This is a genomic window from Methanocorpusculum labreanum Z, assembly GCF_000015765.1.
GTDB classification, from domain to species: domain Archaea; phylum Halobacteriota; class Methanomicrobia; order Methanomicrobiales; family Methanocorpusculaceae; genus Methanocorpusculum; species Methanocorpusculum labreanum.
This window is the reverse complement of record NC_008942.1, coordinates 57,054-168,822: the sequence shown is the minus strand read 5'-3', so window position 1 is coordinate 168,822 and position 111,769 is coordinate 57,054. Positions and strand designations below refer to the sequence as shown.

General features: G+C 49.7%; 128 protein-coding genes and 3 tRNA genes (2 of these 131 only partly in view). 51 read left to right on the top strand and 80 right to left on the bottom strand.

The genetic code is table 11. The features are described from left to right. Nucleotides 1-725 carry the final stretch of a uracil-xanthine permease family protein gene (locus MLAB_RS00945; protein ID WP_048061941.1) on the top strand. 856 nt of this gene lie to the left of the window's left edge, so only the last 725 of its 1,581 coding nucleotides appear in the window; its start codon lies beyond the left edge, outside the window; the stop codon is at nt 723-725. Between the two features lie 252 nt (nt 726-977). On the opposite strand, the gene MLAB_RS00940 is transcribed toward MLAB_RS00945, so the two are convergent. Then, nucleotides 978-1,484: an HDIG domain-containing metalloprotein gene (locus tag MLAB_RS00940; RefSeq protein ID WP_011832558.1), complete on the bottom strand. Its 507-nt coding sequence runs from the start codon at nt 1,482-1,484 to the stop codon at nt 978-980. A 189-nt stretch (nt 1,485-1,673) separates the two neighbouring features. Between MLAB_RS00940 and MLAB_RS09330 the strand changes: the two genes are divergently transcribed. Continuing rightward, nucleotides 1,674-2,954 (top strand): hypothetical protein, encoded by a 1,281-nt coding sequence (locus MLAB_RS09330; RefSeq protein WP_052288967.1) that lies wholly within the window; start codon nt 1,674-1,676, stop codon nt 2,952-2,954. 53 nt (nt 2,955-3,007) lie between these two features. On the opposite strand, the gene MLAB_RS00930 is transcribed toward MLAB_RS09330, so the two are convergent. The 4 genes from MLAB_RS00930 to MLAB_RS00920 form a co-directional block, all read right to left on the bottom strand. Next, on the bottom strand, nt 3,008-3,781 hold the full coding sequence (locus MLAB_RS00930) for a LytS/YhcK type 5TM receptor domain-containing protein (RefSeq protein ID WP_011832556.1): 774 nt from the start codon (nt 3,779-3,781) through the stop codon (nt 3,008-3,010). 149 nt (nt 3,782-3,930) lie between these two features. Next, nucleotides 3,931-4,092, bottom strand: coding sequence for a hypothetical protein (locus tag MLAB_RS09790; protein WP_187146125.1), 162 nt, complete (start codon nt 4,090-4,092; stop codon nt 3,931-3,933). A 56-nt stretch (nt 4,093-4,148) separates the two neighbouring features. Further along, nucleotides 4,149-5,564 carry a radical SAM protein gene (locus tag MLAB_RS00925; protein ID WP_011832554.1) on the bottom strand — a complete coding sequence of 472 codons (1,416 nt, stop codon included), beginning with the start codon at nt 5,562-5,564 and terminating at the stop codon, nt 4,149-4,151. 93 nt (nt 5,565-5,657) lie between these two features. Next, a complete protein-coding gene (locus MLAB_RS00920) occupies nt 5,658-7,301 on the bottom strand; it encodes an ABC1 kinase family protein (RefSeq protein WP_011832553.1) in 1,644 nt (547 codons plus the stop codon). A gap of 126 nt (nt 7,302-7,427) precedes the next feature. On the opposite strand from MLAB_RS00920, the gene MLAB_RS00915 reads away from it, so the two are divergent. The 13 genes from MLAB_RS00915 (at nt 7,428) to MLAB_RS00855 (ending at nt 20,542) form a co-directional block, all read left to right on the top strand. Then, nucleotides 7,428-7,583, top strand: a complete 156-nt coding sequence (locus tag MLAB_RS00915; protein ID WP_011832552.1) for a rubredoxin — start codon at nt 7,428-7,430, stop codon at nt 7,581-7,583. 6 nt (nt 7,584-7,589) lie between these two features. Next, nucleotides 7,590-8,774, top strand: coding sequence for an FprA family A-type flavoprotein (locus MLAB_RS00910; RefSeq protein ID WP_011832551.1), 1,185 nt, complete (start codon nt 7,590-7,592; stop codon nt 8,772-8,774). 60 nt (nt 8,775-8,834) lie between these two features. After that, nucleotides 8,835-9,218: a desulfoferrodoxin gene (locus MLAB_RS00905; protein WP_011832550.1), complete on the top strand. Its 384-nt coding sequence runs from the start codon at nt 8,835-8,837 to the stop codon at nt 9,216-9,218. A 79-nt stretch (nt 9,219-9,297) separates the two neighbouring features. Beyond that, entirely contained in the window at nt 9,298-10,779 is a 1,482-nt protein-coding gene (locus MLAB_RS00900) for a TrkH family potassium uptake protein (RefSeq protein ID WP_011832549.1), read from the top strand. A gap of 244 nt (nt 10,780-11,023) precedes the next feature. Continuing rightward, the gene (locus tag MLAB_RS00895) at nt 11,024-12,025 is read left to right on the top strand and encodes an ABC transporter permease (RefSeq protein WP_011832548.1); all 1,002 of its coding nucleotides are present in this window, start codon (nt 11,024-11,026) and stop codon (nt 12,023-12,025) included. Further along, nucleotides 12,013-12,918: an ABC transporter permease gene (locus tag MLAB_RS00890; RefSeq protein ID WP_011832547.1), complete on the top strand. Its 906-nt coding sequence runs from the start codon at nt 12,013-12,015 to the stop codon at nt 12,916-12,918. Before MLAB_RS00895 ends, MLAB_RS00890 begins: the two co-directional genes overlap by 13 nt. 172 nt (nt 12,919-13,090) lie before the next feature. Next, a complete protein-coding gene (locus MLAB_RS00885) occupies nt 13,091-14,647 on the top strand; it encodes an ABC transporter substrate-binding protein (protein ID WP_011832546.1) in 1,557 nt (518 codons plus the stop codon). 35 nt (nt 14,648-14,682) lie between these two features. Then, a complete protein-coding gene (locus MLAB_RS00880; protein WP_011832545.1) occupies nt 14,683-15,705 on the top strand; it encodes an ABC transporter ATP-binding protein in 1,023 nt (340 codons plus the stop codon). Further along, nucleotides 15,702-16,589: an ATP-binding cassette domain-containing protein gene (locus tag MLAB_RS00875; RefSeq protein ID WP_011832544.1), complete on the top strand. Its 888-nt coding sequence runs from the start codon at nt 15,702-15,704 to the stop codon at nt 16,587-16,589. Before MLAB_RS00880 ends, MLAB_RS00875 begins: the two co-directional genes overlap by 4 nt. Nucleotides 16,590-16,690: 101 nt before the next feature. Further along, complete coding sequence (locus MLAB_RS00870; protein ID WP_245525970.1) at nt 16,691-17,380, top strand: class I SAM-dependent methyltransferase; 690 nt, start codon at nt 16,691-16,693, stop codon at nt 17,378-17,380. 202 nt (nt 17,381-17,582) lie between these two features. Further along, on the top strand, nt 17,583-18,389 hold the full coding sequence (gene cfbC, locus MLAB_RS00865; protein WP_011832542.1) for a Ni-sirohydrochlorin a,c-diamide reductive cyclase ATP-dependent reductase subunit: 807 nt from the start codon (nt 17,583-17,585) through the stop codon (nt 18,387-18,389). A gap of 7 nt (nt 18,390-18,396) precedes the next feature. Beyond that, nucleotides 18,397-19,416: a nitrogenase component 1 gene (locus MLAB_RS00860; RefSeq protein ID WP_011832541.1), complete on the top strand. Its 1,020-nt coding sequence runs from the start codon at nt 18,397-18,399 to the stop codon at nt 19,414-19,416. After that, a complete protein-coding gene (locus MLAB_RS00855; RefSeq protein ID WP_011832540.1) occupies nt 19,409-20,542 on the top strand; it encodes a nitrogenase component 1 in 1,134 nt (377 codons plus the stop codon). The genes MLAB_RS00860 and MLAB_RS00855 overlap by 8 nt, the downstream gene beginning before the upstream one ends. A gap of 29 nt (nt 20,543-20,571) precedes the next feature. Here the strand turns inward: MLAB_RS00855 and nikR are convergent, their stop codons facing one another. From nikR to MLAB_RS00840, 3 genes are all read right to left on the bottom strand, one after another. Beyond that, nucleotides 20,572-20,991, bottom strand: a complete 420-nt coding sequence (gene nikR, locus MLAB_RS00850) for a nickel-responsive transcriptional regulator NikR (RefSeq protein ID WP_011832539.1) — start codon at nt 20,989-20,991, stop codon at nt 20,572-20,574. Nucleotides 20,992-21,084: 93 nt separating this feature from the next. Beyond that, nucleotides 21,085-22,020, bottom strand: coding sequence for a cobalt transporter CbiM (cbiM, locus tag MLAB_RS10020; RefSeq protein ID WP_342606845.1), 936 nt, complete (start codon nt 22,018-22,020; stop codon nt 21,085-21,087). A 162-nt stretch (nt 22,021-22,182) separates the two neighbouring features. Beyond that, nucleotides 22,183-23,136, bottom strand: coding sequence for a transcriptional regulator (locus tag MLAB_RS00840; protein WP_011832538.1), 954 nt, complete (start codon nt 23,134-23,136; stop codon nt 22,183-22,185). 48 nt (nt 23,137-23,184) lie between these two features. Here MLAB_RS00840 and MLAB_RS00835 point away from each other — a divergent pair, with 48 nt between their 5' ends. Further along, on the top strand, nt 23,185-24,405 hold the full coding sequence (locus MLAB_RS00835; protein ID WP_048061940.1) for a tRNA(Ile)(2)-agmatinylcytidine synthase: 1,221 nt from the start codon (nt 23,185-23,187) through the stop codon (nt 24,403-24,405). Nucleotides 24,406-24,448: 43 nt separating this feature from the next. Here MLAB_RS00835 and MLAB_RS00830 read toward each other — a convergent pair whose 3' ends face one another. Next, nucleotides 24,449-24,781, bottom strand: coding sequence for a P-II family nitrogen regulator (locus tag MLAB_RS00830; protein ID WP_011832536.1), 333 nt, complete (start codon nt 24,779-24,781; stop codon nt 24,449-24,451). 20 nt (nt 24,782-24,801) lie between these two features. Then, complete coding sequence (locus tag MLAB_RS00825; RefSeq protein WP_011832535.1) at nt 24,802-26,001, bottom strand: ammonium transporter; 1,200 nt, start codon at nt 25,999-26,001, stop codon at nt 24,802-24,804. A 234-nt stretch (nt 26,002-26,235) separates the two neighbouring features. On the opposite strand from MLAB_RS00825, the gene MLAB_RS00820 reads away from it, so the two are divergent. The 4 genes from MLAB_RS00820 (at nt 26,236) to pyrF (ending at nt 29,606) form a co-directional block, all read left to right on the top strand. Continuing rightward, nucleotides 26,236-27,153, top strand: coding sequence for a hypothetical protein (locus MLAB_RS00820; protein ID WP_011832534.1), 918 nt, complete (start codon nt 26,236-26,238; stop codon nt 27,151-27,153). Nucleotides 27,154-27,516: 363 nt separating this feature from the next. Beyond that, nucleotides 27,517-27,942 carry a hypothetical protein gene (locus MLAB_RS00815; protein WP_143702751.1) on the top strand — a complete coding sequence of 142 codons (426 nt, stop codon included), beginning with the start codon at nt 27,517-27,519 and terminating at the stop codon, nt 27,940-27,942. Between the two features lie 86 nt (nt 27,943-28,028). Then, complete coding sequence (locus tag MLAB_RS00810; RefSeq protein ID WP_011832532.1) at nt 28,029-28,967, top strand: deoxyhypusine synthase; 939 nt, start codon at nt 28,029-28,031, stop codon at nt 28,965-28,967. Continuing rightward, nucleotides 28,968-29,606, top strand: a complete 639-nt coding sequence (gene pyrF / locus MLAB_RS00805; protein WP_011832531.1) for an orotidine-5'-phosphate decarboxylase — start codon at nt 28,968-28,970, stop codon at nt 29,604-29,606. Between the two features lie 19 nt (nt 29,607-29,625). Here the strand turns inward: pyrF and cofD are convergent, their stop codons facing one another. The 5 genes from cofD to MLAB_RS00785 form a co-directional block, all read right to left on the bottom strand. Continuing rightward, on the bottom strand, nt 29,626-30,540 hold the full coding sequence (cofD, locus tag MLAB_RS00800; protein ID WP_011832530.1) for a 2-phospho-L-lactate transferase: 915 nt from the start codon (nt 30,538-30,540) through the stop codon (nt 29,626-29,628). A 34-nt stretch (nt 30,541-30,574) separates the two neighbouring features. Further along, complete coding sequence (locus MLAB_RS00795) at nt 30,575-31,024, bottom strand: hypothetical protein (RefSeq protein ID WP_143702750.1); 450 nt, start codon at nt 31,022-31,024, stop codon at nt 30,575-30,577. Nucleotides 31,025-31,146: 122 nt separating this feature from the next. Next, the gene (gene purF / locus MLAB_RS00790; protein ID WP_011832528.1) at nt 31,147-32,535 is read right to left on the bottom strand and encodes an amidophosphoribosyltransferase; all 1,389 of its coding nucleotides are present in this window, start codon (nt 32,533-32,535) and stop codon (nt 31,147-31,149) included. 16 nt (nt 32,536-32,551) lie between these two features. After that, entirely contained in the window at nt 32,552-32,725 is a 174-nt protein-coding gene (locus MLAB_RS09505) for a 50S ribosomal protein L37e (RefSeq protein ID WP_083755032.1), read from the bottom strand. Nucleotides 32,726-32,745: 20 nt separating this feature from the next. Then, nucleotides 32,746-32,973, bottom strand: coding sequence for an LSM domain-containing protein (locus MLAB_RS00785; protein WP_011832527.1), 228 nt, complete (start codon nt 32,971-32,973; stop codon nt 32,746-32,748). A 281-nt stretch (nt 32,974-33,254) separates the two neighbouring features. On the opposite strand from MLAB_RS00785, the gene MLAB_RS00780 reads away from it, so the two are divergent. The 5 genes from MLAB_RS00780 (at nt 33,255) to MLAB_RS00760 (ending at nt 36,863) form a co-directional block, all read left to right on the top strand. Beyond that, a complete protein-coding gene (locus MLAB_RS00780) occupies nt 33,255-33,752 on the top strand; it encodes an RNA-binding protein (protein WP_011832526.1) in 498 nt (165 codons plus the stop codon). Nucleotides 33,753-33,802: 50 nt separating this feature from the next. Next, a complete protein-coding gene (locus tag MLAB_RS00775; RefSeq protein WP_011832525.1) occupies nt 33,803-34,177 on the top strand; it encodes a cell division protein SepF in 375 nt (124 codons plus the stop codon). 6 nt (nt 34,178-34,183) lie between these two features. Further along, complete coding sequence (locus MLAB_RS00770) at nt 34,184-34,735, top strand: ZPR1 zinc finger domain-containing protein (protein WP_011832524.1); 552 nt, start codon at nt 34,184-34,186, stop codon at nt 34,733-34,735. A gap of 7 nt (nt 34,736-34,742) precedes the next feature. After that, the gene (locus tag MLAB_RS00765; protein WP_011832523.1) at nt 34,743-36,146 is read left to right on the top strand and encodes a hypothetical protein; all 1,404 of its coding nucleotides are present in this window, start codon (nt 34,743-34,745) and stop codon (nt 36,144-36,146) included. Between the two features lie 93 nt (nt 36,147-36,239). Beyond that, nucleotides 36,240-36,863: a hypothetical protein gene (locus tag MLAB_RS00760; RefSeq protein ID WP_011832522.1), complete on the top strand. Its 624-nt coding sequence runs from the start codon at nt 36,240-36,242 to the stop codon at nt 36,861-36,863. A 516-nt stretch (nt 36,864-37,379) separates the two neighbouring features. Here MLAB_RS00760 and purM read toward each other — a convergent pair. Then, nucleotides 37,380-38,375: a phosphoribosylformylglycinamidine cyclo-ligase gene (gene purM, locus MLAB_RS00750; protein WP_011832521.1), complete on the bottom strand. Its 996-nt coding sequence runs from the start codon at nt 38,373-38,375 to the stop codon at nt 37,380-37,382. After that, nucleotides 38,372-39,763 carry an aspartate kinase gene (locus tag MLAB_RS00745; protein ID WP_011832520.1) on the bottom strand — a complete coding sequence of 464 codons (1,392 nt, stop codon included), beginning with the start codon at nt 39,761-39,763 and terminating at the stop codon, nt 38,372-38,374. Before MLAB_RS00745 ends, purM begins: the two co-directional genes overlap by 4 nt. 108 nt (nt 39,764-39,871) lie before the next feature. Here MLAB_RS00745 and MLAB_RS00740 point away from each other — a divergent pair, with 108 nt between their 5' ends. From MLAB_RS00740 to tfrB, 3 genes are all read left to right on the top strand, one after another. Beyond that, complete coding sequence (locus tag MLAB_RS00740) at nt 39,872-40,156, top strand: hypothetical protein (protein ID WP_011832519.1); 285 nt, start codon at nt 39,872-39,874, stop codon at nt 40,154-40,156. 61 nt (nt 40,157-40,217) lie between these two features. Continuing rightward, nucleotides 40,218-41,846, top strand: a complete 1,629-nt coding sequence (gene tfrA, locus MLAB_RS00735; RefSeq protein WP_011832518.1) for a fumarate reductase (CoM/CoB) subunit TfrA — start codon at nt 40,218-40,220, stop codon at nt 41,844-41,846. Beyond that, nucleotides 41,843-43,288, top strand: a complete 1,446-nt coding sequence (gene tfrB / locus MLAB_RS00730; RefSeq protein WP_011832517.1) for a fumarate reductase (CoM/CoB) subunit TfrB — start codon at nt 41,843-41,845, stop codon at nt 43,286-43,288. The genes tfrA and tfrB overlap by 4 nt, the downstream gene beginning before the upstream one ends. Nucleotides 43,289-43,296: 8 nt before the next feature. Here tfrB and MLAB_RS00725 read toward each other — a convergent pair whose 3' ends face one another. The 13 genes from MLAB_RS00725 to MLAB_RS00665 all read right to left on the bottom strand — a co-directional run bounded on the left by MLAB_RS00725 (nt 43,297) and on the right by MLAB_RS00665 (nt 54,427). Beyond that, nucleotides 43,297-44,799 carry an acetyl-CoA carboxylase biotin carboxylase subunit gene (locus tag MLAB_RS00725; RefSeq protein WP_011832516.1) on the bottom strand — a complete coding sequence of 501 codons (1,503 nt, stop codon included), beginning with the start codon at nt 44,797-44,799 and terminating at the stop codon, nt 43,297-43,299. Further along, nucleotides 44,796-46,529 (bottom strand): pyruvate/oxaloacetate carboxyltransferase, encoded by a 1,734-nt coding sequence (locus MLAB_RS00720; RefSeq protein WP_011832515.1) that lies wholly within the window; start codon nt 46,527-46,529, stop codon nt 44,796-44,798. Before MLAB_RS00720 ends, MLAB_RS00725 begins: the two co-directional genes overlap by 4 nt. Before the next feature lie 101 nt (nt 46,530-46,630). Next, the gene (locus MLAB_RS00715) at nt 46,631-47,752 is read right to left on the bottom strand and encodes a type IV pilin (protein WP_011832514.1); all 1,122 of its coding nucleotides are present in this window, start codon (nt 47,750-47,752) and stop codon (nt 46,631-46,633) included. A 221-nt stretch (nt 47,753-47,973) separates the two neighbouring features. Then, the gene (locus tag MLAB_RS00710; protein WP_011832513.1) at nt 47,974-48,600 is read right to left on the bottom strand and encodes a hypothetical protein; all 627 of its coding nucleotides are present in this window, start codon (nt 48,598-48,600) and stop codon (nt 47,974-47,976) included. Beyond that, nucleotides 48,593-49,156 carry an ATP-binding cassette domain-containing protein gene (locus MLAB_RS00705; protein WP_011832512.1) on the bottom strand — a complete coding sequence of 188 codons (564 nt, stop codon included), beginning with the start codon at nt 49,154-49,156 and terminating at the stop codon, nt 48,593-48,595. Before MLAB_RS00705 ends, MLAB_RS00710 begins: the two co-directional genes overlap by 8 nt. Next, nucleotides 49,153-49,728 (bottom strand): ABC transporter ATP-binding protein, encoded by a 576-nt coding sequence (locus tag MLAB_RS00700; protein WP_011832511.1) that lies wholly within the window; start codon nt 49,726-49,728, stop codon nt 49,153-49,155. Before MLAB_RS00700 ends, MLAB_RS00705 begins: the two co-directional genes overlap by 4 nt. Beyond that, nucleotides 49,721-50,251 (bottom strand): biotin transporter BioY, encoded by a 531-nt coding sequence (locus MLAB_RS00695; protein WP_011832510.1) that lies wholly within the window; start codon nt 50,249-50,251, stop codon nt 49,721-49,723. The genes MLAB_RS00700 and MLAB_RS00695 overlap by 8 nt, the downstream gene beginning before the upstream one ends. Nucleotides 50,252-50,292: 41 nt before the next feature. Then, entirely contained in the window at nt 50,293-51,279 is a 987-nt protein-coding gene (locus tag MLAB_RS00690) for a biotin--[acetyl-CoA-carboxylase] ligase (RefSeq protein ID WP_011832509.1), read from the bottom strand. A gap of 85 nt (nt 51,280-51,364) precedes the next feature. Further along, nucleotides 51,365-51,934, bottom strand: a complete 570-nt coding sequence (locus MLAB_RS00685) for a hypothetical protein (RefSeq protein WP_011832508.1) — start codon at nt 51,932-51,934, stop codon at nt 51,365-51,367. Continuing rightward, nucleotides 51,931-53,364, bottom strand: a complete 1,434-nt coding sequence (locus MLAB_RS00680) for an RtcB family protein (RefSeq protein ID WP_011832507.1) — start codon at nt 53,362-53,364, stop codon at nt 51,931-51,933. The genes MLAB_RS00685 and MLAB_RS00680 overlap by 4 nt, the downstream gene beginning before the upstream one ends. A 5-nt stretch (nt 53,365-53,369) precedes the next feature. Further along, on the bottom strand, nt 53,370-53,780 hold the full coding sequence (locus MLAB_RS00675) for an archease (RefSeq protein ID WP_011832506.1): 411 nt from the start codon (nt 53,778-53,780) through the stop codon (nt 53,370-53,372). Beyond that, nucleotides 53,770-54,054: a hypothetical protein gene (locus tag MLAB_RS00670; RefSeq protein WP_011832505.1), complete on the bottom strand. Its 285-nt coding sequence runs from the start codon at nt 54,052-54,054 to the stop codon at nt 53,770-53,772. The genes MLAB_RS00675 and MLAB_RS00670 overlap by 11 nt, the downstream gene beginning before the upstream one ends. A 58-nt stretch (nt 54,055-54,112) precedes the next feature. After that, on the bottom strand, nt 54,113-54,427 hold the full coding sequence (locus MLAB_RS00665) for a DUF2551 domain-containing protein (RefSeq protein WP_011832504.1): 315 nt from the start codon (nt 54,425-54,427) through the stop codon (nt 54,113-54,115). A gap of 171 nt (nt 54,428-54,598) precedes the next feature. On the opposite strand from MLAB_RS00665, the gene MLAB_RS00660 reads away from it, so the two are divergent. The 3 genes from MLAB_RS00660 to cofH are packed head-to-tail and all read left to right on the top strand — an operon-like array spanning nt 54,599 to nt 56,922. Then, nucleotides 54,599-55,123 (top strand): undecaprenyl diphosphate synthase family protein, encoded by a 525-nt coding sequence (locus MLAB_RS00660; RefSeq protein WP_245525969.1) that lies wholly within the window; start codon nt 54,599-54,601, stop codon nt 55,121-55,123. Between the two features lie 60 nt (nt 55,124-55,183). Continuing rightward, the gene (locus MLAB_RS00655) at nt 55,184-55,840 is read left to right on the top strand and encodes a S26 family signal peptidase (protein ID WP_011832502.1); all 657 of its coding nucleotides are present in this window, start codon (nt 55,184-55,186) and stop codon (nt 55,838-55,840) included. Next, on the top strand, nt 55,837-56,922 hold the full coding sequence (gene cofH / locus MLAB_RS00650) for a 5-amino-6-(D-ribitylamino)uracil--L-tyrosine 4-hydroxyphenyl transferase CofH (RefSeq protein ID WP_011832501.1): 1,086 nt from the start codon (nt 55,837-55,839) through the stop codon (nt 56,920-56,922). Before MLAB_RS00655 ends, cofH begins: the two co-directional genes overlap by 4 nt. A 37-nt stretch (nt 56,923-56,959) precedes the next feature. Here the strand turns inward: cofH and MLAB_RS00645 are convergent, their stop codons facing one another. Together MLAB_RS00645 and MLAB_RS00640 are read right to left on the bottom strand one after the other, a co-directional pair. Continuing rightward, the gene (locus tag MLAB_RS00645) at nt 56,960-57,727 is read right to left on the bottom strand and encodes an A24 family peptidase C-terminal domain-containing protein (RefSeq protein WP_011832500.1); all 768 of its coding nucleotides are present in this window, start codon (nt 57,725-57,727) and stop codon (nt 56,960-56,962) included. A gap of 50 nt (nt 57,728-57,777) precedes the next feature. Next, entirely contained in the window at nt 57,778-58,155 is a 378-nt protein-coding gene (locus tag MLAB_RS00640) for a carboxymuconolactone decarboxylase family protein (RefSeq protein WP_143702749.1), read from the bottom strand. An 88-nt stretch (nt 58,156-58,243) separates the two neighbouring features. Here MLAB_RS00640 and MLAB_RS00635 point away from each other — a divergent pair, with 88 nt between their 5' ends. After that, on the top strand, nt 58,244-58,846 hold the full coding sequence (locus MLAB_RS00635) for a flavodoxin family protein (RefSeq protein ID WP_011832498.1): 603 nt from the start codon (nt 58,244-58,246) through the stop codon (nt 58,844-58,846). Continuing rightward, entirely contained in the window at nt 58,818-59,525 is a 708-nt protein-coding gene (locus MLAB_RS00630) for a DNA alkylation repair protein (RefSeq protein ID WP_011832497.1), read from the top strand. Before MLAB_RS00635 ends, MLAB_RS00630 begins: the two co-directional genes overlap by 29 nt. A 2-nt stretch (nt 59,526-59,527) precedes the next feature. Here the strand turns inward: MLAB_RS00630 and uppS are convergent, their stop codons facing one another. From uppS to MLAB_RS00590, 8 genes are all read right to left on the bottom strand, one after another. Continuing rightward, nucleotides 59,528-60,286, bottom strand: coding sequence for a polyprenyl diphosphate synthase (gene uppS, locus MLAB_RS00625; RefSeq protein ID WP_011832496.1), 759 nt, complete (start codon nt 60,284-60,286; stop codon nt 59,528-59,530). After that, entirely contained in the window at nt 60,283-61,287 is a 1,005-nt protein-coding gene (locus tag MLAB_RS00620; protein ID WP_011832495.1) for a radical SAM protein, read from the bottom strand. Before MLAB_RS00620 ends, uppS begins: the two co-directional genes overlap by 4 nt. A 2-nt stretch (nt 61,288-61,289) precedes the next feature. Beyond that, nucleotides 61,290-62,807 (bottom strand): lysine--tRNA ligase, encoded by a 1,518-nt coding sequence (gene lysS, locus MLAB_RS00615; protein WP_011832494.1) that lies wholly within the window; start codon nt 62,805-62,807, stop codon nt 61,290-61,292. A gap of 126 nt (nt 62,808-62,933) precedes the next feature. Next, complete coding sequence (locus MLAB_RS00610) at nt 62,934-63,752, bottom strand: DUF4013 domain-containing protein (protein ID WP_011832493.1); 819 nt, start codon at nt 63,750-63,752, stop codon at nt 62,934-62,936. A gap of 49 nt (nt 63,753-63,801) precedes the next feature. Beyond that, the gene (locus MLAB_RS00605; protein ID WP_011832492.1) at nt 63,802-64,509 is read right to left on the bottom strand and encodes a pentapeptide repeat-containing protein; all 708 of its coding nucleotides are present in this window, start codon (nt 64,507-64,509) and stop codon (nt 63,802-63,804) included. Then, on the bottom strand, nt 64,490-65,530 hold the full coding sequence (locus MLAB_RS09325; RefSeq protein ID WP_011832491.1) for an AI-2E family transporter: 1,041 nt from the start codon (nt 65,528-65,530) through the stop codon (nt 64,490-64,492). Before MLAB_RS09325 ends, MLAB_RS00605 begins: the two co-directional genes overlap by 20 nt. A gap of 64 nt (nt 65,531-65,594) precedes the next feature. Continuing rightward, nucleotides 65,595-66,095 (bottom strand): rubrerythrin family protein, encoded by a 501-nt coding sequence (locus MLAB_RS00595; protein ID WP_011832490.1) that lies wholly within the window; start codon nt 66,093-66,095, stop codon nt 65,595-65,597. A 96-nt stretch (nt 66,096-66,191) separates the two neighbouring features. Beyond that, the gene (locus tag MLAB_RS00590; RefSeq protein WP_048061934.1) at nt 66,192-66,692 is read right to left on the bottom strand and encodes a rubrerythrin family protein; all 501 of its coding nucleotides are present in this window, start codon (nt 66,690-66,692) and stop codon (nt 66,192-66,194) included. A 93-nt stretch (nt 66,693-66,785) separates the two neighbouring features. Here MLAB_RS00590 and MLAB_RS00585 point away from each other — a divergent pair, with 93 nt between their 5' ends. Continuing rightward, complete coding sequence (locus MLAB_RS00585) at nt 66,786-67,445, top strand: JAB domain-containing protein (RefSeq protein WP_048061933.1); 660 nt, start codon at nt 66,786-66,788, stop codon at nt 67,443-67,445. A 6-nt stretch (nt 67,446-67,451) separates the two neighbouring features. On the opposite strand, the gene MLAB_RS00580 is transcribed toward MLAB_RS00585, so the two are convergent. After that, complete coding sequence (locus tag MLAB_RS00580) at nt 67,452-68,171, bottom strand: thymidylate synthase (RefSeq protein WP_011832487.1); 720 nt, start codon at nt 68,169-68,171, stop codon at nt 67,452-67,454. Nucleotides 68,172-68,250: 79 nt separating this feature from the next. After that, nucleotides 68,251-68,323, bottom strand: a tRNA-Gln gene (locus MLAB_RS00575). 96 nt (nt 68,324-68,419) lie between these two features. On the opposite strand from MLAB_RS00575, the gene MLAB_RS00570 reads away from it, so the two are divergent. Continuing rightward, the gene (locus MLAB_RS00570; RefSeq protein ID WP_011832486.1) at nt 68,420-69,193 is read left to right on the top strand and encodes a DUF1614 domain-containing protein; all 774 of its coding nucleotides are present in this window, start codon (nt 68,420-68,422) and stop codon (nt 69,191-69,193) included. Nucleotides 69,194-69,350: 157 nt separating this feature from the next. Here the strand turns inward: MLAB_RS00570 and cmk are convergent, their stop codons facing one another. The 28 genes from cmk to MLAB_RS00430 all read right to left on the bottom strand — a co-directional run bounded on the left by cmk (nt 69,351) and on the right by MLAB_RS00430 (nt 85,101). Continuing rightward, nucleotides 69,351-69,884, bottom strand: a complete 534-nt coding sequence (gene cmk, locus MLAB_RS00565) for a (d)CMP kinase (protein WP_011832485.1) — start codon at nt 69,882-69,884, stop codon at nt 69,351-69,353. Continuing rightward, nucleotides 69,885-70,520 (bottom strand): DUF106 domain-containing protein, encoded by a 636-nt coding sequence (locus MLAB_RS00560; protein WP_011832484.1) that lies wholly within the window; start codon nt 70,518-70,520, stop codon nt 69,885-69,887. It abuts the gene before it with no gap. A gap of 6 nt (nt 70,521-70,526) precedes the next feature. Continuing rightward, nucleotides 70,527-71,099 (bottom strand): adenylate kinase, encoded by a 573-nt coding sequence (locus MLAB_RS00555; protein WP_011832483.1) that lies wholly within the window; start codon nt 71,097-71,099, stop codon nt 70,527-70,529. Between the two features lie 160 nt (nt 71,100-71,259). Continuing rightward, nucleotides 71,260-72,699: a preprotein translocase subunit SecY gene (gene secY / locus MLAB_RS00550; RefSeq protein WP_011832482.1), complete on the bottom strand. Its 1,440-nt coding sequence runs from the start codon at nt 72,697-72,699 to the stop codon at nt 71,260-71,262. Between the two features lie 18 nt (nt 72,700-72,717). Further along, nucleotides 72,718-73,143 carry an uL15m family ribosomal protein gene (locus MLAB_RS00545; protein ID WP_011832481.1) on the bottom strand — a complete coding sequence of 142 codons (426 nt, stop codon included), beginning with the start codon at nt 73,141-73,143 and terminating at the stop codon, nt 72,718-72,720. A gap of 5 nt (nt 73,144-73,148) precedes the next feature. Further along, nucleotides 73,149-73,610, bottom strand: coding sequence for a 50S ribosomal protein L30 (locus tag MLAB_RS00540; RefSeq protein WP_011832480.1), 462 nt, complete (start codon nt 73,608-73,610; stop codon nt 73,149-73,151). Beyond that, entirely contained in the window at nt 73,610-74,227 is a 618-nt protein-coding gene (locus tag MLAB_RS00535) for a 30S ribosomal protein S5 (protein ID WP_011832479.1), read from the bottom strand. The genes MLAB_RS00540 and MLAB_RS00535 overlap by 1 nt, the downstream gene beginning before the upstream one ends. A gap of 1 nt (nt 74,228) precedes the next feature. Further along, entirely contained in the window at nt 74,229-74,753 is a 525-nt protein-coding gene (locus tag MLAB_RS00530) for a 50S ribosomal protein L18 (RefSeq protein WP_011832478.1), read from the bottom strand. A 3-nt stretch (nt 74,754-74,756) separates the two neighbouring features. After that, entirely contained in the window at nt 74,757-75,209 is a 453-nt protein-coding gene (locus MLAB_RS00525; protein ID WP_011832477.1) for a 50S ribosomal protein L19e, read from the bottom strand. After that, nucleotides 75,202-75,636 (bottom strand): 50S ribosomal protein L32e, encoded by a 435-nt coding sequence (locus MLAB_RS00520; protein WP_011832476.1) that lies wholly within the window; start codon nt 75,634-75,636, stop codon nt 75,202-75,204. Before MLAB_RS00520 ends, MLAB_RS00525 begins: the two co-directional genes overlap by 8 nt. A 1-nt stretch (nt 75,637) precedes the next feature. Next, nucleotides 75,638-76,162 (bottom strand): 50S ribosomal protein L6, encoded by a 525-nt coding sequence (gene rpl6p / locus MLAB_RS00515; protein ID WP_011832475.1) that lies wholly within the window; start codon nt 76,160-76,162, stop codon nt 75,638-75,640. A gap of 12 nt (nt 76,163-76,174) precedes the next feature. Continuing rightward, the gene (locus MLAB_RS00510) at nt 76,175-76,567 is read right to left on the bottom strand and encodes a 30S ribosomal protein S8 (RefSeq protein ID WP_011832474.1); all 393 of its coding nucleotides are present in this window, start codon (nt 76,565-76,567) and stop codon (nt 76,175-76,177) included. Between the two features lie 13 nt (nt 76,568-76,580). Continuing rightward, nucleotides 76,581-76,751, bottom strand: a complete 171-nt coding sequence (locus MLAB_RS00505) for a 30S ribosomal protein S14 (protein ID WP_011832473.1) — start codon at nt 76,749-76,751, stop codon at nt 76,581-76,583. Nucleotide 76,752: 1 nt separating this feature from the next. Beyond that, a complete protein-coding gene (locus tag MLAB_RS00500) occupies nt 76,753-77,268 on the bottom strand; it encodes a 50S ribosomal protein L5 (protein WP_011832472.1) in 516 nt (171 codons plus the stop codon). Next, nucleotides 77,265-77,984 (bottom strand): 30S ribosomal protein S4e, encoded by a 720-nt coding sequence (locus MLAB_RS00495; RefSeq protein WP_011832471.1) that lies wholly within the window; start codon nt 77,982-77,984, stop codon nt 77,265-77,267. Before MLAB_RS00495 ends, MLAB_RS00500 begins: the two co-directional genes overlap by 4 nt. Beyond that, the gene (rplX, locus tag MLAB_RS00490; RefSeq protein ID WP_011832470.1) at nt 77,984-78,349 is read right to left on the bottom strand and encodes a 50S ribosomal protein L24; all 366 of its coding nucleotides are present in this window, start codon (nt 78,347-78,349) and stop codon (nt 77,984-77,986) included. Before rplX ends, MLAB_RS00495 begins: the two co-directional genes overlap by 1 nt. Nucleotides 78,350-78,358: 9 nt before the next feature. Then, nucleotides 78,359-78,757: a 50S ribosomal protein L14 gene (locus MLAB_RS00485; RefSeq protein WP_011832469.1), complete on the bottom strand. Its 399-nt coding sequence runs from the start codon at nt 78,755-78,757 to the stop codon at nt 78,359-78,361. Next, nucleotides 78,754-79,080, bottom strand: coding sequence for a 30S ribosomal protein S17 (locus MLAB_RS00480; protein ID WP_011832468.1), 327 nt, complete (start codon nt 79,078-79,080; stop codon nt 78,754-78,756). The genes MLAB_RS00485 and MLAB_RS00480 overlap by 4 nt, the downstream gene beginning before the upstream one ends. Nucleotides 79,081-79,099: 19 nt before the next feature. Then, the gene (locus tag MLAB_RS00475) at nt 79,100-79,387 is read right to left on the bottom strand and encodes a ribonuclease P protein component 1 (RefSeq protein ID WP_048061932.1); all 288 of its coding nucleotides are present in this window, start codon (nt 79,385-79,387) and stop codon (nt 79,100-79,102) included. 9 nt (nt 79,388-79,396) lie between these two features. Further along, entirely contained in the window at nt 79,397-79,597 is a 201-nt protein-coding gene (gene rpmC, locus MLAB_RS00470; protein WP_011832467.1) for a 50S ribosomal protein L29, read from the bottom strand. 2 nt (nt 79,598-79,599) lie between these two features. Beyond that, a complete protein-coding gene (locus MLAB_RS00465) occupies nt 79,600-80,295 on the bottom strand; it encodes a 30S ribosomal protein S3 (protein WP_011832466.1) in 696 nt (231 codons plus the stop codon). A 2-nt stretch (nt 80,296-80,297) separates the two neighbouring features. Then, the gene (locus MLAB_RS00460) at nt 80,298-80,771 is read right to left on the bottom strand and encodes a 50S ribosomal protein L22 (RefSeq protein WP_011832465.1); all 474 of its coding nucleotides are present in this window, start codon (nt 80,769-80,771) and stop codon (nt 80,298-80,300) included. 5 nt (nt 80,772-80,776) lie between these two features. Next, on the bottom strand, nt 80,777-81,187 hold the full coding sequence (locus MLAB_RS00455; protein WP_011832464.1) for a 30S ribosomal protein S19: 411 nt from the start codon (nt 81,185-81,187) through the stop codon (nt 80,777-80,779). Nucleotides 81,188-81,193: 6 nt separating this feature from the next. Then, nucleotides 81,194-81,916: a 50S ribosomal protein L2 gene (locus tag MLAB_RS00450; RefSeq protein ID WP_011832463.1), complete on the bottom strand. Its 723-nt coding sequence runs from the start codon at nt 81,914-81,916 to the stop codon at nt 81,194-81,196. Between the two features lie 10 nt (nt 81,917-81,926). After that, complete coding sequence (locus MLAB_RS00445; RefSeq protein WP_011832462.1) at nt 81,927-82,175, bottom strand: 50S ribosomal protein L23; 249 nt, start codon at nt 82,173-82,175, stop codon at nt 81,927-81,929. 2 nt (nt 82,176-82,177) lie between these two features. Next, nucleotides 82,178-82,921: a 50S ribosomal protein L4 gene (gene rpl4p, locus MLAB_RS00440; protein WP_011832461.1), complete on the bottom strand. Its 744-nt coding sequence runs from the start codon at nt 82,919-82,921 to the stop codon at nt 82,178-82,180. 8 nt (nt 82,922-82,929) lie between these two features. After that, nucleotides 82,930-83,931 (bottom strand): 50S ribosomal protein L3, encoded by a 1,002-nt coding sequence (locus MLAB_RS00435; RefSeq protein WP_011832460.1) that lies wholly within the window; start codon nt 83,929-83,931, stop codon nt 82,930-82,932. A gap of 765 nt (nt 83,932-84,696) precedes the next feature. Beyond that, nucleotides 84,697-85,101 carry a Tfx family DNA-binding protein gene (locus MLAB_RS00430; protein ID WP_011832459.1) on the bottom strand — a complete coding sequence of 135 codons (405 nt, stop codon included), beginning with the start codon at nt 85,099-85,101 and terminating at the stop codon, nt 84,697-84,699. Nucleotides 85,102-85,412: 311 nt separating this feature from the next. On the opposite strand from MLAB_RS00430, the gene MLAB_RS00425 reads away from it, so the two are divergent. Continuing rightward, the gene (locus MLAB_RS00425; RefSeq protein WP_011832458.1) at nt 85,413-86,255 is read left to right on the top strand and encodes a F420-dependent methylenetetrahydromethanopterin dehydrogenase; all 843 of its coding nucleotides are present in this window, start codon (nt 85,413-85,415) and stop codon (nt 86,253-86,255) included. Between the two features lie 117 nt (nt 86,256-86,372). Here MLAB_RS00425 and pdxT read toward each other — a convergent pair whose 3' ends face one another. The 4 genes from pdxT to MLAB_RS00405 all read right to left on the bottom strand — a co-directional run bounded on the left by pdxT (nt 86,373) and on the right by MLAB_RS00405 (nt 89,351). After that, entirely contained in the window at nt 86,373-86,942 is a 570-nt protein-coding gene (pdxT, locus tag MLAB_RS00420; RefSeq protein WP_011832457.1) for a pyridoxal 5'-phosphate synthase glutaminase subunit PdxT, read from the bottom strand. Nucleotides 86,943-86,944: 2 nt separating this feature from the next. Continuing rightward, complete coding sequence (gene pdxS, locus MLAB_RS00415) at nt 86,945-87,820, bottom strand: pyridoxal 5'-phosphate synthase lyase subunit PdxS (RefSeq protein ID WP_011832456.1); 876 nt, start codon at nt 87,818-87,820, stop codon at nt 86,945-86,947. 323 nt (nt 87,821-88,143) lie between these two features. Next, on the bottom strand, nt 88,144-89,127 hold the full coding sequence (locus MLAB_RS00410; protein WP_011832455.1) for a 5,10-methylenetetrahydromethanopterin reductase: 984 nt from the start codon (nt 89,125-89,127) through the stop codon (nt 88,144-88,146). A 152-nt stretch (nt 89,128-89,279) separates the two neighbouring features. Beyond that, nucleotides 89,280-89,351 (bottom strand) — tRNA-Arg (locus tag MLAB_RS00405). Nucleotides 89,352-89,392: 41 nt separating this feature from the next. On the opposite strand from MLAB_RS00405, the gene dcd reads away from it, so the two are divergent. Further along, nucleotides 89,393-89,824, top strand: coding sequence for a dCTP deaminase (gene dcd / locus MLAB_RS00400; protein ID WP_011832454.1), 432 nt, complete (start codon nt 89,393-89,395; stop codon nt 89,822-89,824). Here the strand turns inward: dcd and MLAB_RS00395 are convergent. After that, entirely contained in the window at nt 89,813-91,039 is a 1,227-nt protein-coding gene (locus MLAB_RS00395; RefSeq protein ID WP_011832453.1) for a tripartite tricarboxylate transporter permease, read from the bottom strand. The genes dcd and MLAB_RS00395 overlap by 12 nt on opposite strands. A gap of 54 nt (nt 91,040-91,093) precedes the next feature. Between MLAB_RS00395 and MLAB_RS00390 the strand changes: the two genes are divergently transcribed. From MLAB_RS00390 to MLAB_RS00380, 3 genes are all read left to right on the top strand, one after another. Next, nucleotides 91,094-91,789: a uroporphyrinogen-III synthase gene (locus tag MLAB_RS00390; RefSeq protein ID WP_011832452.1), complete on the top strand. Its 696-nt coding sequence runs from the start codon at nt 91,094-91,096 to the stop codon at nt 91,787-91,789. After that, nucleotides 91,789-92,637 carry an RNA-guided pseudouridylation complex pseudouridine synthase subunit Cbf5 gene (locus MLAB_RS00385; RefSeq protein WP_011832451.1) on the top strand — a complete coding sequence of 283 codons (849 nt, stop codon included), beginning with the start codon at nt 91,789-91,791 and terminating at the stop codon, nt 92,635-92,637. Before MLAB_RS00390 ends, MLAB_RS00385 begins: the two co-directional genes overlap by 1 nt. 37 nt (nt 92,638-92,674) lie before the next feature. Beyond that, a tRNA-Ser gene (locus MLAB_RS00380) sits at nt 92,675-92,758 on the top strand. A gap of 8 nt (nt 92,759-92,766) precedes the next feature. Here the strand turns inward: MLAB_RS00380 and MLAB_RS00375 are convergent. Continuing rightward, entirely contained in the window at nt 92,767-93,252 is a 486-nt protein-coding gene (locus MLAB_RS00375) for a helix-turn-helix domain-containing protein (RefSeq protein WP_011832450.1), read from the bottom strand. Nucleotides 93,253-93,397: 145 nt separating this feature from the next. On the opposite strand from MLAB_RS00375, the gene MLAB_RS00370 reads away from it, so the two are divergent. Beyond that, nucleotides 93,398-93,826, top strand: coding sequence for a winged helix-turn-helix transcriptional regulator (locus MLAB_RS00370; RefSeq protein WP_011832449.1), 429 nt, complete (start codon nt 93,398-93,400; stop codon nt 93,824-93,826). Nucleotides 93,827-93,829: 3 nt separating this feature from the next. On the opposite strand, the gene MLAB_RS00365 is transcribed toward MLAB_RS00370, so the two are convergent. From MLAB_RS00365 to MLAB_RS00355, 3 genes are read right to left on the bottom strand one after another with little or no spacing between them, the layout of a single operon-like run. Beyond that, a complete protein-coding gene (locus MLAB_RS00365; RefSeq protein ID WP_011832448.1) occupies nt 93,830-95,776 on the bottom strand; it encodes a tubulin/FtsZ family protein in 1,947 nt (648 codons plus the stop codon). A gap of 53 nt (nt 95,777-95,829) precedes the next feature. Then, entirely contained in the window at nt 95,830-97,005 is a 1,176-nt protein-coding gene (locus tag MLAB_RS00360; RefSeq protein WP_048061931.1) for a hypothetical protein, read from the bottom strand. Between the two features lie 33 nt (nt 97,006-97,038). Continuing rightward, nucleotides 97,039-98,556, bottom strand: a complete 1,518-nt coding sequence (locus tag MLAB_RS00355) for an AMP phosphorylase (protein WP_011832446.1) — start codon at nt 98,554-98,556, stop codon at nt 97,039-97,041. Between the two features lie 809 nt (nt 98,557-99,365). Here MLAB_RS00355 and MLAB_RS00345 point away from each other — a divergent pair. Then, nucleotides 99,366-100,694, top strand: a complete 1,329-nt coding sequence (locus tag MLAB_RS00345; protein WP_011832445.1) for an RNA-binding domain-containing protein — start codon at nt 99,366-99,368, stop codon at nt 100,692-100,694. A 1,207-nt stretch (nt 100,695-101,901) separates the two neighbouring features. Here MLAB_RS00345 and MLAB_RS00335 read toward each other — a convergent pair. Then, a complete protein-coding gene (locus MLAB_RS00335) occupies nt 101,902-104,076 on the bottom strand; it encodes a PGF-CTERM sorting domain-containing protein (RefSeq protein WP_048061928.1) in 2,175 nt (724 codons plus the stop codon). Nucleotides 104,077-104,662: 586 nt separating this feature from the next. Here MLAB_RS00335 and MLAB_RS00325 point away from each other — a divergent pair. The 9 genes in view from MLAB_RS00325 to MLAB_RS00285 are tightly spaced (at most 34 nt apart) and all read left to right on the top strand, a layout consistent with a single transcriptional unit that may run on beyond the window. Next, nucleotides 104,663-105,673, top strand: coding sequence for an adenylosuccinate synthetase (locus MLAB_RS00325; RefSeq protein WP_011832443.1), 1,011 nt, complete (start codon nt 104,663-104,665; stop codon nt 105,671-105,673). Between the two features lie 3 nt (nt 105,674-105,676). Continuing rightward, a complete protein-coding gene (locus MLAB_RS00320) occupies nt 105,677-105,856 on the top strand; it encodes a methytransferase partner Trm112 (RefSeq protein WP_011832442.1) in 180 nt (59 codons plus the stop codon). Nucleotides 105,857-105,862: 6 nt separating this feature from the next. Further along, nucleotides 105,863-106,417: a DUF7524 family protein gene (locus tag MLAB_RS09320; RefSeq protein ID WP_011832441.1), complete on the top strand. Its 555-nt coding sequence runs from the start codon at nt 105,863-105,865 to the stop codon at nt 106,415-106,417. Next, nucleotides 106,399-107,316, top strand: a complete 918-nt coding sequence (gene cbiB, locus MLAB_RS00310; RefSeq protein ID WP_011832440.1) for an adenosylcobinamide-phosphate synthase CbiB — start codon at nt 106,399-106,401, stop codon at nt 107,314-107,316. The genes MLAB_RS09320 and cbiB overlap by 19 nt, the downstream gene beginning before the upstream one ends. A gap of 34 nt (nt 107,317-107,350) precedes the next feature. Continuing rightward, entirely contained in the window at nt 107,351-107,725 is a 375-nt protein-coding gene (locus tag MLAB_RS00305; RefSeq protein ID WP_011832439.1) for a hypothetical protein, read from the top strand. 3 nt (nt 107,726-107,728) lie between these two features. Beyond that, on the top strand, nt 107,729-108,934 hold the full coding sequence (locus MLAB_RS00300; protein WP_011832438.1) for an HD domain-containing protein: 1,206 nt from the start codon (nt 107,729-107,731) through the stop codon (nt 108,932-108,934). A 2-nt stretch (nt 108,935-108,936) separates the two neighbouring features. Continuing rightward, complete coding sequence (locus MLAB_RS00295; protein WP_011832437.1) at nt 108,937-109,482, top strand: UbiX family flavin prenyltransferase; 546 nt, start codon at nt 108,937-108,939, stop codon at nt 109,480-109,482. After that, nucleotides 109,479-110,717 (top strand): UbiD family decarboxylase, encoded by a 1,239-nt coding sequence (locus MLAB_RS00290; protein ID WP_011832436.1) that lies wholly within the window; start codon nt 109,479-109,481, stop codon nt 110,715-110,717. The genes MLAB_RS00295 and MLAB_RS00290 overlap by 4 nt, the downstream gene beginning before the upstream one ends. Nucleotides 110,718-110,735: 18 nt before the next feature. Further along, nucleotides 110,736-111,769 carry the 5' portion of an aconitase X gene (locus MLAB_RS00285; protein WP_011832435.1) on the top strand. The gene runs 151 nt beyond the window's last position, so the window shows 1,034 of its 1,185 coding nt (coding positions 1-1,034); the start codon lies at nt 110,736-110,738; its stop codon lies beyond the right edge, outside the window.

The following is a 111,769-nucleotide window of genomic DNA, read 5'->3' as shown; positions in this document are numbered from 1 at the left end:
GGGTCGCGATCGCCGGAGCGTTGGGCGGGATCGGGATCGGATCGTCTTCGGGAGCGACGGGGCTCGTTGTCGGGACCGGGATCGCAGCAAAGCGGGTTGGGTTGGGTCTTGGGATCTTTCTGATCCTGTGCGGATTTTTGCCGGCGATCGGCTGGGTTTTTCATATTCTCCCTAAGCCGATCCTTGGAGCGACCCTTTTGTATGCGGTGACGTTTGTGATGGTGACCGGCATCCAGAGTATTTCGTCACGGATGCTTGATCCCCGGCGAAAGTTCGTGGTGATCCTGCCGATTTTGATCGGGGTCTCGTCGGCTGTGTGTCCGTATCTGTATGCTGACCTCCCGAAGACGTTGGCACTGTTCTTTGCATCGCCGCTGACGTCCGGGTCGATGGCGGTTTTGATTCTCGGTCTTCTACTCAGAATCGGTATCAAAAAGCACCGGTCGTTCGATTTTTCGAAGGATGCGAATCTGCAGAGGTTCCTGATGGAATGCGGACGTCAGTGGACGCTTGAACGTATGCAGATGTTGTCGATTTCAAATCATCTGCAGAATCTGGCGGATGCCGGAGAGCCGGAGAGGCTGGAAATGAAGTTCGAACCGATCGGGATGCTTAGAGCAGAGATGGTTTTCAAAGAGCCGGTGGAGAATGTCCCGAAGATGAAAATAAACGGGAATCTGGAGGCGGATGGGAGAGTGGTTAAAGCAAGCTATCCGCTGATGTAGGGAGATAACGTTCTTCCACAATATTATCTCGTTTGGAAAATTGCACAAATCGAAACCTCTTGAAGATTAATACCAAGTCTTTGGTTTGCTCCCATAAGGATACATGGATTTTTTTGGTTGTTTTTTGGGGTGTGGGAGGGCGACTCCGGACGGACGGAAGTTTCCCGCCCATATACCTATTTTGTATCGCACGTCTGCTGCGTTTATAGAGAGTGAGTCCGGTTTTCAACAAGACGGGGTCTTTACCCCAAATCACTGTAGCCCCTCCTCGCCCGTATAATATCCCCGTACCAACGAATTTTGCGTAAACTTTGCTGTTTCCAGCGTCGAACAGACCTTATCCGCAAGACACAAGACCCAGCCCTCCCGGAATTTTGGAGGGGTCGGGGTCAAAGGAAACATATGACGGAGGATCATATCCTGCTCGACCGTGGTCAGGGTAAAATCATCCATTGCATTCTGCAAAGCACGCTTTGGATGGGTAAACCCATGCAGGCGGTGCACGGGATCGGGGACATGCCAGTCGTAAAAGAAATAATCGTGAAGCAGGGCACCCCGGATAAGAGATTCGCGATCCACTGAAAGACCCATCTTATCTGCAAGCAGACAGCTGACTCGTGCCACAGCGACACAGTGATCGTAAACATTCGTGTCTCCGTGCTGCATAAACTGTTTTGTTTCAAGCAGGCGGGATGCTTCGCATGAGGAGAGGATCTGCTGAAGCAGTGCTTCGTTTTCAGGGAGGGGGGTATTCATCATTGGGGTTAGACAAGCAGTGTGCTATTGCAAAACTGCTCCCGATATTTGTCTCATAAATATTAGCCACCAGAGGAGAAAAACTTGGTCCACTTTGGAGGCCTGATTTCGAATGGAAACCGCATGAAAATTATCTGCCATGCTCCCAGAGAGGATATAATACAGAAAAACAAAACCTATCATTATATTCCCATGAAAAAAATCATCATCCCCTTACTCCTTGCAGTAATCATCATACTCATCTCCTGTACGGGATACTATTTCTTTTTCCTCAGCACAAACCCCCACATAACCCCCGACGACACCTATACCGGAAACCTCACCGCAGAATACACCTTCCCCTTCAAAGACGGCATAGTGAACCTCTCCGTCTCCGTGCCGGCATCCGTCTATTACGGAGCACAGAACACAGAATCCAAATACCTTCCCTACACCAAAGCCGGCGATCTCTCATTCTATGCAGATCTCACCAACGATCCCCTGCAGGAAGAGATGTACACCCAGATCCTCGATCAGACCGAAACCGTCAGACAATCATGGGATCTCACGGACGACGAATACATCGAACTGCTTGCAACCTTCGTCCAGAGCATCAATTACAGTTCGGAAAGTGACTTCCGCTATCCGATCGAGACCGTTATCGGAGAATTCGGCGACTGCGACGACAAAAGCACGCTTCTCGCGGGGCTCCTCACGCGTTCCGGATATAATGCCGTACTCCTCATCTTCGAAGAAGAGAGCCACGCAACGGTCGGGATCAGAACAAACGACTCGACCGCTTATCCAAACGCCGAAGGCTACTCGGTCATCGAAACCACCGACTACAGTTATGTAACGGACCGATCCTTCACCTTCGAAGACGGGGCCTCGCTTAACAGCACGCCCGTCATCGTCAGTGTCGGGACGGGAGATACAACCTACACCTCCGGTTATCAGGTCGAGGCGATCCTCGCCTATAAAGACACGGCAGATGCCAAAATCGACCAGCTCGCAAGTGAAACAGACACAAAAACCGGAAACCTCGAATCGATGGGAGACACGCTCACCGGGTATGAAACCCGACTGACCTCTCTCGAATCATTGATGAACACTGCAGTATCCTCGTACAACTCGTATATCGATCTGGCAAATGCGATCACTAAAGAGCAGAAAAAGCTGAACAGCGATCTCAATGCAAATAAAATAAGCTACACGGAGTATTCGTTGGAATGGGAAGCGCTGGAAGCGGAATATGCGGGATATATGGAATTGGCAAATGAGGCTTTGGACGAGTATAATGCCTATTACGATGAGTATCAGACACTCTACGCCGAGTATACATCCTACTATTCAACATACAGCAGTGCCTACACCGATTACAGCGGTACGATCGAACTGCAGAACGGGTATGTGGACATCTATAATCTCATAATCACGGAACCGTATAACCGGGCCTATCTGTACCGGACCGTGCTGGAAGCCACGGGTCTTTGAGAAGGAGTTCGGGATAAAAAAAAGATACGGGAATGATGTGTTTTCCCGTCGAATCACTTGCGGATAAGTTTGTTCCAGCTTAACTTTTCGATTCCGGTTCTGCCGACGCACGCGTATTTGCGCACAAAATACGCAAAAACCGCCACACCAAGAGGAGTGACCACACACATTACCGGGACACAGAATACGATAGTTGCCATGACCTGATCCGGAGTCATCGTTCCCATACTTAAGACGTAGATCGGGAATATGACGATCACGTGCAGAAGTTCAACGATCAGTGAAATGATAATTGCACGGACGACGGTCAGTTTTCCTTTCCAGAATCGAATCGCAATACCGGAGAGAAGACCTGCCATGATCGTCCCAAGCATACAGGGCACAGCAACGACCCCGCCCTGCAGAAACCGCAGATATCCGCTGACAAGACCGACGATTGTCCCGACGATCGGCCCTCCGAGAAGACCCGCGAGGATAGCTCCGACGTCACGGAAGTTTACCAGAACCCCGTTCACTTCAACACCGCCGTAATTACCGTACAGGGAAATGGCCAGAGTCAGGACTGCGGTCAAGACAAGATCGCTGAGTCGTGCTTCTCCGGAAACCAGACGTTTAAAGGCTCCGGTGATCGTAAACAGATAGAGAATGACCGAGGCGATCATCATCCGGGCAAGCAGCAGAATGAGGACGGCATATTGGGATGTACCTTCTCCGAGGGTATAGAGTCCTGCATCATACGCCAGAAGGAAGGCGGCAAGCACCAATCCTATGATGATCGATACGAAAATTTTTGTGTTTTGCATGTGTTTTTCTTTATTTTCAGCCATCTAGAGACCTTCTACATAGTCATTTATGATGAAATGCTATTTTTATAGGGGCAAGATTTATTTATTTTTAATTATTTGATCGTCAGTGAAGGGATCCAGCCATACGGTATCTGTGGAAACGCCCAGTCCGGCAATGTTCAGCAGCTGGATCAGGAGATTGCGTCTTTTGGAGAGAGGGACACGTGCAACTGCATCCGGATTATGCAGTGCAGGCGTTTTCCGGTCGTCGGTCCGAATATTTTTTCCGCGAACTTACTCCAGAAGAAATATCCGAAGACAAGGATACAAATGCCTGCAAGAAACGTGATCATATCGGGTATTCATAGTGAATCATATGACACGTCATAAATTGTGAAAAAAGATTGGATTATTTGTGTTCCGGGGCCTGACATCCGCAGCCGCAGCCGCCGGGGCAGGCAGCCTTTGCAGCCTTCTCGGCACGGTTCTCCACCCAGAGCTCATCGGCGACCGGTGCCCATTTCTCTGCCGCCGGAACGGTCTTTGACATCAAATCGTGTACGTCTTCGGGGTTGACCATGTCCGTGGATTTTGCACCGGAAGCATCCACCATTGCAGCAAGTCTCTCCGGGTTATCCAGCAGAGGACAGGGCCGGAGATGGTTCTGATTGAACGGCTGGTTCACCCGATACTGCATAAAAAGCGGGGACTTGTATGCTTCGAGAAGGGTGTGGGTCCGGATGTTCGAGTCCGAGTAGTGGATGAATGCACACGGCTCGATGTCGCCGTTTGCATTGATGTGGAGATAGAATCTGCCGCCGGCAACACAGCCGTTCACATACTCGCCGTCGTTCCAGAAGTCCATGGCAAAGATCGGACGGGTTTCCCGGATATGCCTGACCTGACGATACATATGTTCTCTCTGCTCGGGAGTTGCAAGAAGCTCGGGAACGGCGTCAACGCCGACCGGCATGTACGTAAAGAACCAGGCAAACTTCGCTCCGCGGGCGATCATGTCGTCAATGTAGGCATCGCTGCCGATCACGTCGGTGTTTGCACTCGTGTAGCAGCAGGAAATACCGAACGGAAGTTTTCTCTCTTTGAGAATCTCCATAGCCCGGATGACTTTCTGATACACGCCGGCTCCACGCCGGGAGTCGGTCGCCGCTTCATCGCCTTCGATACTGATCGCCGGAATAAAGTTCCCGACTCTTAGCATTTCGTCAGCAAATGCCTCGTCGATCAAGGTACCGTTCGTAAAGGACAGGAAAATACAGTCGCTGTGCTTTTCGCACATCTTGATGATGTCTTTCTTTCGAACCAGCGGTTCGCCGCCGGAGTAGAGATAAAAGTAGGTTCCGAGAGCTTTTCCCTGCTCGATGATCGAGTCCCATTCTTCAAGGGACAGGTTCATCCGGTTGCCGTACTCTGCCGCCCAGCAGCCGATGCATTTCAGATTGCAGGCACTCGTTGGATCCATCAGAATGGCCCAGGGGATGTTGCATCCTTCCTCGTCTCTCAGCTTGATCTTCTTGTCTCTGCCGAGAACAACGGCATTGACGATGAAGTTCTCGAAAATCTTTTTGCGGACGCTTGGATCGATGTCGGTGTAGAGATCCGTGATGAATTTGTACCAAACCCCGTCTTTGTCGGAGAGCACGCGTTTTACGGTCGGAAGAGGACCCTCCAGCGTGTTGTTTTTATCCAGAAGCTCGACCCACTTAAGGAGCTTGGGGATATTTTTGTCAGGGTCCGAGTCCAGGTAGCTTAGAACATGCCTGATACCGATCGCCTGCAGTTTTTCTTTTAACGTGCTATGTGTCATTATTGGTCAACTCCCAAAGGGGCAGTGAATAACTATAATTATCATTCCTTCTCTTTGATATACTTGTTGTCACGGAATAGAGGTAAAAAAAGGTTAATCGCCGTGTTTTTTGTTTCTGCTTCGCATCTTGTAGAAGATCACGATGATAACTAAAACGGCAGCGATGTAGGCAATGACCGGTAAGAATTCCGAGGTGAAGGTCTGACTCATCATCACAAGAGACAGACCGATCACGATCGCGGAAAGGATCAGACCGATCACGAGTTTGTCGACGGCACCTTCGATCGTGTCGCTGAGATGGGTGACCTCTTTTGCGGAGATGTCGACTTTGAGTTTGCCTTCCGAGGCCATCTCGAGAACCGAGCCGAGCTGTTTGGGGACCCTGGCAAGGTCTTCGAACCTCATTTTGGCATCCAGCATTTTTTTCTGCAGGTTGGCCGGATCCTTCATCTCATCAGCGACGATCTGTTTTAGGAACGGCTCGACTTCTTTGGTGAACTCGAGATCCGGATCGAGGGTGAAAGCAACGTTGGATACAAGCATCAGGGCCTTTAACAGCTGCATGATGTTCGGCGGGACACGGATGTTGTTTTTCTGGAAAAGGTCCTGGATGGATCCAAGGAGTCCGGAGAAGTTGACCTGGGCACCCATCTCTTTGTAATCCTGAAGAGCGAGATACAGTTCGCCCCGGAACTCGTCGATCCCGGTCTGAGGGATCTGGACACCCAGATTTTTGATGTACCGAATAGTCATGTCGGTATCAGCCGAGAGAAGAGCAAGGATAAGCGAGATGAATTTGTTTCGCATATCCTTCATCACAACTCCGCATACACCGAAGTCGAGGAAGACAAGATCGCCGGACGGCGAGATCCGAAGGTTTCCGGCGTGCGGATCTCCGTGATAGAACCCGTTTTGGAAGATCTGGACCATGAATGCTTTGAGACCACGGCTCGACAGCTCTTTTGGATCCATGCCCATCGCAAGGATCGCATCGACATCGTCGCTTCTGCAGCCGGCGACGAACTCCATTGCCAGCAGCTCTTTTCCCGAGTAGTCCCAGTAGATCTTCGGGACTTTGATGCCGGGGATGCCGGAGAGCCTCATGTTCCGGGCAAGGCGTTCGGCATTCATCCCGTCGCGGGTGAAGTCGAGTTCCTTTCTGATCTGCGTGGTGAAGTCGTCGACAAGAGAGACCGGATTATACATGCGGAGTTCCGGGCGTTTGTCTTCGAGCAGCTGGGCGATGGATCGAAGCAGAACGACATCCTGTTCGATCCTTGCGGTGATTCTTGGCCGCTGGATCTTGAGCGCAAGAACCGTCCCGTCCTGCATAACGGCACGGTAGACCTGAGAAATGGAAGCGGCGGCAAGCGGTTTCGGGTCGACGGAGGTAAACACGTCACGCCAGTCGGGGATGTATTCGTCCAGTGTCGGGATGACTTCATCGAACGGGACCACACCCACTCTGTCCTGCAGTTTGCACAGCTCGTCGATCATTTCGGCAGGGAACAATTCCGTTCGCGTGCTCATAAGCTGGCCGAACTTTACGAATGTAGGACCGAGCTCTTCGAGAGCCATACGGATCCTGGCATACGTCGAGTATCCGCTGTACTCCTCAACAGCTGTTTTTTTCGTATTGATAAAACCTGGAAACAGTTCGTTGATGAAGTATCCAAACCCGTATTTGACTAGCACATCAGCGATCTGACCATATCTTCGAAGACTTACACTCGCCATACTGTAGTTGTTAATTGGCTTTTACAGATGTTAATATTACGGCTAAATTATCCTATAGAAAGCACTTATAACCTTGAGGCTCGAATTATTGTAATACCTTAGAAACTAAGGCAGGATTGATTAAAAATGGATAAATACCGTTGCTCGGTCTGTGGATACGTCTACGACCCTGAAAAAGGTGCAGGGATCATGTACCCGCCAGGAACCGCTTTTGAATCACTTCCGGACACGTGGAAGTGCCCTGTCTGCGGCGCAAGCAAATCGCAGTTCAAAAAGGTGTAACCGTTTATGGCAGCCCGCGAGATTGTTGAAAACATCTATGCGGTCGGTACGATCAACTGGGACCTCCGGTACTTTGATGCGATCATGCCGACACCGAGAGGGAGCAGTTACAACGCTTACCTCGTAAAAGGCAGCGAAAAGACCGCCCTCGTCGATACCGGTGAACCCCACGAAGAAGCTGAGTTCATCACCAATCTTATGCGGGTGGACCAGCATTCCCTGGATTATATCGTCTGTCTGCACGCAGAACAGGATCATTCCGGTATGCTTCCGCTGCTTCTCGAAGTATATCCGATGGCAAAGGTCGTCACGAACGAGGTCTGCAAAGGACTTCTGATGGCAATGCACCATCTGGAAGAACTCGAAGAGCGGTTCATCGTGATTGGGGACAGAGAGACGCTTTCTCTCGGCGACAAGACGCTGAAGTTCTATCTCACTCCCTGGGTCCACTGGCCCGACACGATGTTTGCAGAGGTCGTCGAGGACAAAGTTCTCTTTACCTCGGATTTCCTTGGAACGCATTATGCATCCCCGACGCTTTTTCAGGACAATGATCTTCCCGATTATCTGGAATCAGCAAAACGTTACTATGCAGCGATCATGATGCCATTTAGAGCATCGGTTCGCGAGTATCTGACGCTTGTTGACGAGATCGCGCCGAAAATCATCGGTCCAAGTCACGGTCCTGTTCTGAAGCTTCCCGCAAAGATCATGGATCTGTACCGCGAATGGGCATCCGACACCCCGAAAAACATCGTCGTTGTCGCATATGTTTCCATGCACGGAAGTACCGAAATGATGGTGAATTTCCTTGTTGATGATCTCGTTCAGCGGGGAATTCCCGTTCAGCAGTATAATCTCCTGGAAACGGATTCGGGCGTTCTCGGCAGTTCGATCGTCGATGCAGCAACTATCATTCTTGCAACACCGACCGTTCTTTTCGGTCCTCACCCGGTCGCAGTAAACGCTGCGTATCTGGTCAGGGCACTTCGGCCGAAAGCGAAATACCTTGGCGTGATCGGTTCGTACGGCTGGGGAACCAATGCCGTCAACTATCTCGCCGAGATGCTTTCACCTCTTGGAGCCGAAGTACTCGAGCCGGTTTATATCAAGGGCCTTCCCGATGAACCTGCAATCGCGGATCTGCACAAACTGGCGGATTCGATCGAAGAGCGTCATAAAACGCTCTGATTCTCTTTTTTTATTCCCCGATACGTACGTTTTTATTCACGTCTGACCTAAGATTCTACTATGACACAGGCTAAAGAAATCTACAAATGTGCTATCTGCGGGAACACTGTCAGGGTCATCGGAAAAGGAAAAGGCCAGCTCGTCTGCTGTGGCCAGCCGATGAATCTGCTTGAAGAAAACAGTACCGACGCCTCGCTCGAAAAACATGTTCCGGTTATTGAAGAGGTCGCCGGAGGATACAAAGTAGCGGTCGGTTCAGCTCCCCACCCAATGCTCGATGAACACTACATCACCTGGGTCGCTCTCAGAACCGATGACGGGATCGTTCACGAGAAGTTCCTTGTTCCGGGCGAAAAACCCGAGATGATCGTAAAGACCACTGCAAAGGCAGAGAAAGCCGGGGAATACTGTAACCAGCACGGACTCTGGGTCAAAAAAGTATAACCGGTCTTACCATTCATTTTTTCCTGAAGACTGAATTCAGGCAACTACTATTATTATCAAACACCTAATTGTACTACAAATGGGGTATCTCAGGGAACTTCCGGCGATCGGTCGTGATATCGGGTCAGTGCTTCTGCTCATAGGCACCGCCACCCTTGTTCCGATCATCGTCGGCTGTTTCTTTCAGGAATGGTATGCTCTGCCGTGGATGGCAAGTTCCACGTTTGCAATGCTCGGACTTGGCGGCCTCTTACATTTGCTGCCGAAAAATACGAAACCCCCAAGGGCCAGCCTCTCGATCTCGGCGACGGCAGTGATCTGGGCATTGGTTGGGTTTCTCGGCTGTTTTCCCTTTATTTTTGCCGGTATGCCGCTGATCGACGCTGCATTCGAATCCATGTCGGCGTGGACGGGCACTGGATTTTCCATTGCAACGAACATCGAGAGCTGGCCAAAAACGATTCTTCTTTGGAGATCTCTGATGCAGTGGATCGGCGGCCTTGGGATCGTGGCATTCACACTGACGGTGGCAAGCCGCTCAGGACTTGTCACCCAGAATCTCTACCGGTCCGAAGGAGGGTCGGAGTCGTTCATGCCAAGCGTTATCGCAACGGCTTTTCAGATGTGGAAGATCTATCTGATTTTGACGCTGATCGCAATTATCGCAATCCTTTTGACGGGTCTTAGTCTCTGGGACGCCGTCAACGTCGCGTTCTGCGCGATCGCGACCGGAGGAATGACGATTTACGCAGCGGGAATTACGCATTTCAACAATTTTGCGCTCGAGATGGTTTTGATTCCGATCATGCTTGCCGGAGCGCTGCCGTTTCGGCTCTATTACGTGGTATATGTCAGCAGGTCGTTTCGGGAGATCCTGCACGACAGAATCCTGCATCTGATGGTCGGCGTGTACCTTTTCGTTGCCGCCGTTTTGATCGTCGAACTTTTCACTGCCGGGATGCCCCTTATGGAAACTCTGCGGGAAAGTCTCTTTATGGCCGGTTCGGTTGTGAGTTCCACCGGATTCCAGAACACGACCTTTGCCGGATGGGGGCTCGCACCGATCATATTCCTTTCAATATTCCTTATGATCGAAGGAGCCCAGGGAAGTACATCTGGAGGTATAAAACTGAATCGTCTGCAGGTTATGCTCGAAGCTTTGGGCTGGTGGTTTAGAAAAACCCTGCAGAGTCCAAAGGCCGTGGTCCCGATGCGCCATGACGGCAAACCGATCTACGGAAAAGAAGGGGAAACGCTGATCGCAAAATCCCTGCTGATGATCCTGCTGTTTGTTCTGCTTATGCTTGGAACGCTGATCGTGTTCCTGCACGACCCATATTTCTCGGAGAATCTTGCACATACGATCTATGATCTCTGCAGCTGCATTGGAAACAACGGGAGCTCGACAGGAGTCGTTGGCCCGATGATGCCTGATTATGCAAAGGTCGTGATGTTCTTTATTATGTGGATCGCGAGACTGGAAATTATTCCGGTGCTTATTCTGATCTGGGGTATCCTTCGGGGATTCGATACGCAGAAGAAATCGGATAGAAGAGACTGAAAATATTGACAGCAGGTCTGAAACTTCGAAAATATTTCACCATTTAGCTATTATCGTCACTGGAAGTACACGATTGTTCCTGCAGACATACATGATCCTTTTTTAGAGCCTTACAATCATCCACACAACTGTATTTAATGAAATCACATGTAAGTATTACATTTTTTAAAATATGTAATATTTATAATTCATAAAAATAAATTAAGTAATACAATTTATTAAATTATATTGTCGGAGTGTAAATGTGAACTTGTCTGATTACCCATATCTGAAAAAAATTGGAAAAAACATCATTATATTCATAATAACGATGTTTGTACTTTCCATAATCGTCTTTGTCATGGCACGTTTGGCTCCGGGAGACCCTTTGCAGGCATTTTACGGCGATGCGCTGGATACCATGAGCATCGAAGAAATGGATGCAGCACGCGTAAGATTGGGTCTGGACGGGCCCATATATTATCAGTATATCAAATGGCTGCTCCTCGCCCTTGGAGGGGACTTCGGTCTGTCGCTCCAGTATAAAATGCCGGCGATGGACGTCATTGCACCCCTTATCAGCAACACCATTATACTCGGACTCACTGCATACATTCTCGTTTTTGCCCTCGCAATTGTACTCGCCGTCATCTGTGCAAAACACGAAGATACCCTGCTTGACAAACTAATCTGCAAAATCGGGACAATGAGCTATTTTATACCTGCCTTCTGGCTGGGTCTCATCCTCATCCTCATATTCAGTGTCAACCTCAACTGGTTCCCAAGCAGCGGAGCATACGATTATGGTCAGGCGGGTAACATCGCAAACAGAATCTGGCACATGATACTACCGCTCACCGTGATGATATTCTCCCATATCTGGTATTATGCATACATGATACGCAACAAGCTGCTGGATGAAAACAGAAAAGACTACGTCCTGCTTGCAAAAATCAAAGGTTTGACGAAATCCGAGATCCTCTGGAAACATTCTCTCAGAAACATCGCACCGACAATTGTGAATCTCATGGCGATCTCGATTCCGCATGTATTAGGCGGGACCGTGATCGCAGAAGCGGTATTTAACTACCCGGGAATAGGAAACATGGCAATAAGCGCTGCAAAATATCACGACTATAATCTCCTCATGCTTCTTGTTCTCATCACGGGATCAATGGTGATCATAACAAGTATGTGTGCATATATGATCAACGAAGTCATAGATCCCCGTATGAAAGACGCAGGAGGTACAATATGGGAGAAATAGATCCTTCCGCATTTGAAATCGTTGGAGCAGAATACCAGACATGGGAACCTGAAATAAAAAAAGAATCTGTATCCAAAAAACTGAGAAAACTCCCATGGATTTCAATAATAGTATTTTCAGCGATCCTTTTTGGCTGTATCTTCGCCCCCCTGATTGCCAATCATAATCCATCCACGTATTATCTCGACAGTCTCAACGAACCGCCGAACAGTGATTTCTATTTCGGAACGGATTCTCTCGGCCGCGATCTGTTTTCAATCATCTGGTACGGCGGACGAACGTCATTGACGGTAGGATTTCTGGGTGCAGCCATTGTCACACTGATTGGCATAACCTACGGATGTATCAACGGAATGGCGAACACGAGGATCGATACGCTCCTTCAGCGTGTTGTTGAAATTTTTCATATTATCCCGCAGATCCTTCTGACCATTCTCATCATAACGATACTGGGTCAGCAGAATCCGATATCGATATCCTTTGTGATAGCCGTAACTTCGTGGTTTGCTCTCGCGAGAATTGTTAGAAGTGAAGTGCGTCAGATCCGAACCAACGAATATGTGATAGCTGCGAAATGCTACGGTGCCAGGTTCGAAAGGCTTGTTGTGAAGCATCTCATCCCTAATATTATTCCTGCAATCATGTTCGTCGTTGTATCCGGCATTAGTACGTGTATCACGACCGAATCTACCTTAAGTTTCTTAGGACTGGGTCTTCCGCTCGATGTTTTATCGTGGGGAAGCATACTGTCGCTTTCAAACCGTGCACTTCTGCTCAATACATGGTGGGTCATCGTGATTCCCGGAATATTCCTGATCGTCACGCTCTCATGCATAACAACTATCGCAAACTGTTTCAGAAAAGACATGAACAAAAAACCGAACAGGCTGTAACACATATTTTTCATTGTGTGTTATTTAATATAATTAAACACATTTATGTAATAACAAATAAAATAAAAATATGACTTATGGCATACGTTTTGAAAAATCGTATCGCCGGACATGCCGGCCACCCATAGGGAACTGATGTAAAACGCGTAAAAACAAAAGGAACTCGTTTAGAATGAAAAGTAAAAAAGTATTCTTTGGTATGGCTGTATGTGCGCTCATTCTCGTTTGTATGACAGCAGGCTGTGTTGACACCGCCACAGATATGAGCAACACACTTGTCTATGCAGGTGAAGGAGTTGACAGTATCAATCCGATTTTCGACACGCATGGTGAACTGACAAACGTCGTCTTCTCCGGACTGATGACCTACGATGCAAACAATCAGCCGATCGTTGATTTGGCTGAAAGTTACACCTACGATGATAAAAACATGACCTACACCTTCAAACTTAAAAAAGGTGTTACATGGCACGATGGTGAACCTTTTACGGCAGATGATGTGGTATTTACCTACAACACAATGCTGACGGACGCTGCTGTGTCGTCAAGCGTTAGAAGCGATTACGAGGATATTGCAACGGTAACTGCACCTGACGACTACACGGTCGTAATCACGATGGACAAGTACAATGCAGCTATGCTTGATTACTTTGCACTGGGCATTCTTCCAAAACATCTCCTGGAAGGAAAAGACATTGCCACAGATTCGTTCAATCAGAACCCGATTGGAACCGGCAAATACAAGCTTTCCGACTGGGACACTGCCGGCGGTATGATCATTCTTGAGAGAAACACAGATTACTACGGAAACGTCCCGAACATCGAACGTGTTATCTACAAAACAGTTGGCGTTGAAAGCACGAAAGCGACCATGCTGATGACCGGTGAAGCCGATCTTGCCTGGCTCAATTCAAACTACGCCAAACAGTTCAGAGGCAAAAGCGGCTACACGAACTATGATTTCCAGACCGCCGACTATCGCGGAGCTGCGATGGATTTCAGAACTGACTTCTGGAAGAAAAATGGCGACTCCGTAGGTGTTCTTAACTATGCGATCGACAAAGACGCTATCGTTAATAGTGTTCTTGACGGCAGAGGAATTGTAGCTTTCAGTCCTATGCAGCTCAATTCCTACGGAGGAGACACGGCAGCCGACATTTACTCATACAACCTTACGAAATTTGCCGAAGAAATGGAAAAACTCGGATGGGTAAAGGGCTCTGATGGCATTTACGAAAGAAACGGTCAGAAATTCCACTTCACCATCCAGACCAGGGACTATGAAGAGGAAAGGGTCGATATTGCAAACTTAATGTCACAGATGCTTGAAACGGCAGGTGTCGACATGGAAGTTGTACTCGTCACCAAATTCGACTGGAACTCAGGGTACAACGGATTCCTTGCAGGTTACGCCACCGAGTATGATCCGGATATGATGTATGCTCAGTTCACAACCAACGGAAGTTCAAATACCATGAAGTATTCAAACGCTGAAGTTGATGAGATTTTAACCCAGGCAAGACATGAAGCCAACCCAAGCGTGCGCAAACAGCTGTACGGTGAGTTCGAACAGGTATTTGCGGAAACTCCAGGTGTGCTGCTCACGGCATATCTCGAAGGAAACTATGTAGGTATCGACGGTCTTTCCGGGCTCAACACCGACAAACTGCTTGGTCACCACGCAGTTGGAGTTATGTGGAACATTGAAAATTGGACACTCTCCAAATAATTTTTTTATTTTCCATGAAGCATGGGGAGCTATAAATGGACTCTATTTTAGACATCGAGGATTTATCAGTCGGTTTTGATACCCAGGACGGAGAAATTCAGGCTGTGAGAGGAGTAAGTTTCTCTCTGAAACGTGGGGAAATTCTGGCGGTAATCGGCGAATCCGGCTGCGGAAAATCTGTGCTCTGTCAAAGCATTTTGAAACTTCTTCCAAAAAACGGTCACATCAAATCCGGGAAAATACTCGTAGACGGGATTGATATCACCGATTTTAAAGAAAAAGACATGAAAAATATCAGAGGCAATCTCATCTCGATGGTTTTCCAGGATCCGCTGACCACCTTGAACCCTACAATGCCTATTGGAAAACAGATCACCGAAGCTCTTCTCAAACACAAAAAAATCAGCAAAGAAGAAGCAAAAAAGCGTGCGATAGAGATGCTTGAGCTTATTGGAATCGATAATCCCGAGCAGAGATATTCCCTGCAGCCCTATTTCTTTTCCGGAGGCATGCGTCAGAGATGTGTTCTTGCTATTGCTCTTGCATTAGAGCCGATGATTCTCTTTGCCGATGAACCAACAACTGCTCTCGATGTGACCGTCCAGGCAAAAATCATCGATCTGCTCTTAGACCTTCGTGACAAACTCGGATTGTCGATCGTGTTTATCTCTCACGATCTGGGGGTTGTCGCACGGATTGCAGACCGTGTCGCGATCATGTATGCAGGCAAAATCGTTGAAATTGGAAATGTTGATGAGGTTTTCTACGATCCAAGACACCCCTATACATGGTGCCTTATGCAGTCGCACCCAACGCTTGCAAAAGAGGGCGAACCCCTGAAATGTATCCCGGGAATACCCCCGATCATGCTGAATCCGCCAAAAGGTGATATGTTTGCCTACAGAAGCAAATACGCAATGAAAATTGATTTCGAAAAAATGCCGCCTATGTTTGAGATTTCACCCACGCATTTTGCTGCGACCTGGCTGCTTGACGAACATGCACCCAAAATCGATCCGCCGGTCTCTCTGAAGGTCGGGGAGGCACAGGCAGAATGAGCGATGACGTTCTTCTTGACGTGAAGAATCTGAAGCAGTATTTCCACATAAACAAGAAACTCACGATCAACGCCGTGGATGACATTTCCTTTTCGATCAGAAGAGGAGAAGTCTTCGGCATTGTGGGCGAAACTGGTTCCGGCAAATCGACAGTCGGACGGACGATCATGGGTGTGAATACATTAACGGACGGAGAGATTTATTTTAAAGGAAAGCAGATTTCCGATAAAAAAATCTTCAACCAGAACAAGGCGGACATACAGAAAAATATCCAGATCATTTTCCAGGATTCAACAGCTGCTCTCAATCCCCATATGACTGTTGAAAAGATTATTGCAGAACCATTAGTTGTAAACAATATTCTCAAGACGAAAGAGGAGATTGCTGCTGTAGTTGACGAACATCTGCGGCTTGTCGGATTATCGGAACCGTTTAAAAAGCGGTATCCGGGAGAGATCTCCGGCGGACAGAGACAACGGGTAGCTATTGCACGAAGTATTGCTATGAAACCCGATCTCATCATTGCCGACGAACCAATCGCATCTCTTGATATTTCGATTCAGGCTCAGATTGTCACGCTGCTTCAGAATTTGCAAAAGGAGCGGGGATTTTCAATTATTTTTATTGCACACGACCTCTCCATCATCAGGTTTCTTTCAGACAGGATTGCAGTTATGCTGAAAGGAAAGATCGTGGAACTGGCAGCTACAAAGGAACTGTTTGAAAATCCTATACATGAGTATACGCGTTCTCTTATATCAGCGGCACCGGTTCCCGATCCGGTATATGAGAGAAATAAGACCATTATTGATTATGATACTTCACGGTTTGACGGCAGCGGCAGGATGACTGAAGTTTCAAAAAACCATTTCGTTCTTATCTAATTATTACTGGTATTACTATGAATGATGAAAAAATTAAACAGGAAATTGCAAATGCATGGAACCAGGAGTCAAATTTCTATGATTCCCATGTATCTCACGGAATGAAATCTGACGAAGAGAAAAAGTTGTGGATGGAAGCTTTTTCCACCAGAGTCAAAAACGATACGCAGCTTCAGGTTCTTGACGTAGGATGCGGAACTGGAGCCATGGGCCTGATTTTTGCTGAGATGGGACATACAGTTGAAGGAATTGATTTATCGGAAGGAATGATGGATGTCGGCAGAAAAAAAGCGGCCGACATGCACCTTGCGATGAACTTTTCATCGGGTGATGCAGAGCATCCTCCGTTCGATGACGGGAAATTCGACGTGGTTGTGAATCGTCATCTGCTCTGGACGCTGCCAAATCCCGACAAAGCCATTTCAAGCTGGTTCCGCGTTCTCAAACCGAATGGAACTTTACTGGTGATCGACGGAGTCTGGGATGACGGTTCCAGACTGAATACCGTAAAAAAGAAGATATCCCACAAAATTGCATCTTTAGTCGAGGCACATCCGCATGGAGGAAAGAGCCGTTACAGTGAAGAGGTGTCGTCTTATCTCCCGAACAAAGGAGGAACTTCGGAAGAAAAGGCGAAAGAATACTTTGAAAATGCCGGATTTACCAACATTACCGTCGTCAATTTGGATGCGATTACCGATGAACAGAGAAAATATTTCAGCTGGTATATGAAGATCGCGCCAAAGAGTACATACTACCTGATCTCGGGAAAAAAACCTGAATCCACATGAACGTTATGATGATTTCAACATAACTCGCGATATCGCAATAGTTTACCTGTTCATACCGAAAATAAAACCTTTTTTGATTGAGATAAATCTCAGTCAGTCTTTCTTCTTTTTTTCATCAAAGAGACGTATCGACTGGACCGTTCACCAGACAACATGGATTTAACTCAAATTATATGTATCCTGCAGATCAATCTATAAGGGAATGAGACAGATCGCCCTCTATGGAAAGGGAGGTATTGGAAAATCCACTACATCGGCAAATCTTTCGGCGGCATTTTCGGAGATGGACCTGGATGTCATGCAGATCGGGTGTGACCCGAAACACGACAGCACACGGATGCTCATGCACGGACGCTGGATCCCGACCGTTCTTGAGCAGATGTATGATCATAAAGAGATCAAAAGCGAGGACATCATCTATCAGGGATTTGGAAACATCCGCTGTGTCGAGGCTGGAGGGCCGGAGCCCGGGATCGGGTGTGCAGGCAGAGGAATCATCGCAACATTCCAGCTTCTGGAAAAGATGGATGCTCTCTACGGAGACGTTGTCGTATACGATGTTCTCGGGGACGTTGTCTGCGGAGGGTTTGCGATGCCGATGCGTGACGGCTATGCGCAGGAAGTGTATCTTGTAACAAGCGGAGAGCTGATGAGTCTCTATGCTGCAAACAATATCTGCAAAGCGATCGCGAGAATATCCGAACGAAGCACGGCAAAATGCCGGCTTGGTGGAGTGATCTGCAATGCAAAGAATATGGATAACGAACGCGAACTTGTCGAGGAGTTTGCAAAAAGGATCGGATCACGCCTTGTCTGTTATATTCCACGAAGCAAATCGGTCAGAGCAGCGGAGGTGAACTGTATGACGGTCATCGAACACGATCCAACATCGGAACAGGCGGCCGTCTACCGGGACTGTGCCAAAACCATTCTGGAAAACACCGATCTTCGGATTCCGACCCCGCTTGCATTAGAGGAACTGGAAGAGCTTGCAAGACACTATCTCTGAATCACGGATGGCCGGGTGCACTCTTACGGGGGCCCTTTCCGTCGCCTGTTTTATCCCGGGAGCAGTAACGGTAGTGCATGCCCCCAAAGGCTGCGCCCACCAGACGTTTTCCATGCTCCATGCGATGATGAACGAAGCGGAGACGAAAATCGTTCCGGAGATTCTTGTCTCGGGGCTTTCCGACAAAGATGTCATCTTCGGCGGAGAGGATTGTCTCAGACAGGCTCTCGACCGTGCAGCAGCAAAGGATCCGGAACTGATCATCGTTGTGACCTCCTGTGTCCCGGAAACAATCGGGGACGACTGTCTGGCCGTCTGCCGGGAACATGCCTGTGCGGACCGGACCATCTATATCCCAACGTCCGGGTTTCTCGGAGGAAGTGCAAAGGACGGCGAGAATGCTGCATTGATCGGCCTTTCGGCTCTGGCAAAACCGGCGGATCCGATTCCGGGGACAGTCGCAATCATCGGTGAAAAAAATCTGGAGTCCGAGGTCGAGGAGAATTTTGCCGAGGTTGCCCGGCTGCTCGATCTTCTGGGCCTGACCGTTTCGGTCAGATTCTGCAGAAATGCCGATGCTGCAGAACTTCAAAAACTTGGAACGGCGTCCTGTTTTATTTTACGCGACGGTCGATCGGCACATGCCGGACGCGAACTTGGAAAGAGATTTGGCCGGCCGGTGATTCCCGAGTTTCCGCGGGGACTTTCCGGATCAATCGCATTCCTGCAGGAGACGGGAAAAGCCGCCGGAGTTTCTTCAGAAAAAATCAATGAGGCGATCTCGAAAGAGACCGAGCACCAGAAGAAAGTGCTCGCGAAATTTGCGGATCTTGCCGGCCGCGATGTCTGCCTCGGTGTCGAACCGTTCGAAGGAACACTCGCCGTAGCAAAAGAAGCGCTCGAAAGACTGGGGATGATCGAATCGCCGACCGGAATCAAGGTCAGGCTTCCGTTCTATCTGCCGGTCGGTGTGTCCGGGACCGTGAAGATGCTCCATCTTTGGAGGAGGACGATCCTGCATGGATGAAGGACTGTGCGTAAATCCGGTCTGGCCGTGCGCGATGACCGGGGCCTGTTCAGTGCTTGCCGGCTTCTCCGGACTGAACGTGCTGATCCACGGTTCATCCGGCTGTTATTATTATCCCCGGTCGCTGCTGAAGGTTCCTTTGTTCAGCACGTATCTTCTGGAGTCAGAGATCGTGTTCGGTACGGTCGAGCGCCTGAAAGAGGTCGTGAACACTCTTTCAACGTCGAAGCGACCGATCGCCGTTTTAAACACCTGTATCCCGGCACTCACCGGCGAAGATCTTTCGGGGGCATTTTCCGAAGAGGAGACAATTTTTGTCGATGCGCCCGGATTCATCGGGAGTGTCGAAGATGGAGCAAAGATCGCCTTTGAACGGCTGGGAATCGAAACGGATGCATCAAGGGAAGGCGTGAACATCGACGGGGTTTCCCTTCTGGATCTATTCTGGCGGGGAAATCTGCACGAAGCAAAACGGATTCTCACAGAGATGGGGATCCCGACCGCTCTGTGTCTTGCCAAAGACAGCTATGAAAATCTGCGAAAAGGAGCTGCTTTGCATACCGTCTCGGTAAACCCGTCGTATCCATCCGGCGTTGGAACGATGCTCGGCTCGTTTTTGTTCCCCGACCTGAAAGATACCTGTGCAAAACTCGCAGATATATTTCCCAACGCCGATATCGACCCGCTCCTCGAAGAGTGGAATCTTGCCGACGAGCAGCTGTTCTACTCAAGCGACAAATATCTGCGAAAATATGAACCACCGGTCGTTGCCGTATGTGCTCAGGAAAGTTACGCACTGTTTGCAAAATCGATGATGGAGCGCTACTTCGGGGCGGACGTTCCGGTGATGCTTGCACGAAACCATGATGCGGTAAGCATTCCCTCTGAAACCGATCTGACGAAGATTGCAGGGCATATTGCCGGCTGCCGGCCGGATCTTATCCTTGGATCAACGTTCGAAGCAAATGGTTATCCAAACGCTGCATTCCTCGGGATAACGCCGCCTGACAGAAGCCGGGTCTCCATAGCGGCACGACCGATTGCAGGAATAGAGGGCGGAATCATGTTTTTAGAGAACGTGCTCAATACCTTGATTGATGCAACTTCGTCAAAGCAGAAAAAGTGATGGATTTTCGTATTTTATTATAAATTGGATCAGTCGACTTTGATCGTCGTCAGTTTGACCGACTCGACACCTTTCAAAGACATCAGCCGTTCAGCGAGCTGTTTGAGCTGTTCGCCCTGTCCACGGACTAAAATGACCTCGAGACACCGTTCATCGCTGACGTGCGAGTGGATCGTCGACTGAACGATCTGCCTGTTCGAGTGCTGGATCTCCGTGATCGCTTCCATAAGTCCACGGTGATCGTGATCATATACCATGGTTATGACGCCCTGACGCTCGCCGGAGACGTCATTCATCCATTCATAATACGTGATATAAGAACGGATTGCATCACGGATTCCCTCCGATCTTGAAGAGTATCCGCGCTTCCCGATGATATCATCAAATTTATTCAAAAGATTTTCTGGAAGCGATATACCAATACGTGAAAGATCTGACTCTCCGACCATGCTGAAGTATTTGTTCGTTTCTCTATATTAGAGTTCTTACATAATCTGAATAAATCAGGAAGTTGTACATACGTTGAACGAAAAAAAGAGAAGTTAACTACTCTTCCCCGCAGTGGAGGAAGCGTAGACGATTTTTGCCGCGATAAGGATCACAACAAGAGCTGCAAATATTCCTATAATCAACGCTATGATTCCGCCGGCAATACTATCTCCAAGCGCATAGTCGGGCATAGGTGCTTCCCAGCCGATCGGATCTTCAGCCTCAACAATCTCATCGCCCGTTGCCGGAGCAAAGACTTCCTTCACGCCTCCGCTTACAAGCAGAGTACTGTCGAGTCCATCCGGGTCGCTTGATGCGAACAGAACCGCACAGCCTCCGATAATAAGTGCTATAACAAGACCTACGACCAGAACACTCTTGATCGGGACAGCCTTTTTCGTTGTATCTCCGGTAAGTTCAGGGCGCACGGAGAATATCAGGGTAACCACGATTGCAGTTATGATACCTTCGATGATACCGATAAGTGCGTGGTAGATAAACATTGTTGGAAGACCAACAGAGATTGGAACGGCACCGAGAATGGCGATCTCAACGGCTGCACAACATGCTGCGATAACACACGCAAGCCATGCTGCTATACCTGCAGGGACTGCAACCGGGACGTTCGGGAGAACGGATTTGATTCCTTTGTATGAGTAAAATCCGACGAAACCGGCGATAACACCCATGTTGATGATGTTTGCGCCAAGCGCCAGAACACCGCCGTCACCGAAGATGAGGGCCTGGATAATCAGAACGATCGTCAGAACAAAGACGGCTGCAAATGGAGAACCGAGAATGATGGCGGCAAGAGCACCGCCGACCAGATGTCCGGAAACCCCGAATCCGGTCGGAAGATTGAACGCCTGAAGGGCAAAAATGCCTGCAGCAATGACTGCAAGGATCGGGATCTTTGACTCGTCAAGATTTTTCCTTGCCCAGTTAATTGCAAGAACAATAAAAACAAGAGCAATTATCCAGAATACGATACCAATAGGGACGCCAAGTCCGCTATAGCCAAACAGAAAATCAGGTATGTGCGTAGTGTTTCACCTGTGTATTACAATAACACTTATTCCATAATAAGTGTTACGGCGCGTGACAGATGGAGGAAATTGTATTATTTTAACACGGCGATTCGAAAAATCGTATTATTTCTCCTCAGTGACCATCTCAAGAAGATCTTCTCCATCCTCCACGTTCTTGAGACGTTCCTCGCCGATCACCAGCGTTTTGCCGATCTTCTTTTCCTTGCGGTAGTCGGAGACCACGCACAATGAGTGGGTCCCGGTGATCTGGGAGATATTTCCGACAAGTTCCGCACGCTGCACGGTTTTCTGCGGGGAACCGTAGCAGGTAAGGATGGTTTTGTTTTCAAACATCGCAAAGGCGTGGAACGGTGCCCGTCTCAGTTCCTGCACATTGATGCCGATCGATCTGAGATGATCTTCAGGCCGTTTCGGCTGGGCATCAGACTCTGGATTGTGTCCGGAGGCAAGTGATGCCGGAACATGTTCCTCTTCAGCAGGGGTGTAATGCAGCAGATCGATCGGCATTACGATATCGTCGTTGAAAAATTCCTCAAGCCTCATCGCCATCTCGAGCGTCGTACCCATCCCCCCTTCGTATTTGCTGATTGTCCGTCTGGAAACGCCAAGGGCATGGGCAAGATCGCCAAGGGACATCGCCTGTTCTTCACGCAGGGTCCGAAGTCTTTCAGCGTCGATATTGACATACAGACCCCCGGGTGAAGCATACACGAGAGGGAGTTCACCCTCTGCAAGATAATCATACAGGGTCGCAGACGAGACTGCATTGATCCCGTATCTAAGGTAGATCGCTCCGCGTTCCAAAGCTACATCACGCGCGCGCTCCCCGATGATAAGGGGGACCGCGTGGAGGTGCCTGGCGATCTTATCCAGGTCCCAGGCAATATCTTCGTTTACACTATCTATTTGTGAAACGACTTTGATAACCAGCAGATTCTCTCCTTTCGATGTCATCAGGTCGAAACTTCTCGGGCGAATTTCGCAGCGTTCCGAGACATTGTATCCTGTCATCAGGAGGATACTGACCACGTTCTGGAGGAGTCTGTCATTGGACATAGATGTATAATCGTAATAGTAATGCGGTTCTATAAAATAATATCATTTATGCTGCTGGGCCTTGACGACACAGATTCACCGGACGGGATGTGCACCACATACCTTGGGGCACTGATAGCGAACGAGCTGAAACGCCGTGGGTTTACGGTCACGAATCATCGTCTTGTTCGGCTGAATCCAAACGTTATCTGGAAAACCCGGGGCAATGCAGGGATCTCTCTCGAGATCTCGGGGGGCGATTCAACGGTTGTTTTTGAGATCGCCTGCGAATTTGTGGAACGGTTTGCGAGGTTCGAGTGCGAGAAAACAAATCCCGGCGTAGTTGTGGTCGAGTCACCACCGGATCCTGCATTCTATTATCAGGCTCTGCAGAGATTCTGCACGATCGAAGAGACGGTAAAACGGCTGGAAAGAATCGGCGCACTCTATAAAGGATACAAAAACGGGCGGGGCCTGATCGGGGCGCTTGCCGCCGTATCGTCGGTCCTGCCGGACAAGACGTATGAGTGTCTTGCATACCGAAAAAACGAGGTGCTTGGAACTCCGCGTATTTATGCAGAAGAGGGATTTTTTACCTCAGAAGAGCAAACAGCGCCGCATACCTGGGACACGGTGGATTTTATTCGAAGAGAGATCGTCTGTGTCCCCCATGGAAAAGATCCGGTTCTGTATGGAATACGGGGAGATACGCCCAAGTGGGCCATAAAAGCGACCGGATTTCTGGAGACTGAGGAGCCGGCGTTCTCGCAAATCTGGGAAACGAATCAGGGAACGGATGCACATCTTCTCCCGCTCCCCGACGGAGGGCCGATCGAGGGAGAATCCTACCGGTTTTCCGGCGTTGTCGAATCACTTCCGATAACAAATCGCGGGGGACATGTCCAGTTTACGATTCTTTCAAACGGTATGGAGATCCCGGTGTTCGCTTTTGAGCCGACCAAATACTTCCGAAACGCTGTTCGAGAACTTGTAGTCGGGGACGAGATCACCATCTGCGGAAGTTTTCAAAAAGGCGTTCTTCATCTGGAAAAGTTCAGGCCGAATCTGCTTGCAACACAGAAGAGCCGGTCATCTCCCCGCTGTCCAATCTGCGGAGGGAGGATGACCTCTGCCGGAAAAGACAAAGGATACAAATGCCGGGAATGTTCCGGAAAAGTTCGTGATGTTCCGGATCAGGAACGAACTCTGCAAACGAAATGGTATGAAGTTCCGCCCGGATCGAGAAGGCATCTGGCAAAACCTGCCGTCAGAATGAAGGACGACATCTGAATTCAGCAAAAAAGATTGGAAAAGGAGAGGGTTGGAGAGGGGATTATCCGGTGATGTACTCATCGGTCCTGACCCATGCTGCTGCCTCAACAGGCAGAACAAAGATCCGGCCGTCTCCCTTTTTCCCGGTCCGTGCGTGCTCACGGATGACTTTTATCAGCGTATCCACATCTTTGTCGGGGACGACGATCTCGAGTTTGGTCTTTGGCAGGGTTTTCACCTGCATTTTACCGGCCCTGTACTGAAGACAGACGCCGCCCTGTTCACCGCGTCCGAGAACTTCAGTGATCGTGACACCCGGAATGTTGTTCTGCTCAAGTGCATTCAATACCTCATCCACCTTTTCAGGCCGGATGATAGCTGTTATCATTTTCATGTTCTGAAACCTCGTTTTGCTTATGCCTGCTCACCGTGCTGGGCAAGGTCCATACCAATGTATTCCTCATCCTCCGTAGCCCGGAGTCCCATGGTCTTGTTGATGATCCAGCCGATGATGAAGGTCATGCCAAAGGCGTAAACCACTGCGATCACCGCATCGAGGATCTGAATTCCAAACTGCATCACGTTTCCTTCGAGAAGTCCGCCGACCCCGCAGATTGCGGAGACTGCAAAGACACCCGTAAGAATTGCTCCGGCGAAACCGCCCATACCGTGAATTGCCCAGGCATCGAGAGACTCGTCGAGCCCGGCCTTAATTCTCCAGGACAGGGCTGCGTAACAGACAGCTGCCGTGATGATACCAATCAGAAGTCCGCCGCCAACATTGACGTAGCCTGCTGCCGGGGTGATTCCGACTAATCCTGCGATTGCTCCCGAGATGAAACCGAGTGAGTTCGGCTTTCCGCTCTTCCAGGAAAGGGCCATCCACGTGAGTGCTCCGGTCGCTGCAGCTGCTGCAGTTACCAGGAATGCACTTGCAGCGAGTTGGTTTGCAGCAAGGGCAGAACCTGCGTTGAATCCGAACCAGCCTACAATCAGGAACATTCCGCCGATGAGTGTCATCGGGATGTTGTGGGGTCTGAACATCTGTTTGCCGTACCCGACCCTCTTACCTATGACTAAAGCAAGAGCGAGGGCTGCAAATCCTGAACTGATGTGGACGACTGTTCCGCCGGCAAAGTCGAGAGCACCGAGGCTGTATGCCCAGCCGCCGCCCCAGGCCCAGTGTGCCAGAGGAGCATATACTAAGGTCAGCCACAGAAGGCCTACGACTATGTAGGAGGACATTTTGACCCTTCCTACAATACCGGAGGTCAGGATCGCAAGTGCCAGACACGCGAACATCATCTGGAAACAGATGAACAGTATGTCAGGTATTCCGCCAGTCACACCATCGATCGGGACCCCGGACAAACCTATGTAATCCAAAGACCAGCCGATCACTCCAGCTACGTCAGCACCGAAGGCAAGCGAGTAGCCGATGATGATCCACTGAACAATTCCAAGGGCGAGAGCCACAAAGGACAGCATCATCGTCGAGATGACGTTTTTCTTCCTTACCATTCCGCCATAGAACAGCCCTACTGCGGGAACCATCATCAACACTAATGCTGCTGAAATGAGAACCCAGGCTGTTGCGCCAGTATCAAGATCCATGAGTAATTCACCTAATCAGCACAACCAAATACAAATAACCCAAAAAACAGTCCCGCCGATAACCCGTGGTAGTTTGCACCACCCCCGGAGACCGAACTGTATTCCGGATTTTAAGTGGTGTTGATGTGCACTTATAATGTTTGTGCTCCCTGTATAAAACATTATGCTCCATGTTAACAAGTGTCATAGTCGAGCAGAATTAATAACCATGAAGAGAACATACCAGATATCCAGATGACACTGGAAGAAAAGATCACATTCTATTCCCGCGAAGACGCATCCGCGTTTCAGAAGTATCTACGGGAAAAAGGATGTCCGTCACGGATATCCGTCGAGCACAGCTTTTCGGGAACACCCTACTTTGAGGGAAGCATATCGTCAATCCTGCAGCTTATAGATAAAATACATGCGCGGGAGTCGGACGCCGATCTGGATGAACTCAAAGCTGACCTTCTTGGACGCAAAAAGACCCTCGAGGAGTTTTTCCAGTCGCACAAAGCAGGCGACTGTCTGACGGATGCAACGCCGTCACAACTTCTCGCGCAGGCAGAGTCGATCGATGCGATGGGAGAGGATGTCCAAAAACAGGCAACCGACAAGTTCATGAATGCACTGATGATCCTTGGGACCCTTGAGGACAACGAACTTCTGGAGGTATCCGAGGAGAAAGAGTGCTACACGCTTCTTGGAACAAAGGAGGCAGGCGATCTCCGCGTTATGTATGCATATACCGATTTTAACGGCGTAACGGAAGAGGATCTGCACGAAACGGAACTCGTCAGTCACATCAGGACCTCGTCGACCACGGAATTCATTATCACCGCTGGTGTTGAGATCCTGTTCGTATCCGATATCGAGGATCTGACCGAGATGCTGGATCATATGGATGTCGAAGATGACGAGGCTGCGCGATTCGTGGATGCGGTCTTTTTCAAACAGGCTCTGATCGGTCAGATACACAAACTTGTTTCGGAGGGAAAACAGAGTGAAGCGGATCTGCTCGCTGCATTGGATGCCCCGGCCTTCCCGCTCGAAGGGACTAAAGATGTGATTTCCTTTGATATATCCCCTGAGTATCTGTCAGGAGTCGTCTCCGACCTGAGAAAACAGGGTATTCTGTCAGGGAAAGACGGTAAGATTAAAAGCAGTTAACGTCATATAATACTGTTAGGTGGGGGATGTGGAGTACAAAGCAGTGTGGATACTGCTGCCCTCACCAATTGATCTGAATACTATTTTGCAGGAATTTCGGCATGTTATTATTTTTTAACGATTTTTAACCCATTCTGAAAACAAAATATCATAATAGATACCTTAATGATGCAAGCATCCAATTGTAGAGTATCTGCCATCATTCGCGGAGATTCAGTGCGCCAAAAACGTTGGAATGCTGAACCCATTTTTAATTTCATGAGTGAGATCAACGAAATAACACCGAATATAGGCGCAATAGGATATAACATTACTATCCAGAAACCCTCAGGCTCACGCAACAGACGGGGAGATGAAGTCATCATGAGAAAAAAAGCCGGATCCAAAATTAAAAGAGGAAAAACTCTAACCTCTGCAGGAATTATTCTGATTGCTCTCTTAATCCTGATCGTTTTCGCGGCCGCAAGCACCGGATGGTTCAGCAGCCTTTTCGTGATGAAAAATCCGCTGCACGCAAAAGATGTGCAGACCGTAATCTCGGTGTATGGAGATGATGTTGTGATCTATGTCTCGGGAGGCAGAGATATAATCGAACTTCGGGAAGTCATTATCAGTATCAACGGCGTGCAGCTTGCCGATGAACAGGCAAGACAGACTCTGCACAGCAATACCTGCATATTTTCGGGAGCAGTCAAAGACATCTCCGGAACCCGGGATATTGCAGTAAAAGGAGTATTCGCAGACGGAACGATCACCACGCTGAAATGCTGCAGCATTGACTGCAGTTGAGATACAGCATTTTTATTTTTTTCATCGGCAAGACATACCTATATGGGTATACCCAACCAACCATATCCAGCATTAAGGTCACAATCATGCATAAACATTGTAGTACCCCGGTCAAGCAGTTTATCCCACGCGGCGACATGACCGTAAACGAACTGGTCTGTGAGATGGGGAAAGCAGGAGCGTACAACGGCGGAAGTCTTTTCCACGCTGTAGAAGTCTATGAAAAAATGCTTTCCGACCCCGACATGACCAAGTTTTTCGCTCTTTCGGGAGCGATGGTCCCGGCAGGGATGGGAGGGATCGTATCGACACTTATAGAAAAAGGCCACATCGATGTGCTGACCTCGACGGGAGCAAACCTCACCCATGATGTAATCGAAGCGATCGGTTGTCATCACTACCACGGCAAAGCTGAGTGCGATGACGTCGAGCTCAGAAATGACGAAGTAAATCGTATTTACGACGTCTTCCTGCCGAACGATGCATTCGAGGATCTGGAGGATTTCATTCAGGATATATACTGCGGACTTCCCGAAGAACCGATCACGATCAGCAATCTTCTGAAAACGATTGGCGAGGAGCTCGACACGGGAATTCTTGCAACGGCAGCAAAACACGATGTCCCGGTCTACTGCCCGGCGTTTCAGGACTCGGTTCTGGGCCTCCAGTACTGGATGTTCTCCCAGTTCCACAAAAAGACGATCCTCGATGCGATCGGCGATATGCATGTCCTCCTCAATCAGGTGTTCAATGTGAAAAAGGCCGGGGCAGTTCTCGTTGGAGGAGGAGTCCCGAAGAACTTCACGCTGCAGAGCATGCTGATGACGCCAAACGATTTCACGTATGTGATCCAGCTCACCGGAGACCGCCCCGACCTTGGCGGACTTTCCGGAGCGACGCTGGACGAAGCAAAGTCCTGGGGTAAGATCGGCGAAGGAGGGACCGGCGTTACCGTGTACGGCGATGCCACAATAACACTCCCCATCCTTGCAGCAGCAACGCTGGAACGTATGGAGAGAAAATAAATGGCCGAACTTCTGCTCGCACTCGATGTAAAAGGTGCCGAAGAAGCGATCCGCGTATCCCGGGCTTGCGAAGGGGAACTCGATGCGATAAAAATCGGTTATCCCCTGATTCTTTCAACCGGGATGGGGATCGTAAAAGAGCTTGCAAAATCCAATATTCCGATCATTGCAGATTTCAAAGTTGCCGACATCCCGAACACCAACGCCCTTATCTGCGAAGAGGTCTTTGCAGCAGGATGTTCGGGCATCATCACCCATGTATTCTGCGGATCGGACTCTCTTCAGGCAATCGTGGACGGAGCGCACGATCACGGGGGACGTGCCTTTGCGGTCTGCGAGATGAGTCACCCCGGAGCGCTCGATTTTCTGAGCGGGGCAAATGCCGAGCGGATGGCTAAAATGGCAAAAGAAGCAGGAGCCGACGGAATCATCGCTCCGGCGACGAGACCGGAGCGCACCGAAATTCTGCGATCCATCATCGGCAATTCAATGAAGATCTATTCGCCGGGCGTGGGCGCTCAGGGAGCACAGCCCGAAGATATCAAAAAATATGTGGACGGGATCATTGTCGGCCGTGCCATTTACGAATCGGCAGATCCGGGGAAAGCAGCGCATGAATTCCGCCTGCGTGCCCTCTGATTTCCTCTGATTTTTTTTCTTATTTTCTCGGGAAGTAGGACAGCAGATCCCATGCAAGGGATTCGGCCTTCTTTTCATTGGTCATCATCGTATCCAGACGATGAGCTCCGGGCACTTCGATTGCCGTGTCCCTGACATCCTGAATAAAGAGATCCACTACATCCTTGTAGACCTGCCAGGTTCCATACGACGTGGATTCATATCCCCAGGCCTTCATCAGAGCAGCAGCAGGACCGCTGACCGGGCGGTTTCCGATAAACGGACTTACTGCCGCCGTAAATGTGTTCTGCAAAGCTTCGCGGACCCCGGCACACTCGAGGATCGGGCCGATGCTCGTAACCGGATTTGACGGGCCGATGATAACGCCGTCGCTTTCTTCGATTGCCGAGATGACTTCAGGAGTGGTTTTCAGCGGCAAACCGTCGGTTGTTTTTCTGACGACTCCTTTGATATTCACGTTTCCGCGTTTCCCTACCCAGTACTCCTGATAATGCATCAGGGAATCATCCTCGCAGACGACATATGATGCAACATTCTGATCCGACATCGGTAAGATCCGTGCCGAAACGCCGTAGCCTTTCGCGATTTTTTCCGTCGCTTCGGTGAGGGTCATTCCCTGTCTGAGAAACTCTGCTCTGGCAATATTGGTGGCACGGTCTTTGTCCCCGAGAGGAAGGAGTTCGGTGTATCCGAGTTTTTCCATTGCATGGAACGTCTCGAACGAGTCGCCGCGAATCCCCCACCAGGAGTCGGTATTCAAAAGACCGGAAAAGAGATACTGAACGGTATCGATGTCCGGGGAAACGTACAGTCCCGACATCCAAAGGTCCTCGGCCGTATTGACGACGACCGTTATCTCGTGGTCGTGCAGGATCTGCCGGAGACCCCGGATGAGTTTGGGTGTTCCTGTTCCGCCGGAGAAAACAGTAATCATGGTAAAGGGAATTGGACGGGGGAGGATATGAAAATTATGAATTGGCGGGAAGCTTTGCTTTCAGCACTGAAACGAACTCGTCGGAACCTGAAACACCGGGCGGAATGATCGCTCCCTGCAGGGAGTCCACGTAAATATATACAGCCCCGTTTTCGTTCACGATATCGCGTATCGATGAATACGGCGATACAGAAAGGTTTGGCCCGATCGAGAAGTGCATGCCGTCGTCTTCAAGCGAAAGAGTCGCCTTTGTCTCCCAAGGAGAGCCGGATTTACCTTCACGCAGAAATTTTCTCAGATTCTTTTCGATGATTTTCCAGTAGAACTTCGGGTAGATCCAGTAGATCAGAGCGAATAGAGCAATCCCGCCTAAAACCCCAGCCCAAATATAAGTAAATCCGGAAAAGGTCACTGCGATCAGAACCGGCAGGAAAAAGCAGACGATCGCCATGTAGACACGCGAACGCGAGAACTGTTTTCTCATGCTTGGAGAACGGGAGTAATGAGATTTATTGAATGCGATATAATCATTCTCAGTTAAGGTATACGCAAGATGCATCACCATTCGGTGGGTTGCAAACATACAAGAAGCTTCGCTAAAAAGAATTATTTTGCCGGAGTGATCTTTCTGCAGCAGCCGGTGCATTCACCCGGAATATCGAGCGGGAATCTGCCGGTGGAGCATCCCATGCAGAGATCCTCTGCCGGAATACCGATCGAGGCCACGAGCTCTTCAGTCGATACATACTGAAGGGTGGTTGCATGGATCTTTTCCCGGATCGATTCCACATCCAGACCCGCAGCGATCAGTTCTTCCCGAGTGGCAAGATCAATTCCGAAGTAGCAGGGAGCAACGATCGGTGATGATCCGATCCTCATATGGACCTCTTCGGCACCAAAATCCCTGACCATGTCGACGATTCTTAGAGACGTCGTTCCCCGAACGATACTGTCATCGACCAGAATGACCGATTTTCCGGCAACGTGGCGGCGGACCGGATTCATCTTCATCCGTACGGCATTTTCCCTAAGAGTCGGGGTAGGCATGATGAATGTCCTGCCGACGTACCGGTTTTTGAGCAGCCCTTCGATATACGGGATGCCGGATGCCGATGCATAGCCGGTAGCAAAGGCAATCCCAGAATCCGGGACGGGAGAGACGAGATCGGCTTTAGGCGGATTTTTCGCCAGACACGCCCCGATCTTTCTTCTGGCATCGTATACAAGCACACCGTCGATGACCGAATCGGGCCGTGCAATATACACATATTCGAATACGCAGTATGCTTTATGATCGGATTCAAGGACCTGACGGTGGGAAACGCCGTCTTCGGTTATCGTGAGAAGTTCGCCGGGGCGAACGTCCGCTTCGAACGTTGCCGAAAGGATATCCAAAGCAACGCTTTCGGAGACGGCGACATACCCAAACTCGGTTTTACCGTAACAAAGCGGTTTTGTCCCGAGAGGGTCACGGAACGCATACAAAACGCCGTCGAGAATAGCGACTCCTGCATATGCCCCGGAAAGCCTCTGCATCGTATTCACGAACGCCTCTTCGGCCGAAACGCCGGCAATAAGCTCGTGTGCGATCATTGCCGCGATCAGTTCGGCATTCGTTGTCGACGAAAAGATGTGCCCCTTTTCCTCATACTCACTTCTGAGTGCCTCGCGATTGATCAAAGCAACTGAAACGGTAATGGAGAGTTTGTGGTCTTTGAAATTAAAGTTGAACGGCTGAATATTTTCCGTTCTGCCACGGTGTGCTTTCTGGGTGTACAAAACCTGCCCAATACCCACGTTACCTGCCAGTCGGCTCAGTACTTTTTCACAAAACACGTCGGAAAGCTGCCCGGGCCCTTTATGCATAAAGAATGCACGCCCGTCAAAAGTAGATATGCCCGCTGCTTCCTGCCCTCTGTGCTGCAGGGCATGCAGAGCATAATAAAGGGGGTAAGCGACACCTCGAGAGTCGACGATGCCTGCAATACCGCTCATATTACAACCTGTTTAATTAGTTATCTGCTGCTTTTTTCGTCCAGTTGTACCCACGGATTTTGGAGCTCTTACCAAAACCGCATGATGAACATACACCGTGCCGTGCGTGGAAAGACTGTTTGCCACAGCGGCGGCAGATGATGTGGGAGTGCTTGTTGCGCAGACCCATTGATGGAGTGCCTTTTGTCATTGGTTAAATTCACCTCGATGTTATTCTACGGAGGGGGAGATGTAGATTACGTTGTCTCCACGCACGATCAAAGTGCCCAGTGAAACTGTACCATTCTCCCCTTCTTCCTCTGCCTTGTCAAGAACCAGGTTCATGTGAACGTCGTATCCCTGAAGAACTCCACGGATCTCCCGTCCACCTTTCAGTGAAATGATTACCGGCTGGCGGTTCAGAACCTGATCTAAAATTTCAAGTGGTCGCTTTGTCATTGGATTACCTCTCGTTTCTCTCAGGGAGAGAGTCCGATTACGTTTTTTCCGGCACACCGTGCCGGACCTGCACGAAAAACCCTTTGGCCTTTCATGCACGTTTCGGACGTCACACAAGCTAGAGACTCATGGACGAGTGCTTAATGTATATGCCACAGAGACACATAAAGATAGCGGGAATCAAAGTCCGAATATCGGGCATGTATTATTGGAGAAAATACATGGTAATGCATCCGTCACGGAGTATATTTAATTCCACGGGCCAAATAACTGTATAACACATGGCAGACCTTATCATTAAAAAACGCCACGCCATCAAAAAAAGTCAGCTTGCAGCTTTGATGACAAAACTTACCGAGAATATCGGAGAAGATGCAGCTTTGTACAATGCCCCCATGATCGAGATCGCGGAGACAGCATCCAAATTCAATATCTACATCATCGATAAAAAACCGCTTATCATGGAGAAGGACGACTGGGCGTTCCCCACGCTTCGGGGGGCAGTCTCCCGTCCGTTTTCTGGGAGAAGGATCGTGGTCGATATGGGGGCGATCCCCTATATGATCAACGGCGCAGACGTTATGCGTCCCGGAATCGTATCGGTCACGGACGACGTAAAGGCCGGTCAGCCGGCGCTCGCCGTTGACGAAAGTCACGACAAACCCCTCGCGGTTGTACTTCCACTGTATGATGCGAAAGATATCATCGCGCTTGAGAAGGGAAAGGCGGCGAAAAATCTGCATTACATCGGTGACGAGCTCTGGAATCTGGAGATCTAAGCACCTCACACAGATAGAATTAAATAAGCAACAACTAAACTATTTTTCATATGGGATTTCTTGACGGAGTATTTGGCTCAAAGGATAAAGCAACAGACGAAGATACCTACATGAAGCTTGATCTGCAGGCATACGAAGGAGCGGTCGGAGAAAGCGAACCGGCAACGATGTATGTCAAGGTCGCAAGCGTCTGTGATATCAAAGACTGTCCAAAGATAAAAGACGAGATCTACAACGGAAATATTGTCATCATCGACATCACCAAACTGAAGCTCGACAAGATCATGTTCGACCGCGTAATGGGCGATCTGCGTGCCGTTTCCCGCGATGTGAACGGCGATATCATCGGACTCGGCGACCAGCGCTATGTGATCGTTGTGCCGACCGGTGTCCGTATTTCCCGCGAGAAGCTCGGCGGGTACTAAAACCCGATGCGTCAGGTAATTCCCGCCCCCTGTCCGGACTGCGGAAAGGATATCGAATACATCTACGATACGGAAAATATTCCATATTTCTCCGATATTCTCCTCATCTGCGGTGTCTGCGACTGTGGGTTCCGTATCGTTGATACAATGATTTTGAACGATCACGAGCCCAGCCGTTGGGAGATGACGGTCGAAACACCGGAGGATCTGGATGCCCGGGTCGTTCGAAGCATGCAGGGCGAGATCGATATCCCGGAGTTCGGCATAAATATCCGTCCGGGTCCGTCCTGCTTCGGATTTGTTTCAAACATCGAAGGCATTCTAGAACGGGCAGAGGATGCGGTTAAACGCGCCGCGATTTCCTGCGAAGGAGATGAGATCTGCCGGGCGGCAGAACTGCAGGAAGAGATCGAAAAAGCAAGAAAATCCGAAATACCCTTTACCGTCGTCATAACCGATCCCAGCGGAAACTCGGGGATCGTTTCATCAAAAGCCAAAAAGACCAAACTCGATATTGAGCCGGAAGCTGACGGATACTCAGTGAAGCCGCTCGCTTAAACCCAGAATGGATAATCCCCGATACATCCCGACTGCTGAGGAAACAAAACGCCTCAGCGCTTTTTTGAAAATAAGAAGCCTGCCCGAACTCGAAAAACAGACGACCCAGTACATCGAAAAGGTCACCGGAAAAACCTGGAACGACGAGACGGTTCTGGAAAAAATACGGAACGCGATCATCGCTCAAAAAGAAGCATACTGGAAAGAGGGTGTCAAAAAAAGCGTCTCCTACAAAGGAGCATACAGCGTTCTCGGCTACATGGCATATCAGATGCCCGGATATGTCATAGAGTTCTCCGAGTTTTTTGCCGGACTTGTGACCTCCGGCTTGATTCGAAAACATGTGAAGGTCCTGGATATCGGGGCAGGACCCGGAACCGTTTCGATCGGTATCGGCCGTGTCCTATCCTGTCTTGACGGGATGACGGCCGAAATCACGTCTCTTGAACAGTACGAGACCCATATCGAAGCGTATCAGGCGATCGTTCCGGAATTCCTGAAAAATGCCGGAGGAAAAGTCACTGCAGAAAAGCCGCTCGCACAGGATATAACAAAAGAGATCCCCGAAGGAGAGTTCGATTTGATCGTCTGCTCGAACGTCATCAACGAACTGAGCGGTCTTGAGCCTGAGAAAAAAGCAGACCTGGTTATGGCGCTTTCGAAACATCTCGTTTCCGACGGAAATCTTGCCATCCTCGAGCCTGCCGATCTGGCGAATGCAACGATGCTTCGCGATCTCTCCCGCGATGTGAAAAAACGGGGTCTGACCATCTACGCTCCCTGTAACGATCTTCGGGGAGTGTACTGCACCGTTTCTCCCTGCTGGTCGTTTAGGTCGTATGCCGATATCAAGCCGACAGAGCTGATGTTCGCGCTCGGCGGGGCCGAAGAAAAATTCAGATTCGTAAACACGGATGTGAAGTTTTCGTATACGATCCTTCGAACCGACGGGCACAGAAAATGCGGATACAAAATCCCGGCGGAGGCAAAGCGGGCACGGCTCTCCCAGCTGAAAAAACATCTGGAAAAACGGATCCACATTACGGTTTCTGTTATGTCGGCCGACATCGGCGATGCGAAAAATTATTTGTTCCTCGTCTGCGACGGAACGGGCACAACCCCCACGTATGTAGCACTGCCGGCTTTCCACCGGACTCCCGAGCACGAAGCCCTGCTTACGGCATCCTACGGATCGGTGGTCGCGATCGATTCGGTCCTGGTACGATTCAATAAACAGCAGAACGCCTACAATCTGCTGATGGGACGCGAAAGTTTTACCAGAATGATCGCGGGAACCCCGACGGGAAACAAAGAGCCGGACAAGATTGCATTACTGAAGGAAAAATACGGCAGAAAGCCTTCGCCGAATTATCGCGGAAAAAAGACAGGGAGGCCTGCGGGCAAGAGATAGAGTTTTTTTCGTTTACTTTTTTTTTGGAATGTTTCTCTGAGAATACTGCAGTCTCGGCAAATTCAAGTGCGATGATCGCATACTATTCAGAGTATGAGAAATATTATTATTGTCGGGATCGTGACCATCGCCGTCATTTTTGCGGCCGGATGTATGGCCCCCGGAGCAACGCCCGACCCAATCGTCGGAAGCTGGAATGCAGATGAACCCGAACTGTTCAACGATACTGCGTTCACGTATATTTTCAATGCAGACGGGACCGGGAATGCCGTCGAGACGTATGAAGATCCTGTAGTAACCACTGATGTATACAATCTTACCTGGAAATCGACCGGTAACGGGACCTATGAGGCGGCATTTGCACATCAGCTGATTTTATCAGAGGATGAGAAGGTCTTTACCATTTTAGGTGACGGATCAGGTGACCAATTCACGGGAGACGGTTTTGTCGGCGTCTGGACGAAGGATACGCCGGAGGAATTCGACGGCGTGCTCTATGAAGCGAAGTTTGTATTTTATGAAAACACGACCGGGTTGTTTTCCTGGTATTATCAGGATAATGCCACGCTGGAATCCAGCTATCCACTTGTGTGGTCGGTAGAAAACGGCGTTTACCGTTATTCGTATCCGGATGATGTTTCAATATTCACTCTCGGAACCGATGGGATCCTTACCGAGACCTGGGATAACACAACCTATACCTATACTCGGGTATAGGAACCACTTTTTTTTGATTTTTTCAGAGGAGTTACGCGATGCCGGTGTGAGGGCCGGAAAGTGTACGGCTGAGTGCGGAAGCATGAATTTATTTAACCGCGAATTAACGCGAATCGCATTTTCCTTACGTTCGGGTGCTCTGCTCCGGCTTATCGCCTACGCAGGAATCGCACCCTCTCTTGAAAAATGCTGGGGAAAAACCCGCGTGCGGGTTTTTCTGTTGTTTCAATATTTTTTTCGATTACGAAAAGAGATGGTTACGGAGAGAAAAACCGGCACGCCGGTTTTTCCGTCAGCATTTTTCCAGACGGCGTGCGATTCCTGCGTAGGCGATAAGCCGGAGCAGAGCGCGACGGCGCAAGAAAAATGCGATTCGCGTTAATTCGCGGAGATTCGCGGTTGTTTTTCTCATGCTTCCACACCAAGTCATCTCCCATCTTAATTGAATTCACTCCAACACTGGGTAAGTCCTATTTAATATTGGAAATAGGTATGCCCTATCAAAATAGGAAAAAATTAGTAGACTTCCACGCCTTTCAGCGTGACTTTGTGTTCTTCGATCACACGGCCAACGACTTTTGATCCTTCGACCATGGAAAGAACGGTCTCCACGCTCTCTTTTGGCACGATGAACGCAAAACCCATACCCATATTGAACGTCCGGTAAAGTTCGTTCATCTCGAGATTGCCCTTCTCGGCGATCCAGGCTAAAATCTCCGGGACTTCAAGCGGGTCTTCGATCGCAAAACCGTAGCTGGAAATTCTCAGGAAATTCAAAAGGCCGCCACCGGTCACATGGCACATCCCGTGTACAACTGCTTTGCTGCAGACGTCGAGGACTTCCGAGTAGATCCGTGTCGGAACGAGCAATGCCTCGCCGACGGTTCTGCCGGACAGAAGGACCGTCGCATAGCCGCCGTTTTCTTCGGCGACTTTACGTGCCAGCGTATAGCCGTTTGAGTGGACGCCGGTACTTGCGACACCAATGATGATATCGCCCGGTGCGACTTTTTCGCCCGTGACGACCTTATCCTTGTCCTGAACGCCAAGACAGGTCCCGGCAAGATCGAGCCCGTTGATCATTCCCTTCAACGTCGCCGTCTCGCCGCCGACGATGTTAAGGTTGGAAAGGCGTGCTCCTTCATTAAGGCCTACGCCGATCTGGATCATCTGTTCGGTATTGATGCCTTCCGTCGCGATGTAATCGACGAATGCGATCGGCTCGATGTTCATCACATACATGTCGTTCACGTTCATCGCCATACAGTCGATACCGACCGTTGTCCAGTCCTTCAGATCGTCGGCGATCCGCATCTTGGTCCCGACGCCGTCAGTACACAGCGAAAGGACTTTGCTGCCGAAATCGATCATTCCGGCAAAGTGGCCGACATCGCCGACCATACCGTGTTCTCCGGTGCGTTTGTAGCTTAACTGATGGATCAGCGCTTTGACCCCGTCGGCCTCAAGATTGATGTCGACCCCGGCTTCTTTGTACGAATATTTTTTTGTCATGCTTCCTCCTTGTCGAGATCATACTCCTCGTGGATGGCTCTTACGGCACGAACGCCATCTTCTTCTTTGACCACGAATGAGACGTTCACTTCAGATCCCTGAGAAATCATCATCACATTGATCTTTGCAAGACCAAGGCCGTGGAAGATCCGGTAGAGCGTGCCCGGCGTGCCCGCCATTCCTGCGCCAACAACCGAAACCACGTTCACATCCTTAGAAAATGTGTACTCGCGGATCAGACCTCTTTCTTTGATCATGATCAGGGCTTTGTTTGCAGCACTCACCTGTTCTTCGGTGATGATCAGCGAGATGTTCATCTCGGACGATCCCTGACTGATGAGCATAACGTTCACACCGGCCTGAGCAAGCGAGGTGAAAATTTCGCCGGCCACGCCCGGTTTGCCGGTGGCAAATCCGCTGATGCTTATCATGGAGCTGTTTTTGATCAGCGAGACGGCCTTGACGATGCGTTTGTCGGCATGGCTTTCTTTGATGACGACGGTTCCCGGGTGGGTCGGATTGAAGGTGTTCTTGACGTAGACCGGGATGTTCTTCTCCATTGCCGGGAGAAGAGCACGGGGATGGATAACTTTCGCACCGAAGTAGGACATCTCCATCATTTCCAGGAAGGAAAGCGAATCGATGACGCGTGCTTCGGGGATCATTCTGGGGTCCGTGGTCATTACGCCGTCCACATCGGTCCAGATGATGATCTCTTCGGCATCGATGCCGGCGCCGATGATCGCTCCGGAGTAGTCGGATCCGCTGCGCCCGAGCGTGGTTACCGCTCCTTCACCGGAACATCCGGCAAATCCCTGGATAACCGGGACCTGGGCTCCAAGCTTCACACCGATCCGCTCCATGATCCTTGGATAGCTTTCCGGCAGAGCGGTGGCCCCTCCGTGAACTCCATCTGTAAGAATCCCTGCATCGCACCCGCTTATCTGAAAAGACGGGATGCCTGCCTGCCGAAGCGCCGCCGAGACGATCGGGGCTGAGAGTTTTTCACCAAAGGAGATGATGTAATCCCGGGAACGGGGAGTGAGTTCTCTGAGATGATTGACGGCGATGAGGATATTTCTGAGCCGCTCAAGTCGTATGTTTATGTGAGCGGTGACGTCTTCGACATAATCCGGTGCGACGATCCGAAGTGCCGTTAGATGTCGGTCCCTGAGATTATCGATGAACGTATCCAGATTCTTCTTGTCAGTACAGCTGACAATCCCTTCAGCTTCCGTGATTATCTGGTCGGTTACCTTCGTCATTGCCGAAACGACGACGGCGATTTCATTACCTTCCTCACGGGATTTTTTGATGAGATCAACGACTTTCGCGATACAGTCTGCATCGCCAACCGAAGTTCCACCGAATTTCATTACGAGACGCATCTTATTGGTAACACCTTTGGGTAGTTGTGTAGATTATGGGTCGTGGCAAGAGATATACTCTGCGGGATAGGAACAAAGGATATCAATTATTCAAACCAACACTCCTGCATGAAGAAAATGCGAATAGTCGGTATAGCCCTCCTTGCCCTGATCCTGCTGACTTTTTCGGCAGGCTGCACGGCACAAACGGAGGAACCGTCTTCGTATACCGACGAGGAGGGAAATATTTTCACCGGCGATGAAACGGCAGGCTCCATTCAATTCATTGACGGATCGAAAACCGAGTGGTTCACCGACAACGACGGAAACATCAGATATACGGCAACAGAACCCGACGGGACCGTGATAAAATATTATACGACGCCGAACGGAGAGACGATTCTGGAAGCATAACCTTCCTTTTCCCCTGCTTTTATCCCCTCCCTCTTCCAATAGATATAATTAAGGATTCGAAATGGGCATCGAGAATACAAAAGACTGTCACGTACTTGTCATAGGGTCGGGCGGCGCCGGAATACGTGCCGCCGTTGAGGCGGAAACGTTTGGCGAGACGATCATTGTCTCGAAAACGATCACCGGGAAAGGCGGGTGTACCGTCATGGCAGAAGGCGGATTCAATGCCGTATTGAATGAAGAAGATTCGATACAGACCCATTTCGAGGATACGATGAAGGGCGGGGCGTTTCTCAACGATGAATTACTCGTGCAGACACTCGCAAGCGAAGCCCCGAACAGGATCCGTGATCTTTTTTCCTGGGGGGCCGTCTTCGATCTGAAAGAAGACAATACGATAGCTCAGCGGCCTTTCGGCGGACAGCGGTGTGCCAGAACCTGTTATGCGGGAGACCACACGGGTCACGAGCTGGTGATGACCCTTCTCGAAAAACTCCGGGGTTCATCAGTCGAGATCGAAAATGAAGTGACGGTCCTTGATCTCCTTTCAGACGATGGAAAAGTAAACGGGGCGATCACGTGTGATCGGGAGGGAGAACTTGGGATCATTACGGCCGATGCGGTGATCCTTGCGACCGGCGGGGCCGGCCAGGTCTACGACACGACGACCAACTCGACGGCCGGGACCGGAGACGGATACGCTCTTGGCTACCGGGCCGGAGCACAGCTCATCGATATGGAACAGGTCCAATTCCACCCGACCGGAGCCGTAACTCCTTACGATTCACGCGGAAGGCTGATCACCGAAGCGGTGAGAGGAGAGGGAGGCATCCTGAAAAACGCACTCGGGGAACGGTTCATGGCGAAATATGATCCGGCACGTATGGAGCTTTCCACCCGCGATGTCGTGGCACGGGGAATTGCCACCGAAGTTCTCGAAGGGCGGGGCACCTCCCATGGGGGTGTCTGGCTGGATGTCAGTCATCTTCCGCGTGAACAGATCGAAACACGCCTTCCGATCATGCTGAATCAGTTCCTGCAGTTCGGTGTGGATATCAGAAACGAACCGATGGAGGTCGCACCGACCGCCCACCATTTCATGGGCGGGATAAAGATAACGCCGGAAGCAAAAACAACGGTGCCTCATCTTTATGCAGCCGGAGAAGTAACCGGCGGTGTTCACGGAGGAAACCGTCTTGGAGGAAATGCTCTTGCCGATACGCAGGTGTTTGGGAGAAGGGCAGGCATCTCGGCAGGAAAAACAGAACGGACGGCAAGAAAAATCGACATGGATCAGATCAGAGCGGCTGAAAACAGACTGGAATCCTATTATGAAGGTACGGCGAAATCCGCCGATATCAGACGGGCCATGAAGATGATGATGTGGAACAATGTAGGGATCTACCGAAACGAACTCGACCTGAGAGTTGCCGAAAGGGAGATCAAAAAACTGCAGAACACACAGCTGAAGATCGCTTCGCCCCGCGAACTTTCCGATGCCGTGGTCACGGAAAATATGTTGCTTGTCGCCCAGCTCGTTATCGAAGGAGCACTCCTCCGAAGAGAGTCACGAGGGGCCCACACCCGGACCGATGTGAAGCAGAGCTGGACGAACGAGACATCGCCGTTCGGCCACACCTTCTTTGTCAAAGGCAAATCAGGGATAGAAATTCTGGAGGATAGATTATGAAAGTAACCATCTCCCGTTTCGATCCGGCAACCGGAGAACCACCGAAATTTGTAGAGTATGATGTCAGTGTAAAAGATTCGGCACGCGTACTCAATGTTTTGGATGCAGTTCACGATACGATCGACCCAGAGTTCGCCTACCGGCATTGCTGCCGGGGAGGGCAGTGTGGCTCGTGCGCCGTTCGCGTGAACGGCGAACCTGTTCTTGCCTGCATGCAGGAAGCACGCGAAGGCGATATCATCGAACCCCTCGAACTGCCGAGGATCAGAGACCTGGTCACTGATATTGCCCCGGTCATGGCACAGATGGCCTGGATGAACAGCGGATGCGACTGCACGCCGGTCACGCAGCAGGAGATCGAGGAGATGAAACCCTTGCGGGAATGCATCGAATGCTACTCATGTATCTCCTCATGTCCCGCGATCGCGGCCTCGGATTACAAAGGCCCGACGATCATGCGGCAGGAGCAGAGACTTAATCTCGATCCCCGGGACAAAGGGGACCGTATCCTTGAAGCGATCGACAAGGGACTCTTTTCCTGCACGACCTGCCATAAATGTGTCGAGGTCTGCCCAAAAGAGATCGAGACGCCACGAAAAGCTATCGAAAAACTCCGGGCCGAGGCAGCAAAGAGGGGACTCTCCCTTCCGGCACACAAGGCCCTTGCTTCTCTTATCGAGAAGACCGGCCGGTCGATTGAGCGAAAGGAGCCGACCTTCCTTGAACGGGTGCCGGATGTTATCGAGCCGGAAGGAGAGGTCAGAGCAACGGTAGGATTTTTCGTTGGATGTATGTTCAACGGACGAGTCATCCAGCCGGCTTTGGATGCGATGGAGGTTCTCAGGAAAAACGGGATAAGAGTCATCATTCCCAAGGATCAGGTCTGCTGCGGATCGCCGCTGATCAGAACCGGACTCTGCGGGTTTATTCCTGAACTGCAGAAACGAAACATCGATGCATTCGTCAAAGCAGGCGTGGACACCGTCCTGACGATCTGTGCTGGGTGCGGTTCAACGCTGAAAAACGATTACGACACCCCGTTCAGAGTTGTGGATATTACGGAATTCCTGTGCGAACTTGGATTTGAAATCCCGGAAAAAGTGGAAGGGACTTATACGTATCATGATCCGTGTCATCTCCTTCGGGGACAGGGAATCTCGGAACAACCCAGAATTCTCCTGAACTCGGTTGCGGAAAAGTTCGTGGAGATGCCGGCACGATGCTGCGGAGCTGGCGGCGGCGTGAAGTCGGGTCTCCCTGAACAGGCGGCGGCAATTGGAGCAGTGCGTGCCGAGATGGTGAAAGAAACCGGAGCCGATTACATCGTAACGGTCTGCCCGTTCTGCGAATTTCACCTTCATCAGGTGACCGGACTGCCGGTAAAGAATATCGCGACCCTGATGCTGGAAGGCTACCGTAAACAGGAAAAGAAAATAAATTAATAAAAAAATTATTCTTTTTTCTGGCCGTTTTTCGCTGCAAGAGCACTCATATAGGCACTCACTGCCGCCGTGACCGCGATGGTTTTCTCTTTTCCGGGACGCAGCGAATCTCCAAGCTGATTCATCCGGGTCTCGCTCTCGCGCATATATCTTGTGAGAGACTGGGTGATCGTCGGATCCTGCAGGAAATGCGTGTGGGTGTTTCCGGCGATAAACTCAGGATTGTTCATGACGGCGTAATGGAGAGGGAGGGTCGTTTTTACACCGATGATGACGTATTCGGTGAGGGCGCGGCGCATTCTCGCAACGGTCTCTTCGCGGGTCATTGCCCGTGCACAGAGTTTTGCGATCATCGAATCATACAGCGGCGGGATCGAATAGCCTGCATGGATGCAGCTGTCAATTCTGATACCCGGACCTCCCGGGGACCGGTAGCGGCTGATTTTTCCTGCATCCGCCTGGAAGTTGTTCATCGGATCCTCGGCGTTCACACGGCACTCGATCGCGTGTCCACGGCAGGTGATCTGATCCTGCGCATACGGGAGAGGTTCGCCGGCAGCGACCTGGATCTGCATTCTGACCATATCCAGTCCGGTAATAAGCTCGGTCACGGTGTGTTCGACCTGCAGACGGGTGTTCATCTCCATGAAGTAGTAATTTCCCGAATCATACAGGAACTCGACGGTCCCGGCGTTTTCATAATTGCAGGTTTTTGCAACCGTCATCGCAGACTGGGTCATTCGTTCGCGGAGTTCATCGGTCATGATGGGGCACGGCGCCTCTTCGATGAGTTTCTGGTGACGTCTCTGGATCGAACACTCACGTTCGTACATGTGGATCACATCGCCCTTTGAGTCGGCGAAGACCTGGACCTCGATGTGTCTGGGTTTTGCCAGATACTTTTCGATGAAAACCGTCGAGTCGCCGAATGCCGAGGCGGCGGTCCTGCTGGATTTTGCGATCGCTTCGTCGAGTTCGGCTTCGTTGTTGACGATCGTCATACCAATACCCCCTCCCCCGGCGGACGCTTTGACGATCACCGGGTAACCGATCGATTCGGCAAATGCTTTGGCCTCATCATGGTCGGTGCTCTGGGTCCAGGGAAGAACCGGGACCCCGGCATCATGCATCGCCTGCTTGGAGTCGAGTTTGGATCCCATCATTTTGATGGTCGCTTCCGACGGGCCGATAAACGTGAATCCGGCTTTTTTTACTGCTGCGGAAAATGCTGCTTTCTCTGCAAGAAATCCGTATCCCGGATGGATCGCGTCGGCGCCGGCCATCTCGGCGACCTCGAGGATCCGGTCCATATTCAGGTAGCTTTTCGTCGGGTGGGCGGCACCGATGAGAAAAGCCTCGTCGGCATACTTCACGTGTAATGCATTCGCATCGGCTTCCGAGTAAACGGCGACCGTTTCGATACCCATTTCGCGGCATGCACGCATAACGCGAATGGCGATCTCGCCACGGTTCGCAACCAATACTTTGTCAAAGTATTCGTTTTTACTCATTGCACCACCACTAAAACATCGCCGCTCTGGACGACGGCTCCGTTCTCGACGAAGATCTCGGTGACCGTACCGTCGATCGGACTGACGATCGGATTCTCCATTTTCATCGCTTCGAGAACGAGGAGGGTCTCGCCCGCAGATACTTTCTGTCCTGCCTGAACTTTGATGTCGAGAACCATGCCCTGAATACTGCTCTTCACACCACCGGGGACATCGCCGCGAGGCCTGGTCTCGGCGGACTTTACGGAACTGACGACGGCTTCTCCTTCGACAGAGAGGATGCGAACGGCATAGATTTCACCGTCGACCTCGACTTCCATGGATCTTGGGATGTCGTAGTCTGCCGGAGCAATGCCGCCGACCGAGGTCGGAACAACAGGGAATGCTTCAGCTTTCTTCTCGCCTTTCAGGAAGGCCGGGGCGATGGCCGGATAGAGAATGTAGGTGAGGACATCTTCTTCTTTTTTGACGAGACCCTGCGCTTCTGCGTCGGCTTTCATCTTGTCGTAGATCGGTTCAAGAGTGTCGGCCGGCCTGCAGGAGATTCTCGGGGTATCGCCGATGATCGAGGTGACCAGAGCATCGTCGAGCGGTTTGGGGCTCTTTCCATACAGTCCTTTGAGATAATCGCGGACTTCGTTGGTGACGGTCTTGTAGCGTCCGCCCATTAACACATTCAAAACAGCCTGGGTCCCGACGATCTGCGACGTCGGCGTTACAAGCGGGGGATAGCCGAGATCTTCTCTGACTTTTGGCACCTCGAGGAAAACCTCGTCCATTTTGTCGAGTGCATTCTGCTCTTTCAACTGGGAGACAAGGTTGGAGATCATGCCGCCCGGGAGCTGATAGCTGAGAACATCGCTGTCGATACGGACACTGATCGGGTCGATCAGGCATTCATATTTTCCTCTGATGTTTGCCGCTGCACCTTTGATCGAACGAAGAGTGGAAAGAGAGATCTGTGTGTCGCGTGGAGTGCCGATAAGAGATGCCACGACACTTTCCGTTGCGGGCTGGCTTGTTCCTCCGGCAAAAGGAGACATGGCGGTGTCGAGGATATCGACGCCTGCTTCAATGGCCGCCTGATAACTCATGGGGGCAATGCCGCTTGTCGAGTGGCTGTGGAGACAGACCGGGATGTCGAGTCTTTCTTTGATGCCGAGGATAAGTTCACGGGCGGCCTCGGGCATAATGAGTCCGGCCATGTCTTTGATGCATATCGAATTACAGCCAAGACCGTAGAGTTCCTCGGCCATCGTAACGAAACCTTCGATGCTGTGGACCGGGCTGGTCGTATATGATATAGTGCCCTGAAGGTGATTTCCGGTATCGATGACGGCCTTCATGGCCCTCTCCATATTTCTGGTATCGTTCAGTGCGTCGAAGATCCGAAAGACACGGACACCATTCTCCGATGCAGAAGAGACGAATTTATCGACAACATCATCCGGGTAATGACGGTAGCCGACGAGATTTTGTCCCCGAAGAAGCATCTGGATCGGAGTCTTGACAAAGATTTCCCGGAGCGTTCTGAGACGGTCCCACGGATCATCGTTCAGATACCGGATACAGGTGTCAAAGGTCGCCCCGCCCCAGGCTTCAACGGACCAGAAGCCGGCTTTTTCCATCTCGCGGGCTAGAGCGAGCATGTCTTCGGTCCGCATACGCGTTGCCGCCAGTGACTGATGAGCGTCACGGAGCGTTGTGTCGGTAATATTGAGTTTTTTCATAGTGTTCTCCCTGCTCATACGAGTTATCTAAACCTTAATTATTTTGGAGTGTAGAGTTAAAAAAGTAGTCCCTTGGGAAACCGATTGCTCTGAAGGAGATATTATGGTTCATTATAGATGTTAGGACCTGCTATCACTGCAGTGTTTCCTAAGTATATTATAGTCCCGGTACCCGGAGTGGTGACGCTACCCCATCTTGATTTGTAAATACCACCGCCATAGTTTGCAGAATTATAATTAATCCGTAATGTACCACGTACTTCCAGTTCACCACCATCATCGACAAATATCCCCCCCCCAAATCCATCTCCATACAGGTTCTGGTTATTTTCCACAACAAGAGTAGCATCTTTTTGAACTACCAAACGGCCTTGGGATGATATTGTTATAAGAGGGGATGTAACACCGTCGATATTACTTCCATTGAGCGTAAACGGATCACCTTGCTTTTTTTCAATCGTAACTTCGGTCGTCCCGGGATCACTGATGTTACCTATCTCTAATAATGCATCATAATAACCGGGGGCACGTACAATGTTTCCACCTTCATCAATGAGAATTTTAACATTACCATAACTCAGGTCATGTACATTTGATTGAGAGAATTCAATCGGCTGATTTCCAACAATGATCGGATTCAGGTTGGAAAACGTGAAATCTTTATCATTTATATCTACAGTAACGACCTCATACCCGGGATCTCCAGGATTCAAGCCGGTATCGTAGTATTTGTTATACCACGTGTTAAACGAGTCGACAAATTCGGATGTGGTATTGTAGCCATCAGACCCGACCACATAATACGGATTCACCACCGGGGTCACGATAATGACACCACCTTCGATAACGACCTTTCCGCTGAAAACCAGCGCCGTGATGTGATCCGTAAAATTGCCGACGATGTTGACATACGTCACGGTCGAATTGAAATCGGGAACCCGGATCCCTTGTGCATCAGGGCTGTCCCAGTGTCCGTTATTTGTATATACACGGTATGATGTCAGAAACGGAAGATCGTTTCCTGCGACCGGGGTTATCAGGGCGGTATTATTCGTTGCATTCACCTCAACGGTAAACCCGACCACCTTATTCTCGACAGGCGTAAAAGAGCTGATGCTTGCCATAACGACTGCAGCGACAAGCGCTATAAGAACAACGGAAAGAGCGATTAAAAGTACAGTTGCAATAACCGGACTTACGCCGCTGTCCTTAGATGTATCCATACTTCATTGTAGGTTCCCTGAAATAAATTAGTTTGTGTGGGCGGGCTGACCCGCAGGGGCAGCCTCAGCCGAGCAAACCAACGGTTTGCGAATGGGCGGATCGAACGCTGAAAGCGGCCGACCTTAGCTAAGCAAGTCGATAGACGTGCGACCAAATCTTTGATTTGCGAGCAGGAAGGGATGAGCCGATAAGTTAGCCATCAACTGAGCAAAACCTGATTTCAAATCAAACACACACCATACAGACAAACAGCAGTGCCAAGCATCAGAAAATCATACACCCCTGGCGAAAAAAACGGGACGAACGCCCCTCCCGAACAATATCCCCGTCTTGCCAGAAGCGATGACTGGACACCTGCTCTCCTTAACGAAAGAATGAGCAGACCTGCCGCAAGAGAAGGGACGGCCGAAACGGAAAACTTCTGACCCTTGATACGAAGAGCAGCCCGCATACGCCCGAAATCCTCCCTGATCTCGCTGATCGCCTGAACGGAAAACTCTGCTGCCATCCCCAGATCAAAACCGATACGCTGACCAAAAAGCCAGACAAAGAAACTCATCAGTTCGCCCGGAAGCAAGGAAGCCGAGAACCAGAACGCAAGCAGAACAAGAACAAAGATCTTCGCGCCGTAGAAAAAATCACCGCCCGTAAAATACAAAACAACCGAGGGAAACAGACCGATAAAAATCGATACCGGCACAACGATCTTCCAGGAATTTTTTGCAAACGTCGTCTTTGCCCCGAAAACGAGCCACCAGATAAAAACCGCCGCCGCTCCAAACAAATTCACGAAGGAAAGGACCGAGAGAAGCACAAGCGTAAGAAGCCGGAAGCGGATGTCACTCACGATGCAGGCCTCCGCTCTCTATTTTCCACCACACTGCGTGATTCGGCGCATACTCCGTTTCATGAGAAAAAACGATCGTGATACCCCGGCGGTTTTCAATCATACCGGTCAAAACCTCCTTCGCCGAAATATCCAGCGAAGCATACGGCTCATCGAGAATGAGAACATCCGGGTCTTTGGAAAAAACACAGGCAAGCATCAGCCGTTTCAGTTCTCCTCTGGATAGTGTAAACGGATCCCGATCCGATATCTCCACGTCGAGACTGGAGAATGTCGGATCCCCACGGGGGACGCCCCATGACGAAATCTCACGGACCACCGTCGGGCCTGTCACCTGATATTCCGGAAACTGCATCAAAAGAATTGGAGAACCACAGCCTTCCAAAATTATTTTCCCGGATTCAATTTCGGATAATCCGGCCAGAGCCGATCCAAGCGTGGATTTTCCTGACCCAATCCTGCCGGAAATCATATGGACCCCTTCGGAAAAGAAATCGTCGGCCGCAAAAGAAAATGCACCTGCACGGAGTTGGACCGAAGAGAGGACGATTCTCACAGTCTCACCTCGAAATCCGCTTTTTGTCTAAGGGAAACGGAATGCGAACTCCACATCACATACGAAATATGTCTCGAAGAAATAAACGAGCAAAGATCTTCAACGGTCTCCGGGTCTAGATGGGAATCCGGCTCGTCGAGAACGAGAAGGATAGGATCGTGAATGACCGCCGCCGTTATCCCGACAAGCATCTTCTCACCGCCGGAGAGTGTCCGGCACTCCCTTTTGAGCAGATGAGTTATGCCTGCATCCTCTGCGGTCTGTAAAACTTTTTCCTCGATCCTGGCCTGCGGAATTTTGGCAAACCTAAGGGAGGAGGCGATCTCTTCGAACACGATCGGAAACAGCAGATGGCGGTCGGGAAACTCGCTCACGTAACCCACATTCTGCAAACGAGGGGAAGGGCCATCTATACTGACAGAGCCTGAATCGGGAAGAACGATCCCCGAACAGATCTTCAGGAGCGTTGTTTTTCCTGCGCCGTTTTTGCCGGAGACCACCGTAAGTCCAGGCGGAATCGATAGAGAGGGGATGCTCAAAACCCCGTGACGGAGATCGGTGATTTCAATCAAATACGAACCTCTCGCTTTTTCGAAGACGAAGCGTTATCAGTTCAACGGCAGTGATTTTGATGATGTCGCCTGCGATAAACGGAACCACACAGGCAATCAGGGCCGCCAGAAGTGTAGCTCCCGAGGAGATCATGAACCATCCGGCCCCGCAGATATAACTGACAAGCGTTGCGAGAAGAAGCCCGGTTATATCGGCAGACACCGTTTTTTTCGAAAAGAACATGCCTGCAATGAATGCCATCAGAATAAAACCGATCAAAAACCCGCCGGTCGGTCCAAGCAGGATCCCAATTCCTGCAGTCCCGTTGTGGAAGATCGGCAGACCGAGCGTGCCGAACAACACATACAGCGCTGTTGGAATCACCGCATATTTTTTCATCACCGATGCCGCCAGCAGAACAAACATCGTCTGAAGCGTGAACGGAACGACAAACGGAATGGATATCCAGCCGCCTACCGTGATCAGTGCCACAAACACCGCTGAATAAATGATCAGACTCGAACGTTTTTCGTCACCGTACATTGTTAACCATAATTTGTGTGTTGGTTAACAATAAAAAAGGATCAGATAAGATAGCAGTCGCCCGCTATCACGCGTTCGACCTCGCCATTATCTTTGTGGATGATCAATGCCCCACGTTCATCGACGTCGAGTGCCTCGCCTTCGAAGCTCTCACGGATCGTCCGAACGCGAACCCTCCGGTGAAGAGTTCGGGAGAGACTTCTCCATTCACGGAAAAGAGGCTCGGTTTCGCCTTTTAGAATCATCTGATACCGGCGTTCGAACTCCTTAAGAAACACGGAGAAGAGCTGGGCACGATCCACATCGTGGCCGAGTTCATCCGAGAGAGACGTGACGATCTTGGAAAGGTTCGGCATAACTTTTTCAACGCAGACGTTCACGTCCACACCGATCCCTACCAGACAGTATTTGATGATATCCTCGTCCGCAGCAAGTTCAAGCGTCGTTCCGGCAACTTTTTTATCGCCGATGAACACATCGTTCGGCCACTGGATCAAAGCCGAGAGTTCGAACTCATGTCTGATCGCCCGGGCTAGCGAGATCGAGGCGGCCATCATGATCAGGAAGGTCTGATCGACATGGAGTTTTGGCATCACCACGATAGTCGCCCAGATACCTCCTTCAGGCGACATCCATACACGGTTCATTCTGCCAAGACCGCCGGTCTGCTGCTCGGCAATAAGAACGGTTCCCGGCTGAACTTCGTCTCCGACCTCATGCATCATCTGCCGGGCAAGTGCGTTCGTTGAAGGGACCTGCTCGAAATGGTGCATCTCCTGACCGATGACCTTGGTTTTGAGATGCCGTTTGACCTCATACGGGAGTAATAACCACGTACGTTTCCGAAGCGTGTATCCGGTTTTTGCCGAGGCATCAATGACATATCCGACCTCACGCAAAAGATTGACATACTTCCAGACGGCAGTCCGGGATATGCCCAGGCGTTCACTGATAACGTTTCCGGCAACCGGCTGGCCGATTCCGGCTTCGTCCAGAATATGCAGAAGATCGAATATTACGTTTGTCATGAGGTTTTGACTCCAAAATGGATATATGACTTGTTATGCCATCTGAAAAGAAGAAGATTTCGTTTGAAGACCCGGATCTTTCCAATTAAAAAGAAACGGCATCCCCTTCGGAGAATTTTTTGAGAAATGCACAACTCGGATACTCATGCGTGCTTGCAAGGAGAAGCGTCCCTTTTCCAACCGGACACTCGATCAGCACAGGAAAGCCGTTTTCCGCAGTCGCGATAGGCTTGCCTTCGTATTTTTCAAACCAGCCGTCACTGGCAAAATTCGTTATATCATAGCCGTCGATGAGGGAAGACCACGGAGATGAAGTGTCGACGGTAAGAGAGTGTGCGCCAAACTCAAAATGATACTCAACTTCCACCGGAAGCCAGTCATATCTGTTCGGAGAGGCATCGGCCGCTCCAAAAACGAGAAGTTTCCCGCCATTCTCAAGATACCGTTCGATACGGCCGGAACATGCCCGGAGAGCCGGAAGAAGTTTCGAGTACGAGGTATTGCCAAACCCGGTTGGGATAATGACGCCGGTATATTGTCCCCGGTAGAACGGTGCCGAAAGTAAAAGCGGCGTGACGGCTTCGCACGGACAGGCAGAATCTTCGACCAGACGGTGGAACGTCATCTTTGAGTCCCAGAATACGGCGACGGTCATCCTTTGATCACCCCAAGAGGTCTCATTCTGGCAACGATCCGTGAGATCCCGGCATCGTGCACGGTCTGAACGACTTCACTGCTGGATTTATACACATCCGGCGCTTCTTCGGCGATCGCCGCCTGATTCGGCGCTCGAACGATGATGCCCTGTTGAAGAAGAGCTTTCGCGACCTCTTCGCCGGTCTGACTCTTTTTCGCCGAAGAACGGCTTTTCACTCTGCCGGAACCATGGCAGGTACTCCCGAACGTTTTCTCCATGGCACCGTCCGTTCCCGCCAGAATGTAGGATGATGTCCCCATGCTTCCTGGGATGATGACCGGCTGACCGGAAGCCCGGAATTCGTGAGGGACCTCGGCCCTGCCCGGACCAAATGCCCGGGTCGCTCCTTTCCGGTGAACACAGACGTTTCGCCGGACCCCGTCAACATTGTGCTCCTCCCATTTCGCGACATTGTGGGCAACATCATAAACAAGAGGCATCTCCTCGTAAGAGACATGGAACTTTTTGACGAAAAGTTCCCTGACGATATGCGTGATGATCTGACGGTTGGCCCAGGCATAATTTGCAGAAGCCGCCATTGCACCGAAATATGCTTCCCCTTCGGGAGAGGAAAGCGGAGCACAGGCAAGCTGACGGTCCGGAAGATCTATACCGTATTTTTTCGCTGCCGACTCGAGAACCTGCAGATGGTCCGTGCAGACCTGATGCCCGAGACCCCTTGAACCGCAGTGGATCATAACACATATCTGTCCTTTAGCCACGCCGAACGTTTTCGCCGTTTCGTTATCGACCACGTCATCAACAACCTGGACTTCCAGAAAATGATTCCCGGAACCAAGCGTTCCGCACTGGGGAATGCCCCGCTGTCTGGCTTTTTTGCTGACATGCTCCGGCTTTGCCCCCTCCATTGCTCCGTTTTCCTCACATCGGGGAATATCGCCCTCCATGCCGTAACCCATTTCAACGGCATTCTTTGCTCCGTACTCGAGCATACTCGATAGATCATTCTGCGATAAACGAATCGGGCTCTTCGAACCAACGCCTGTAGGGACGGCGTTGAAAAGATCCTCGACCAGTTCTTTCATATCGGAAATATCGGAGACGGTAAGCGGGGTCGTGATCATCCGAACCCCGCAGTTGATATCGAACCCTACGCCGCCCGGCGAGATGATCCCGGTTTCGGCGTCGAATGCACCGACACCGCCGATTGGAAAACCGTATCCCCAGTGAATGTCGGGCATTCCAAGGGAATACTTGAGAATACCCGGAAGCGTCGCCACGTTGGCAAGCTGGGTGAGAGCTCCGTCCTCAAGCGTCTCTGCAAGGTTTTTCGAGAGGAAAAACCGTCCGGGAACACGCATCCCGGGAACAAAATCCATGGGGATTTCCCATTCATTCGTAGTAACCTGTTTGATCTGGTCGTTCATGATTGTTAGATATCGAAAATTATTATCAGTTCATATCCGGTTTTTGTTCTGGTGAGCGATAAGCCTGAGTAGGAGATGCCTTTTACCCCGGTGCCGCCGGCATGCTTTTCTCTGTCGAAGAGAACTCCCTCAACCGTACCGGAAACAGAGTCTCCAACAGAAAGGGTAAATTTCTGGGGGATGAGATACTCGGTTTCCGTCAGAAAGAGAAGTTCCGAAAGGAAATTCACGATCAGTTCTTCGCGGTCTTTTCCTTCTGCATGAATGGGAAATGAATCCGTAGAGGGTTCTAGAGGATACGCTCCGTACAGAATTTTTGCCAGAGCAAAACCGCTCTCTGAAAACAGAGAAGATAGATCGGGGGCGGATATCCGCATACGGATATCGGCAGTGTGTTCGAGCTCCTCAAAAACCATAATCGCCGTCTTCGAAAAGAAGCCGCGGAACCATGCGCATCGTTATCTCCGATATCCACTGTATCTGATATCTGGAAATAAAGATCACATGATTCCCTGCCCGAATCGGAATGTCGGATGATTTTGCCGGGCGTATTCGCACCGGCATCAGAATCGGGCCGCTGCATGACGTGCTTATACGAAAATCCCCACCGCGGCTATCCATATACGCGATGACCTCGTCCGTGACGGTAATATCAGAAAGAGGGGTAGGACCACCCTGCTCAGTATCCATTTAATATTGATGTGCAGTATACCCTGAAAAAAGTTGGTACTGAATCCAGCCTGAATGTTCAGGTGGATGCAACTACCTGTTCGACTAAATCGGCATACTGTGCCTTAAGTTCGTAGACTCCAAGTGCACCGTCTTTCATCTTGTGGGTTGACAGGATGCCTAATTTTGATGCAACAATACCAACCATCGATGCCACGGAATGATAGGTCACGTCAAACTTTGTCGAAAGCGCTTCGTGAATCTGGGGAACGGTCATGGACTTTGCCCGAATGAGCAGACGTAAAAGCGCCTTTCTGATTCCTGACTTGTCACGAGATAGATAACTGCGAAGTCGTCTCTCAATCTCCTTTCGCAGATCTGAAGGTGAAAGCATATTTTTTAGTATGTATCTGTGTATATAAATAAATACCGCTCAAACAAGTATAAAATAATACACGAATTTGATATGCAGAGAAAAGCAATAGAGTAATACCTCATGATATACCGCCTCTATGAGTACCTGATTTCCCGAGACCTCACAACATTTCCAAAAGAGATATGTTTCATGCTGAGCGATGAGGATGTACTTTTCGATGCGGGGAAAATAGAGGCGGTCTATACCTGGACAAAAGAGTTCCCAGACATCAAAAAGATCATTTTCCACATCAGTACGGATGATCCCCGGCGAATCGAGGGACTGCTTGGACTCGAAGAACTTGGAAAGAAAACGACCGTACGGGTAAGTACGCCCGAACACGACACGATAATCGGAACCGGAATTCCAGAGATCCTGATCGCTCTTGGCAAAACCGGAAGGGAAGAGATCACCGACGCGATCATCAAAATCGCAAAAGAGGGTGTGGAGCCTAATGAAATCACGGAAGATATGATAGAGAAACATCTCATATTTCACGTGAACCCGGATTTTGTGATAAAAACCGGAGGGAATCACCTCACCGACTTTTTGATCTGGCAGTCGGTGTATTCGGAACTTTTTTTTACCGACATCAACTGGGGCGGCTTTCGAAAAGTAGACTATCTTAGGGCGCTTCGCGATTATCAGTCCCGGGGCCGGCGATACGGGACATGAAAGAAAGCCGAAGGGGAAAACATCTATATACTTCTCATAGATGAATAAGATACTACAACAATGTCACTTTCCATTCCAAAATTACCCGAATCGAAAGATCCGAAAGTAAATTTTATCAGGGATATCCTGATCGTTTTTATCATTGTTGCAGCTATCGGCTGTGCTTTATTTGCAGTATCAGGAACATGGCCTGCCTTGGTCGCCGTCGAATCGGAAAGCATGGTCCCGAATCTGAACGTCAACGACCTTGTGTTTGTTGTTGACGAGAACAGATACGGCGGGTTCATGACGATGGTCGAGGCACAAGAGGCAGGGGTGATTTCGTTTGGAGGATACGGGGACGTGATCGTCTATCAGCCCAACGGGGTAACCGGCGTGACGCCAATCATCCACCGGGCGATAACATGGATCAACGAATCCGTCGCCGAAGATGCGGGATTTACCGGCGATGCAGCCCATGCAGGATATATTACTAAAGGCGACAACAATGACCTTATCGATCAGGATGCGATATTTTCGGCTTACGGGAGGATGCAGCCGGTCAAAGAGGAGTGGATCGTTGGAAAAGCATTGTTTGCGATCCCTCTGATCGGTTTTATACCGCTGCATCTGTTTGAGTCTGCCCTGATTGTGGTACTCATCATCGTTATCATTGAACTCGTCAGCAGAAAGCTGAAGAAGAACAAAGAGACCAAAACGAAAGGAAAGAAAAAATGAACGTCACCACCATTCTGAATGATGTCCTTGGAGGCTCACGGCTCACGGAAGATGAAGCTGCATTCCTGTTCTCGGTGCAAAACCGGGATATATGGAAGGTTGCCGAGGCCGCCGATATCATTCGCGAACGAAAAAACGGCGATGTCGTAACATATGTCCGAAACATGAACATCCACATGACCAACATCTGCAAAAACTGTTGCGGGTTATGTGCATTCGGACGAAAGAGTACCGATCCCGAGGCTTTCTGCTTCACGGATGAAGAGTTCCGGGAGCATACCAAAGATGCGGGCAGAAAAAAGGTCACCGAGGTCTCGTATCTTTCCGGAATTCACCCGGAATTCACCATCGAAAGTTACGAAAAGATGATCCGGACATTCCACGAAGAGATCCCCGGCATCCACGTTCACGGATGCAGCCCGGATGAGATTTTGTTTGCAGCGAACCAAAGCGACATCACAACAAAAGAAGCACTCATTCGGCTAAAAGATGCGGGACTCGGTTCAGTCCAGGGAACGGCGGCGGAGATTCTCGTCGACCGTGTTCGAAACATCATCTGCAGTAAAAAACTCTCCACGGCAGAGTGGGTCAGGATCATCAAAGAAGCCTCGGAAGTTGGATTTCGAGCAACGTCCACGATCATGTACGGATCGGTGGAAACGGAAAAGGAACGGGCACGCCATCTATCGGTCCTTCGCGACGTCCAGGACGAAACCGGTGTATTTACCGAACTTGTTCCGCTGGCGTTCCTGCACAAAAATACGCCGCTCGAACGGGCAGGAATCGTAAACCATGATGCAACAGGACGCGAAGACATTCTGCTGATCGCCATTTCACGGCTGTTTTTGGACAACTTCGACAACATCCAGGTACCCTGGTCGAAGATCGGACGAAAGGTCACACAGTTGTCCCTGATGGCGGGAGGAAATGATGTCGGGGGGACGATGTTTGTGGACGCCCTTTCAAAGGATGCCGGCGGCGGAGATGAATCGGATTACTTCAGTCCCGAAGACATGAAAATAATGTGTGACGATATCGGCAGGACACTTCGTCAGAGAGACACGTTCTATAATCTCATCTGAACATCCCTTTTTCTCTTTTTTCAGCTCATCTATTTTCTTACAGTAGAAGGATCCCAAGAACCAGATCCACAAGAGAAAATCCAAAGAGGGCAAAGATATAGCCGATCGTGATCGGGATCATGAACGGAACGCCGTACGATATCCAGACATCGCCGGCTTTTGCATACAGTTCAAGCTGGCGGGCATAGGTTTTTGGATCCTCACGGAGATTGCGGATCGATAAACCCGACTGGGTTTTCAGAGCACGGATCGAACTGTGTGCGCGGCAGAATTTCCGGGAGATGATTCCATTCTCTTCGGTGATGTCCTCGGATACGAAACCAAAATAATTGGTGATGGAATCTCCCGGGACTGGTTTTCCCGAACACATCAGCCAGAACGGCGCTTTATTTTTCAAGGCAAGATTCCGGATAAGGAACACGACCGGAACGATCAACGCAAAGACCGCACCGTTCACGAGAGAGGACAGAGCAAGAGAGGGGAAAATCCAGTCGGCAAATGGAGTAATTGGGACCGCGAGAGATAAAAGGATCATGGCTTTTCCGTCTGCAACGCCGAAGAGACCGAAATAGGTGAAAAGGAACATCAGCAGAGCGATGAAAACCGACGTACATAATACATACACTCCCCACGGAGCTGAAAAAAATTCGACCCAGAACCAGATAACCAGAACTCCGCAGGCAACGGCAGCCGGATACCACGTAACGGCATAAATCGTACGGGTCTTTAAATCCTGCCAGCAAGCATAGAGAAAGGTCGCGAGAACCAGAAATGCCGACAATGCAAGCGGCAGTGAAAGAATCATAAATTAGATTTCGATCTGAAATCAGATAAAATCAATGGGTGAGGGGGACCTCACTCATGAAAAACGGACTTGGCGACGTACTTTCCGTGAACATAGGAAGGCATGCCAGCAAGCATATAGGATACACGCAATGCCTCTTCGACCTCGTCCAACTCAACGCCAACCATCTGGGCTCCGGCGAGCTGGGCACGCAGAGCATGATCATCTCTCATTGCTGCCGCAATGCCGATGGCGATCAGTTTTTTCTCTTTCCGGGTCAGGGAACCATCAGACCAGATGTAGTTATCCAGTTTCAGGACGGCCTCGTGAATGAGAGGGTCGGATTCGGCGAGTTCTTTGAAAAAGACGGGGACGTGACCGATATTATGCTCAAGTTCCCTCATTTGTCCCTGACACCCGCAGGTGCCTTTTTTTTCTTCGAATGACATTTTTTATTCAGCGAAATATTGTCCGTCAAGCTAATTATTCTATGTATAGAAGCACATTTTTATAGATCGCCCGGCATAACATTCAACAATGACGAAAAAGATCGTGGCCTTGTTCGGCAGCAACGTTATTGGAGGAAACACCGACAAACTTCTCAAAGAAGCGATTCGCGGAGCAGAAGATGCTGGGTGCATCGTCGAGAGATTGGATATCGTCAGCCTTGATCTCTCGGGATGCAGACAGATCTACCACTGTATGGAAAAGGAACACTGCGTCATTTTAGATGAAGCGGAAAAATATCATACCCTGCTTAAAGAGGCAGACGGAATCATCATTGCAACGCCTGTTATGACCTACGGGATACCCGGTCAGCTGAAATCCTTCATGGATAGATGCCAGCCGTTTTACATGGCGAAATATTACCGGAAGCATTCGTTCATCTCCGATGAACATGCAAAGATCCGAAAAACCCTGTTCATCTGCATCTCAGGGATGAACACACCCGAGGTTTTCATCGGACCGGTCCTTACCGTAAAAGCATTCTGCCAGATCATCGACACGAAATATTTCGATGAACTGCTCCAAAATGATATGGACAACATTAAGAAAATAGAGAGCAAACCGGAAGTGATGAAAGCGGCATACGAAAAAGGGAGAGCATTGGGTGAAGCCATCACGAAAGCACGTGGATAATTCTGAGATCAAATCGGAACTAATACGGCTTGCCGATCCGAAATACCGCACATTTTCGAGCGGTCTGATTCCGGGAGCTGATAATATGATCGGGGTACGAATCCCGGACCTTCGCGATCTGGCAAAAAGGATCGCCGCAGGCGACTGGAAAAACTATCTCAAAGAAGCAACCGATGACTCCTTTGAAGAGATCATGCTGCAGGGCCTTGTCATCGGTTATGCAAAAGGCCAGCCGGATGAGATAATTGCAGCTCTCACCTATTTTATCCCGAAAATAGACAACTGGTCGATCAATGATTCAACCGCGATGGGGCTGAAGATCGCCAAAAAACATCAGGATAGATTCTGGAAATTTATCCAGCCGTATCTTGACTCGAACCAGGAATTTTTCGTTCGGTTCGGAGTTGTAATGCTTCTGTCCCATTATGTGGACGAAGAACACATCTCGCTGGTTTTGGAGCGGCTCGATTCAATCACCCACGAAGGATACTACGTCAGAATGGCAGTCGCCTGGGCGGTTTCAGTATGTTATGTGAAGTTCCCAAACATCACCCATGCATATCTGGAAAACTCTTCTCTGGATAACGCCACCTACAACAAAGCGATCCAGAAGATATGCGAATCCTATCGGGCCGATGAGGAGGCAAAAACCATTCTCAGGGGAATGAAGAGAAAATAATCTCAGACCTTCATTCTCTGATCGTATGTTCTAAGAGCACGGACCATATCCACGTACCGGAATTCCGGCCACGGCGGCACACAGAAACAGACGGCGGCTTCATTTCCGTTTGCAAGCCATGGAAGAAAGTTCGAGGTCCGTTTATCGTTTGCTGTCCTGATGATCAGATCGACCGGGGGCATCTCCACTTCCGGATACATACGTTCGGTCACGCAGTCCGGCGTGATCAAATCGGGCGATAACTCGCCGGCACGAACCTTGGCAACGATCGATTTGGTCGTTTCCAGAATCTCGTTTCGTCCGCCGTATGCGATGGCAAAATGCAGATAATAGTGATGATGATCCTTTGTGGCCTCTTCGACATCATGGATCTTTTGCAGGAGCCGGTCGTTGATAAGAGACCGGTCGCCGATCACGGTTATGTTGACCTTCTTATCATAGATCCGCTGGTCTTTGATCATCTCCGAGAATTTTTCGATAAAGAGTTCCAGCAACTCGTTTACTTCTTCGGGCGAACGCTTGAAATTTTCCGTGGAAAAAGCATAAAACGTTGTGTGGATGACGCCAAGTTCTTCCATCCAGTCGAAAACCTTCATGGTTATCTCAGCTCCGGCACGGTGCCCGAATGCGGTATCTTTTCCTTTGGCCTTTGCATATCTCCGGTTTCCGTCCTGAATGATGGCCACATGGGTCGGGACGTGGGTCAGCTGCCGGATAAGCCTGTGAACATACAGGTTTTCTGCAAAGGACCTGAGACTCACTGAGGAATCACCTCAACGATCATCCCGTCGTTTGGATACCGCTCGATGATTTTGCGTTCGCCGCCGAACTTGCGGGGGATCTTTCTCATCTGCTGCCAGTCGAGTTCGATCGTCCCGTCCTCCATCTCTTCGTAATAACTTCCGGCGCGAAGACACGGAATAATCAGCTCAAGATCTCCTTTTACCTCCATCGAGCCGTACATTATTGTGCCGTCCTCGGTGATCATATCAAACGGCCGGGCAGAGTTCATGGCGATACGCTTGAGCCTTTCCCGGAGTTGGACCGAATCCTTGAAGGTGGATGTACAGTAATGGACTTTGGGATGGCCGTTGATTTCGCCGGCCCATTTTGTCGAACCTTTGATTGCATTGCAGAGAGGATTTTCCGTCTCGAGTTTTCTCTCACGCATATTGTCGGCACAGGCGTCACCCCACTCGAGCTGATTGATGTTGAAAAAGTCAACGGAGTCAAGCAGCGGGAAGAAATGCCGGAGACCTGGAAGAGAGGGGACCTCGAAACCGATCGAAAAACCCATCATTTTCGCATTTGCGATCGACTGAACGTATAGGGAGTTCAAAATATCCTTCCAAACTTCGTGGGGAGGGTGCATTCTGATCTCGTCAACACACCCGACGAGGGCCGCGAGATCCTCTTCGGTCGGTGCGTGGCCTGTGTAAAGATGGATCTGATGCTCTTTGCCGAAGTGCTTTTTGAGCGCCGAGCAGAACTCGACGACCCGTTCGATTTCGAGAAGAGGTTCGCCTCCCGTGACGCCGGTCCCAAGAGCATCCATTATCTCGCCTTCGGCGATCGCTTCTTCGGGAGTGGTGATCTTCTGATCGTTTGCGTAGATCACATCGAGATCTTTTCTCTCCTCGGAAAGAGGGCAGTACCAGCAGTCGCGATCACACCGTCCGGTAATAAAGAGGACCAGCTTTGCTCCGATGTAACAGAGTTTACAGCCGTCAGAGAGGTTTCTCGGGAGTTTGTCCTTCGCCATATTTATAATGACATCTCAAGAAGACGTTTCAGCGTCTCTTCGCGGCCAAGTGCTTCGAGGAACCAGCCGAGGCGTGGACCACGGTCGGCCCCGAGGAAAGCCCGATAGATACCGGTGAAGACCTCTTTTCCGGTAACGCCGGTTGCCTGGGCGGCATCATACACGGCATTGTGGAGAACATCGGCTTTCCACTCGGCATCGGTCACAATTTTTGCGTAGGCAACTACGGCTGCTTTGACCTCGGGCTTTTCATTCGCGGCAACCTCAGGAAGGGATTCGGCAACGGCAAACTTGGCATCTTCGGGAGCGTAACGTTCGAGCCATACCTTGGCACGGTTTGCCTGATCAAGGACGGCCTCTTTGTCGACGATCTCGTATCCGCTGCGTTTGAGGATATCGAAGATTGCATCATCGGTCCGTGCGATCTGGACGACCGTCACCATATGACGGAACGGAATCGTCGTCTGGGGTGAGGCGATTCTGGAGAGTTCATATTCGCGTGACTCTCCAACAACGGCTGCCTTGTCATACTCGTCGATTAAACGGAGCAGGCCCATTCCCGGATCAAACGCGATGGTCTTGTCGGGTTTGGTTTTTGCGATCAAGTAGCGGAGAACTTCCGGCGGGACGACATCGAGCATATCCCGAATCGTTAAGACGACACCTTTTGAGGAGTGCATCTCGCCTTTTCCTTTCAGGCTGATCCATTCGTAGGTTACCGGGACCGGGGCATTGTAGCCGTAGATCTCTTTGGTGATGATCTTGCCGGTATCATACGATCCGCCGGGCGAGGCGTGGTCTTTTCCGAACGGTTCAACCGTCACGCCATGTACTGACCAGCGCATCGGCCAGTCGACACGCCATACGAGTTTTCCTTCGCCTTTGGAGTAGTCGGAGACGCCTTCGTGACCGCAGGAACATTTGTAGGTGACGGTATGGTTTTCGATATCGTGGGAGAGGATCGCTGCACGGGAAATCGTGCCGCAGGATGAACAGATCGGATAATACGGCGTCCAGCCCTCTTCGAGTTTTCTGCCGGAGACTCTTTCAAGGATCTCTTTGATATCTTCGGCGTGAACGAGAGCCTGTTTGATCTGTTCGGTAAACATTCCCGAGCGGTAAGCCTCGCTGGTTCTGATGATTCTTGGGTGGATGTCGAGCTCCTCGATCGCCGAGAGGAAGGGGTCAAGGAAATGTTCTGCATAACTTTTGTGTTTTCCACACGGGCACGGGATATCGCTGACCGGCCAGCCGATATATTTCTGATATTCGTCGGAAAGGAACGGGTAGACTTTTCTCAGAGGGTCGAAGTCGTCTGCAATATAGACAAGTTCGGCTTCAATTCCCCGTTTGAGGAGAGCTTTGTAGATCATGTCACCCGTCATGACCTCACGCATATTTCCTAGATGGATAGGGCCGGAAGGCGTAATGCCGGTCGCAATAAGCTGCGGAGCATCAGCCGCAACCTGCGCTGCTTTCGCATCAGCCCAGTGAATCTTCTCATGTATTTTTTCTTCCATGTATTGATACCTGCAATTCAATGTGTCTGTAAGTATGTGTTTTCAAATCTGATAATACCTGATGTCAGAAGAAGGAAAGACCCACACGGAAAGAGACGGTGAATCTGAAATATAAAAAAAGAAGAGTTATTCGGTTACTGCCGGCAGAGCCGAGTCATAGAGATTGGCAAAGAACCGGGCAGTTACGATCATGATAAACGGCATTGCGACCACGAGCAGCACAAAGCCGGCGATCGGGATACAGAAAAGAACGATTTCTGCAACCCCAACTATCAGGGAGAGAAGGATCCAGTATCCGAGATACCGTAACCAGCCGATGTTCCCAATCACGGTCAGAAGTTCCTTAATGTGGAATGCTGCGCCGAACTTCTCTTCCTTTGCGAATTTGATAACACCCATCATTCCGATCATTACAGAGATGATCAGAAGAATGATCGGGATGATCATGCCGACAATGATCAGATATGCCATGTTGTCCATCGGACCAAGCGTCACGAGAGTTGAGATGATCATGTAGGGGATCATGTAGATGAAGAGGATGATCATTGCAAGAATTCCCTCGACAAACATCTTACCCCAATGGTTCAGTGCAAGTTCTCCTCCGCGGTAGACTCTCATCATGAATCCGTAGATGAAGACACCTGCAATTGTCGTGACAATGGTGCCAAGAATGAAGAAGATGACCGAAGCGGACGTGAACATCGCCAAAGCCGCCTGATCCATCCCCGGAGCGCTCATCATCGCGGAATCGACCGCCGAGGCAAATGCGGGAGTCATGGCGGCAAACGCCATCAGCACGAAGATCAGACCAAGGATCAGCAGAACCGTACCGGCAAACATTACCGAGTACAGAAGAATTAGAACAAACCAGCTTCCAAAGGTTTTGAATGCAGTGTTTGCATACTCCATGGAATTCTGGATGTTTTCGCTAAAACCCATTACCATAATACTAACGTATCAGTCGTTTCGACTATATATGAGTTCGCCAGCCGGTTTAAAAAAGAGTGTTTACTTTTTTGGCACCGGCCATATTTGCACCGCCCAGCTCGGCAAACCGGAGATCAGCGCCGGAAAGATCAGCTTTCCACATATCTGCACCTTCCAGATGAGCGTGGGTAAGATCGGCACCCGAGAAGTTTACATGCCTGAGGTCGGCGCCTTCCAGATGAGCGTATGAAAGATTTACTCCCGACAAATCCATACCCATAAACGAGGCCTCTTCCAGATAAGCACCATAGACCCTGGTATCATCGGGTTTATTCGAGATCTCGTTTTCATACCATGCATTCCAGCTGGAAACCCCTTCTTTAAGACGGGAAACCTGAGCTGGATCGCACTTAATTTTTCCTGCCCCGTCATAGACAGCAGCATCCGGATTGGCACCATCGAGGATTGCCTTGGATAAATAGGCACGCCAGAGGTTGGTGCCAGCGAGATTCGCATAGGAAAGATCGGCTGACTTCAGATAGGAGTAGGAAAGGTCGGCATTTTTGAGATTGGCAAACCTGAGATCGGCACCCTCCAAAAACCAGTAGGCAAGATCCCCCCCCTCAAGATGGGCCCCGTATGCATCTGAACTTCTCAGATACATGGTCTCTTTCAGATGGACGGCATACCACGCGTTCCAGCGGGTAAAATCCTTCGCCTTCGAACATTCCTGCAGCAGTGAATACTGCCCTGCGTCAAACCTTGGTTTCCTCATACATTATCTCACTGGCATTTTTCTTTCTTCCTTCCTTGATGAAGATTTCATACGCGGTAAGTCCGAGAATCAACAGAACCGGGCCTAAAACGAATCCCAGAAGTCCCATTGCCATAGCCCCGCCGAAAAATCCGACAAACATGAGCATCGGTCTGATCTTCACCCGTTTTCCGGTGAGTTTAGGACGGATGATCAGATCAGTTAAAACACACGTTAAAAAGTATCCAAGCGTTGCGGTCAGGATAACGCCACGGATATCTCCAAGACATAACGCATAGATGCCGACGAAAATGATCACCATTAGCGGGCCCAAGACAGGGATCAGAGCAAACAACGCACACATCGTGGAAAAGAAGATCTCGTGACCATACCCAAGCAACAGGAAAAATGCGTATGCTAAAAAGAAGGTCAGAAAGGCTATGAAGACATGAACTACATAGATTGAAAAGAGGATATCTTTAGTTTTTTTCGCCATTAACAAGACATTGTCCATGGAACCAGCAGGGATAACACTGCACAAATCGGCCCATATTCTGTCCCCGCAGATTATCGACAGATACACCAGAGAATAAAAGAGGATCATGTCGATGATGACGGCTGGAATCATCTGTGCTGCGCTCAGCGCAAAGCTTGGAAACATGGTAAGAAGTATGTTTTTTACCTCATCAACGATTTTTAGGGAGAAGTCATTACCATCGGTCAGATGAAGCATATTTGTAACGGTGTTTATGATCGTCTGGAAAATCGACATGAAGTACTCAAAATCCGAACTGACCACCACTACAATTCCCACACAGATCCCGATAATTACCGCGAGAACAAACGTTGTCAAAATCCCCGCAGAAAACGGTGCCGGGATACGCTTAATCATCTTCCGGTGCAGCGGCAGAAACACAACCGCTACTGAAAGAGCAAGGATAAAGAGGAAAATATAATTCCACGATACGACAAGAATCGCCAGAAATATCAGAACGACAAGTATCAGACTGAAATGGTCTCTTGCATACTGCGGAATATTCATTATATGAATAGAGACGGCAAAGGATAATAAATTCTGGGTTAAAAAGAAAGAGCAAACCTGAGGTTTACTCGATTACGTTGAATGAGGTCCCGGGAACCCCGCATACAGGGCAGTGTTCCGGAACGGTGTCAATCTCGACATTTCCACAGACGGGACAGAGGTAGACGATCTTCGCATCGAAATCTTTGCCAGCTTTAACTTCCTCAAGTGCTTTTTTATAGAGTACGGCGTGCCTGGCCTCGGCATTCATGGCATGTGTAAATATGAGGGCTGCATCCTGACGGTCTTCCTTTTCAGCAATGGAGATAAAAGCGGGATAACTCTCCGTACTTGCACGAAGTTCAGCTTCGATACCAGCCTCAAGATTGGAAGCCATACTGCCGATATATCCGCCGACACGGAGAAGCTCGCGTGCATGAATCTCTTCCGCTGCAGACGTTGCACGGAAGAGTTTTGCTAAATGAGTGTATCCTTCTTCAGCCGCTGCTTCTGAAAATGTTTTATACTTGCGGTTTACCCGGGATTCTCCGGAAAATGCTCCATTAATACAGTCTTGAGTGTTCATAACTTCTTACTTTGTCCAGAAATTTGATAAAGATAATGGAGGGGGTAGTTACCAAGAATAATGATTTTCAGAGAAAAAAGATGAGTAAACCTGAGTTTACTCGACGACTTTGAATGAGGCACCGGGAATACCGCAGATTGGGCAGTTTGCCGGAGTCTTGTCGATTTCGACATTTCCGCAGACCGGGCAGAGATAGATGGTTTTGACATTGAAATCTTTGCCTGCTTTTACTGCTTCAAGTGCTTTTCTGTAGAGCTCGGCGTGCACTGCCTCGGCTTTCATCGCGTGCGTGAATGTGATGACAGCATCCTGACGGTCTTCCTTTTCAGCAATAGAAACAAACTCGGGATACATCTGATTGGTCTCATGAAGTTCACCTTCACGACCAGCTTCGAGGTTTGCAACGGTGCTTCCAATGTAGCCACCAACACGGAGAAGCCTGCGGGCGTGGATTTCTTCTGCTGCCGACGTTGCACGGAAGAGTTTTGCTACATGATCGTATCCTTCATCAGCTGCTGCTTCTGCGTAGGATTTATACTTACGGTTTGCCTGGGATTCTCCAGAAAATGCTCCATCAATACAGTCCTGAGTGTTCATACACATATATTGTTGGATAATTCGGATAAAGATTTGGAAGGGGAACTTTATGCGAAACAACTATGTGTACTCTTTTCCAAAAGAGAATTACGCATGAGTCTGAAAAATACCGCTGATATCGATAAACCAAGAGAAAAACTGATCGCAAAGGGCCCGGGAAGTCTTGAACTTGAAGAACTGGTCGCAGCAATCATCGGAAGGGGAGTTCCGGGGTGTGATGCCGTCCAAATTGGAAAAAAGGTCGCAAAGATTCTGATGTCCAGAACCTACGAAACAGAGGTGAATGATCTCTGCGGGGTAAACGGCATGGGTGAAGCAAAAGCGTGCCAGATCATAGCCGCTCTGGAACTCGCACGCCGGTTCCCTCCGCCAGTTCACCGGTTTGCAGTCATTCACAAAGCAGAGGATGTCCTCCCATTCGTTCATCAGTACCGATATGATACGCAGGAAAACGTCATTTCAGTAACATTGTCCGGCGCACATGAAGTGCTGAAGGTCAGACTCATCACCAAAGGTCTCGTAAATGAATCACAGATCCACCCAAGAGAAGTGTTTGCCGGAGCAATTTTGGACCGGGCGGCAGCGATGATTCTGATTCATAACCATCCGTCCGGAAATCTGCATCCAAGCAAACAGGATCTGAAAATAACAAAAGAGATGCAGGCTGCCGGAGAACTGCTCGGAATAAAACTGCTGGATCATCTGATCATCGGACCCACAGATGGATTTTACAGCATTGTAGACGAAGAATAAAAAAAATTAGCGTTTTGCTTTCGCGCATCCGCCGCATACACGGCAAACCTCGATGCACGGAGTGAACTGTGTTCCCTTTCCGCAAAACGGCGGAATGTCGGCTGCATCCCGCTTATAATATACATGAGGTACAAGCGATATGTGCGTGTACGTCCCAACCTCTACCCCAATTTTTTCTGCGATATATTCCTGGAGTTTTGCAAGGGCAAACATATTCGATCCGGCGGCCGAAAGCATATCATTGCTCCGGAAAACGATCTTCATATTCAGTTTTCCATCTCTGACAACACACTGGACCAGCTGAAGACAGGGACAGTCAGCAAGTTTTGCATCAACCGGGGGACACCAGGTGACGGCGACGGCACGGCGGGATACCGGGCATTCCCGTAATTTATCGATGATATACTGGATCTGGTCCTGATGGATTTCGCCGTTTTGCGTAAGTCCGCAGCCCCAGTCGAAAAGCCTGCCGTGATAATCATACTCAAACACCGAATCCGAACCATCAATCAGATTTCGGGCATATGCTTCCAGAAAAGCTTCCTTAAATCTGGAGCAGGGGGAGACCATCGGCTTTGCAAGCGGTGTGTCGACGAAGAGGCAGACCTCATCGGTTTCGACCGTCTCCTCGCCGTTTTCGGTGGTCAGCAAGCTACCCTTTTCCAGAATATACCGGATAACAAGTTCATGTGCCCGTGCAAGGTTCGGTGCACGAAGTAGTTTCATGTAATAGAATAGAACCTGAAGCTAGATATTTTTAGCCAATAAGATTTTGAAAACAGAACTAACAATCTGACAAAACAAGTAGCCCGTAGCAGATTCGAACTGCTGTCGAGGGATCCAGAGTCCCCCATGATTGACCACTACACTAACGGGCTAAATTACCTTAATGAATATGACATGACAGAATATTAAGATAGCGATTGGTTGGTGACCAGATAGATTTTATATCAGCCCTCACAAAACAATTACCAGTGTCAAGACTTATATTCAGCCCAATATCCATCTGGGTCCTGTTTGCCCTGATTCTTCTCGTCGTAATAGGATTACCTTTACTGTTCTTCGGACTCATCGGAGCGGCACTTGGGAATCTGGGATTCGGGTTCTGGATGATCGTTCTTTTGATCATAGCAATCGTTGTTGGAAGTTTTATCAATATTCCTCTTGGAACGCTGAAACCAAAGAGTCCAAAACCAAAAGAAGAGCCGACCACGAGAAAACCAACCGGACAGTATGCCCCATCAATGTATGATAAGATGTACCGCACAGACCGGTTCGAACCCGAACCGTACACCTCCGGATCTTCACGGGGAACACAGATATCTATAAACGTCGGTGGTGCTGTGATCCCGATCCTGATCTCGATGTACATCATCCTAATGGGAGCTTTCGGCACAATATCCAATGACCCGTGGTATCTTGTAAAGATGGCAGGGGGCCTGATCATCACTACGGTGTGGGTGTATCTCGCTGCAAAACCCGTGCGAGGCATTGGGATCGCGACGCCATTCTTTATCGGCCCGATCGTAACACTCGCAGCGGCGTTGATTCTCGGCGGAGGGTTCGGGCTTCCGGCAGCAGGGATCGCCTATGTGGCGGGAACACTTGGGACGCTGATCGGCGCCGATCTTCTGCACCTAAAGGATGTTCCAACACAGGAAACCTCGATGCTTTCAATCGGAGGGGCCGGAACCTTTGACGGGATTTTCCTTACAGGAATCATCACGGCACTGATCGCTTCATTCTAAATCAACTTCATTTCCCTTTTTTTCTGGCAAATACCTGGCTTCCCCGCATATCCAACCGATCCACATATCGCATGTTAAGGGGAGAGAAAAATGACCGCTTGTATCCAAAAAAATTACGCCGAAATTTCGGCAGAACAGATAATCAAAAAAAAAAGAATTACTCGCGTTTCAGAAGCGAAGAGACGGCAGCATCGACAATCGCAAATAACTCATTCGCGCTAAAGGTTTCCGAGTTCAGGATCAGATCATACGGAGAGAAATCGAGAATGTCGATTTCATAATACTCCATATATCGTCCTGCCTCGCAGGCCTCGCGCTCGATCGTCATCTCAAATGCCTGCTTTTCCGTCAGACCCTCGCGTGCCGCGATCCTGGTCGAACGGCACTCGGGGGAGGCGCATAAAAGGATTTTTAGATCAGCGTTCTCAACCATCCAGCCGGCAAGCCTGCCTTCAAGGATAATATCGTCCGATGACTCGCCGATCTCTTTTTGACGGGCATCGATCTCCAGATCGATCGCAGGGTCAGTCTCGGCAATTTTACCAAATGCGGCGAGATCCATATTCCGTTCCTTTGCAAGGCCGCGGAACACCTCCCCCGCCGACACATATCTGTATGAATACTTCTCAGCAATCGAACGACCAAGAGTTGTCGTGCCTGATCCAGGCGACCCGCTGATCGTTATCCTCACTTACATACCCCCGATATTCAGGGACTTTCTGATGATCTGGGACATTACTAATGAGCAAAGCATATACCAGAGAATCCACAGCGGGAAGAAACCGAGATAAACTTCAAAGTACGTGGAAAGACCTGCAAACGGGATGACGATCGCCGTTGCGAGACTCGGATCTGCGAGCATCTGTGCTTCGGTCGGGATGTGTTCGATCAGCCAGAAGAAGATCGGGACGGTCAAAACCAGAATGTACGCCATGGGTTTGAACTGGTTTTTGGACATCTCCATCTGATCAGCCATCATTGCCTGCTGGCGAGCCTGCATCTTTTTGATGAGTTTCTCGTCGCCCGAGAGCTGGGCTTCACGGAACTTTGCCTGGAACTCTTTGGTCTTTGCCTGGTTCTCAGCCATCTTTTCGTAATCTATCGTGTATTTCTGAATCAGGGATGAGTAAAAACCCGTGATGGTGGCGAGAATCAGAACAAGAGCAAAGAACGGCAGACCAAGTGCCGCAAAAGGACCAATTACTATATTTACAATACCTGCGATAACCTGACGGGCTTCCTGCCAGCCGTAAAGCATCATCATGCCAAAAACTACAGCAAGAGCTATATACATACTGTATTTCTTGCTGAACTCGGCTCTGTCCATGACCAGTTACCTCAGCGTTGCTACAAGATCATCTACAGCCTTGTCTAACAGGAAGTCTGCGTTGGTGATGATCTTAACCGTACATCCGGTAAGCATGGAGTATGCAGCGGCGAAGGCACGGTTCATTTCCTGATGTTCGGCAATGGATTTCGAACCTTCAACGTCACGAACACGTGTCTCGTCGGAGAGTCTTCGAACGAGGATCTGGTCGTTGTCGGTCTCAACGAGAACGATCACGTCAGGCATAATTGCTGAAACGACCCACTCGGGAAGACCGGCAAGATAGCCGTTCGGGGTCTTGACCGAGGCGTGGGTATCGACGATCACATTGCCATCGATTGCAGCGATCTTCTCGGCAGCGGTTTTCTGGAGACGCTTCTGGGCAATACGGTCGAGTTTTCTCATCTGGTCACGGTCGGTGACAAGACCATCTGCCTGAGCGACTTCGAACATGAAACTGCCGAAGTTGAGATTCTGATATTTGACACCTTCAGCGGTGATTTTATCAAATGCCGCATTTATCACGGTGGTTTTTCCAACACCCGGGACGCCGGTGATGATTACTTTTTTGCCTGACATGGTTATTCTCTTCCTTTGGAGATAGTATCTCTAAGGTTGGGTTTGGAGGCTAATAAATGTATTTTCACGATAGCGAAGCAGAAAAAAACGGAGTCACAACTTTCGGATGGAGTTGCATTCAACAAAAAAGAAAAAATGAAATATTTTTTGGGGGTTTGCTTTATTCCTTGTCGAAGAAGCCCCGCATAAACGGATACATCTCCATCATCTGCTCATTTGCGATCTGTTCATACAGACGGTAAATGATCGAGACGGTAAGCAGCAGACCGGTTCCACCAACAAAACCGATGATACCAAGCATATTTGCCATAACAGACAGAAGACCGATGAACACTCCTCCAATAACAGTTACACGGGGAATGTATCTGTCGAGATAGCGTTCAAGAACGGCGGGAGATCTCCGGTAGCCGGGGATCTGCATACCGGAGTTCTGAATCTGCCGGGCGACATGCTTCGAATCAAGACCTGCTGTCTTGACCCAGAATATTGCAAAGAGGGCGCCACCAAGAATCATCACCGTACAATCAATACCGACACGGAGAATAACTTCCCATACGGCATGACCTGTTCCGGTGAAGGAGGAAAGCCACCACATCCAGTCCTGAGGCTGGTTGATCGGAGCGAGGTACCACATCAGACCGTTAATCGGCGTTGAGCCGTTATACTCGCCGAGTGCGGTGAATCCTATGCTCGAAAGGAACATACCAATCATCTGGACGTTTGCCTGCAGCACACGGACAAGAATCATCGGCAGAACACTAGCATAAACAAGTTTTACCGGGAACCTTGACCTTGCACCGCGAACATTTGCATGAGCAAGGGGGATCTCAATACGGGTTGATTCAACATACACGATAATGAAGAACAGTCCAACGGTTGTTACGAGAGCCAGGAGCTGAAGACCAAAGTATTCGATAAAGTTTGAACCATCGGCAATGACCTGGAACAGTCTCGGGAAAAATCCGACCGCGAACTGATCGGTCGTTGCTTCCCAGTTGAAGAATCCGTTAATAAGACCCTGGGCGACTCCTGCGACGATAAAAAGACCGACACCGGATCCAATACCCCATTTGGAGACGACCTCATCCATAAACATGACAAGGACACCCCCAATACAGATCTGCAGGAAGATCAGCAGCATGACAAAACCGGCGTTCCCACCGAAGAATGCCGAAACGGCTGGATCAGCACTCATCCATCCACCCAGCACGTTCGGCAGAGCTTCAAGGATGATCATGACGAAGATAAGGACCTTCTGCAGACCCATGTAGAGTACCTGACCACGCTGATCTGACGTGTTGATTTTAATCAGATCAGCACCGCGGAGTAACTGCAAAACGATTGATGCGGTAACGATCGGTCCAATACCAAGATGCAGGATAGTACCTTGTGCACCGGCTAAAAGGGCACGGTAATACTCAAAAACATCGATTGATGTGGCGGAAAGACCAAACACCGGAATGTTCGTTAAAATAAAATACAGCAGCAACACCGCAGCTGTCCACATCAGTTTGTTTTTGAAGTGGACGTGACCTTCCGGTGGCTTGACTGCCGGCATTCTAGCCAGCAGGGGTTCCATTCGATCCAACAGTTCTCCCATGAGTTATACACCAAAAAATTATTCGGAGGTCTGGGTGGTTCCACCCAGTTCCTCGATTTTAGCAACAGCACGGCCGGAGAAGTTCTCTGCAGTGATGGCAAGTTTGTGAGTGACTTTGCCTCCGCCGAGGATCTTCTCTACACCAATCTGTGCGGCATCAAGAGTAATAACATCTCCGTTTTGAGTTGCAATTCCACGGGCAACAAGATCAGGGATCATCTGATCAAGGTCGCCAATATCAAGAACTTCATACGTTACAGATATCTTACTGACAAATCCGTGTTTTCCCTCGGTCTTACCGAGAAGATACCAGCGGGTAAAGTTGTGGTCACGCCATCCGGCTGCTCCACGACCTCCACGGTTACCTGCACCACGGCGGTTTTTGTGGGTACCCCCACCACAGGTGCGGGTCCCCCGGAACTTTGAACGCTTGTTTACTGGCATGCTAATTACCTCATTTTGATCAGAAGATCATTGATCTCCGTACCGTAATAGCCAAGGGCACCGCCCTGGGTATACGTGCGTTTCGTGGTCTTGTATCCCTTTCTTGGCGGGTGCATACGAAGCACCGGCTTAAGTTCGGGGACATCTTTCATACGGACCTCACCGTTGACAAGAGCAGATGCAAACTCTTCAATGCTTCCATAGGAAGTTGCAGATTTCACATACTCTTCAGTGAGCGGTTTGTTGCCGGTAAGTCTTCCACGGGTGGTGAGGATAGTTGCGAGTGTCGCAGCGTCAACTTCACCAAAGGCAACGAAATCCTTTGCTTTACGGATCATACCGAGGTACTCGGGGGTCTCTGGCACAATAACACAGTGGTTGATGTGGTGAAGACGGAGCATCTTGAGGGTTTCCTTGATGTCACGGCGGGTGTTGACCACACCGCGAACCTGAACGACAGCGTACATTATTTGCGCCCTCCGATGCGAATCAGATTCGTTTCACGAAGTGCATTGTAGGTTGCCTTTGCGAAGTTCAGGGTTGTTCTCGTGTTTCCACTCGTGTTAACCCAGACATCCTGAATTCCTGCAAGGGTAAGTACTTTCTTACCAACGTCACCAGTCACAAGACCGATTCCTTTCGGAGCTGGTTTAAGGGTAACGGCAACGGATCCGGCTTTACCGGTGACTTCCATTGGTACGGAGTGTTTCATACCGCATCCGCATTCCCATGAACCGCATCCACGGCGGACTTTGACAATGTTCAGTTTTGCATTTGTGATTGCTTTCTTGATTGCAGTTCCAACCTGAACATCTCTGCCCTGGCCAAAACCAACGTAACCATTCTTGTTGCCGATGACGACCACAGCTCTGAACTTAATACGACGTCCGGAGTCGGTCATACGCTGCATCATGTCGATGCAGAGGACTTCGTCAACAAGATCGGGAAGCATTGCGTCAACAATGCCTGCCTCTTTGATGGGCTGTCCGCTTGCAAGGATCTCATCGAAGCTTGCAAATTCGCCTGCCATGACTTTCTTGCCAAGACCGGTTACTGGGACCCATACTTCCTGTTCGTAAGCCATTTTACTCCAGCTCCTTCATAATTGCGTCTTTGGTAGCCTCGACGTTTTCAACGAGACCGGCAAAGCGTTCATCATATTCAGCGATGTGGGCGCCGTTGCAGCGGTCATCGTCCGGAAGAATTGCTTCTCCTACTGGGACGTCGAAACCTGCATCGACAGCACCTTTGATTGCAGCAAACACGCGTGCACCGGTCGATGCAACCTGCAGACCGATATCTGCGATTCCACCTTCGTATCCGGCTTTCTGTGCACGAACCGCAAAGAGCATGCCGGTGAGGTATGCTGCAGGGGTGTTTCCAAGGTATCCTTTGTATCCGAAGTTCACCAGTTCGCGGCTGTTGACGTGAACAAGAGTGTAGTCGCCGTCCATCTGAGCTGCGATGAGCTGGATGATGATGTGGCGGTTTGTCTTACGGACAACCATACGGTTTCTACCAGAAACGATTAAACGCTGGCGCTGGTAGTAATCAGTTCTGCCTTCACGGCGTCTTCTGAACTGAACGAAATATCTTCCATTAATTGCCATTGTTTACTCCCTCCTGGAGGTTACGAGCTCAATCTGAGTTTTCATGTGAGCGACGTTACGGAACTGACCACCTGCTGCACGACGGTAAAGTCTGCGGTATTCGGTCGGTGTGATGGATCCTGCTTCACGCTGAGCACGGAGTTCTTTACGCTGGGCACGGATCTTTTTGATCCACTGGGTCTTGGACGGAGTTCTGGCGCCTTTTGCACCGCTCCGGCGTCCCGGACCTTTTCCGTGTCCGTATGAACGTTTGACCATACGGGCCCGGACACGTCCACGGGAAATTCCTTTCTTCTGGTGGGAAGAGATTGCACCCTCATCAATGAGGTTGCGGATATCCTCGCGGGACATTGCATTCTGGATGTCAGAGAGCTTCTCCGGATTGAACCATACACGGTTTTCACCGCAGCCAAGAACGGATGCGGCGATTCTGCGCTGGGATGCGAGATCACTCATCTGCTTTCACCTCTTCTGCGGGTTGTGCAGCCGGAGTAACAGCAACTTTTGCTTCCTTCGGATTCAAGACCTTGATGCCGAGTTCGGCAGCTTTGGTCTGGATAACGCTGCGTTTTGCACCGCCGACTGACGCACCGATGCGTACTGCGGTGGTTGCCGGATCAACAGCATCAAGCTCGACAGGAGTAAATACGAGAGCTTCGCGGTATCCGCTTGGGTGGAATCCGCGTACTGCTTTCGGTGCTCCAAAACCTGCTTCCGGGTGGGCACCCTTTGCACGGTAATCCTTACGCTGTTTGCTGTGGAGACCCCGTGGTCTTCTCCAGCTGTCTGCCAGTTTTACTTTAGCCTGGAGGCACTGGCGGGCAAAGCGGGATGACTTCTTAGCTCCACGAGCTTTGATAAGTTTCTTGATTTCACTCGCCATGTTAGTCGCCTCTGCTGGTAATGTAAATGCCATCCTGGAAGACACGTGGATCACGGTTTCTGACTTTGCATGCCTGTTCGACATTTGCTGCGGTGTTGCCGATCGTCTCACGGTTGATACCGTTTAAGATCAGTTCATCACCCTGAACTTTTACTTTGACACCTTCTACGATGTTTGCGTACCGTGCCTGCTTCTCACCAAGGAAGTTTCCGATCTCGACTTTGTCGCCGGCAACTTTGACCTGAATAGGGAAGTGGTTGTACACAATCTTCATGTGGTATTCATATCCTTCGGACACGCCTTTGCTCATGACACCGAGGTGTGCTTTGTAGGTTCCAAGCAGTGCATATACACTGCGTCTTGCGGAAGTACTTACGAGCGTAACTGAACCGTCTGCGATAGTGATAGTGATCGCAGGGTGGTACATCGTACGGGTAAGTTCACCTTTGGATCCCTTCACGGTAACGAGATCACCGGTCTTGGTGATGGTTACGCCTTTCGGGATTTCGAAAATCAATTCTGCCATTGTTTTCACTCCTTAGAAGACGTACCCTAAAAGCTCGCCACCGACGCCGAGCTTACGTGCCTGTTCGTGGGACATAACTCCCTTGGAAGTGGTCAGGATGATAATCCCAAAGCCCTTTCCCGGAAGGTATCTGATTTCCCAGGACTCGAGGTCCTCAACTTTCACCGAGAAACGCGGCGTAATTACACCGCATTTGTTGATGCCGCCGGAGAGAGCAATCTGGAATTGACCTCCTCTTCCGTCGTCGATCTTTTCAAAGCCGGTGATGTAGCCATATTCCTGCATGACCTTAAGCATGTCACCAAAGAGGCGGCTTGCCGGTTCAACGGTCACTGCAAGTTTACCAGTATCACCAGCATTCTTGATAGCGCTCATTGCGTCTGCGATAGGATTCTGTTTTGTCATTCTCCTTCACCTCTTAGTTCATCTTCTTAAAGCCCATGGTGGGTGCCCATTCGCGGAAGCACTGACGGCAGAAGTAAATGTTGTATCTGCGCACAAGTCCCTGCTTACGTCCGCACAGCTGGCACTGGTTTGCACCGCGGCCATACTTTTTCTGCTGGACTTTGCCGTTGTCTTTTGCTGCCATATTACTCCACCTCAATGCCGAAGGTCTCAGTAACGAACTTCATGGATTCTTCACGAGCCACATGAAGTTTGCTGTTGATCTTCTTCTGCTGGATTTTTCTGCGTGCGGTTCTGGTTCCTTTCTTTTCAATGACAGCGATGATATCCATACCGTAGATACCGATTTTCGGGTCATATGCCTGGCCCGGGAAGTCGGTGTGTTCTTCGATACCGAAACCAAAGTTGCCGGTTGCATCAAACTGACGGGTGTGGAGAACATTTTCCACAGCGTATGTTTTGAGTGCCATTTCGAGGAAGTCCATTGCCTTTTTGCCGCGAAGAGTGGCTTTGCATCCGATCGGCTGTCCTTTACGGATACCAAATGCCGGAAGAGTGTTTCTGGCATAGGAGCGGATTGGTTTTGCACCTTTGGTCAAATCAGCCATGATGTTCTCGGCATTGACAAGACGCTCACCTGCTTCGCCGACGCCCATGTGGACAACGACTTTTGCAACGAACGGTGTCTGCATATCGGTCATGCGTCAACACCCCAGGTTTTGAGGAAGGACTCGGTGGTTCCGATCATGTAGACATAGTCTTCAATGGTCTCGAACTTGTTTCCGTCGGCATCTTCAATGATGACACGGTTCGGCAGAGATGATTCCTGAACAAGGATCTCCACGAGTTTTCCGGTCTTCATTGTGTGCTGTCCGCCGATGATGATTGCCATGTTGCCGACTGCATACGGGAAGTGCTGCTGGACTGCGAAACGGTCGTCGCCGGCGATGCCGATAACGAGAGAATCTTTGCCTTTACAGTTTTCTTCACCGATGAAGTTTGCACCGCTGGTTAAGTTGATCTGTGTCTTGCCGCCTTTAATGGTGGTTTTGTTTGCAACTTTTACGAGCTGGAGTTTGGCTGCATCTGCGGAGATCTCATATTCATTGTGGCGTCCCTTCTCATCGACAAGGATCATGTAGTGCTTGTCGATTTTCGGGAAGCTGATGATATCAAAGACATCGATTCCGATGTGTTCATCGGTTACGATATGACCATTCAGTAAAACCTGACGGTCGTGCAGAATCTTTCTGACTTCTTTGGTGTTTAATGCAAACTGCATGTGGTCGCGGAGCCAGATGCCGATTGGAAGAGCTGAACCATCGTGCGGACCGCTTGAGGTGCTGACGACATATTTGCTTTCTTTTCTGGCGATCTGCCATGCATCCGGTGCAGTCATTCTCTTGGTTCGGGTCATTATGCCTTCACCTCAAGACGTGCAACACGCACTGCATCTTTTGTGTTGAGTTTGGTGATCATTATCTTGGACGGATCGAGTGGTCTTGGGACATCTTCGCCGTTGGCTTTCTTGACATAAACTCCGTGAACAAGGACCTTCGTGTTTTTGACGTCTACGCCGTCAACAACGCCTTCGATTCCTTTGAATTCACCACGAAGTACTTTGACAGTATCGCCGGTAACAACACGGAAACTGCGCTTTCCATACTTTTCGCGAAGATCGCTTGCGAGAGGGGAGTGTAAAAATGCACCACGAGTGTGAATCGGAGCATTATACCGGAACTTCCGCTGCTTTCTTGGCTGAGTGCTTGAAATACGTGCCATGTTTTCACCTTAGATAATGATGGTTGCCATTGATCCAACCTTCGGGAAACGTTCTGCGACTTCACGGGCAACCGGACCTTTAATGTCGGTTCCACGTGGATCGCCGTTTTCATTGAGGAGGATCATTGCGTTCTCTTCGAAGGAGACTCTGAGGCCGTTCGGGCGACGGAATTCCTTCTTCTGACGGACAACGACAGCTCGAACGAGCTTGCGTTTCATGTCGGGAGTTCCTTTCTTGACTGTGACAGTCGCAAGGTCTCCAAGTCCCATCTTTGGCTGCCGGTTTTTAACACCGTGATAACCGAAGACAGATACAATCTGTACAACACGGGCACCCGTGTTGTCTGCACAGACCATCTTTGAGCCGGTCTGAAGTGCGCGCGGAATTTTTGACGTTAAGCCTTTCATTCCTTAATCACCTCGACAACTACATAGGAGGTCGTTTTGTTCAGTGGTCTGCACTCTGCAATCTTTACCTCGTCGCCGATCTTGGCGTTGAGGCATGGAGCCATGTGTGCGTGGATTTTGGAACTGCGTTTCTCATATCTGTCATATTTCTGGACTTTATGAAGAAAGTTCCTCTCCACGACAACAGTTCCCTGCATTCGTTCGCTTACGACCTTACCGGTAATCACCTGGCCGCGCACCGGTAAGCTGCCGTGAAACGGACAATTTACATCGTCACAATCCTTTTCTGGGACTGCGACATTTAAGCCGATATTTTTTGCCATATTAACCCTCATGTCTCGCTCATACCTTGCGATATGGGCTTACGCGCATACTTACGCGCCGCGTTGGAGAAACAGACAAAGCATTGCCGTCTATTATCACCTGAACACTGTCCGGGAGGGTCACCCGGAGTAACTTACGTTGTTTCTCCAGGCACTTAATGCCATTCCCTGTGTTGATCCGAAGAGTGTTTCTGGTCTCATCGATGATGATCCCGGAAAGCCCTTCTTCATATCTGTTCGGTGAGGACTCCACAGATACAAAAAGACCGATAAGTTCGTGTCTGAGTATATTCTGCGGAGTGATCATAGACGAGATTTATGCCTGACGTTTGGTCTGTTCAGTCTTGATACGTGCGATAGTTCTGCGAACTTCCCGGATCTTTCCGGGGTTTTCCGGTGCACCACCGGCGCTGACTTTTCCATAGTTCTGGATCAGTTCGATCTTGAGCTTCTGCTCATTCTCGACTAACTCAGCATCGGAAAACTGGGCGACTTCTTTTGCTCTGAAGATAGCCATTTTCAGACCTCCTCAACAAATTCCGGTTCGGGTTCAGCTGCAAGTTCTGCATCGAACTCTTCAAAGATATCGGTCTCGACAACACGTGCCGGAGCAGGAGCTGCATCAGCACGAATCTCGAACTGATCCGGAAGTTTTGCTCCCGGCGGAACGATCTTGACCTGAACACCGATGATACCGAGTTTCTTGATTGCAGTTGCGTAGCCTTTCTCAACGATCGACTCTGACGGCTCACCGGAGTGTTTGATGTAGCCTTCAACGAACTTCTGGACACGTGCACGTGCACCTGTCAGTTTACCTGCAATGATGACTTCACAGCCAAGTGCGCCGGAGTCCATGACACGGCGGATCACGGAGGTTCCTGCCTTTCGGAAGTACCATCCGCGTTCAAGTGCATTTGCAAGGCGTTCTGCCATGATCTGGGCATTGAGGTTCGGGTTTGCAACCTGCTGAACCTCGACCTGCGGGGACTCGATGCCGTAAACAGTGCTAAGATCAGTGGTCAGCTGGCGAACCAGTTTACCACCTTTACCGATAACGATACCGGGCTTTTCTGCAAAGATCGTGACCTGGGTTCCGACAGGAGTCCGGACGATGTCCATACCTCCATAGCCTGCACGTTTGAGTTCCTTGTTAAGGTACTGCTCGACTCTGACTTTGCGGACACCGTCTGCAACGAATTTCTTTTCGATTGTCATACTTACTGTACCTCACGGAGGATGATTTCAACGTTGACGGAATCTTTATGCTTAGGGGTAGCTCTACCCATTGCACGGGGGAAGATTCCTTTGATGCAGCGTCCCTTGTTTGCAGCGGCGTGGATGATGACCATCTTTTCCGGTGCGAGACCTGCGTATTCAGCGTTCTTCTGTGCAGAGCGGATTAAACGGACATACTCGGCGGCGGCCTTGACCGGGTATCTGCCGGCTGCGGTTCCGAAGGTCTTACCGTTTAAGCTCTTCTGGTGGCTTACGTTTCTGTTGAAACGGTGGAACGGAACTGCACGCTTGAGGTCGATGACCTGTTCAAGGTATGCAACTGCGTCGTCTGCCATCATATTGCGGACAAGGTGGGCGATTTCCACAGCGTGCTTTGGAGAGCAGCCGAGTTCGTTAGCCTTGGCACGGGCGATGTTGTCGCCGGTAAGTTTGTTACTGTATTCTGTTCTTGCCATAACAATCACTTCAACGGAACATACTTACTCGACTTGGTTGCACCGATACCGGCACTTCCGTGGGTAACTTTCTTGCGGGTCAAGGCGAACTCTCCAAAGTAGTGGAATACTCCTTCAACCGGGATCTCTACGTTAATGAACTCCTTACCTGAGTAGATGGCAACATTCTTGCCGACCATTTCGGGGAGGATAATCATTGAACGGCTGTGAGTTCTTACACCGTCACCTTCAGCGATCTTCGCGCGAACGTCCTCTTCATCACGGGTAAATCCGCGAAGGACCTTTCTCCGGGCGCCGCTGGGCATAATAGCGAGAAGCTCGTCCATGGACATGGCTTTGAGCTGCTCAATATTGTAGCCGTGGTAGGTGTATTCCTCTCGCCGCTTTGGCATTCTTTTAGTAGTTTTCTTTGCCATTTACGTTCACCTCCGATATCCGGTTCTGCGTGCGGCGACAGATCCGACTTTTCTACCGGGCGATGCACCGCGTGCAACGGTCTTTGGCTTACCTGGGTGCTGATGTCCTCCACCACCGAATGGGTGATCGATGACGTTCATTGCGACACCACGTACTCTTGGCCAGCGGGTTGCCGAGGTTTTCATCTTGTGGTACTGTTTACCTGCTTTCAGGATCGGCTTGTCGATGCGGCCTCCGCCGGCGACAAGGCCAACGGTTGCAAGACATGCTTCATTGAACCATTTCGGTTTGCCTGATGGCATTCTGACACCGACTTTACCAGCGGATTTACCGATGATAACTGCCTGAACTCCGCTTGAACGAACGAATTTACCTCCGTCTCCGGGGCGTGCTTCGATGTTGCAGACGGCAACTCCGGTCGGGATTGCGGAAAGTGGTAACGAATTACCGTTTACGACAGTGGCTTCAGGTCCCCATACAAGTTCCTGACCAATACCGACACCTTCGGTAATCAGTGCGTATTCTTTCTTGTCGGATGCCTTACCTTCGATCTTCACAACCGCAATCGGCGTGTGACGTGCCGGATCGTGTTCAATGTCGATGACGGTTGCACGAACGGTCTCAAGTGCGGAGCCGAAGTGTTTGAGCTCTGCTTTATACTGGTGCGACGGGGCGCGGTAGGTTGGACCGCCTTTTCCACGTGACTGTGTACTTATTCTGTGTCCCATTTATCTCACCTTACACGATTCCGAGCTGAGAAAGAATTTCTTCAGCGGCGTTTTTCTCTTCAAAGGTAATGACTGCCTTCTTGTTTCCTTTAGAGGTCATCATGGTGTTGATAGAGACGATCTTCTTGCCGAAGTTCTTCTCCATTGCTGCCTTGATGGATGCCTTGCCGGCTTCCTTCTCAACAATGAAGGAGAGCTGGTTTGAGTTCTCTAAAAGGACCATAGCTTTTTCTGTTACGAGGGGGTGTGCAAGTGTCATGATTAGGCCTCCACGAACTTCTTGATTGCAGCTTCGGTCCAGACGGTCAGTCTGCCTGCGTCGGCTCCGGGTGCAAGAACGTTGATGTTCAGGGCATTGACGGATACGCAGTCGACTCCTGCGATATTCGCGCCAGCGAGGAATTCACCTGACGTTACAATAAGAGCGGACTTTGCCTGCTTATATTTGCGTCCACGTGTCTTTCCACGGCCTGCACGGATATTTCTGGAGAGTCTTGCACGCTCAAGATCGGCACCAAGTCCAAGTGCCACAAGGGCAAGTTTGACTTCAGCGGTCTTGGCGATCTGCTCAAAGGAGTCATCAACGATGATTGCTGCTTCGCCTTCGAATTTGTGACCGCGGGCGGTGACAAGTTCGGTGTTAACGGTAGCTGCGATGGCTGAGCGGATTGCCTTTGCTTTCTCTTTCTTGTTGATCTTCTCAACAAGGATCTTCTCTGCTTTCGGTGCGTGTGCCGGGTGACCGCCTTTTACGTTCGGTACTTTTGCAGCGCGGCTTCCGTTTTTGATACGCGGGATCTTAGCTTCACCGCGTTTGGATCCCCAGCCTTCTGCAGAGGTTCTCATACCTGCATACGGGTCTGCCCCGTGAGGCTGATACTGCTCGCTCTGGTATGCGAGGATGGCCCTCTTGATGAGGTCCGGGCGATATGCTTCGTCGAAAACGGCCGGGAGTTCGATCTCATGGAGGACTGAGCCGTTAATTGCTTTTACATTTGCTTTCATCGGTCATTTCACCCCTGTTTGCTCTGAAGACTGACATATTCTACAACCGGGGCCTGAATCTTCTGCTCGCCCATGCGGGTTGCGGAACGGATTCTAACAAGGCGCTTTGCCGGCCCGGGAATGCTTCCTTTGATCAGGACGTAGTTGTTACGAACAAGACCATAGTGGAGGAAGCCTCCTGCCGGGTTGATTTCGTCTGCGTTCTCACCGATCTTGATGATGCGTTTGTTGAACTCAGTACGCTGCTGGAAACCCATCTGACCCGGCATTGGTACCTGCCAGCGGACGTGGTGGGGGGTCCATGGACCAAGAGTTCCGATATGTCTTTCCTTCTTGGTTCTTGCGTGCTTTCTCTTACGAAGAGTAATACCGAATCTCTTGACGGCACCCTGGAATCCTTTTCCTTTGGTGATACCAGTGATGTCGGCAAACTGACCCTCGCTTAAGAGGGACTTCATATCAACATCGGTTCCAAGGATGGAAAGAGCGTAGTCAAAGCGTTCCTGTGCACTGCCGCCTGCAACACGGATCTCCATAAGGTCGGGGACCTTCTTTGGAACACCGGTGAGTTCAGTCGGTTTGGTGTACATGAGCACCATTACTTCAACAACATCGCCAATTGCAGCATTGATCTTCTCGGTTGCTTTTGCAGCGTTGTTGGTCTTTGCTTTGGTGATTCTGCCAGAAAGTGCTTCGAGATTTTCTGCCCAGACTTCAGTAAGCGGGTGTTTGCCGTAGGTATCCTTAACGTAAACACGGATGGCTGCAACGGTCATGGCGGGGATCTCGATAACGGTTACGGGAACCATTACTTCCTTACCTTCAGTCGGACTCTTTTTGTGATCGTCGATCATGATCACATGGGTCATACCGGCTTTGTAGCCTGCAAATCCCTGGAGCATTGGCTGCCCATTGTATTCCGGCCAGGACTGGTACTTTGGTACAATTCCCTTGGCCCGTTTACGGGGATAGTATGCGAGTGACCCAGCGCGGGGTCTCACTGTTCTCATTTATTAATCAATCCTTTAATGTCCTCTTTTGCTTACGCAAAGAAGACGTCTGCTGTGGTTGTCATCAATATGACAGCCGTTCTTTCACCGCCGGCTTCCTGCTATGTGAGGAATCGACCCGCGGGACGCATTTTGTCGGTCTCTGTGTTTTACACGCAGACAGCACCATAGGGCTGGCGTGCGACACATTGGACGGAAAGACGGGAGTTCAACACACGTATATTTCCAACGTGTGAAGGCACACAAAGCTTTACTTTGCACGCAATTGAGATTCCTTGCGGGATATCCGATTATGAACACGATAACGTCTTATCTGTTCATTTGCCCGATTTGCAGTAGTTATACTGCGGTTTCCAAGTCTCACGAAAGAGAACCTGACTTCCGATACGCTTCCTGACGTCCAGGAAAGGGCACATCATGAAGACGTTCGCCCGGCGCATCTGATCAGACCTATTCTAGGTCTTAACTTCTGCCGCGGAATTACCGCTCAGAGTTACACAATTACGAAACAACCGCGAAATCACGACTGTTTCATACCAACTGGATATCCTCATTCAGCAGATCTTGCTGATATCAGCCTATTGAAGGCTCCTATATAATTGGAGAAGAGAGAATATAAAGTGTTGTATGATCGTTTGAAAATCCTAAAAAGAGCTGATGATTTTTGAGGCAGAAGGAGATACATACCATACTGCCCAATCAATAATCATTAAGGAAGAGGGATATGCATTTTAGCAAAAATCAAAAATGCAAAATATTGCCGAGTCATCCAAAATACAGATCACCGTCATTATTCAGATAAACGATGATATCCTCTTTCACATGCCGGCCTTTGATCTTCTCAGGCATATACGAAGATATACGATTGATCAAGGCAAGCGTATCATACCTGATCTTAATGTTGAGCGGTGCCGCCGAGACATAAATTATCTTTGGGGCCTCCATTAAATCGGTTCCTTCGGGAAGGACGCACAACTCGGTTGCATCAAGGGTGTACAAAAACTCGAGAGTTTCTTTCGCCCGCCGAATATTTTCATTGGCAGATTTTTCAATAGTACAAATATTAGCCTTGGATGTGCCAAGTCGGTCAGCAATCTGCTGCTGCGTCATACCCTGTTTCCGGAATCGTATGACTTCCTTCTGACGGTCAGTAAGGAGTGTATCTTTCATTGTTATTAATACAACCTGATTAACTATAAATGATTTGATTAAACATTCTCGCGGGTTGAGTTTCTGAAGGATATTGCGCGCAGAGAATGAGATAATTATCAGGTAAATTTCCCATAAAAATCAACTGAGCCCTAATATTCTCACACTGTGAAAAGATCTCGATGAAAAAATACCTCGTCATTTGATTCCAATAGGTGAGAATAGGCTAAAATTGTAGTTATTTGATTTTTGAAGAGTGTCATTCACAAACCTTATATTGATTCTCGTCGATAATCTGATGTTCTCATTTCAAAATGAGAGGTGTATCAAATATGGTAGTTAAGGTAGGAGTTGCAAAACTCGGTAACATCGCAGCCGGTGTTATGGCAGAGTTGCTTTTAGATGAGCGTGCAGACCGTGAAGACATGATGACATTCATGGCAACTTCCGGAACCAAACTGCAGAAGGAAGATGTTGACCGTGTCGTTTCAAACCTGAAAGCATGGCAGCCCGACTTCGCAATCGTTGTTTCCCCGAACGGAGTTCTCGAAGGCCCGGTCGGTGCACGCGAGGACCTCAAAGCAGCAGGTATCCCGACCATCGTTATCACTGACGATGTCACGACCAAGAAAGAAGGCTGGGAAGCACTCAAGGCATCCGGCTTTGGCTACATCATCGTCAAAGCAGACGCCATGATCGGTGCCCGCCGCGAATTCCTCGACCCAGTCGAGATGGCAGACTACAACGGCAACCTTGTGAAAGTCCTTGCCCTTACCGGTGCATTCCGCAAACTCCAGCTGGAGCTTGACAAAGTCATCGACCAGGTAAAAGCAGGTAAGAAAGGCGCAGAGCTCGAACTCCCGAAACTTGTTCTGAACTCTGACAACTCGACCAAAGGCGAGTTCACAAACCCCTATGCACTTGCAAAAGCACGCGCAGCATACGAGATCGCCCAGGCAGTTGCAGGTGTCAACGTCAAAGGCTGTTTCATGACCAAAGAGTGGACAGACTACGTACCAATCGTCGCCTCCGCACACGAAATGATGCGTGCAGCAGCAAACCTTTGTGACCAGGCACGCGAACTCGAGAAGGGATGCGACGGCGTTATCCGCAAGCCGCACAAGAAGACCGGTGAGATCGTCTCCAAGGTCGCCCTTATCAGCAAGCCCGAGTAATCAGACACCCAAATTTTACCATTTTTCTTTTTGGATGCAGGGGGAATTACCCCTCTGTATTTAATGATATACAATAATTAAGATCAGATATATTTTCAAAAAAAAAAGTTTGGATATTCAATTGGTTCCAGCGATCATTTCCAGAAAATACTGGTGAACGAACGTATCCTCACCTAGTTCCGGATGGAAGGACAGAACAAGCTGATTATCTTCGCGGGCAGCAACAACGACCCCGTCAACCTCTGCAAGTACTTTAACATTTTTGCCGACATGCGTAATCATCGGGGCACGTATAAAGGTCATCTGAATATTTCCAGCCCCGGCGAATGGTGCAGTCGCTTGAAAACTGCCAAGCTGACGGCCATATGCATTCCGTACGGCAGTAATGTCCATCGTTCCAAGTGATGGACTTCCGCCCTCAATATATTTTGCAAGAAGAATCAAACCGGCACAGGTACCCATTACCGGAGTGCCGGTCATGATGAGCGAGCGAAGCTTTTCAAAGAGGCCAAGGTCTTGCAAAAGCTTCGACATGACAGTACTCTCCCCACCCGGGAGGATTAGACCATCCGGTATTTCTTTAAGATCTGAGAGATTTCGAATCTCAAACGTCTCGACACCCAGACGTTCCAGCATCCTGATGTGTTCAATGAATGCACCCTGCAGTGCCAGAACACCGATCCTCACCGTTATTTTCCCCGTTCAGCCATCAAGATAGAAATTTCGTCTGCGTTGATACCAACCATTGCCTCGCCAAGATCTTCTGAGAGTTCGGCAAGCATGGAGGGATTATTATAGTTCGTAACGGCCTTCACGACGGCGGCGGCACGTTTTGCCGGATTACCGGATTTGAAAATACCGGAACCGACGAATACTCCCTCAGCCCCAAGCTGCATCATCAGCGCGGCATCGGCCGGAGTTGCAACTCCGCCTGCAGCGAAGTTGACGACCGGAAGTTTACCGTTATCATGGACAAACTGCAGAAGCGAAATCGGAACCTGCATATCTTTTGCTGCAACGTACAATTCATCCTGACGAAGACTGACGACGCGGCGAATCTCGCTGTTCATTGTGCGCATGTGACGAACCGCCTGAACGATATCTCCAGTACCTGCCTCGCCTTTGGTTCGAATCATCGTTGCACCTTCGGCAACGCGGCGAAGAGCCTCGCCGAGATCACGGGCGCCGCAGACAAACGGGACATTGAACTTGTTTTTATCAATGTGATTGAGATCATCGGCAGGTGATAACACTTCGCTCTCGTCAATGTAATCAATCTCGATTGCTTCGAGGATCTGCGCTTCAACAAAATGACCGATGCGGACCTTGGCCATAACCGGAATCGAGACCGCGTTCTGGATACCTTTGATCATCTTCGGGTCACTCATGCGGGAAACGCCCCCTGCGGCACGAATATCAGCAGGGATACGCTCCAGAGCCATAACAGCACAGGCTCCTGCATCCTCTGCAATCTTTGCCTGCTCTGGAGAGGTGACATCCATAATCACTCCTCCTTTCAGCATCTGCGCAAGTTCCTTATTAAGTTTTGAACGATTTTCTGTCATGAATACTCACGGATTATATGGTTATTATCCTTTGAAAGGCAGATGACCCATCATTAGAATACCTTATTCAATATACCTCTGACGTTATATCAGGGTTTTGGATGAATCGGAGATAAAGATTGCCAAATTGAGAGGTCATTGAACGTCCCATAAGTGAGATTAATTGAGAAAATTGAAATAAAATTACAGATTCTAAGACTTTTTCAGAAAATATATCATCTAATTTAAACACATACCGACCTGGAAGAAGCAGTAAAGAGGGCTAAAAATGATTCTCAAATATAAATCTGAAAAGAAAAAGGGTAAAATCGGCAGTGCCGAATTTACATAATCTTGCCAAGGAGGCGGATCGAGGTCGTCATGTCGGGTCCGAGCGGGGAACCGAAGATGATCTGAGTAACGCCTGCGGCGGTAAGGTCATCACATTTCTGGCGGATAGTGTCTGGGGTACCGCAGATGGTGAATGCTTCAATTTCTTTGTCGGTTACAAGTCCGCCGACTGCACCGAAGTCAAAGCGGGACAGTGCGTCCTTAATCTTTGCTACGTTTGCGAGGTCGAGACCGTGGCGGAGAAGAAGTGCTTCGGGGGATCCTGCTGCGATGAATGCTGCAACGATCTTTGCTGCCTTCTTTGCTTTCTTCTCATCTTTGTCGATAGAGAGTGCAGTGTATGCTCCAACATCGAATCCTTTCTTACCGATCGAGTCGCATGCTGCTTTGATGATTGGGATTGCAACTGCGAAGTCTTTGGGGTTGGATGCGTTGATAAGTGCACCGTCGCCTTTCAGTCCGGCGAGCTCAAGGACTTTGGGTCCCTGTGCGCCGACATAGATTGGGATGCCTTTCTTACCCGGGAGTGTAACACCGGTGAGTTTTGCACCATCGTAGTCAAAGAACTCTTTGCCGTCTTTCTTGACTTCTGCACCGCTGCAGAGTGCGCGGATCTGGTCGATTGCTTCGCCGAGTCTTGCAACCGGCTTCGTCGGCTGGATTGCCAGCTTTGGAAGGGTGGACAGGTCACCTGGGCCGATACCGAGGGTTGCACGTCCATCGGAAATCTCGTTCAGGGTGCAGGCAAAAGATGCCATTGCTGCCGGAGTGTCAGTGAATGCATTCATGATACCCGGACCCATCTTAAGTGTGGTCGTTGCCTGTGCTACTGCGGTTAAAACCGGGTAACAGTGGCGGTTGTTGTAGTGGTTGGTAATCCATGCGAAGTCAATGTCTTTGCTCTCTGCGAGTTGGCAGAAGTTAACTACCTGTTTAACATTGACGTTTCCTGGAACAAACTCAATTCCATAAGTCATAGTTCTTTACACCTCATTTTAAAATTGCTTTCCTCTGCTTAAATATATTCTGATTTAAAAAGCAGATTCGCGGCAGATTTTGGGCTATTACCATCTGAACAGAAAAAAATGCGAAAAATGTGGCTTTTTGTATGCGCTCTTCTAGAACAGGACGGACCTGCCGGGGATCGAACCCGGTTCTTCGGGTTCGAAGCCCGAAAGGATATCCACTACCCCACAAGTCCAGAGTTATTAGTATATTTGTGTCCGATGCGTATTATCTTGTATGGTTCTTTCTTCATCAATAATCAGGACACGCCTTAAAGAGGGATCTCTTGGAATAGATCCTTTCGCCGAAGAATCGCTGCAGCCCTCCTCATACGATCTCAGAAGCGCTGAAGATATCACAATAACAAAAGGAGAGTTAACCCTCGTTCCAACGATGGAGTTCGTCAGCCTCCCGGAAGATCTCTGCGCAACACTCTGGGGAAGATCATCGTTCGGGAGAAAAGGCGTCGTTCTTGGAGCCGGGTATATCGACCCGGGATTTCGCGGGAACCTGACATTATGTATGGCAAATTACGGGCCTGAAGACATCCAGGTAACCAAAGGTATGCGAGTCGTACAAATGCTCATCCACACCGTTGAAGGCAAAGTGGAAAATACCTACAACGGAAATTATCAGGATAGTTACGGCGTAGTGAAATCAAAAATTTAAGATACCTAGCGTAAAAAGCATCACCGGGAGCATAATAGCCCCCATACAAAAAATCCTTGGAATATTGATCATCCCGGGAATCATGCCGACAAGCGTTGCAAGAATAAGAATCAGGATCCCAAAGGGGCCGCAGATAATTACCGTTATACTAATTAAGAACAGCAAAACAATTTTGGAAAGGATCCGCTGATTTAAACGCATAAATATCCGGCTGAGTCTGGAGGAATAAACCGTTACGGAATAACCGGCCAATGCCGCAACTCCTGCGACAAGAACCAGCAGATAGATCGAAGGCAGATCGAACGAAGCGAGCGTGATCATGGCTCCCGAACGCATTCTTCCAACGGCATACAGCGCAGCAAGACCCAAAACGGCATTTGCCGTGTTCGCTGCAGATGTTGAGATAAGGTATTCCCGTGGATCTATTTTTTCGAAATCCGAACTTTTCCGAACGGCAAGCAAAGCATTCGCCGTGCCACTTGAAAAACCTGGAAGCCACCCGACAATAGCGCCGGCAATAGCCCCTTTGATACCGTTTTTCAGAATCGCCCCCTGAGATACCATCAGCCCGGTAAACGTCTGCTCGGCAGGTTTTACCAGAGATTTCATGGATGTGAGGAGAATCGGAATGCCGAAAAGACCTGTCAGAAGTGGTAGAAGAATTTCACCGATCCCAAACACGCCAAAGGAAAAATACGAAAACCGCATCGCATATATCCCTAAAAGGCCTGACACGAGAAAAACCGCACATGACCATACAGGAGCTTTGCTGAAAACGATAAGAAGTCCGGCTGCCAGCAGGATCACGAGACCAATGCCCCAGTCAACATACCCCTGAACCGACGGAAGAACGATCATAAACAAAGCAAACAGCGGGAGGCAAAATACAAATCCCCACAGACTGCCGAGAGCAGAAACTCTTACTGCTTCCGGACCGTTCCCCAGAAGACAGAGATTGTGTGCAGGAAGGACTGAAAGTACAGTGTCCGGATCCGGAACGCCCAGAAACGTAGAGGGAAGAATATCAACAAACGTGTGAACGATCATCATCGACACGATCATCACGCAAACCCCCTCTACACCAAACACCATTACGAGGGGAATTGAGAGCGCGGCAAGAATTCCCGCCACGGTATTTGAATGAATACCCGGGACAAATCCTGAGATGGTGCCAAAGATTACACCCGCTAAAAATCCAGCCGCCACCCCGAACATAGTAGTGATTTAGACACAACGACTATTAAACCCAACAGTCCAATAATTTCATATATGTTAATCGCCATAACCCGCCATACCGGGGCTTTAGAGGACGCCGCCCTTTGTGAAAAATACAATCATAAAGCAAAGGTCGTTGCACCCATTAAACCGGTAAAAAACATGGAGGTTATCGGGAGTTTTGTTAAAGCGGCAAATGACGGGGAGTTCGATGCTATCTTTTTCCCGAATGCATTTGTCGCTGAAAAACTCGGGCCCTGCATCAAGCCGGAACTGGCATCCAAAGTCAGAATAATAGCGAACGGGCCGCAAACCGCGAAAGTACTACACAACATCGGACTCGCTGCAGAGATGCTGCCGTTTTTCTATTCGAAAGATCTGGTTCTGTATCTCGACCGGTGGATCCGCGGGAAGAGGATCGGCATTCCAAGAGCAGGGAATACCTACCCCAAACTTGCCGATGACATTAAGCATGCGGGAGGGATTCCCGTTGAATACAGATGCTATGACGTTGAGAAAACCGATGAAGTGATGGATCTTACTGGTGTTGGCGCAATATTATTCACGAGTCCAATGGCATTCAAACTGGCAAAACTTCCAAAGATGGAAAACATCATCCAAATGGCGATAGGCGAGGTAACGGCAAACGAAATGATGTACGGAGGCGATGCCCCGGCGGTGATTGGCGACGGATCGATCGAAGGAACACTCAAAGCTCTCAACGCCTATCTTGTGACGGAGAGTCACTGATGGGATATACCGGGATCATTTTGGTTGACAAGCCGAGAGGGCCCACGAGTCATCAGGTTGCTGCCTGGGTCGGCAAGATGCTGAAGTCGGACGTCGGTCATTCGGGAACACTCGATCCGATGGTCTCGGGGGTTCTTGTCGTAATGCTTGGTAAAGCAGTGAGACTGGCTCCCCTCCTGCTTCAGCATGAAAAAGAGTACGTTGCATGCATGCGTCTCCATGCAGATATCCCGCGTGAACGCGTCGAAGAGGTCGTAAAGCAGTTCACCGGCAGAGTTTATCAGCGGCCGCCGAGACGGTCTGCAGTAAAACGTGCCCTTCGCATTCGGGTGATCTACAGAATCGAACTCATCGATATGCAGGACAGACTGGTTCTCCTGAAAATCAGGTGCGAAGCGGGAACTTATATCAGGTCGGTTTGCGTCCACATCGGCAATGTTCTCGGCTGCGGCGGTCAGATGATAGAACTGCGCAGAACAAAATCCGGCGGATTTTCATGCGACGAGGCACACACTCTGCACGAGATTCGCGATGCAGTGGAACTGAAAGATGAAGCGGCACTTTCGGCGATGATTCTTCCTCCTGAGCAGGCAATTGGGGATATCCCAAAGATTGTGATTCGCGACAAAGCGGCAAAGGCAGTTGCTAATGGAGCAATGCTCGCCGGAGTCGGCGCTATATCGGTGGAAAAATTTTCACGCGGGCAGAGTGTTGCTCTGATTACGCAAAGCGGAAAGCTCATCGCTCTTGCCGAATCTCTTTTTGATTCGGACAAAATCGATTGCGGGAAACCCGGTCTGATTGCGAGATCAACACGCGTGTTCGCGACCCCCAACTCAGTAACTTAATAAAGGCAGAGAACACATCTTTTATGCTAGTTTTTAGGCTGAGGTAGTCTAGCGGTAGGGCGCGGGCCTGGAAAGCCCGTGAGGCGAAAGTCTCTCGGGAGTTCAAATCTCCCCCTCAGCGTTCTTATTTTAGAGTCGTTTTGCAATTGATTCCGCTGCGCCAAGCACGGCATACATATCAGGTTTTAAAATTGCCACCGGAACATCCACCATTTTTTCAATGAGCGAGGCGAGAATCGGCGCACAGATAATGCCGGCCGCACCGTCGTTTCTTGCGCGAACGGCAACGATAAGGCAGTCTTCGAGAGAGTTTGCCGCGTATCCTTTGATCCTGTACGCCGTTCCGTTTGCCTCGATCTTGACCCCTTCGTTCTCATCAAGGAGAAATTTTGCTGCGATCAGGGCTATGAATTTTCCATGATGAGGTGAAAAAACGGCAACGATTTTTTTCACGGTAGAGAGACGGGGATCGCGTTCACCGGATGCGATCTTATACAGAGTCACCGCAGGGATACCAGTCTGTTCGGAGAGCTGGCGAATGCTTAAACCTCGGCGGTCGAGCTCTTCGGACAATGCCACGCGAAAATCGGTCTCGAATATTCTCTGTTCAAACATATTACTATAGCATTGTATATTTTATGAGATAAATCCTTTCGTGAATTATCTAAAGATATCAGATTGATATCACTCCCAGTAAACTAAGATTTCTTTTTGTAACTTGGTGTTGGATTTATTAGGCTAAAGATCGTAATATAAAATCATGGAGGAGGATACTTTGGAGATACCGGAACACACAACCGTATGTTTCTGTCCGCTGCACGGAATTCTTGATACGATCAGTAAAAAATGGGCCCTGATGATCATTGCAGTTATAGGGAACGCAGGATATGCAGGATTTAACGAACTGAAACGCGGCCTATGCAACGTCAGTTCAAAAACGCTGTCGGTAACCCTCAAAGAACTTGAAGAAAAAGATCTTATCGAGAGAAGGGTGATGGAAACAACTCCGCCGACCGTGCGATATTATCTAACCGTATCCGGATGGGAATTACGCGAACTTCTGATCCCGCTTCTCACATGGGTTATGAAAAACGGCGGACATGAGGAGGAGGGATGCCCGATCCACATTCATATGGGTGAAAAATCGGTTGAACAAAAAAAAGCGGAAGAGTTTATTCTCGAAGACTGAAAATTAAATCTGCTTCTTTTTCTTTGGTTCTATTTTGCCGTCGATATTTTTCGGAAGGGGGATAGAAGTAACACGAATCGGCCTGTCCACATCTCTTGCGATTTTGTTGCCCTGCAAATGGATTCCAGCCGTATCGTCCTTTGGCCTCTTTGAACTTCCGGCCCGGATCGACCCGTCGGTGTCATTTGGACGTGCATATGCCGACATCTTGATTTTTTCATCCACAGTATCCTTCGGACGTTTTGTATCAGCCATTCTGATATAGCCGTCGGTTTCCTTTGGGCGCTGCCTACCGCGAATTTCAGAGAGTGAACCTTCCAGTACTCCTGCCTCAGAAGCATCCGGTCTTTTCCTCGTTCCAACCGCAGGTTTTCTCTCACAGCCGTACATTTCCTTGGGTTTGTCGCTGCCTCCGACATTTGCTTTCCCCGAGAGAACATTGTCATCCTTCTTTTCACGTTTTGGAAGAGGGATCGTGTTGTCGATTTTTTGTACTTTTTTGGCGCCTCCAACAAGTATCTGCGGATCCTTTTTCTTCGGAGACGCTTTTTTAGGGGGAGCGGCAACCGGAGTTCTGACCGGTTTTGTTTGGATGATGACCGGATCGATCTCGAAAAGGTCATCCTCGGAATCAGACGCTTGTTCTACTACTATGCTTTCTTCAAACATATCCTCATCTTCAAATTCCATGAAATCACCATTTTGCAAATCATCAGGCTTATTTGGCATTTCGGCCAGATCAACTATGTCATCTTCAAAAATCACTTCATCCTTTGCCATTGATAATAGCGGGATGGGGGAGGCAGCTATCTCCTCGAAACCATACACTTTATTCTGCTCGGCTTCATAGATCGAACGTATTTCATCAAGCTCTGCAACACGCGGTACGTTTTGGATGCCGGCAAGAACGATGATGACCCCAACGTACTTCGTCGATTTAACCGGATAATCACCGGCACGCATCTCGAGCCCCCTGATGCTTCGGTCGATCCATTTGCGGACCGTCTGGAACCCTTTCATTGAGAGTTCTTTCGAGGGGCCGGATATGAGAATGAGGGCCTTGTCCGCCGAGGTGAGGTCACAGGGGACGGATATTTCTTCGTAGACCGCTTTTTTTGCGAGTTCCACGATACGGGATGTTCTAAGATGTCCCTCAGTAAGGAGATACTCCTCGACCCGCAGTCTTTTCATGAAACTTGACCAGGCAGTTGGAAGTTTCTCCACCGCATAACCGATCGCAACAAGATCCATACCGGTTAATGTATTCAGGATCTCACCGGCATCCAGAACAACTTCAGCTGATTCGACACCTTTCAGACCGAACTCTCCGGCACGGAGAAGCAGACCGATTCTGGCAGCAAGGTCTTCGTTGAGTCTAGCATAGAGTTCTTCGATCTTTGGTTTGGTAATGACCCCGTCTTTTTCTGCAGCTAAAGAGACATCCTCGGTGATCCTCGTATACCATGTTTCATTGTCGAAAAGAAGGGAGGCACTGGTAATTTCTCTAATGGCCTCAAGCGTCTCTGAAGCATGGGCGGACACTTTGATGCCTTCATTTCTGCCGGGCAATGTCAGTATCGTGAAAACAGGATCGGGAAAGGCAGCACTCACCTGTTTAACAAACTCTGGTACAAGTTCAGCCATTCTGCCGCCGAGCCCGGCACATACAAAGATCGCATCGATTTCGTCGACGCCGGCATCCTGAAAACAGCTGGCAAGGTGCCCGGTATCAAAATCCGTTCCTTTATCATTAACAGATTTTACCGGATCACTGGGAGTTAAAACCATGCGGTTCGCCGCAGGAATCCCGGATAACCGGCTAATAAGATCACGGTCGGCATCGAAAACATAAGAACGGACACTTTTCACGCCGCTTTTTGCATCATGACGGGATAGCGTCTCAACGATTCGGCATCCCGCACCTCCGACTCCTATTAGTAATGCCCTCATGTATGCCTGTTTGTATTATTCCCCTTGCAAAGATATAATGTTTATAGAAAAAATCAGAGAGAATCCCTCCTGCCTGAAACAGGAGATTTGGATTTTCCAGATTTATTTCCCCGCCGTTTTTTGCCGGTGACGATCAGAATGAGGATTAGAATTACGATGATAACCCCAAGAGCGGCAAGCCCAATCATGGTGGTCGGAAGGTTTTCCGATAAACTGATGGTCACTTTGTTGTCGGAACCGGCAAGCACCAGATAGGTAACATCGGCCCCCGTATATCCGTCAGCCGATGCCGAGAGAACGAGAGTCGTCCCGGGTGTGACGGTTGTTGTGTAGGTTCCGTTCACGGAAGTGATGCCTTTCACCGTCCCGTCGAAGTAAACGATAGCTCCCTGAATCGGTTTTTCGTGGGTGGTCACGGAAATTATCAGCGGAACGACCGAGTAGTTGAGTTCCACAATGATGTCGGGCGTATCGGCACTGAACTGAATCTGCTGTTCATACGAAACATACCCGTTCTTCTCTATTTTCAGAGCATAGGTTCCCGAGCTGTACGTTGGGAGCTGAGCTCTGCCATATGTATCGGAGTATGAAACAATCTTTTGATTGATGTATACTGCCGCCCCGGAGATAGGAAGTTTTTCCTCGTTGTAAATAAGAATCAGCGGTGTGAATTCGGATTTGTCGAGGGTGAGAGTAAGGGAAGTTTGATCCGTACCAATATATTGTGACGAGCTGTAGGGATCGTAGGAATCAGCACTGACGGCAATCAAATGATATGCACCTTTTCCAATGCTGACGTGAAGCAGCCCTGCACCGTTTGTCATACCCTCTTCTTTCCCATCTATGGTGATTACCGCTCCGGAGATTGCCGCCCCGTTCTCATCAGTAATTTTTATTGAGACCGGGGTTTCCGAGACGAGATAGACGGACTCGCTTCTGGGCATAGTACTGATGGTAATTGTCTTTGTCTGCGAAATATACCCTGATTTGAAAACTGAAAGGGTGTAAACCCCTTCATATTCAACTCCGGAGAACTGGGCAACTCCGTTCACGTCGGTGTAGAGGGTATTGCTTACCGTTCCTTTGGTAATAACGACACTTGCTCCGCTGACCGCATCGTAGTTTGCGTTGTTGTCGAACACATTTACCGTGAGTGTGGTGGAGACAGCTGAGACTGACCCACATAAAAGAAAAAGGAGGAATAATACTGCAAGGGTATGCTTTATCATTATATTCATCTTTTGCGGTCAACTCCTATTAGTTCATCGGTTGCTCGAGATGCGTTCGAGAAGCATACCTTCCACAAGGACGGGGTAGGAGGTTCTTGCTTCTTCGATGGCCCGGGTAAGACGCCATCCGCGTTCGGCGTAGATGGTAAGAAGCGGCTCTCCGCGTTTGACGTATTCTCCGGGTTTTTTGTGGAGATGGAGACCTGCGCCGTGATCTACCGGGGATCCGGCTGCCCGGGCAATGCTGATGAGGGCCTGATTTTTAACGGAGACCACGTAGCCGTCTGAAGCTGCAGGTACAACAAAGGTGTGTTCGCCAACGGGGAAGTCGGTCGATTTGACTTTGGGGTCACCTCCCTGGATCTCGATGATGTCGAGCATTTTTTTGAGGGCTTTTCCTTTTTTGATGATGTCATATGCAGCTTCCGCTCCCGAATCGGCCCCGGTTTTACCGGTCATTTCAAGCGCGATTCCTGCAATGGCGACGCTTTTCTGGACAAGGGAGTTGGCACCCCGTTTTCCTTCGAGGAGGCTGAGAGCTTCGGAGACTTCGAGGTTGACGCCGATGTTTCTGCCGATGGGAGAGCCGCCGAAGGTGACGGCGCATTCTACTCTGATCCCTAGACGATTCCCAAGGGTGATGAGTTCGTTGGCAAGTACCCTGCCTTCTGCTTCATCGGGGATTTTTGTACCGGGACCGATCGGAATATCGATGACACAGGTGTCGGAGCCGACTGCCATTTTCTTTGCCATGATGCTTGCAAGCATCTGACCTCGTGCATCGATTTTCAGAGGATACTCATAGGTGACGATCATATCGTCGGCGGGGGCGATGTTTGTTGCACCGCCCCAAACGATAACGCCACCGGCCTTTTCGGTCATGGTTTTGATTTCAGCAGCCGAGAAGGCAACGGGAGCAAGGGCTTCCATAAGATCAGCCGTTCCTCCCGCTCCGGTGATTGCCCGCGAGCTGGTTTTTGGAATGAGAAGACCGGATGCGGCGATCACAGGGACGACAAGGAGTGTGATTTTGTTTCCGGGAACGCCTCCTATCGAGTGTTTGTCAACGACGGGTTTTTTCGAGAAGGTGATCTGCTCTCCTGAGGCAACCATTTCCCGGGTGAGGAATTCTACTTCATCCATGTCGAGTCCGTTGATGTAGGCGGCAGTGATGTAGGCGGTGATTTCTGAGGGGGAGAGAACGTTCGATGACATGTCGGAGATGATTGTGGCCGTTTCTTCCCGGGTAAATTTACCTCCGTCCATTTTTTTCCGGATGAAGGCGATTGATGCCGGACGTGGAGCGGCACGAATTTCTATTTCGTCACCTTTTTCTGCGGCAAGATTTTCATTGGTTCCAAGGGAGATGGTGGCAGTTCCCTGACTCGTGAGTGTTTTTGTGATAGATACTGGAGCCGCAATGGTATGTTTTGTTTTTATCCGGGTAATGGTGACACGATCGCCTTCAAGTACGCCTATCTGTCGGGCATCGGTGTCGTTAAGAAGAATAACGGGTGTAGAGATGTCGATCATATCAAGAATAAGGTTCATAATGATTCTCTTTTAGTCGGGATAGGATAAGGATTTTTGTGTTACGGGGGACCCCGGAGGGGTGCCCTCAGTCGAGCAAGTCGATAGACTTGCGAGTGCGGGTTGGTGACGAAGTCGCCGACCTTAGCGGAGCAAGGCATGGAGAGAGCCAAAGCGACCGAACATGACTTGCGAGTGCGGGACACCACAAAGAAGTGTGCTCAGCCGAGCAAACAGAATGTTTGCGAGTGCGGGTTGGTGACGAAGTCGCCGACCTTAGCGGAGCAAGGCATGGAGAGAGCCAAAGCGACCGAACATGACTTGCGAGTGCGGGACACCACAAAGAAGTGTGCTCAGCCGAGCAAACAGAATGTTTGCGAGTGCGGGTTGGTGACGAAGTCGCCGACCTTAGCGGAGCAAGGCGTGGAGAGAGCCAAAGCGACCGAACATGACTTGCGAGTGCGGGACACCACAAAGAAGTGTGCTCAGCCGAGCAAACAGAATGTTTGCGAGTGCGGGTTGGTGACGAAGTCGCCGACCTTAGCTAAGCAAGACATGGAGAGAGCGATAGCGACCGACCATGACTTGCGAGTTCGGGACACCCCAAAGAAGTGTGCTCAGCCGAGCAAACAGAATGTTTGCGAGTGCGGGTTGGCTATGAAGTCGCCGACCTTAGCTAAGCAAGTCTGGGAGGGAGCGAAAGCGATCGAACATGACTTGCGCATGCGGGCGGCTCCCTGGTTTTTTTCGTTGATTTGAAGGTTCTGGAGGGTATAGTATTAGAGAATAAGAGATATTATCGCCCCATAAATCCAATACATATTTAGACAATGAATCCCGAATCCAACATAACTGAATATAAACGTGAACATCCCACATCAATCGAGAGAATGGAAAAGGATGTCGTCGCTTTCTTAAATAGCGAGGGAGGGACAGTCTATTTTGGAATAGACGACAACGGAGATATCCTTCATATTCCAGATATTGATGATTTGCAGTTAAAATTGAAAGATAGGATTAAAAATAACATCTCTCAACCTGCATTAGATTATTGTAAGATAACAATTGAAATACGCGACTCACACTATATCGTTGTTCTGACTATTCAGGCAGGATGGGAAAAGCCATTTTATCTGAAGAAATACGGGATGACACCGAAAGGCTGTTTCAAACGTGCCGGTAGCGCATCAGAACCAATGAACGCGGGAGAGATTGAGAGCATATTTGCCAAACGGGTGAGGAACAGCCTAAAAAATATTCCATCACCACGTCAGGACTTGACATTTCGTCAATTGAATATATATTATGATGGAAAAGGCAAAGTTCTCAACGACTATTTCTTGCTCAATCTTAAATTGCTTATTGATGACGGGAAATTTAACTACGCAGCTTATCTTCTGGCTGATGAAAATGATAATTCAGTTAAGTTTGCGAAATATGCAGACGATACTCGTGCTGATTTGATTTCAAATGAGGAATACGGATGCTGCTGTCTTGTAAAAATATTCGAACGTATAAGCGATCGGCTGATTGCTGAGAATACAACCTTCACAAAAATAACTATGAAACGCAGGCTCTCACGCAAATTGATTGATACGGCGGCCCTGCGCGAAGCTGTTCTTAATGCCTTGCTGCACAATGATTATGCTAATTTCTCTTATCCAAAAATAGAATTCTTCTCTAACCGTGTTGAAATTACTTCGATGGGAGGGTTGCCTTATGGTCTATCTGAAGAAGCGTTCTTTTCAGGAGCGTCTAATCCGCGCAATCAGGAACTTATGAGAGTTTTTCGTGATTTGGGGGTCGTGGAGGAGCTCGGATCTGGTGTTCCGCGTATCCTGAAGGCTTATGGTAAAGAGGTGTTTCAAATCAACGAATCATTTATCCGAGTCACCCTTCCATTTACAAAAGATTTTGAGGCAACTGTTTTAAAGGAGAGTCCGGGGGAAGTCCCCCATAGTTGTTTAAATCTTGGGATTAATGAAAAAAAGATTCTTGCGTTAATTTCTGGAAATCCAAACATTACAGCTCAGGAATTATCTCGTGACATCGGGATCTCAGAGAGAAGTGTGCGATATATCCTTGCAAATTTGAAACAGAAGAATATTATTCATAGAAAAGGCTCAGATAGAACAGGCTCATGGGAAATACTGAACTGACTGGCAGGTATTGCAGGGTAACTGCAGGGTAACTGCAGGGTCTGATGTGTCTTACCCATTCAGCATGTATCGATATACCTTCACTGGAATAAATCCGCCCGGGTGATCATTGGTATTTTTCCTGTTTTTGCAGTAACGCGAAACAGGGATCCGGGACGGAGGCTGGAGAATAATATGAATTTTTGCGATTGAGATGCTGAACTGGATGTGTTGTCTCACTGATGTGACATCATCCGTCATCCGTCATCCGTCAATGCTGCTGGAAAAAAATATAGTGACACCGCTGTTTTTTGTTTTCGAATTTTTTTTGAATCAACTATATATAGATTAAGAAACAAATAAATAATACAAGAGAGTTTCGGCAGCTCATTCTCTCAGTGAGAGAGTCTGGCTCGAAATCTTTTGCTGCATCTCTTTTTGCGGATCATATGTGACGGATGATTGATGACGGATGATTGATGACGGATGACATCACCCATAAAGCGCTTTGAGAGATCATGACAGGAGATTCCGGATGTTTTACTTATTTTAAATAGGACTTACGTGGTGTGCTCTCAACCGAAAAAAAACTGAAGTCCTTATGAGATGGACTTCGATTTAGTGTACGGCATTAGTGTGAGTGTATGAGATAAAAGAACCGCGAATCCTCGCGAATCGCATTTTCCTTACGTTCGGGTGCTCTGCTTCGGCTGATGCGTGCAAATCGAAGATTTGCGTGCCGCCTCAAACAGGCTTTGCCTGTTTGGGCTTCGCCTACGCAGAATCGCACCCTCTCTGGAAAAGTCCACGAGCTGAGAGCTCGTGAGACGTCTCAAGAGCCTTTGGCTCTTGGACAAATGCTGAGGAAAAACCCGCGTGCGGGTTTTTCTTATCTTGCATGTCTTTTTTCTGGAAAAAATAGATGAACAATCCCTTTTCTTGATCATGGGGTGCGGGGCCGCGACTCCGGCGCGGAGCGGCCCGCGGTGGGAATATCCTATTTGCTGAGGCCCCTATACGTTTTCAGGTAGTTCATCTGGAGTGAAGGATTTGGGCAGGAAATATGTGAGATTGTGGGGATACAATTCGGGAAGTATATGGCTGGGTGTGGAAGCATGAGAAAGCCCACCGCCTAAGTCCTATTAAAAAAGCAGTTCGGAAAATTTGGGGATTTGTGCCCCGGGTGGGACACAAATCTGTCTTAGCCGTTAAAATTCTTTAGAAGAATTTAGTCGCGGCGGAGGACGAGAACTGCGACAGCGCCAAGGCCGGCGAGTGCAAGGAATGCACCAAAGCCGGGGGTCGTGGTCGGGGTTGCGGTTGCAGTTGCGGTTGCGGTTGCAGTTGCAGTCTTAGTTGCGGTTGCGGTTGCAGTCGGAGTTGCCTCGGTGATCTTAATGATCGTAGAGGTGGACAGATCTTCCGTAACTGCCTGGATTGTGTAGGAGTCAACGTTTAATCCGGTTGTGTCAAAGGTGACTTCCCAGGTGTTTGCACCATCAGCACCTGCAACAGCCTTGGTTGTCAGGGTGATGAAGGATGCAGAGTTGACTGAGGTCTTGTCAACTGCAGTGAATGCGGTTGAGAGAACATCAACAGTAATTACAGTACCTGCTTTGAGGTTTGTGGTTCCGGAAACTTTAAGAGCAGAGCCCTTGGTTACATCGGAAACAGGATTCATAGTCAGGGTAGGCTGAGCAACGATGAACGTAAGCTTCACGTAGATATCATCGATGTTCTGAGTGTCAAGTGCCTGGCAGAGTGCTTCTGCTGCATTTGCATTCTGGCGGTCTGCAGTATCGAATAACAGCGTCGTGTTGTTGTTACCAATAACAGGTGTTGCGGTTGGGTCCTGATAGATGAGAGAGCCAATCGGCAGGATGTTGAAGAATCCATCATACATCTTGTGCTGGATAACTACGAAGTACTGACCAGCTGCAAGATCATCGGTGGAGATCTTAGCGGTAAAGGTAGCATCGTCATCAACCGAAATAGAACCGTTTACGAATTTGTTAGTTCCAAAGACGTAGTATCTAAGATCATTGGTTGCTTCTGCAGTTCCGTCGATAACGATATCATCGCCCTGTGCAACAGTTGATGATTCAGCAGTAGCTGAAAGGAACGGCTGTTTCAGAGAGACAGAGACGGTAGCATATGCGTAATCTGAGTTAAAGGCGTTGCCTGCATCCATATTAGAGGAGGCATAGATGGTGTAGGTACCTGCATCTAACGATTTTCCATACACATCTGTTGGGTCGAAGGTAGCGGTCCAGGTGTCGTCATCTTTAACGGAGATTGAAACAGCAAGGTAGGTCCGGGCAACGTTCGATCCTTTGATAAAGAGATAAACATTATCGGTTTCGGTGTTTGTACCGGAAAGGGTGATGTCGTTACCAATGTAATAGGCATCCTGATCTGCAACAGCAGTCACAGTACCTTCTGCAACACTAACTTTTGCTTTCTGGGAAGGAGTCTGGTTAGTGGTGAACGTGTAGGTAGTATCATCTGAAGAGCTGTCAGTGTTGAGCTGGACGGTCTTAGTTCCACTTGAGCTGAGTTGTACCGTGAAATTAGTCAGATAGTTCCCTGATGTGGTTCCCCAAACTTTAGTTTGACCTGCGAGGAGGGTGAAACCTGCATTGTTGATGGAAACATCAACATAGTCATTGGGAGTACCAGTGACGGTAACCAGGATGGAAGCTCCGCGGATAATTGAATCCTTGTTGATGGAGATTGAATCTGTTACTTCAGAACCAACAGTGAAGGAAACCTTGTTGGAATCAACGTACTTATCCGGAGTGGTAGAGATTAACTTCGTGGCGACGGTGCCTTTTGCAAATGAAGCTTTGGCAGACCAGGTACCAGAGGTCACGTTTGTGAGGTAAACACCGGTAAGGGTCTTTGTAGCGGTCTCATTCCAGATAAGTGGGGATCCAGTAGAATTCTCACCAAACTCGTAGGTTGATCCACCAGCTGGTGTGGTAAACTTAACACTGTAATTAAGTCCGTTAAGACCTGTAAGCGAGAAGTCAATAGCCTGAGCCTTTATAACAGTGGTATCTGCAATAGAGTCGCCGGTACCTGCTTTGTATACAGCAAGAGTAAGGGCAGGGAATTTGACGGTAAAGAGATCTACAGGAGCACTTGGGTTAAGAGAATAGAGACCTGGTGTGACATCAGCGCTGTCAATTGTACCATCAGAATTTATCTGACCTGAAGCGATCTGGCCAGCAGGCTGACCGCCTACCCACAGGGTATAGGTAGAGCTTGCGTTGACTGCACCGTACTGATATACGTACACAGTATCACCCGTTGATGGATCCGCTGCTGCACCCGCTCCCATAAAGAGAACGGCAACAAGGAATACAGCGAGGACTGCTGCAATTGTTTTAGTTGTTTTCATGTAATCAATTCCTCCTAAATTAGGATTGTAAATTTGGTTGTGCATGTTTGACATGCGATACGTGATATTCGACATATGTCGAATAAGCATTCTGCAAGGGTCATACTCCGATGAACGGAATATGCTTTGATATTTGATTATGTAATATAATAGACTTTGTGGTCATGGCCCCGGTTTTAGATTGATATCGGCGATAACGTGAGCCCAAAAAGAAAACACGCATCCTTATGGGCATGCCATTCTAGCGAAATAACCGCACAATTCGTTTCGACAAATGACGGATTGCTACCGCTGAGAATACGTCACATGCGACTAGAAGGAAGAAGCTGCACTATAATATAATAGTGCGGATGTAGACCATATCTTTGCTGGAGAGATTTAGAGGAGTGGTTTTCTTTGAAGGGAGGGATTCATCATCGTCCACAATCGCAAACCTGCGGTTTGCTTAGCTGAGGCCACGCCTTTCAGACGTGGCCCGCCCCGATCGCAAGCTTTCAGCTTGCTCTGCTGAGGTCGGCCGCTTTCAGCGTTCAACCCGCTAACCCAAGTCCTTATCACCAACTGCATCCAATAATATTCGATAACCATGCCAAGTACGATCATAGTCGGCGGCTTTTTTGGCGACGAAGGGAAAGGGAAAATCGTCGCCCACATTGCGCAAAAAGACCAAGCAACCATCATTGCCCGCGGCGGGGTCGGACCGAACGCAGGCCACACCATAAACGTGCAAAATGAAAAGTACGTTGTCCGCATGATTCCTTCAGGATTCCTCTATCCAAAAGCGGAACTCATGATCGGCAGCGGCGTACTGGTTGACCCGAGAGTATTTGCTCACGAACTTGACATCCTGAAGTGTGCCGGCAGGACCAGGATCGACAGCCGATGCGGAATCATCGAAGAAGAACACATCCTTCTCGACAAAAAAGACCCACACCTGTCAAAAACAGTCGGTTCAACCGGCTCAGGGTGCGGGCCTGCTAACTCAGACCGTGTCATGAGAAAAGGCAGACTTGCACGGGATGTCCCCGAACTCGCACCCTACATAACAGACGTCGCCCAAAACGTCAACGACGCGATTGAAAAAGGCGACTCCATCCTTATCGAAGGAACGCAAGGGTTCGGCATCTCCCTTTACTATGGAAACTATCCCTTTGTCACCAGCAAAGACACTTCGGCATCCCAGATGGCTGCTGATGTCGGTGTCGGACCCACCAACATCGATGACGTCGTCGTTGTCTTCAAAGCGTTTCCAACACGAGTCGGCGAAGGACCCTTCCCAACCGAACTTACCCATGACGAATCCATCGCCCTTGGAATCCAGGAATTCGGCGCCGTTACCCACAGAGAACGCCGTATTGGTATGTGGGATGGAAAAATGGCCCGCTATTCTGCCATGATCAACGGCTGCACGACGATCGCAATAACCGGCATCGACCACATCGACGAATCGGTCTACGGAGCAACCGACTACGCAAAACTCACCCCGAAAGCACTGGCGTTCATCGACCAGATCGAAGCCGACACGGGAAAACCAGTAGGCATCATTTCCACCGGCCCGGACCAGTCGCATATCATCGACATCAGATCAGAGCTCTAATTCATGAAAAGACGGATACTTGACATCATCTGCTGCCCCGTATGCAAGGGAAAGTTTATGCTTACAGAGATGGAGGGTAATGATACAGAAATAATGGAAGGACTCCTGACGTGTACTGCATGCAAACGGGTGTATCCGATCTCATCCGGGATCGCAAATCTCCTTCCGGAAGATCAGAGGTAACCAAAAATGCCAATCGTTGAAGTCCAGCTGAATCGTCTTGGAATAAACTCACTCGAGGTCTCGACCGACTCCGTTGAGGTCAGTGCAGGCACGGCCCTCCATATAAGGATCGTGAACTTCGGTGCACCCACACACGCGACACTGAGGACCGAAGGATCGGCATACACCAGTTTCACGTATGAAAACCTCTACGTCGAGGCCGAGTCGGAAATCAAAGTCGACATCCTGCCTTCAGCAAACCCCGGCAGTTTCGAGATGCAGGTCATCTCCGGATACGGCATGCGGCGTTCCGGCTTCACCGTGAATGTGATCCTTCCCGAACTCGAAGAGAAAAAGGAGCCGGTCGCAGCTGAGCCAGTACAGCAGAAAAACAAACCCGCTCCTCTCACAAAGATCGGATGGAGTGTGATTCTGATCAACTTCATCGCCCCGATCCTCGGCTTCATCGTACTCATCTTCTGGATACTAGCTCCCGACGCAGTCAATAACACCGTCATGGCAGTGATTCTCTATATTATCATGCTCGCCGGAATCATCATTACATGGCGATCGGTGCAGTAACTCTTTTTTTCGGACTGGTCATCGACCGTCTGATCGGTGATCCGCGTTCTAATTTTCATCCGGTAGCGCTGATTGGGAGATTCATCGGTCTATGGGGACGAACGAATTATTATCCCAAACGAACCGAACGATTCGTGGGAATCTGCGGCTGGCTGCTGACCGTAAGTATCGTGATCCTGCCGTGTCTCCTCATTCTGCTCTACACGCCGTGGTATATTTCCCTCCCGTTCTCCACACTCGCCCTTGCATTCTGCATCGGATGGCGCTCCTTGGAAGAACATGTCGGAGCCGTCGAAAAGGCTCTGGAACAGGGTGAAGAAGAGGGGAGAAAAGCCGTCCAGTATCTCGTAAGCAGGGACACAAAGAATCTGACCTTCGAACAAATCAGATCGGGAGCGTATGAATCCGCAGCAGAAAACCTGGTCGACAGCATTATCGCACCGATCTTCTGGTTCGTGGTTTTTGAACTCCTCTTCGGCATGGGGATCGTCGGGGCAGTATTGTTTCGATCGGCAAACACCATGGATGCCATGCTCGGCTACAAAGACGACCGAATCCGCCTTGGCTGGTTCCCTGCGAGAATGGACGATATCCTCGCGTATATCCCGGCACGGATTACCGGAGCAGTTTTGCTTCTCATCTTCCTTTTGAAAGGGAGAATCAAACAGGCATGGTACATCTTCAAACACGACCGGAAATCACGGCCGGGTTTCAACGGCGGTATTCCCATGAGTCTGATCGCCGGCGGCTGCGGGGTCATGTTCGAAAAACCCGGCGTCTATCAGATAGGATATCCCGAACAAACCCTTGAAGAGGGAGGGAAAACGATCATCAAAACGATTCGATGGTGTACGGTTATCTGTGCCGCAATCGGCATGCTCCTTCTTATTTTGATATAAAAATTCATTACCTTTTACCCCGAATACAGTATTCATGGAGACATATCTGAAAATAATAGCGGTCATTTTTGCAGTCTGCATGGTAACGACCGGGGTTGCCCTCGGATTTGCCGGACTGGGAATCCAAACGGCCTCGGATCGGCAGGCCCAGACCCTGGAAGAATGGTTCGGCGTAGAACTCCTCACCGTTACGGCGGCCGACGGAACACAGATTCCGGTCATCCGAACCGAAGAGGGCGATTACATCGATGCAGCATCTCTGATTCGGGTCTACTACGGGGAGAGCAAATATGCGGTAATATATACTGTGGAAGACGGCAGGATCATCAAAGAACATACATCCGTAGTTACATTCAGCGACGGCGGAAAAGATCCGGCCAACCTCAAAAACACGCTCACATCATCCTGAGAAATGGCAAAGCAGATCAAAGACCCGGTCCACGGATACATCGAAGTTCCAACGCCTCTCGTCCCCCTTCTGGATACGGAAGTCGTTCAGCGGCTCAGATATATCAAACAGCTCGGATTCGTATATCTCGTGTATCCGGGAGCGAACCACACGCGTTTCGAACACTCGCTTGGAGCGATGCATCTCGCTTCTCTGCTTGCAAGGCAGCTCGATCTGAGTAAGGACGATACGCTTCTGGTCTGCACGGCCGCCCTTCTCCATGATATTGGACACGGACCGTTCTCCCATGCAAGCGAAAAACTCCGGGCTGAGTACGGGCCGTTCTCCCATGATGATATCGCACCGCTCCTGATAATGCCGGAGATCTCCGACATTCTGGATGAGAACGGCACGGATCCTCACGAAATCGCCGGGATCGTTTCAGGACATCACCGGCTCGCCGAGATCATACACGGCGATCTTGACGTTGACCGGATGGATTATCTTTTACGCGATGCACACTATACCGGAGTCCCATACGGAAATCTCGATGCCGGCCGGCTTATCCAGTCCCTTGTTTTGACGGAAGACGGACTTGCCATCAAAGAATCCGGCATCGCGGCGGCTGAATCACTTTTGATTGCGAGAACGCTCATGGGGCCTTCCGTCTATTATCATCACGTCGGCAGAATCGCAGAACAGATGTTTCTGCTTGCCGGAAGAAGTCATTTCGCCGACGAAAAACCGGATGCATTCATGAGAATGGACGACCTTGCAGGAACAACTCTTCTTATGAACTCGCCATCAAGCGTCTCCAAAGAGATGATGCACAGGATATGGAGAAGAGATCTCTACAAGCGGGCGGTCTACACCGGGCGCGAACAACTGGACATGAACCGGCTCTCGACCCTTAGACCGGAAGAGAAAGACCGGATGAAGCGGGCGATCGCCGAAACAGCAGGTGTCCCCGATGAAAAAATCATCCTCGACATACCCCCCATCCGAAAAGAGATGCGGATGATGGTCCAGGTACAAAACCAGCACGACCTTGTCGCTTTTGAAGAAATCATCCCGCTGTTATCCATGATGAATGCAACAAGGCAGGATCAGTGGCGTCTTGGTGTGTTTGCCCCGGCAGATATCCTTGAAAAGGTCGGCGACGCGGCACGGGAGGTCCTTTCCCTGCGCCGGGCAACAAAACAAGATAAACTCCCAGGTACTATAGTATAGATATGAAGAGGATCGTCGTCGGGGTGACCGGAGCATCCGGGATACTGTATGCAAAACGGTTACTTGAGGCGCTCAAACAGACAAAAGCCGAAGTTTTTCTCATCATCTCGGATACCGCACGGACCGTCGCCAAACTCGAAGAGGTCGATCTCTCCGGCTACCCGGTACATTATGAAGAGAATTTCGATCTGGAAGCGGGAATCGCCAGCGGATCGTTTCAGTTTGATGCAATGGTGATCGTTCCCTGCAGTATGAAAAGCCTTGCCCAGATTGCAAATGGATACTCGACCACATTGATCGCGAGAGCCGCCGATGTCTGTCTCAAAGAAAGAAGACCGCTCATTCTCGTCCCTCGGGAGACGCCGTATTCGCGGGTTCATCTCGTCAACATGCTCGCGGCCCACGATGCCGGAGCCCTGATCCTGCCTGCGTCCCCGCCGCTGTATACCCATCCGAATACTCTGGACGAGCTTGCAGATATGATCGCCGCACGGATTCTTGATCACTTCGGGATCGAACATACCATTGGAACTCGGTGGAAAGAATGAGAGAATTTATTTTGCAGATGAAAAAAGCAGGGCTTGTCGAAGAGATCAAAGACCCGGTCTCTTCCATCTACGAAGCCCCGAAGCTTGCCTTCCGGACAAATAAGATGCTGGAGTTTTCGAATATGGATGGTCACCGCTGTGTGATGAACACCATCTTCGACCGGGATTCGCTCTCGGTAGCATTGAATATTCCAAAGGAGAGGCTCGTAAAAACACTCGCCGCCTGCACCTACGCGGGAAAAACCCGGGATGCGGGTACTCTTCAGTTCGAAAAGGCCGACCTCTCAAAGATCCCGATCATGAAGCATTTCCCAAAGGATGCAGGAAAATATCTGACCTCGGGGATCGTGTTTTCAGAATGGAACGGGGTCACCAACGCCTCGATCCACCGCCTGCAGGTCCTGGATGAAACCCATCTGATCGGCAGGATCGTCGAAGGACGCCACACCTACAAACTGATGAAGCAGGCTTTTTCAAAAGGAGAAAAACTGCCGATCGCAATAGTGATCGGACCCCACCCCGCCGTAACCTTTGCCGCATCCACCCGCGTTCCCGAGGGAAAAGAGATGAACTATGCGGCCGAGATCCTCGGAAAAGAGCTGGATCTATTCACCTGTCCAAACGGAATCCAGGTTCCCGATGCAGAAATCATTCTTTACGGCTATCTGACGCCTGACCTCCATGAAGAAGGGCCGTTCGTCGACATCAGCGGGACCTACGATCCCGTTAGGATGCAGCCCGTGCTTGAGATCGTCGGCATGCACACAAAGCCCGATTTCATCTATCACGGGATTGTTCCTGCCGGCGCAGAACACAAAATGCTCATGGGAGCTCCCTATGAACCGAGGATCTATCAGGCAGTTTCGGGCGTCACGAACGTAAAAGACGTTTACCTGACACCGGGAGGAGCAGGATACTTCCATGCGGTCATCCAGATCAAAAAGATGACCGACGGGGACGGGAAAAATGCCATCATGGCAGCATTCGCCGCCCACACCTCACTCAAACATGTCGTGATCGTCGATGAAGACATCAACATCTACGACCCCTCGGATGTGGAGTTCGCGATCGCAACCCGCGTCCGGGCAGATACGGATGTCATGATTATTTCGGGTGTCAGGGGATCCTCCCTTGATCCCTGCAGGATCGGAGACGGCATGAATGTGAAGGCAGGGGTGGATGCGACCATTCCGCTCGGTTTGGAAGATGAGTTTATCCGTGCTGAATGGGATTGAATAATAAGGAAGTGAACAATGGAACTAGACAAATATGATCAGGCGCTGCTGAACGGAGAATACGGCGAAACCAAACAAAAAATGATGGAGATCCTCCTCGCTCTCGGAAAAATCTACGAGGCGGAGAAGTTCATCGAAGTTAAAAGCGTTCAGGTATCCGGCGCCTCGTTTAAAACGATCGGGGACGCGGGGCTCTCATGGCTCAACACCCTGTCTGGAAAAGCGGTTGTCCCGTCATTTTTAAACCCGATCGGCATGCCGCGTGACGAATGGCAGAATCTTGGCATCCCGGACGATTTTGCGAAAAAACAGCTGGAGGTCAACGCCGCATATACCCGGCTCGGGATCCGGCCGACCTGCACCTGCACGCCGTACTACTTCAACATCATCGAACGGGGAGACCATCTCGCATGGTCGGAGTCCTCGGCGGTCAGCTACGTGAACTCCGTTCTCGGAGCAAGAACAAACCGTGAAGGAGGGCCTTCGGCTCTCGCGTCTGCCCTTACCGGAAAGACCCCATATTACGGTCTGCACATCGTCAGGAACCGAATCCCGCAGATCGAGTTCCACATCGACGATCCGGCGGCGACGAAATCCTGGACCAATGCCCATTACGGGGCTCTCGGGATCATCGCCGGAGCAATCTCCGGAAACAGGATCCCGTTTTTCACCGAGCTTCGTCCCAACCGTGATATGCTCAAAAGTCTGGGAGCCGCCATGGCCGCAAGCGGAGCAGTCGCTTTGTACCATGTAAACGAGATCACCCCGGAGACCCGGTTCCCCTTCTTCAAAAAACATATCGAAGAGGATGACCGCGAAGTCGTCGAGATCGAAGTGTCCGAGATCGACGAGCTGTTCGGCAGTCTGGAAGCAGATGTCGTAGCTCTTGGATGTCCCCATGTCTCCGAGGAAGAGTTGGAAGAACTGGCCTTCCTTCTGGAAAACAGACGGGTCGTGATGCCGTTCTACATCTTCGCTGCAGAGGAGATGAAAGCAAAACACCCGGATCTTTGTGCAAAGATCCAAAACAGCGGCGCAAAAATCGTACCCGA

What these genes read in the sequence shown, in the direction of transcription:
- MLAB_RS00940 (WP_011832558.1), bottom strand. Translation starts at nt 1,484, where the DNA reads ATGATGAATACCCCCCTCCCTGAAAACGAAGCACTGCTTCAGCAGATC.
- MLAB_RS09330 (WP_052288967.1), top strand. Translation starts at nt 1,674, where the DNA reads ATGAAAAAAATCATCATCCCCTTACTCCTTGCAGTAATCATCATACTC.
- MLAB_RS00930 (WP_011832556.1), bottom strand. Translation starts at nt 3,781, where the DNA reads ATGGCTGAAAATAAAGAAAAACACATGCAAAACACAAAAATTTTCGTA.
- MLAB_RS09790 (WP_187146125.1), bottom strand. Translation starts at nt 4,092, where the DNA reads ATGATCACGTTTCTTGCAGGCATTTGTATCCTTGTCTTCGGATATTTC.
- MLAB_RS00925 (WP_011832554.1), bottom strand. Translation starts at nt 5,564, where the DNA reads ATGACACATAGCACGTTAAAAGAAAAACTGCAGGCGATCGGTATCAGG.
- MLAB_RS00920 (WP_011832553.1), bottom strand. Translation starts at nt 7,301, where the DNA reads ATGGCGAGTGTAAGTCTTCGAAGATATGGTCAGATCGCTGATGTGCTA.
- MLAB_RS00915 (WP_011832552.1), top strand. Translation starts at nt 7,428, where the DNA reads ATGGATAAATACCGTTGCTCGGTCTGTGGATACGTCTACGACCCTGAA.
- MLAB_RS00910 (WP_011832551.1), top strand. Translation starts at nt 7,590, where the DNA reads ATGGCAGCCCGCGAGATTGTTGAAAACATCTATGCGGTCGGTACGATC.
- MLAB_RS00905 (WP_011832550.1), top strand. Translation starts at nt 8,835, where the DNA reads ATGACACAGGCTAAAGAAATCTACAAATGTGCTATCTGCGGGAACACT.
- MLAB_RS00900 (WP_011832549.1), top strand. Translation starts at nt 9,298, where the DNA reads ATGGGGTATCTCAGGGAACTTCCGGCGATCGGTCGTGATATCGGGTCA.
- MLAB_RS00890 (WP_011832547.1), top strand. Translation starts at nt 12,013, where the DNA reads ATGGGAGAAATAGATCCTTCCGCATTTGAAATCGTTGGAGCAGAATAC.
- MLAB_RS00885 (WP_011832546.1), top strand. Translation starts at nt 13,091, where the DNA reads ATGAAAAGTAAAAAAGTATTCTTTGGTATGGCTGTATGTGCGCTCATT.
- MLAB_RS00880 (WP_011832545.1), top strand. Translation starts at nt 14,683, where the DNA reads ATGGACTCTATTTTAGACATCGAGGATTTATCAGTCGGTTTTGATACC.
- MLAB_RS00875 (WP_011832544.1), top strand. Translation starts at nt 15,702, where the DNA reads ATGAGCGATGACGTTCTTCTTGACGTGAAGAATCTGAAGCAGTATTTC.
- MLAB_RS00870 (WP_245525970.1), top strand. Translation starts at nt 16,691, where the DNA reads ATGAAATCTGACGAAGAGAAAAAGTTGTGGATGGAAGCTTTTTCCACC.
- cfbC (WP_011832542.1), top strand. Translation starts at nt 17,583, where the DNA reads ATGAGACAGATCGCCCTCTATGGAAAGGGAGGTATTGGAAAATCCACT.
- MLAB_RS00860 (WP_011832541.1), top strand. Translation starts at nt 18,397, where the DNA reads ATGGCCGGGTGCACTCTTACGGGGGCCCTTTCCGTCGCCTGTTTTATC.
- MLAB_RS00855 (WP_011832540.1), top strand. Translation starts at nt 19,409, where the DNA reads ATGGATGAAGGACTGTGCGTAAATCCGGTCTGGCCGTGCGCGATGACC.
- nikR (WP_011832539.1), bottom strand. Translation starts at nt 20,991, where the DNA reads ATGGTCGGAGAGTCAGATCTTTCACGTATTGGTATATCGCTTCCAGAA.
- MLAB_RS00840 (WP_011832538.1), bottom strand. Translation starts at nt 23,136, where the DNA reads ATGTCCAATGACAGACTCCTCCAGAACGTGGTCAGTATCCTCCTGATG.
- MLAB_RS00835 (WP_048061940.1), top strand. Translation starts at nt 23,185, where the DNA reads ATGCTGCTGGGCCTTGACGACACAGATTCACCGGACGGGATGTGCACC.
- MLAB_RS00830 (WP_011832536.1), bottom strand. Translation starts at nt 24,781, where the DNA reads ATGAAAATGATAACAGCTATCATCCGGCCTGAAAAGGTGGATGAGGTA.
- MLAB_RS00825 (WP_011832535.1), bottom strand. Translation starts at nt 26,001, where the DNA reads ATGGATCTTGATACTGGCGCAACAGCCTGGGTTCTCATTTCAGCAGCA.
- MLAB_RS00820 (WP_011832534.1), top strand. Translation starts at nt 26,236, where the DNA reads ATGACACTGGAAGAAAAGATCACATTCTATTCCCGCGAAGACGCATCC.
- MLAB_RS00815 (WP_143702751.1), top strand. Translation starts at nt 27,517, where the DNA reads ATGAGAAAAAAAGCCGGATCCAAAATTAAAAGAGGAAAAACTCTAACC.
- MLAB_RS00810 (WP_011832532.1), top strand. Translation starts at nt 28,029, where the DNA reads ATGCATAAACATTGTAGTACCCCGGTCAAGCAGTTTATCCCACGCGGC.
- pyrF (WP_011832531.1), top strand. Translation starts at nt 28,968, where the DNA reads ATGGCCGAACTTCTGCTCGCACTCGATGTAAAAGGTGCCGAAGAAGCG.
- cofD (WP_011832530.1), bottom strand. Translation starts at nt 30,540, where the DNA reads ATGATTACTGTTTTCTCCGGCGGAACAGGAACACCCAAACTCATCCGG.
- MLAB_RS00795 (WP_143702750.1), bottom strand. Translation starts at nt 31,024, where the DNA reads ATGAGAAAACAGTTCTCGCGTTCGCGTGTCTACATGGCGATCGTCTGC.
- purF (WP_011832528.1), bottom strand. Translation starts at nt 32,535, where the DNA reads ATGAGCGGTATTGCAGGCATCGTCGACTCTCGAGGTGTCGCTTACCCC.
- MLAB_RS09505 (WP_083755032.1), bottom strand. Translation starts at nt 32,725, where the DNA reads ATGACAAAAGGCACTCCATCAATGGGTCTGCGCAACAAGCACTCCCAC.
- MLAB_RS00785 (WP_011832527.1), bottom strand. Translation starts at nt 32,973, where the DNA reads ATGACAAAGCGACCACTTGAAATTTTAGATCAGGTTCTGAACCGCCAG.
- MLAB_RS00780 (WP_011832526.1), top strand. Translation starts at nt 33,255, where the DNA reads ATGGCAGACCTTATCATTAAAAAACGCCACGCCATCAAAAAAAGTCAG.
- MLAB_RS00775 (WP_011832525.1), top strand. Translation starts at nt 33,803, where the DNA reads ATGGGATTTCTTGACGGAGTATTTGGCTCAAAGGATAAAGCAACAGAC.
- MLAB_RS00770 (WP_011832524.1), top strand. Translation starts at nt 34,184, where the DNA reads ATGCGTCAGGTAATTCCCGCCCCCTGTCCGGACTGCGGAAAGGATATC.
- MLAB_RS00765 (WP_011832523.1), top strand. Translation starts at nt 34,743, where the DNA reads ATGGATAATCCCCGATACATCCCGACTGCTGAGGAAACAAAACGCCTC.
- MLAB_RS00760 (WP_011832522.1), top strand. Translation starts at nt 36,240, where the DNA reads ATGAGAAATATTATTATTGTCGGGATCGTGACCATCGCCGTCATTTTT.
- purM (WP_011832521.1), bottom strand. Translation starts at nt 38,375, where the DNA reads ATGACAAAAAAATATTCGTACAAAGAAGCCGGGGTCGACATCAATCTT.
- MLAB_RS00745 (WP_011832520.1), bottom strand. Translation starts at nt 39,763, where the DNA reads ATGCGTCTCGTAATGAAATTCGGTGGAACTTCGGTTGGCGATGCAGAC.
- MLAB_RS00740 (WP_011832519.1), top strand. Translation starts at nt 39,872, where the DNA reads ATGAAGAAAATGCGAATAGTCGGTATAGCCCTCCTTGCCCTGATCCTG.
- tfrA (WP_011832518.1), top strand. Translation starts at nt 40,218, where the DNA reads ATGGGCATCGAGAATACAAAAGACTGTCACGTACTTGTCATAGGGTCG.
- tfrB (WP_011832517.1), top strand. Translation starts at nt 41,843, where the DNA reads ATGAAAGTAACCATCTCCCGTTTCGATCCGGCAACCGGAGAACCACCG.
- MLAB_RS00725 (WP_011832516.1), bottom strand. Translation starts at nt 44,799, where the DNA reads ATGAGTAAAAACGAATACTTTGACAAAGTATTGGTTGCGAACCGTGGC.
- MLAB_RS00720 (WP_011832515.1), bottom strand. Translation starts at nt 46,529, where the DNA reads ATGAAAAAACTCAATATTACCGACACAACGCTCCGTGACGCTCATCAG.
- MLAB_RS00715 (WP_011832514.1), bottom strand. Translation starts at nt 47,752, where the DNA reads ATGGATACATCTAAGGACAGCGGCGTAAGTCCGGTTATTGCAACTGTA.
- MLAB_RS00695 (WP_011832510.1), bottom strand. Translation starts at nt 50,251, where the DNA reads ATGTACGGTGACGAAAAACGTTCGAGTCTGATCATTTATTCAGCGGTG.
- MLAB_RS00690 (WP_011832509.1), bottom strand. Translation starts at nt 51,279, where the DNA reads ATGACAAACGTAATATTCGATCTTCTGCATATTCTGGACGAAGCCGGA.
- MLAB_RS00685 (WP_011832508.1), bottom strand. Translation starts at nt 51,934, where the DNA reads ATGACCGTCGCCGTATTCTGGGACTCAAAGATGACGTTCCACCGTCTG.
- MLAB_RS00680 (WP_011832507.1), bottom strand. Translation starts at nt 53,364, where the DNA reads ATGAACGACCAGATCAAACAGGTTACTACGAATGAATGGGAAATCCCC.
- MLAB_RS00675 (WP_011832506.1), bottom strand. Translation starts at nt 53,780, where the DNA reads ATGGTTTTTGAGGAGCTCGAACACACTGCCGATATCCGTATGCGGATA.
- MLAB_RS00670 (WP_011832505.1), bottom strand. Translation starts at nt 54,054, where the DNA reads ATGGATACTGAGCAGGGTGGTCCTACCCCTCTTTCTGATATTACCGTC.
- MLAB_RS00665 (WP_011832504.1), bottom strand. Translation starts at nt 54,427, where the DNA reads ATGCTTTCACCTTCAGATCTGCGAAAGGAGATTGAGAGACGACTTCGC.
- MLAB_RS00660 (WP_245525969.1), top strand. Translation starts at nt 54,599, where the DNA reads ATGCTGAGCGATGAGGATGTACTTTTCGATGCGGGGAAAATAGAGGCG.
- MLAB_RS00655 (WP_011832502.1), top strand. Translation starts at nt 55,184, where the DNA reads ATGTCACTTTCCATTCCAAAATTACCCGAATCGAAAGATCCGAAAGTA.
- cofH (WP_011832501.1), top strand. Translation starts at nt 55,837, where the DNA reads ATGAACGTCACCACCATTCTGAATGATGTCCTTGGAGGCTCACGGCTC.
- MLAB_RS00645 (WP_011832500.1), bottom strand. Translation starts at nt 57,727, where the DNA reads ATGATTCTTTCACTGCCGCTTGCATTGTCGGCATTTCTGGTTCTCGCG.
- MLAB_RS00640 (WP_143702749.1), bottom strand. Translation starts at nt 58,155, where the DNA reads ATGTCATTCGAAGAAAAAAAAGGCACCTGCGGGTGTCAGGGACAAATG.
- MLAB_RS00635 (WP_011832498.1), top strand. Translation starts at nt 58,244, where the DNA reads ATGACGAAAAAGATCGTGGCCTTGTTCGGCAGCAACGTTATTGGAGGA.
- MLAB_RS00620 (WP_011832495.1), bottom strand. Translation starts at nt 61,287, where the DNA reads ATGGCGAAGGACAAACTCCCGAGAAACCTCTCTGACGGCTGTAAACTC.
- lysS (WP_011832494.1), bottom strand. Translation starts at nt 62,807, where the DNA reads ATGGAAGAAAAAATACATGAGAAGATTCACTGGGCTGATGCGAAAGCA.
- MLAB_RS00610 (WP_011832493.1), bottom strand. Translation starts at nt 63,752, where the DNA reads ATGGTAATGGGTTTTAGCGAAAACATCCAGAATTCCATGGAGTATGCA.
- MLAB_RS00605 (WP_011832492.1), bottom strand. Translation starts at nt 64,509, where the DNA reads ATGAGGAAACCAAGGTTTGACGCAGGGCAGTATTCACTGCTGCAGGAA.
- MLAB_RS09325 (WP_011832491.1), bottom strand. Translation starts at nt 65,530, where the DNA reads ATGAATATTCCGCAGTATGCAAGAGACCATTTCAGTCTGATACTTGTC.
- MLAB_RS00595 (WP_011832490.1), bottom strand. Translation starts at nt 66,095, where the DNA reads ATGAACACTCAAGACTGTATTAATGGAGCATTTTCCGGAGAATCCCGG.
- MLAB_RS00590 (WP_048061934.1), bottom strand. Translation starts at nt 66,692, where the DNA reads ATGAACACTCAGGACTGTATTGATGGAGCATTTTCTGGAGAATCCCAG.
- MLAB_RS00585 (WP_048061933.1), top strand. Translation starts at nt 66,786, where the DNA reads ATGAGTCTGAAAAATACCGCTGATATCGATAAACCAAGAGAAAAACTG.
- MLAB_RS00580 (WP_011832487.1), bottom strand. Translation starts at nt 68,171, where the DNA reads ATGAAACTACTTCGTGCACCGAACCTTGCACGGGCACATGAACTTGTT.
- MLAB_RS00560 (WP_011832484.1), bottom strand. Translation starts at nt 70,520, where the DNA reads ATGGACAGAGCCGAGTTCAGCAAGAAATACAGTATGTATATAGCTCTT.
- MLAB_RS00555 (WP_011832483.1), bottom strand. Translation starts at nt 71,099, where the DNA reads ATGTCAGGCAAAAAAGTAATCATCACCGGCGTCCCGGGTGTTGGAAAA.
- secY (WP_011832482.1), bottom strand. Translation starts at nt 72,699, where the DNA reads ATGGGAGAACTGTTGGATCGAATGGAACCCCTGCTGGCTAGAATGCCG.
- MLAB_RS00545 (WP_011832481.1), bottom strand. Translation starts at nt 73,143, where the DNA reads ATGCCAGTAAACAAGCGTTCAAAGTTCCGGGGGACCCGCACCTGTGGT.
- MLAB_RS00540 (WP_011832480.1), bottom strand. Translation starts at nt 73,610, where the DNA reads ATGTACGCTGTCGTTCAGGTTCGCGGTGTGGTCAACACCCGCCGTGAC.
- MLAB_RS00535 (WP_011832479.1), bottom strand. Translation starts at nt 74,227, where the DNA reads ATGGCTTACGAACAGGAAGTATGGGTCCCAGTAACCGGTCTTGGCAAG.
- MLAB_RS00530 (WP_011832478.1), bottom strand. Translation starts at nt 74,753, where the DNA reads ATGGCAATTAATGGAAGATATTTCGTTCAGTTCAGAAGACGCCGTGAA.
- MLAB_RS00525 (WP_011832477.1), bottom strand. Translation starts at nt 75,209, where the DNA reads ATGAGTGATCTCGCATCCCAGCGCAGAATCGCCGCATCCGTTCTTGGC.
- MLAB_RS00520 (WP_011832476.1), bottom strand. Translation starts at nt 75,636, where the DNA reads ATGGCGAGTGAAATCAAGAAACTTATCAAAGCTCGTGGAGCTAAGAAG.
- rpl6p (WP_011832475.1), bottom strand. Translation starts at nt 76,162, where the DNA reads ATGGCAGAATTGATTTTCGAAATCCCGAAAGGCGTAACCATCACCAAG.
- MLAB_RS00510 (WP_011832474.1), bottom strand. Translation starts at nt 76,567, where the DNA reads ATGACAAAACAGAATCCTATCGCAGACGCAATGAGCGCTATCAAGAAT.
- MLAB_RS00505 (WP_011832473.1), bottom strand. Translation starts at nt 76,751, where the DNA reads ATGGCAGCAAAAGACAACGGCAAAGTCCAGCAGAAAAAGTATGGCCGC.
- MLAB_RS00500 (WP_011832472.1), bottom strand. Translation starts at nt 77,268, where the DNA reads ATGACCGATATGCAGACACCGTTCGTTGCAAAAGTCGTTGTCCACATG.
- MLAB_RS00495 (WP_011832471.1), bottom strand. Translation starts at nt 77,984, where the DNA reads ATGACCCGAACCAAGAGAATGACTGCACCGGATGCATGGCAGATCGCC.
- rplX (WP_011832470.1), bottom strand. Translation starts at nt 78,349, where the DNA reads ATGGCACGTATTTCAAGCACTCAGCCAAGAAAGCAGCGGAAGTTCCGG.
- MLAB_RS00485 (WP_011832469.1), bottom strand. Translation starts at nt 78,757, where the DNA reads ATGAAAGGCTTAACGTCAAAAATTCCGCGCGCACTTCAGACCGGCTCA.
- MLAB_RS00480 (WP_011832468.1), bottom strand. Translation starts at nt 79,080, where the DNA reads ATGGCAAAAAATATCGGCTTAAATGTCGCAGTCCCAGAAAAGGATTGT.
- MLAB_RS00475 (WP_048061932.1), bottom strand. Translation starts at nt 79,387, where the DNA reads ATGATCACTCCGCAGAATATACTCAGACACGAACTTATCGGTCTTTTT.
- rpmC (WP_011832467.1), bottom strand. Translation starts at nt 79,597, where the DNA reads ATGGCTATCTTCAGAGCAAAAGAAGTCGCCCAGTTTTCCGATGCTGAG.
- MLAB_RS00465 (WP_011832466.1), bottom strand. Translation starts at nt 80,295, where the DNA reads ATGACAATCGAAAAGAAATTCGTTGCAGACGGTGTCCGCAAAGTCAGA.
- MLAB_RS00460 (WP_011832465.1), bottom strand. Translation starts at nt 80,771, where the DNA reads ATGGCAAGAACAGAATACAGTAACAAACTTACCGGCGACAACATCGCC.
- MLAB_RS00455 (WP_011832464.1), bottom strand. Translation starts at nt 81,187, where the DNA reads ATGGCAAAGAAAACTACTAAAAGAATGCCAAAGCGGCGAGAGGAATAC.
- MLAB_RS00450 (WP_011832463.1), bottom strand. Translation starts at nt 81,916, where the DNA reads ATGGGACACAGAATAAGTACACAGTCACGTGGAAAAGGCGGTCCAACC.
- MLAB_RS00445 (WP_011832462.1), bottom strand. Translation starts at nt 82,175, where the DNA reads ATGACACTTGCACACCCCCTCGTAACAGAAAAAGCTATGGTCCTTTTA.
- rpl4p (WP_011832461.1), bottom strand. Translation starts at nt 82,921, where the DNA reads ATGAAAGCAAATGTAAAAGCAATTAACGGCTCAGTCCTCCATGAGATC.
- MLAB_RS00435 (WP_011832460.1), bottom strand. Translation starts at nt 83,931, where the DNA reads ATGAGAACAGTGAGACCCCGCGCTGGGTCACTCGCATACTATCCCCGT.
- MLAB_RS00430 (WP_011832459.1), bottom strand. Translation starts at nt 85,101, where the DNA reads ATGAAAGATACACTCCTTACTGACCGTCAGAAGGAAGTCATACGATTC.
- MLAB_RS00425 (WP_011832458.1), top strand. Translation starts at nt 85,413, where the DNA reads ATGGTAGTTAAGGTAGGAGTTGCAAAACTCGGTAACATCGCAGCCGGT.
- pdxS (WP_011832456.1), bottom strand. Translation starts at nt 87,820, where the DNA reads ATGACAGAAAATCGTTCAAAACTTAATAAGGAACTTGCGCAGATGCTG.
- MLAB_RS00410 (WP_011832455.1), bottom strand. Translation starts at nt 89,127, where the DNA reads ATGACTTATGGAATTGAGTTTGTTCCAGGAAACGTCAATGTTAAACAG.
- dcd (WP_011832454.1), top strand. Translation starts at nt 89,393, where the DNA reads ATGGTTCTTTCTTCATCAATAATCAGGACACGCCTTAAAGAGGGATCT.
- MLAB_RS00395 (WP_011832453.1), bottom strand. Translation starts at nt 91,039, where the DNA reads ATGTTCGGGGTGGCGGCTGGATTTTTAGCGGGTGTAATCTTTGGCACC.
- MLAB_RS00390 (WP_011832452.1), top strand. Translation starts at nt 91,094, where the DNA reads ATGTTAATCGCCATAACCCGCCATACCGGGGCTTTAGAGGACGCCGCC.
- MLAB_RS00385 (WP_011832451.1), top strand. Translation starts at nt 91,789, where the DNA reads ATGGGATATACCGGGATCATTTTGGTTGACAAGCCGAGAGGGCCCACG.
- MLAB_RS00375 (WP_011832450.1), bottom strand. Translation starts at nt 93,252, where the DNA reads ATGTTTGAACAGAGAATATTCGAGACCGATTTTCGCGTGGCATTGTCC.
- MLAB_RS00370 (WP_011832449.1), top strand. Translation starts at nt 93,398, where the DNA reads ATGGAGGAGGATACTTTGGAGATACCGGAACACACAACCGTATGTTTC.
- MLAB_RS00365 (WP_011832448.1), bottom strand. Translation starts at nt 95,776, where the DNA reads ATGAGGGCATTACTAATAGGAGTCGGAGGTGCGGGATGCCGAATCGTT.
- MLAB_RS00360 (WP_048061931.1), bottom strand. Translation starts at nt 97,005, where the DNA reads ATGATAAAGCATACCCTTGCAGTATTATTCCTCCTTTTTCTTTTATGT.
- MLAB_RS00355 (WP_011832446.1), bottom strand. Translation starts at nt 98,556, where the DNA reads ATGAACCTTATTCTTGATATGATCGACATCTCTACACCCGTTATTCTT.
- MLAB_RS00345 (WP_011832445.1), top strand. Translation starts at nt 99,366, where the DNA reads ATGAATCCCGAATCCAACATAACTGAATATAAACGTGAACATCCCACA.
- MLAB_RS00335 (WP_048061928.1), bottom strand. Translation starts at nt 104,076, where the DNA reads ATGAAAACAACTAAAACAATTGCAGCAGTCCTCGCTGTATTCCTTGTT.
- MLAB_RS00325 (WP_011832443.1), top strand. Translation starts at nt 104,663, where the DNA reads ATGCCAAGTACGATCATAGTCGGCGGCTTTTTTGGCGACGAAGGGAAA.
- MLAB_RS00320 (WP_011832442.1), top strand. Translation starts at nt 105,677, where the DNA reads ATGAAAAGACGGATACTTGACATCATCTGCTGCCCCGTATGCAAGGGA.
- MLAB_RS09320 (WP_011832441.1), top strand. Translation starts at nt 105,863, where the DNA reads ATGCCAATCGTTGAAGTCCAGCTGAATCGTCTTGGAATAAACTCACTC.
- cbiB (WP_011832440.1), top strand. Translation starts at nt 106,399, where the DNA reads ATGGCGATCGGTGCAGTAACTCTTTTTTTCGGACTGGTCATCGACCGT.
- MLAB_RS00305 (WP_011832439.1), top strand. Translation starts at nt 107,351, where the DNA reads ATGGAGACATATCTGAAAATAATAGCGGTCATTTTTGCAGTCTGCATG.
- MLAB_RS00300 (WP_011832438.1), top strand. Translation starts at nt 107,729, where the DNA reads ATGGCAAAGCAGATCAAAGACCCGGTCCACGGATACATCGAAGTTCCA.
- MLAB_RS00295 (WP_011832437.1), top strand. Translation starts at nt 108,937, where the DNA reads ATGAAGAGGATCGTCGTCGGGGTGACCGGAGCATCCGGGATACTGTAT.
- MLAB_RS00290 (WP_011832436.1), top strand. Translation starts at nt 109,479, where the DNA reads ATGAGAGAATTTATTTTGCAGATGAAAAAAGCAGGGCTTGTCGAAGAG.